Genomic DNA, 114409 nt, shown 5'->3' on the forward strand with positions numbered 1-114409 from the left:
TTTACCCGTAATCGGGTGAAACACACACTTAGAGCGGGTCGACCAAGGTCGGAATAAGACCGGTCGACCACAACGTCCTCGCTGTGTTCATTGCCCGACCCCGAAGGGACAGGACTTTTTCAAAGGAACCTCATCCACCGAAATGGACGGGGTATCAACTTCTGGCGTTGATTTTTGGCACGCTGTTGAGTTCTCAAGGAACGGACGCTTCCTTCGTACTCACCCTCGCGGGTTTTCCTCCGGGCGCTTCCTTTGTTCTTCGTTTTGTTCTTGCGTTTCCGACTCTATCAGACTCTTTCGTGTCCGATTCCCGGTCGAAGCGGGGTTCGCTTTCCAGTTCTCCGCTTTCGCGCTTCCCTTTCCGGCGATTCCAACCTTACCAGACCATTTCCGCACCGTTTCCGGAACCGGATTTGAATTCTGCGGCCGTTGGAGGGCCATTCCCTTTCGGGTGGATCCAGACTTTATCAGGTCTCCCCGGGTCTGTTTCCCCACCCTCCTCGCGGGCACCGTCGGGGCACACGTGTGTGTCGGGGGGCCGTGCGAGGTGGAGACGTAAACGTACTGGAGCGGGCCCCCTCGGTGCAAATCGAGGGAAGCCCGCTCCGGTTCGGGTCGCTACGGCGAGGGTCAGACCTCGATGACGACCGGGAGGATCATCGGGCGGCGGCGGTAGCCGTCCGAGACCCACTTGCCCATCGTGCGGCGGATGAGCTGCTGGATCTGGTGCGGTTCGGCGACGCCGTCGGCCGCGGCGCGGGCGATGGCTTCCTCGATCTTGAGCGCGACCGAGCCGAACGCGCCGTCGTCGATGCCCGAGCCGCGGGCCTGGATGTTCGGACCGCTGACGACCTTGCCCGTGGTGCTGTCCACCACGACGTAGACCGAGACGATGCCCTCTTCGCCCAGGATGCGGCGGTCCTTGAGATGGACCTCCGTGACATCGCCGACCGACAGGCCGTCGACGTACACGTAGCCGGCCTGGACCTTGCCGGAGATCCGGGCCTTGCCGTCGATCAGGTCGACGACCACGCCGTCCTCGGCGATCACGATCCGGTCCTTCGGGACACCCGTCAGGGCGCCCAGCTCGGCGTTGGCGCGCAGGTGGCGCCATTCGCCGTGGACCGGCATCAGGTTCCGCGGCTTGCAGATGTTGTAGAAGTACAGCAGCTCGCCCGCGGAGGCGTGACCGGAGACGTGCACCTTGGCGTTGCCCTTGTGCACGACGTTGGCGCCCCACCGGGTCAGACCGTTGATCACGCGGTAGACCGCGTTCTCGTTGCCCGGGATCAGGGACGACGCCAGGATGACCGTGTCGCCGGGGACGATCCGGATCTGGTGGTCGCGGTTGGCCATCCGGGACAGGGCGGCCATCGGCTCGCCCTGGGAGCCGGTGCAGACCAGGACGACCTCGTGGGCCGGCAGATCGTCGAGGGTCTTCACGTCCACGACGAGGCCGGCCGGGACGCGCAGGTAGCCCAGGTCACGGGCGATGCCCATGTTGCGGACCATCGAGCGGCCGACGAAGGCGACCCGGCGCCCGTACTCGTGGGCGGCGTCGAGGATCTGCTGGATGCGGTGCACGTGGCTGGCGAAGCTCGCCACGATGATCCGGCTGTGGGCGTTGGCGAAGACCGTCCGCAGGACGTTGGAGATCTCACGCTCCGGCGGCACGAAGCCCGGGACCTCGGCGTTCGTCGAGTCGGAGAGGAGGAGGTCGATGCCTTCCTCGCTCAGCCGCGCGAAGGCGTGGAGGTCGGTGAGCCGGCTGTCCAGCGGCAGCTGGTCCATCTTGAAGTCGCCGGTGGCCACGACCAGGCCGGCGGGGGTCCGGATGGCCACGGCCAGGGCATCAGGGATGGAGTGGTTGACGGCGATGAACTCGCAGTCGAAGGGGCCGAGGGCCTCCCGTTCGCCTTCCTTCACCTCAAGGGTGTAGGGGCGGATCCGGTGCTCCTGGAGCTTCGCCTCGATGAGGGCCAGCGTCAGCTTGGAGCCGATCAGCGGGATGTCCGGCTTCTCCCGGAGGAGGTAGGGGACGGCGCCGATGTGGTCCTCGTGGCCGTGGGTGAGGACGATGCCCTCGATGTCGTCGAGCCGATCCCGGATGGACGAGAAGTCAGGGAGGATCAGGTCGATGCCCGGCTGCTCCTCCTCCGGGAAGAGGACGCCGCAGTCGACGATCAGGAGGCGACCGTCGAACTCGAAGACGGTCATGTTGCGGCCGATCTCACCGAGACCGCCCAGGGGGGTGACCCGGAGGCCGCCCTTGGGGAGCTTCGGCGGCGGGCCGAGTTCAGGATGCGGATGGCTCAAAAGTCTCTCCTCACCACGCGCGCCACATACCTCGGAAGGCACGTGGCGCGCATGTCATTCGTGCACTTGCTTGTGTCTGTTGTGATCTTGCGTGTTCAGTTGTGCCGGTCGTGCTTGTTCAGTTGTGAAGTCCGTTGTCAGAGCTGTACCCCGCCGGCGGCAAGATCGATCTTGAGCTGGGCCGTCTCTTCGGCGGTCAGCTCGACCAGCGGGAGCCGCAGCGGGCCTGCGGGCAGGCCCTGGAGGTTCAGCGCGCCCTTGGTGGTGATCACACCCTGGGTGCGGAACATGCCGGTGAACACGGGGAGCAGCTTCTGGTGGATCTCGGCGGCCTTCTGCACGTCGCCGCCCAGGTGGGCTTCGAGCAGCGCGCGCAGCTCGGGGGTGACCACGTGGCTGACCACGGAGACGAAGCCGACCGCGCCGACCGACAGGAGCGGCAGGTTCAGCATGTCGTCGCCGGAGTACCAGGCCAGGCCGCTCTGTGCGATGGCCCAGCTGGCGCGGCCGAGGTCGCCCTTGGCGTCCTTGTTGGCCACGATACGGGGGTGCTCGGCCAGCCGTACGAGGGTTTCGGTGTTGATCGGGACACCGCTGCGGCCCGGGATGTCGTAAAGCATGACCGGCAACTCGGTGGCGTCGGCGATCGCCGTGAAGTGGCGGTAGAGGCCCTCCTGCGGCGGCTTGCTGTAGTACGGGGTGACCGCGAGCAGGCCGTGGGCGCCGGTGCGCTCGGCCTGGCGGGCGAGCTCCAGGGTGTGGCGGGTGTCGTTGGTGCCGATGCCGGCGACGACGTGGGCGCGGTCTCCGACCGCTTCGAGTACGGCTCGTACGAGGTCGTTTTTCTCCGCGTCGGTGGTGGTCGGCGACTCACCGGTGGTGCCGTTGATGATCAGGCCGTCGTTGCCTGCGTCCACCAGGTGGACGGCGAGCCGCTGCGCGCCGTCGAGGTCGAGTGCGCCATCCGCCGTGAACGGCGTGATCATGGCGGTGAGGACCCGCCCGAAGGGGGTCTGCGGAGTCGAGATCGGAGCCATGGGTAACACGCTACTCGCTGCCACGCTCGCGGTGTCCCCTCGGGGGACGTCAACGAGGTGTGGCTCCCCCATATGACTGCGCAGTGTGACCGCGGGTTGTTGGAGCCCGGCACTGCCTGCTCGGGGGTTCAAGCAGTGCCGGGTCCGTTTGATCAGCCTAGATGAACTTCACGAAACGCCGCAATACGGACACTTGGGACTTGCCTTCGGGCATCCGTGCGCGACCGGCTGTTTCCGGCCTTACGGCGCGACGCGACCGTTGGCGTTGAAGGCGGCGTAGGTGAGCGGCATGAGGGCCGCCCAGTGCTGCTCCATCTTCTCGCCGACCATCTCGATCTCCCGCTGCGGGAAGGACGGGGTGGCCGCCAGCTCGTGCTGGGTGCGCAGGCCGAGGAAGTGCATGAGCGAGCGCGCGTTGCAGGTGGCGTACATCGAGGAGAAAAGACCGACCGGCAGGACCGAACGGGCAACCTCGCGGGCCACGCCCGCCGCGAGCATCTCCTGGTACGCCTCGTACGCCTGACGGTAGGAGTCCTCCATGACGCGGCCGGTCAGCTCCTGCTGCGCTTCGGTGCCCTCCACGAACACGTACTTGCCGGGGCGCCCCTGCTGGACGAGCTTGCGCTCGGCGTCGGGGACGTAGAAGACCGGCTGCAGCTCCCGGTAGCGGCCGGATTCCTCGTTGTAGGACCAGCCGACGCGGTGGCGCATGAACTCGCGGAACACGAAGATCGGGGCGCTGATGAAGAAGGTCATCGAGTTGTGCTCGAACGGGCTGCCGTGGCGGTCGCGCATCAGGAAGTTGATCAGGCCCTTGGAGCGCTCCGGGTCCTTCCGCAGCTCCTCCAGCGACTGCTCGCCGGCCGTGGAGACCCGGGCGGCCCACAGGACGTCGGAGTCGGCGGCGGAGTGCTTCACCAGCTCCACCGTCACATCACTGCGGAAGCTGGGTTTCAGGTCTGAAGCGGCGGTATCGCTCACTGGGGTCCTTCCAAACGTGTCGCACCTGGGGCGCGCCCACTCTACGGCGCCCGGCGGGGCTCCCCGTCCGGGCCCGGGCGGCGACGGGGTCCACCGGGACTGCCGACGGCCCGCCGAACGAACGCGAACGATGTCCGAGATCCGGCACCTATCGGGGCGTTCGCGCGTCCTACTGGGGGAAGGACCACCAACGGCCCCCCGGGGCCCCGACCACAAGGAGAGCCGCCTTCATGTTCCTCCGGCGCGAACCCGTCCCGTTCACCTTCGTCGCCGAGGCCGAGCGTTTTCGCAGTAACGTCACTCCGCCGCCGCGCGAGAGTCTGGGCAAGACTCAGCTCGCCGCCCGTACGCTGGTCGGACTGACCGTGGTGGCCGGACTCGTCGGCTCGCTGCTCTTCGGTATGCCGGCTCTGCAGCCGCACCAGGCGCCCGGGACGTCACAGCAGTCGCGGGCCTCCGAGGGGCGGTAGCCTCACGGGCACAGCCCAACCGAACGTGCATGTGAGTGAGGTCCAGCCGTGCCCCTGCCCTTCTTGACGGCCGACGGCGTAGCCGACGAGCACGAAGACGAAGCCCTCCCCCACGACGACCACGACCGCTGGCGCCGGCCCTACCGGCCCGGCCCCTGCCGGGTGGCGATCGCGGCGCTGCTCCTCCTGCTGACCGCCTTCATGCTGCTGGCCACGATGATCATCGCCTTCGCGGGGGCGTGGGGCGGGGCCGTCGTGTGCCTGGCCGCCGCGCTCGCGGTGCTGGGGGCGACGCTGCGCCTGCTCCTGGCGGGCGTGTGGGTGAGCCGTACGGGTCTGCGCCACGTGGCGTTCTTCCGGACGCGCTCGATCCCGTGGAGCGCGGTCGACGGGATCAGGACGGTGCAGCAGCCGGTGCGCTGGCTGGGCCTGCCGAGGACCGTGCAGGGCCAGGCGCTGACGCTCTCGACCCACGACGGCGCGGCGGCGCCGGTGCTGCTGACCGACCACAACGCCGACTTCCTGGCGCGCGGCGAGGCGTTCGAGCGCGCCGCCGACGTGGTCGGTGCCTGGGCCGAGGAGTACCGGGCCGACGAATACGCGGCCGTGCCCGCCTGAGGCGGACCGGAGCGCGGCCGAAGCCCGTACAGGAGCGGATCAGACCTGTACGGCCCGACCTACGGGCGCGGTCCGTCGTGCAGGGCGATCGCCCGCTGCATGGCCTTGCGGGCCCGCGGGGTGTCGCGGGCGTCGTGGTAGGCGACGGCGAGGCGGAACCAGTTGCGCCAGTCGCCCGGCGCGTCCTCCGTCTCCGCCTTGCGGCGCGCGAAGACCTCGTCGGCGGAGTCCCGCAGGATCCGGCCGTACTGGTCTCGCTCCAGCTCGTCCACGGGCAGGGCCCCCTCGGCCTCCAGCTCGGCGGCGAGCCGGTTGGCCTTGGTGACGAAGCGGGTGTTCATCCAGAGGAACCAGACCCCGATGACGGGCAGGACCAGGACCGCGACGCCGAAGGTGACGGTCAGCCAGGTGCGCTGCCCGAGCAGCATCAGGCCCCGGCTGCCGACCAGGACGAAGTAGACGACCAGGACGGCCGCCGTCAGGAAGTACGTGATCTTCGCGCGCATGGGTACTACTGCCTGCTCATCAGCCGAGGTCGAGGAAGTGTTCCAGGCCGAAGGTGAGGCCCGGGGTCTGCGTCACGCGGCGCGCGCCGAGCAGGATGCCCGGCATGAAGCTGCGGTGGTGCAGGGAGTCGTGACGGATGGTCAGGGTCTCGCCCTCACCGCCGAGCAGCACCTCCTGGTGGGCCAGCAGGCCGCGCAGGCGGATGGCGTGCACCGGGACGCCGTCGACGTCGGCGCCGCGGGCCCCGTCGAGGGCGGTGGCGGTGGCGTCGGGCTGGGCGCCGAGGCCGGCCTCGGCACGGGCGGCCGCGATGAGCTGCGCCGTACGGGTCGCGGTCCCGGAGGGGGCGTCGACCTTGTTGGGGTGGTGCAGCTCGACGACCTCGACGGATTCGAAGTAGCGGGCGGCCTGGGCGGCGAACTTCATGGTGAGGACGGCGCCGATGGAGAAGTTCGGCGCGATGAGCACCCCGGTTCCCGGGGAGCCGGCCAGCCAGGTGTCCAGCCGGGCGAGGCGGTCCTCGGTCCAGCCGGTGGTGCCGACCACCGCGTGGATTCCGTGGCCGACGAGGAATTCGAGGTTCCCCATCACCGAGTCCGGGGTGGTCAGCTCGACGGCGACCTGGGCGCCGGCGTCGACCAGCGTCTCCAGCTTGTCGCCGCGGCCGAGGGCGGCGACCAGCTCCATGTCGTCGGCGGCCTCGACGGCCTTGGCCGCCTCGGAGCCGATGCGGCCGTGGGCGCCGAGGACTGCCACGCGCAGCTTGCTCATGTTCGCTTCCTTAGGTGCGTACGTCGGCACGTGCGTACGTGCCCACGGGGGTTAGGCGACCGCTTCGTCGAGGCGGGCGGCCTGCTTCTCCTTGAGCGGGCCGATCGCCGCGAGGGAGGGGCGCTGGGCCAAGACGTCCCGGGCGACGTCGCGGACCTCGTCCGGGGTCACGGCGGCGATGCGGGCCAGCATCTCGTCGACCGACATCTGGTCGCCCCAGCACAGTTCGCTCTTGCCGATGCGGTTCATGATCGCGCCGGTGTCTTCCAGGCCGAGGACGGTGGAACCCGAGAGTTGGCCGACGGCCCGGCCGATCTCCTCGTCCGTGAGCCCGTCCGAGGCGACCTTGTCGAGTTCGTCACGGCAGATGCGCAGGACGTCGTGGACCTGGTTGGGCCGGCAGCCGGCGTAGACGCCGAAGAGGCCGGTGTCGGCGAAGCCCGAGGTGTACGAGTACACGCTGTAGGCCAGGCCGCGCTTCTCGCGGACCTCCTGGAAGAGCCGCGAGGACATGCCGCCGCCGAGGGCGGTGTTCAGCACGCCGAGCGCCCAGCGGCGGTCGTCGGTGCGGGCCAGGCCGGGCATGCCGAGGACGATGTGGGCCTGCTCGGTCTTGCGGCTGATCAGGTCGACGCGGCCGGCGGTGCGCACGCGCTTGGTACCGCCGCGCGGGCCGACAGGCTCGGCGTCGGTGCGGGTGAGCGCCCCGGCCTTCTCGAAGGCCGCGCGGACCTGGCGTACGACCTTGTTGTGGTCGACGTTGCCGGCGGCGGCCACGACCAGGCGGGTCGGGTCGTAGTGCTTCTTGTAGAAGCGGCGGATCCGCTCGGCGCCGAGGGCGTTGATCGTGTCGACGGTGCCGAGGACGGGGCGGCCGAGGGGGGTGTCCCCGTACATGGTCCGGGCGAACAGGTCGTGGACGCAGTCACCGGGGTCGTCCTCGGTCATCGCGATCTCTTCGAGGATCACGCCGCGTTCGGCGTCGACGTCCTCCTCGCGGATCAGCGAGCCGGTGAGCATGTCGCAGACCACGTCGATGGCCAGCGGCAGGTCGGTGTCGAGCACCCGTGCGTAGTAGCAGGTGTACTCCTTCGCCGTGAAGGCGTTCATCTCGCCGCCGACCGCGTCGATCGCGGAGGAGATGTCGAGGGCACTGCGCTTGTCGGTGCCCTTGAAGAGGAGGTGCTCCAGGTAGTGCGTGGCGCCGTTCAGCGTGGGCGTCTCGTCGCGGGAGCCGACGTTCGCCCAGATGCCGAAGGTGGCCGAGCGGACGGACGGCAGGGTCTCGGTGACGATGCGCAGGCCGCCGGGCAGGACGGTGCGGCGGACGGTGCCGATGCCGTTCTGCCCCGTGAGCAGGGTTTGGGTACGGGCGACGGCCCGCCCCTCGGAAGAGGGGCGGGCCGTCACACGGGGACTACGGGACGTCACTTGTCGGAATCGTCCTTCTCGGCGTCGGCAGCGTCTTCGCCCTCGGTCACGGGGACGAGGGAGAGCTTGCCGCGGGAGTCGATCTCGGCGATCTCGACCTGGACCTTGGCGCCGACCGCGAGCACGTCCTCGACGTTCTCCACGCGCTTGCCACCGGCGAGCTTGCGGATCTGCGAGATGTGCAGCAGGCCGTCCTTGCCGGGCATGAGGGAGACGAAGGCACCGAAGGTGGTGGTCTTGACGACCGTACCCAGGTAGCGCTCGCCGACCTCCGGCATGGTCGGGTTGGCGATCTGGTTGATCGTGGCGCGGGCGGCCTCGGCGGCCGGGCCGTCGGCGGCACCGATGTAGATGGTGCCGTCGTCCTCGATCGTGATCTCGGCGCCGGTGTCCTCCTGGATCTGGTTGATCATCTTGCCCTTGGGGCCGATGACCTCGCCGATCTTGTCCACGGGGATCTTGACGGTGATGATCCGCGGGGCGTTGGGGGACATCTCGTCCGGCGTGTCGATCGCTTCCATCATCACGTCGAGGATGTGGAGGCGGGCGTCGCGGGCCTGCTTGAGGGCGGCGGCCAGGACGGAGGCCGGGATGCCGTCGAGCTTGGTGTCCAGCTGGAGCGCGGTGACGAACTCCTTGGTGCCGGCGACCTTGAAGTCCATGTCGCCGAAGGCGTCCTCCGCACCGAGGATGTCGGTGAGGGCGACGTAGTGGGTCTTGCCGTCGATCTCCTGGGAGATCAGACCCATGGCGATGCCGGCGACGGGGGCCTTGAGCGGCACACCGGCGTTCAGCAGCGACATGGTGGAGGCGCAGACCGAGCCCATGGAGGTGGAACCGTTGGAGCCGAGGGCCTCGGACACCTGACGGATCGCGTAGGGGAACTCCTCGCGCGTCGGCAGGACCGGCACGATCGCGCGCTCGGCGAGCGCGCCGTGGCCGATCTCGCGGCGCTTGGGGGAACCGACGCGGCCGGTCTCGCCGACCGAGTACGGCGGGAAGTTGTAGTTGTGCATGTAGCGCTTGCGGGTCACCGGGGAGAGGGTGTCCAGCTGCTGCTCCATGCGGAGCATGTTGAGGGTGGTGACGCCCAGGATCTGGGTCTCGCCACGCTCGAACAGCGCCGAGCCGTGCACGCGCGGGATGGCCTCGACCTCGGCGGCGAGGGTACGGATGTCCGTGATCCCACGGCCGTCGATGCGGACCTTGTCCTTGATGACGCGCTCGCGCACCAGGGCCTTGGTCAGGCTGCGGTAGGCGGCGGAGATCTCCTTCTCGCGGCCCTCGAAGGCCGGGAGGAGCTTCTCGGCGGCGATGTCCTTGACGCGGTCCAGCTCGGCCTCGCGGTCCTGCTTGCCCGCGATGGTCAGCGCCTGGGCGAGGTCGCCCTTGACCGCGGCGGTGAGGGCCTCGTACACGTCGTCCTGGTAGTCCAGGAAGACCGGGAACTCGCCCTCGGGCTTGGCGGCCTTGGCGGCGAGGTCGGCCTGGGCCTTGCACAGGACCTTGATGAACGGCTTCGCGGCATCGAGACCGGCGGCGACGACCTCTTCGGTCGGCGCCTCGGCGCCGCCCTTGACGAGGGCGATGGTCTTCTCGGTGGCCTCGGCCTCGACCATCATGATCGCGACGTCGCCGTCCTCCAGGGTGCGACCGGCGACGACCATGTCGAAGACGGCGTCCTCGAGCTCGGTGTGCGTCGGGAACGCCACCCACTGGCCGCGGATCAGCGCGACGCGGACGCCGCCGATCGGGCCGGAGAAGGGCAGACCGGCCAGCTGGGTGGACGCGGAGGCGGCGTTGATCGCCACGACGTCGTACAGGTGGTCGGGGTTGAGCGCCATGATCGTGGCGACGACCTGGATCTCGTTGCGCAGGCCCTTCTTGAAGGACGGGCGCAGCGGGCGGTCGATCAAGCGACAGGTGAGGATCGCGTCCTCGGAGGGGCGGCCCTCGCGGCGGAAGAAGGAGCCGGGGATCTTGCCGGCGGCGTACTGCCGCTCCTCGACGTCCACCGTGAGGGGGAAGAAGTCGAGCTGGTCCTTGGGCTTCTTCGACGCGGTGGTCGCGGAGAGCACCATCGTGTCGTCGTCCAGGTAGGCAACGGCGGAGCCGGCGGCCTGGCGGGCCAGACGGCCCGTCTCGAAGCGGATGGTGCGGGTGCCGAAGGAACCGTTGTCAATGACGGCCTCGGCGTAGTGGGTCTCGTTCTCCACTAGCGTTTTCTCCATTTTCGTCGTCTCCGTCCGCCACCCGTGTGGTGGTGGACGGTTGCGGAGAAGCGCTCCTGGCGTGCGGGCCGGTCTTCGATCGAAGCACCCGGTTCGTAGCCTTCCGGGGCTTTCCGGATGCCACTACCGAGGACCGGCGGCGTAGGGAGGGCGCTCCTCCTCTTCAGTTGTGCACCTGCGACCAGACTACAAAGCGTCCGGTACGTCTCGCACGTACAGCAAAGGGAGCGGCCCCATCGGTGTGGGAACCGCTCCCTTCACAGCGTCTTTACTTGGCGCCGGCCGCACCGCGGCGGATGCCGAGGCGCTCGACCAGCGTACGGAAGCGCTGGATGTCCTTCTTGGCCAGGTACTGCAGCAGGCGGCGACGCTGGCCGACCAGGATCAGCAGACCACGACGGGAGTGGTGGTCGTGCTTGTGGGTCTTGAGGTGCTCGGTCAGGTCCGAGATGCGCTTCGAGAGCATGGCGACCTGGACCTCGGGGGAGCCGGTGTCGCCCTCCTTGGCACCAAACTCTGCGATGATCTGCTTCTTCGTAGCGGCGTCAAGCGGCACGCGTACTCCTCGTTTAGGTCTTCGTAGCCACCGAGTGCCCCAGGTCGAATTCTCTGGGGATCTTCCGTAACTCGGGAGGCGGGGTCCGCTGAGCGCAGCCTCCAGAGATGCTCCGGGGGCGCGTACACAAACGGCCGTCACCCAGCGTACCAGGCTGTCGGGCCGGGCCCGTCCCGGTCGGCCCGTCTCAGCTGGTGAGGGAGCGGGCCCGGGTGTAGACGTCGAGCACGGCCAGGGTCAGCGGGACCAGGCTGAGCAGTACCGCCGCCTCGGTGAGGTCGAGCAGCCGTCCCCAGAAGGGTGACAGGCCCTTGCGGGGGATGACAAGCGCGATTCCGGCGAGGAGGGCCGCGCCGCCGGCGACCGCGGCGGAGAGCCAGATGGTGCGCAGGTCGAGGCCGCCGCGGTCGTGGTACTTGACGAGCTCCGCGAGCAGGTCGGCCGGCGGGTGCAGGGCCAGGCCCAGGACCAGCAGGGCGACCGCGGCGAACCCGGCGACCAGGGCGCACACCACCTGGGAGGTGTAGCGGAAGAGGCGGGCGCGCAACAGCATCGCGAGGCCGGTGGCCAGGGCCAGCAACCGGCCCCAGGTGTTGTCGGAGAAGCCGAGGACGGCGGCGGAGCCGACGACGACCGCGGCGCAGCCGCCCGTCAGGCCCAGGAGCATCTCGTGGCCGCGCCGGGCCTGGGCCGCTATGGCTTCCGCGTCGAGGGACGCGCCGGAGTCGTGCCGGTCGGCGCCGGTCGGGTCGGCGGGGTCGCCGTACGGGGCGGTGTCGTGGCTGTCGGGCAACTCGTAGTCGCGGGTCGAGCTCTGCGGCGCGGCGTAGCCGATGGGCAGGCGGGCGAAGCGGGCGGAGAGGCCGGGCAGGAAGGCGACGAGCCCTATCGCGACGGGCGCGCAGACGGCGGCGGTGGCGGTCGCGGAGGCGTCGGTGGCGATGGCCGCGAAGGTGGCGAGGGTGCCGGTGGCGGCGAGGAAGGTGGCCGCGACGAAGGGCGCGTCACCGTGCGGGGTGAGGGCGACCAGGGCGACGGAGGCGACGAGGGCGCACGCGCAGCCGAGCAGGAACTGCAGGCGGCCGGGTCCGTGGCCGGCGGCGGGCGCGACGATGCCGGAGCCGGCGATGAGCAGGTGCGGGAGGGCGGCGAGGCCGAGGGCGACGGCGGAGCCGCCGTCGCGGTAGACGCGGGCGCGCACACCGGCGGCGGCGGTGAGCAGGACGCCGACGGCGGCGGCGATGACGCCGGGCAGGCTGTGGGTGTCGTGGCGGACGGGGTCGGCGTACCACAGGACGAAACCGAGCAGCACGAGCAGGATCGCGGCGCCGGCGAGGCCCGCGCCGCGCAGCATGTCGTCGCTCCAGCGGTGCCGGTCGCGTACGACGGCGGACGCCACGGCGTCGGAGACGTCGTCGAAGACGGCGGGCGGCAGGGACTCGGCGAAGGGGCGCAGGCTGAGCACCTCGCCGTCGAGGACCTGCTGGGCGGCGAGGGTGCGGGCGCCGTCGAGGACGGCGCCGGAGCGGCGTACGAGGTGGAACCCGGTGGGGGCGCCGACGGGCTGCGTCTGGCCGGTGAGCCGCAGGAGTTCCGGGTAGACGTCGGCGACGGCGATGTCCTCGGGGAGGGCGACGTCGATCCGACTGTCCGGTGCCACGACGGTGACCCTGCAGAAGCCGGTCGCCTCGGCCGTACTCACCTGTCTGACCCCCTGGTTGCCGTTCCGGCGCCACGTGTTGCGGCGACGGATTCGCTCAAGCGCATGTCGCGCGGCCACCCTACCGGGCTTATGACGGACTGTAGGCAAGTAGGATCACCACCCCCGGCCAGGCCCGGGACTTGAGGGCGCCGGTCGTGGACGTCCGTCCGTTTTCGAGGGATTGATGCTCCGGTGAGCCAGATCGTCGTGAAACGCCCGCCCAGGTCGCTGCCGCCGGAGGTGCCGGCGGACGAGGTGCGCCTGGAGGCTCCGCCGGAACTTCCGCGGGGCCAGCAGGAGGGCATGCTGATGCAGCTCCTGCCGATGTTGGGCATGGGCTCGTCGGTCGTCTTCTTCTTCATGCCGGGCGCGGCGCCCTTCATGCGCATCATGGGTGTGCTGATGCTGGTGTCCACGGTGGGCATGGTGATCGCCCAGTTGGTGCGCCACCGGCGCGGTACCCAGGGGCAGATGGCGGATGTGCGGCGGGACTACCTGAAGTACCTGGCACAGACACGGCGTCAGGTGCGCAGGACCGCGCGGGCGCAGCGCGACGCGCAGTTGTACCTGCACCCGGCGCCGGACCAGTTGTGGTCGGTGGTGGCGGAGGGTTCGCGACTGTGGGAGCGGCGGGTCGGCGACGAGGACTTCGGGCAGGCCCGGTTGGGCTTGGGTTCCCAGCGGCTGGCGACGCCGCTGGTGGCCCCGGACACGGCTCCCGTCGACGAGCTGGAGCCGTTGACGGCCGGGGCGATGCAGCGCTTCCTGAAGGTGCACTCCTCGCTGGACGGGCTGCCGGTGGCGGTGTCGATCCGGGCGTTCTACCACGTGACGGTGTCCGGGGAGGCGGAGTCGGCGCGCGGTACGGCGCGGGCGCTGGTGGCGCAGTTGGTGACGCTGCACTCCCCCGAGGACCTGATGGTGGCGGTGGTGGCGGCGCCGGGTGCGGTGCCGTCGTGGGACTGGACCAAGTGGCTGCCGCACACGCAGCTTCCGGGGCAGGTCGACGGGGCGGGCACGAAGCGGCTGTTCGGGGACGACCTGGGCGAGCTGGAGGGGCTGCTGGGGTCCCGATTGGAGGGGCGGCCACGGTTCAGCCGGGACGTCTCGCCGGTGCTGGACCAGCCGCACCTGGTGGTGGTGCTCGACGCCAACTCGCCGCGCGGTGGTCTGGTGCCGCCGGACTCGGTGTTCGCGGCGGTCGAGGGCCTACAGGGCGTGACCATCGTCGAGGTGGTGGCGGGCGAGCTGGACGAGCCGCGGGGCGGCCTCTCGGTCGTGGTGCGGCCGGGCCGGCTGCGACTGGAGTCGGGTTCGGGGGTGGCGTACGAGGGGGTCCCGGACACGCTGTCGCTGCCGGCGGCGGAGGCCTTGGCGCGGCAGTTGGCGCCGCTGCGCACCGGGGGCGGTGACGACGACGAGCCGCTGCTGGCGAACCTGGACTTCACGGACCTGTTGAACCTGGGCGACGCGGCGCAGGTCGACGTCTCCCGCACCTGGCGGCCGCGGTCGGCCGGCGAGCGGCTGCGCGTGCCGATCGGCGTGGGCGAGGACGGCACGCCGGTGATGCTGGACCTGAAGGAGGCGGCTCAGGAGGGCATGGGGCCGCACGGCCTGTGCGTCGGCGCCACGGGTTCGGGCAAATCGGAGCTGCTGCGCACGCTGGTGCTGGGACTGGCGGTCACGCACACCTCGGAGACCCTGAACTTCGTCCTCGCGGACTTCAAGGGCGGTGCGACGTTCACGGGCATGGGCCAGCTCCCGCACGTGGCGGCCGTGATCACCAACCTGGCGGACGACCTGACCCTCGTGGACCGGATGGGCGACTCGATCCGCGGCGAGTTGCAACGCCGCCAGGAGCTGCTGCGGTCGGCGGGCAACTACGCCAACATCCACGACTACGAGAAGGCGCGGGCGGCGGGCGCCCCGCTGGAGCCGCTGGCCTCGCTGGTGCTGGTCATCGACGAGTTCTCCGAACTGCTCACCGCCAAGCCGGACTTCATCGACATGTTCATCCAGATCGGCCGGATCGGCCGCTCCCTGGGTGTGCACCTGTTGCTGGCCTCGCAGCGCCTGGAGGAGGGCAAGCTGCGCGGCCTGGACACCTACCTGTCGTACCGGATCGGTCTGCGGACCTTCTCGGCGGCCGAGTCGCGGACCGCGATCGGCGTGCCGGACGCGTACCACCTGCCGTCGGTCCCCGGTTCGGGGTACCTGAAGTTCGGCACCGACGAGATGACCCGCTTCAAGGCGGCGTACGTCTCGGGCACCTATCGCTCGGGCGGGCCGGACCTGTCGGTGGGGCCGTTCCCGCTGGAGCGGCGGCCCGCGCTGTTCACGGCGGCTCCGGTGCCGGTGGTGTACGCGGCGCCGGATCCGGCGTACCTCGCGGCGCAGGCGACGCGGGGGGACGACGCGCTCGCGGACACGGTGCTGGACGTGATCGTGGGCCGGCTGGAGGGGCAGGGGGTGCCGGCGCACCAGGTGTGGCTGCCGCCCCTCGACCAGGCCCCGCCGCTGGACCAGTTGCTGCCGGCGCTCGCGCCGAGCGAGGCGCGGGGTCTGCACGCGGAGGGGTACACGCGCCCGGGTGGGCTCGTCGTACCGCTCGGCCTGATCGACAAGCCGTTCGAGCAGCGGCGTGAGGTGCTGTACCGGGACTTCTCGGGGGCGGCGGGCCACATGATGGTGGTCGGCGGCCCGCAGTCCGGCAAGTCGACGCTCATGCGGACGCTGATCTCCTCGTTCGCGCTGACGCACACCCCGCGCGAGGTGCAGTTCTACGGACTCGACTTCGGCGGCGGCTCCCTTTCGTCGATCGCGGACCTGCCGCACGTGGGCGGGATCGCCTCCCGACTGGACCCGGAGCGGGTGCGGCGTACGGTCGCGGAGGTGGCGGGCGTACTGAACCGCCGGGAGGAGTTCTTCCGGGCCAACGGCATCGACTCGATCGGTACCTACCGGCGCCGGCGCGCGGCCGGTGAGCTGCCCGGCGAGGCGTGGGGCGACGTGTTCCTCGTCGTCGACGGCTGGGGCGGTTTCCGGGGCGAGTACGAGGGCCTGGAGCCGGTCGTCACGGACATCGCGTCCCGGGGTCTGGGATACGGCATCCACGTGGTGGTCACGGCGGCGCGGTACATGGAGGTCCGGGCCGCGCTCAAGGACCAGATCCTGAGCCGGCTGGAGCTGCGGCTCGGTGACGTCATGGACTCCGAGTTCGACCGCCGGGTCGCCGCGAACGTGCCGACGGGCATGCCGGGCCGAGGTCAGGTCCCGGAGAAGCTGCACTTCCTGGGCGCGCTGCCGCGCATCGACGGTTCGCACAGCGCGGAGGACCTCTCGGAGGGCACGGCCGCCTTCGTGGCCGCGGTCAAGGCGAGCTGGGCGGGGCCGTCGGCTCCGGGGGTGCGGCTGCTGCCGCGGCTTCTGCACGCGGACCAGTTGCCCAAGGGCGGCGAGTTCCCCGGGCACGGCATCTCGATCGGTGTCGGGGAGACGGACCTGGAGCCGGTGTTCGTCGACTTCGAGACGGACCCGTTCTTCCTGGTGTTCGGCGAGAGCGAGTCGGGCAAGACGAACCTGTTGCGGCTCATCGCGCAGCGGATCGCCGAGCGGTACAGCCCCGACCAGGCCAAGCTCGTCGTCGGCGACTACCGGCGCGGCCTGCTCGGCGCGCTGCCGGAGGAGCACCTGCTGGAGTACGCGCCGATGGCGAATTCCCTGCAGATGCACATGGAGGCGCTGGGCGGGGTGTTCTCCCGCAGGCAGCCGCCGGACGACGTCACCCCGCAGCAGCTGCGGGACCGCAGTTGGTGGACGGGCCCGGACGTCTTCATCATCATCGACGACTACGACCTCGTGGCCGGCAGCCAGGGCAATCCGCTGACGCAGTTGGTGGAGTTCCTGCCCTTCGCCCGGGACACGGGCGTGCGCTTCATCATCGCGCGGAACTCCGCCGGTGCCTCGCGCGCGCTGTACGAGCCGTTCATGCAGCGGATCAAGGAGCTGGGCGCGCAGGGCGTGGTGCTGTCCGGTGACCCGTCCGAGGGAGACCTGCTGGGCAACGTCAGGCCGCGTCCGCTGCCGCCGGGCCGGGCCCATTTCGTCTCGCGCCGGCGCGGTACGTCGCTGATCCAGATCGGGCGGTTGCCGGCATCGGGGACGTGATAAGCGCGAACGCTCCCCGCGCCGCCGTCCGGACACCGATAATCGGGCCTGAACGCTGCACCGAAGTCGCACGAAGGGAAGGCCGCGCCATGGGGTCCCAGCAGGAGAAGGACGAGCTGTACGCGCTCGACATCAGCGGCGTCGAGTGGGAGGGCCCGCCCGGGACCAGTCCCGACGAGGAGCGCGTGGAGATCGCGAAGCTGCCCGACGGGGCGGTGGCCATGCGGTCCTCGCTGGACCGGGACACCGTGCTGCGGTACACGGCGGCCGAGTGGGAGGCGTTCGTGCTAGGTGCCCGCGACGGCGAGTTCGACCTGCGCTGATCGAGAACGCGCGAAGGGGCGCGCCCGGTGCGGGCGCGCCCCTTCGACGTGGGTCGGCGGGCTCAGTACGCCTCGGTGAACAGGCGCGATGCCTTGATGTCCGTGGCGTGGTAGTCGCCCTTGCCGCGCTCGATGAGCTGGGCGACGGTCTCCAGCTGCTTGTGCATGTGGTCGGCGGCGGCCTTGTACTTCTTCTGGAGGGTGACGTACTCGCGGTGCGCCTCACCGTCCCAGGTGTCGGTGACCACCTTGACGGCGGCGTCCATCTCGTCCAGGTCCTTGAGGATGTTCTGCGAGACCACACGGATGCGGTCGGCCATCTGCTGGACGCTTTCGTACCGGACCTTGGTGTGGCCGTCGTTACCGGACATGGTCTTCTCCTTCGCGCGGGGGCGTTGTGGGCAACGGGGCCTCGATCAGATGTTGTTGAGACCGGACTTGTTGGCGGCGGCGAACGCCTGGCGCACGTCCTCGTCCTGGGCGTTGCTCAGGTTCTTGGTCTCCGACACCGCGTGGTGCAGGACGCCGAGCAGCCGACGGATCTTGTCGTGGTCCAGGTTGATGTCCTCCTGGGCCTTGACGAAGCCTCCGGCGCCCACTCCGGTCCAGCCCGCGCTCACCGTGGCGATGATGTCGGCCAGTTCACGGGACTGCCGCGACACGGCCTCTGCCGTCTCGGAGATCCTGTTGGCCGCCTTGACGACCGGATCGTCCGCAAGTCCGAAATTGCTCGTCATCCGAAGCTCCTCACTTCTCAATTCGCCGGCAGAACCGGCGGATCGCGTGGCGGAGCAGGCTTTCCGGGCGCGGAATCAAGCCACGCGCTCCCGGAACTTCCCCCTCCGCTCCACGCCATCCCCCGATCACAGTCGTGAAGCCTGCCGTCACTCTAGCCAGTCCACCGGTCCGCCCCAACACCGGTTCGCCGCAACGGTCGTGAACCGCGACCGTCGTCAGGGACGACTGCGGCGCCCGCGGGCGTCGCGCACGACGGTCGCGGTACCCGCGATGACGGCGATGAGGACGACGGCGGTTCCCAGGGCGTACGTACCGACCCGCTCGTCCCGCTCCCGCGCCGTCTCGGTGAGGTGCAGGGCCGCCGCCTGCGGGGCGGCCGCCGGGGGCGGCCCCGGGTCCGGGACGGGCGCCTTGGGGGGCTCGCGGTCCTGGGTGAGTGCCCGTACCGGGTCGACGACGCCCCAGCCGACGTAGTCGTCGTGGCCGTTCACGGAGCGTTCGGCGGTGTTCTCGATCTGCCAGACGATCTGCTGCACGCTCCAGTCCGGGTGCGCGGCGCGCAGCAGGGCGGCGACCCCGGCGACGTAGGGCGCGGAGAAACTCGTCCCGTTGTCGACGCACTGGCCGAAACCGGGGACGGTGGAGACCATGTCGACGCCGGGGGCCGCGACGCCGATGAAGTCGCCGGGCTGGGAGAAGGCGGCCCGCTCGTTGTTGCGGTCGGAGGCGGCGACGGCGAGGACGCCGGGGAAGGCGGCCGGGTAGGTCTTGCGCTTCTGACCGCTGAGGCCGTCGTTGCCGGCCGAGGCGACGACCACCACCTTCGCGTCGACGGCCCGCTGGACGGCCTTGGCGAGTTCGGAGTCAGCGGTCAGCGGGACGTCGGTGTCCTGGGAGATGTTGATGACCTGGGCGCCCTTGGACACCGCGTGGTCGATGGCCTGGGCGAGGGTCGCGGCGTTGCCGTTGCCCTGCCCGTCGTTCTGCCGGATCGGGATGACGGTGGCCTCGGGGGCGAGTCCGACGAAGCCGGTGCCGTCCTGGGGCCGGGCGGCGATCAGGCCGGCGACCTTGGTGCCGTGGCCCACCGTGTCGTTGGTGCCGTCACCGCCCTTGGGGTCGACGAAGTCCTTGCCGGCGCCGATGTCGAGGGCGCTGCCGAGCTGCGGGTTGGCGCGGTCCACGCCGGTGTCGATGACGGCGACGCGGACGCCCTTGCCGCGGGTGCGGGCCCACAGGGCGTCCAGGAGCAGCCGTTGCAGGGCCCAGGGCCGGTCGGCGATCTGCTTCTTCATCGGGAAGGTGCACTCCCCCGTGCCGGCGAGGGCCAGGCCGTACGGGGCCGGCGGCGCGGCGGGGGTGCCGGTGACCGCCGTACCGCAGGCCGCCACGAGGGCGAGGGCGGCGCCGGCGAGCAGGCTCCGGGTGGCCGCGGCGCGGCGCCCGGAAGGGTGTCGGGGCATCGGCGGCTTCCTCACGAACCCTGGGGCTGACGGGCGGAGTTGGTGTCCAGCCGCGGGCCCTTGGAGAGGAACTCCGACCACGCGATGGGCACCATGGCGGGGGTGACCGCGCCGTAGCCGAGCCGGATCTGGGCCTGGCTCGCCTCGGGCCGGCCGTCGCCCGTGCCCGGCTCCTTCGGACCGCCCGCACCGATCTTGGACTGTTCGGCGTCGCTGTCGCCGTTGGCCTGGACGGCGTAGCGCAGGCCGGTGTCGGTGACCAGGAACATGGAACCGCCGGCGGTGGTCTGCCGGCCCTGGACCTGGGTGTAGAGCAGCCCCGAGCCGGGGGTGACGTACGCGCCGGTGCCGCTCGCGGCGATGTCGACGGGGAAGCCGGTGCCGGCCCAGGTGCTGAGCGTCGGGTTGCCCTGCGCGTCGACGGAGCGCAGCACCGCGCAGACCGTGTCGCGCAGGGCGGTGCCCGGCGGGGAGCCGGGGGCCGCGGCGACCCGGTTGACCTGCGAGCCCTTGCGCTGGGGCCACTTGGCGTCGCTCTTGAACGGGGTGGCGTCCGGGTTGAGGGACTGGAGGTCCACCTCGCGGGCCTTGCCGTGCATGTTGAGGCTGTCGGTCGCGGGCGCCGAGATCAGCAGCCAGGCCACGAACTCCGAGACGGGCGCGACCCGGTCGGGCAGCACGACGTAGTGCTGCGTACCGGAGCCGGTCTGCGCGGTCAGCACCATGCCGACCTTGCTGTCGGCGGTGCCCAGGCCCTGGACGTTCGCCTTCTCGCCCGCCTTGCCGGGCAGTTGCGGGAAGGCCAGGTCGTCGCCGGGGGTGAGGGTGGACAGCCACTGTTCGGTGACCGGCTGGGGGGTGGCGCCGGTGCCGACCAGGGCCGTGGTGAGCGTTCCCGCGTCGGCGGTGCCCTCGGGGAACCGGTACTTCGTCCCGGCCGCGTCGACCAGGTAACGCTCCTTGGCGCCCCCGGTGTTCTGCACGTACAGCACCTGCGCATCGGTGGTCTTGCGGCCGTCGTCCATCAGCTTCGCCTCCCGGTCGGCGAAAACGAAGGCGGCGGTCTGCACGCCCTTGCCGTTGCCGCCGGGCTGCTGGCAGACGGCCCAGCGCTTGGCCTTGCCGGCGTCGGCCGGGGCGGGCAGCCGGTCGGGCGCGTAGGGGATGCCGATGATCGGGCCCCGCGGCGGCTTGCCCGCGTCCAGGATCTTGTCGTCGATCTGGAGGACCTTAAACTTCGCCGGATCCAGCAGCAGTCGGGCGGAGGCCAGGTTCAGCACGGGGTGCAGCCGGGTCTGTTCCTTGCCGTTGACCTTGGTGGTCAGGACCACGTACCGGGTCGTCGACTGCTTGCCGACGATGACCTGCGTGCCGGGCTCGTCCCAGCCCTTGGGCGCCTGTGGTTTGAACATCCCCCAGGCGCCGAAGCCCGCGACCACGAGCGCGCCGACCACCAGACCGGGGACCACGGCGCGCAGTGGACGGGGCGCGCCTTCCTCGGTGCCGGTGGCGGAGGGCTGGAGGAACGCTGCCACCGTGCGCCGCTTCGCGAAGGTGTACGCGTTGAGCTCATCACGTCGTGATGCCATGACCGCCTGATTCTCGCCGCACGGCCCGGTAGCGGACACCGGTCCCCGGGCCTCGATGATCGGACCGGGGACCTACTATGCCTCTTGACGGACGGTACACAGGGGGCGGGTAGGCTCAGTCGGCCGCCAAGCGGCCCGTGGACCGGGGCGGTCGGGGCCCGTCGGGGCGGATTCGGAAGACTTCGGGGATGCGTTCGGCGACCGCCGCGCAGGAGCGTACGGGGCCCGCCCCGGGATGGGGAGGTGCGCGAGTGACGGCCACCGCGACGGAGCCACGGACGACCTCGGCCACACTCCCGGCCGGCGCCGGGGTGACACCGCATCCGCGGTCGGGGCCGGGCCGGTTCGGCCCGTTTCGACTCCAACAGCTGGTGCTCCTCCAGATCGCGGCCGCCGCCCTGCTGGTGGCGTGGGTCGTGGAACCGCTGCTGCTGGTGCCCGCCGGGGTGTTGGCCCTGGTCCTGGTGCCGCTCGCGCTCGTACGCCGCCACCAGCGCTCCCTGCCCGAGTGGATCGGGGGCGCGCTCGCGCTGCGCGCCCGGTGGCGCCGGGCCGCCTCCCGCCCGCTACCGGCCGGCGTGGAGCCGGGGCTGGCGCCGCTGGTCGAGGCCGAACCCGCCCTGCGCACACTGACGTTCGGCGACCGCGACCGGCGGCCGGTGGGGATGGTCGGCGACGGCACGTTCCTGACGGCCGTCGTCCAGGTCGACATGGACGCCACCGCGCTGCGGCCGGACCGGGGGGCGCGCCCGCTGCCGCTGGGCCTCGTACGGGACGTGCTGGAAGTGGACGGGATCCGGTTGGAGTCCGCCCAGTTGGTGCAGCACACCCAGCCGGCGCCGGCGCCGCATCTGCCGCCCCAGGCGATGGCCACCCGCAACTACGCGCCGCTGCAGGCCAGTACGGGCGCTCCGGCGGTACGGCTGACCTGGATCGCGCTCAAGCTGGACCCGGAACTGTGCCCGGAGGCGGTCACCGCGCGCGGTGGCGGGCTGGGCGGCGCCCAGCGGTGTCTGGTGCGGATCGCGGACCAACTGGCGAGCCGGCTGACCGGCGCCGGTTTCCGGGCCGTGGTGCTCACCGAGCAGGAGCTGACGGGCGCGCTGGCGACGTCCTCCTGTGCGAACCCGAGGGCGATCACCCAGGCCGGCCGGGCCGCGGGCAGCGGCCGACGCACGGAGGAGACGGCGCGGACCTGGCGCTGCGACGACCGGCGGCACACCACGTACTGGATCGGCCGCTGGCCGCAGTTGGGCGGCGCGGGGGCGGCGTTGCCCCAGTTCGTGGCGCTGCTGACGTCGCTGCCCGCGCTCGCGACGAACTTCAGCCTGACGATGGCGCCGGCCGAGCGCCAGGGCGTGACGCTGACCGGGCACGTACGGGTGACCGGACGCAGCGACGAGGAACTGGTCACCGCCCGTCGTGAACTGGAGCGGACGGCTCGGGGCGTGAAGACCGGACTCGTCCGGCTCGACCGTGAACAGGTGCCGGGCCTGCTGGCCTCGCTGCCGCTGGGAGGAGCGCGATGAGGGGCGGTTTCGGGCTGATCGGGCCGCGCCGCGAACGACATGTCGTCCCGGCTGCCGACCTGGACGCGCTGGCCCTGCCCGTCGCCGACGACGGGGTCGTCATCGGGGTGGACGCCGAGGGCCGTCCGGCGGTGCTGGGCGTCAACCGGCCCACGCCGTACGAGGTTACGCTGATCGGCGGCCTGTGGACGGCGCAGGTACTGGCGCTGCGGGCGGCGGCCACGGGGGCCCGGGTCGCGGTGGAGACGGGGCGCGGGCAGGTGTGGTCCGGGCTGGCCCAGGCGGCGGGCGGCGGCCAGCAGTGCGTCACCCTGCACGATGTCGGGCGGGTGCCGCCGCAGGGCGCGTCGGCGGGCAGCCCGGTGCTGGTGGTGCGGGACTGCGGGATGCGGCCGCCGCGCGGGCGGGTGGTGGCGGGGCCGTGGCAGTCGGTGCTGACCCTGCTGCCGTACCTGAGCCCGGCGGCGCCCCGGTTGATGGGCAACGCGTCGCTGGTGGGGGTGCAGCGGGTGTCCCCCGACGAGGCCGCGCAGATCGGCCGGCTGATGCACCTGCCGCGGGCGGCGGTGGAGTCGCTGCCGACGCTGGGGGACGGGGTGACGCTGTGGTGCACGCCGCGGGACCGGAAGTTCGTCATGACGCAGGGCACGGACACGGAGACGGGACTGCTGGGTCCGGCGCGACGGATCGACTGACGGGTCGGCGGACGGACCGGCTGACGGGGCGGCTGACGGGGCGGCTGACGGGGCGAGTCGGTGTCGTGGGGGTGTGAGCCGGGGCACGGGGGCGAGCGGGGCGGCGGCACGCGATTAGGCTGAGCGTGGGCGCGGCGTCGAGGTGGGCGCCTGACCGTTGTTCGACAGACCAGGAGGACTCAGTGAGCGGCGATCGGAACGAGAGGCGCGGCGGGACGTGGGACGTCCCGACGGACGATCAGTCCGATGCGGAGCCCGAGGTGACGGGCGAGTTCACCATCGACTACACCCCTCCGGCCTGGTACACGCAGGGTGCGGCGCAGGCACCTGCCGCGTCCGTGCCGGGGCTGCCGGAGGGCAGCGGCTTCGAACCGCACCGCCCGTCGGACGTGACGTCGCCTCCCACGATGCGGATCGTTCCCCCGGCGCCGCGCACGCCGTCGGCGGACGCGGTGGTCCCGCCGCCGGTGTTCCCCGCCGTTCCCCCGGCGGCCCCGACCCCTGTCGCCGCAGCGGAACCGGTGCCGGAGACGGCTCCGGAACCGGTGGGCGCCCCGCTCCCCGCCCCCGTGGCGACCCCGGAACCGGCGCCGGCGCCCGTGGCGGCCGAGGCCCCGGTCGACGCGGCTCCGGTCGTCCCCGCCCCCGCGGAGCCGGCCCCGGTGCACCCGGCTCCCGTGGAGACCCCGCCGCAGGCGACGGCCCCGGTCCCGGCCGACGCGCCGACGCCCGCTCCGGCTCCGGCCGACGCGGTCCCCGCCCCGGCTCCGGCTCCGGCTCCGGCTCCGGCCGACGCGGTGCCGCCCGCGCAGCCGTACCGCACCGCCACGCCGCCCGAGGGCACTCCCGTACCCCCTTCCCTGTACGCGGCGCCCCCGCCCGGGCCCTACGCACCGCCCGCCGCCCCGGCGGAGCCCGTCGAGCCCGCCCCGCAGCCCCCGTTCGGGGGACCGGGCGGTGAACTGCCCCCGCTGCCGCCCGCGTACCAGGGCGCGCAGGGCTACGGCTTCCCGCCTCCGGCGCCGACGCCGGCCCAGGCCCCGACCCAGGCCCCGGCTCCGGCCCCCGCGCAGCCCCAGCAGCAGCCGCATCCCCAGCCGCCGCACGACCCGCGCGCCGGCGGCCAGTGGCCGCAGCCCCCGTACCAGGCCGGCCCGGCCACCGCCGGGGCGCCGCTCGGCTACACCGCTGCCGTCGAGCTGTCCTCCGACCGCCTGCTGCGCGCCAAGCAGAAGCCCAAGCCCACCCGTTCCGGCTTCCGCTTCGGCGGCAAGGCCGCCGAGGCCGAGCGCCTGCGCAAGCTCGAACTCATCCGCACCCCGGTCATGTCCTGCTACCGCATCGCCGTGATCAGCCTCAAGGGCGGCGTCGGCAAGACGACCACGACCACCGCGCTCGGCGCGACGCTCGCCACCGAGCGCCAGGACAAGATCCTGGCCATCGACGCCAACCCCGACGCGGGCACCCTCGGCCGGCGCGTGCGCCGCGAGACCGGGGCGACCATCCGCGACCTCGTCCAGGCGATCCCGTACCTCAACTCGTACATGGACATCCGGCGGTTCACCTCGCAGGCGCCGTCGGGCCTGGAGATCATCGCCAACGACGTGGACCCGGCCGTCTCGACCACGTTCAACGACGAGGACTACCGCCGGGCCATCGAGACGTTGGGCCGCCAGTACCCGATCATCCTCACGGACTCGGGCACCGGTCTGCTCTACTCCGCCATGCGCGGTGTCCTCGACCTGGCCGATCAGCTGATCATCATCTCGACCCCGTCCGTGGACGGCGCGAGCAGCGCCAGCACCACCCTCGACTGGCTGTCCGCGCACGGGTACGGCGATCTCGTCTCACGCTCGCTCACCGTCATCTCGGGGGTCCGCGAGACCAGCAAGATGATCAAGATCGAGGACATCGTGCAGCACTTCGAGACCCGCTGCCGCGGCGTCGTCGTGGTGCCGTTCGACGAGCACCTCGCGGCGGGCGCCGAAGTGGACCTCGACCTGATGCGGCCCAAGACGCGCGAGGCGTACTTCAACCTCTCCGCCCTGGTCGCCGAGGACTTCATCCGCGCCCAGCAGCAGGCCCCGCAGGGCCACTGGGGAGCGGCGCAGCAGGGCGGGCAGCCCGGTGTCCCCCAACCGCAGCCCTCATACCAGCAGCCCATGCCCCAGGCACCCCAGCCCTACGGCGGAGGGCCCTACCCGCAGCCCGGTGGACCCTGGCAGCAGCCCCAGCCACCGCACCCGGGTCAGCAACCGCAGCCTCAGCAGCCCCAGCCCGGTCAGCCGCCGCGCGACCCCCGGCTCGGCTGACCCGGCGCCGCCGACAACGCACGCGGGCCCGTACCACCCCGAGGGGAGGTACGGGCCCTTCCGCGTCGTCCGGGGACGACGTCGCTCAGCGCTGCCCGTCGTACGTCTCGACGAGGACGCGGGAGCGCTTCACGTCGTCCGCGATGGCTTCCAGCAGCCCGTCCAGGGACTCGAACTTCGCCATGCCCCGCACGTAGGCGAGGAAGTCGACGGCCACGTGCATGCCGTAGAGGTCCAGCCCTACGCGGTCGATCGCGTACGCCTCCACGGTCCGCTCGGTGGCGTCGAACTGCATGTTCGTGCCCACCGAGATCGCCGCCGGCATCCGCTCGCCGTCCGCCGTCAGCCAGCCCGCGTACACCCCGTCGGCCGGGATCGCGGTGTGCGGCTGCGTCTCGACGTTGGCCGTCGGGTAGCCCAGCTCGCGCCCGCGCTGCGCCCCGCGCACCACGACGCCCTCCACCCGGTGCGGGCGGCCGAGGATCTCCGCGACGCCCTCCATGTCGCCCTCGGCGACGAGCTTGCGCGCGAGCGTCGACGAGAACGGCACACCGCCGCCCGCCTCCCCGCGCACGACCAGGTCCACGACCTCGACCTCGTAGTCGTACGTGGTGCCGAGTTCGCGCAGGAAGTCGACGTTCCCGGCGGCCTTGTGACCGAAGCGGAAGTTCGGTCCCTCGATGACGGCACGCGCGTGCAGCTTGTCGACGAGCACCTTCACGATGAAGTCGGCCGGCGACAGCTGCGAGAACTCCGCCGTGAACGGCAGGATCAGCAGCGCGTCGACGCCCAGGCCCGCCATCAGCTCGGCCCGACGCTCGTAGGTCGCCAGGATCGGCGGGTGGCTGCCGGGGCGCACGACCTCGCTCGGGTGCGGGCTGAACGTCACGACCACCGAGGGCACGCCGAGTTCGCGTGCCTTGGCCACGGCCCGTCCGATGATCAGCTGATGGCCGCGGTGCACTCCGTCGTAGGAGCCGATGGTGACGACGCTGCGTCCCCAGTCATCGGGGATGTCCTCCAAGCCACGCCAGCGCTGCACTGAGACCGCTCCTCGCCCGAACCCGTGGGTAGACCCGTACCGATTGCCGATTGCAGGTCTAAGACTGCCATGCCGTCCGCCCCGGCCCCGCATCGGCGTCGGGCTGAGCCCGTCCCGCCTCAGGTGATGTCAGGGGCTCCCCGGCCCAGCGTCTCGACCGTGCGCCGGGCGCCCGGCCCGAGCAGTGCGGCGGCCTCCTCCGTGGCCTCCCCGAGCCAGCGCGCGGTCACCGCGCCGAATTCCGCGTCGGTCCGCGACAGCTCCACCGTCCTCCGCTCGAACACCGCGGGGCCGCCGGGGAGCCGCAGCAGTTGCCGCCCGGTGCGCCTCAGCAGGTCGCGGGTGCGTTGGTGGGGGCGGCCGGCGGCGCCGGTGGCGACGGCGCCGAGGAAGGCGTCCAGGACAGCCGGGTCGGTCTCCTCGCGCAGCAGTACGTCGGCCAGTTCGCCCCGCAGGGGGTACGAGGGTTCCCCGCCGGGCGCGGCCAGCACCGCGGCCAGCGCGGCCCGGACCGGTACCGGCGCCGACCTCAGCAGGTCCAGGGCCAAGGGGCGCAGGACGGGTTCGGCCGCCGGGCCCTGCTCCAGGCGCCGGTCCACGAACGCGGCGGCGTGCGGGGCGTCCTCGGGGCAACGCGCCAGGTGCTCGCGTACGAGGTCGCCCGCGCGGCGGGCCAGCCCCGGGGTGGTGAGCGTAGCCAGGGCGCGCACCACCTCCCCGTCGGCCCGGGCGCGCAGGGCGTCGAACACCGCGTCCGGCTCCGGCAGCAACGGCAGGGCCGCCACCAGCGCCTCGGCGGGAAGCCGGGCGCCGCATTGGGGGTCGCGGAAGCAGGCCAGGGCGTCGGGGAGGTAGCGGGCGCGCGCCTGGGGGTCGCGGAGCAGCGTCGCGAGGGCGCCGCCGTGCAGGGTGGCGTCGGCCGGGCGGGCGAGCAGCGCCTGGGCGGCGTGGCGCAGCAGTTCCCGGTCGGCGGGGGTGCGCACGTGGGGGGCGGTGGCCTGCCCGTAGGCGGCGGCCGCGACCCGGCGCCCGGGCCGCTCGTCGTGGGCCCAGCGGTGGACGGCCCGGCACAGGGCCGAGGGCTCGTCTTCGGCGAGTACGGCGAGCAGTTCGTCGGCGCGGGGGTGGGCGGCGGTGACGAGCGCCTCGGTGAGATCGTCCACGGCGAGGCGGCGGTGGGTGTGCAGCAGGGCCTGGGCGGCGGTGGCGACGGTCGCGCCGGGCCGGCCGCGCAGTCGGCGCTCGTCGCCGAACCAGGCGCAGAGCAAGGGCTGGACGTACCGGGGGTCGCGGGCGAGGCGGCGGCCGGCGGCTTCGAGGTGGCGGTGGTCGCAGGGCAGCAGTCGACGCAGCAGGTCCAGTCGGTCGGGCTCGGGGAGGCGGAGCCGGTTCCAGAACCGGCCGCCGAAGTCACCGGTGTCCGGCGCGCCGCTCCCCCGGCCCGCCAGGTGTTCGACGAGGGCGTGCAGGACCGACAGGTGCGGGGTGGCGTCGGGGGCCCGCAGCAGGGTCTCGCGCAGCAGCCGGCCGGCCCACCACGCGCGGTCCGCCTCCGGGGCGCCCGCGTCGGTCGGCGCCTGCGCGAAGGCGTCCAGGGCCGCCACCAGCCCGCGCAGCGCCCTGTGTGCCTCGTCGGGCGGGAGGCGTCGCAGGGCCTCCAGGACGGGGCCGATGCGGTGGCGGGGCACGGGCGGGCCGGAGGTGGCCGGTCCCCGGTGCACCAGGGCCTCCAACGCGGTCGGTACGTCGAGGTGACCGGCCTGGAGCCAGTCGGACAGCTCCTCGTGGGCGAAGCGGTAGCCGGGCCCGGCGGGCACCAGCAGCCCCTCGGTGAGGACGGCGGACGCCCAGCCGGTGCGCCAGGGGAACAGCTGCTCGAAGGCGGCCCGGTCCAGCCGACCCTGGCCCGGTCCCAGGCAGCGCCGGGCGGCCTCGTGGACCCGGCCGGCCACGCGCGCGGCCAGCCGTCGCACTCCGGGCGCGTGCACCCCCGGACTCTGCACCCCCGGGCCCTGCACCCCCAGGCCCTGCACCCCCAGGCCCTGCACCCCCAGGCCGTGCGGCCCGGTGCCTGGGGTGGCGGGGTGCCGGGTATCCGGGTGCCGGGCATCGGCGGCGGAGGCGGCGATGCGCACGGCCACCCGCAGCGCGAGGAGGTCCAGGTGGGCGGCGAACACCTCGTCCCTGCCCGGACGACCCTCGGTGACGCCCGCGCCCCGTACGCCCGCCAGCAGGCGCAGCGTCAGGGGGTGCCGGGCGTCGCTCTCCCGGACGGCGTCGTCGGGGATGCCGAGACGGGTCCGCAGGGCGGCGGCCTCGGCCGGGGTCAGGTCGCCGACGGGCAGCGCGGGCGGCAGCCGCCGGGCTGCCCGCGCGGGGCTGTGCAGCGCCTCGGGCGGGTAGAGGGCGCCGGCCCCTTCCCAGTGTTCGGGTCGGGCGGCGATCACCAGCCGGGCCCCGGTCCCGCCGAGCCAGCGGGCGGTGGCCGCGGTCCACGGCGCGAGGTGCCGGGCGAGTCCCGGCGGCATCTCCTCCGGGGTGTCGAGCACCACCAGCAGTGGCCGCCCGGCGCCGGCGGCGAGCCGCGCGACCTCGGCCCCGATGCCGTCGCGCCCCGGCGGTTCGGTAGACCCGCCGGTGCCGGACGGGCCGGATGGTTCGGGCGGCCCGGGCGGTTCGGGCCGCCCGCCGGGTACGAAGGGGCCGGGCGAAGTCGCCGGTGAGCGTTCGCCCGCCGCCGCGATCCGCCCGGCGGCGGCCAGCGCCCGGTCCACGGCGTCGGCCAGCGACCCGTCCCCGTCGCGCAGCTCCGCCCCCCGCAGCCACAGCGTCGGCGCGGGGCGCTCCCCGCGCCCCCGGGCGGCGGCCAAGGCGGCGAGCGCGGTGGTGCGGCCGGTGCCCGGATCGCCGACCACCCCGAGGACGGGCCGGCCGCCGGCGGTGAAGGCGTCGAGTTCGGCGGCGATGCGGGGGCGGGCGACGGGCTCCGGCTCGTCCTGTTCCGGCCCCGGTCCGGGCCCCGGGTGCAGCACCGGCCCGAGCGTGATCGCGGTGAGTTCCAAGGCGCCCGCGAGGTTCAGTTCCGGCCCGTATCCCGGCACGCCGGCGGCGTTGCGTTCCAGCAGCGCCCGCAGCGGGCCGTCGGGGTCCGCCTCTGCCGCCGCGCGCAACGGCACGGCGAAGGCGCCCGAGCGGTGCTCCGACCGCAGAACGGTGCCCAGGACCGCGAGCACCGCTCCGGTCACGGCGTCGAGGACGGGAGCCCCACAGGCTTCCCCGCCGGCTTCCAGGGCGACCCGGCCGTCCGTGCCGATGGCCAGCTCGACCGTGGCGGGCAGCGCGTGGCACCGCTCCCCCGTCCGGTACGCGACCTCCGCCCCGGCCGCGAGCACCCGCGCCTGGCGCCAGCCCCGCGCGAGCAGCCGTACGTAGGTACCGGGCTCGATCACCGTGCGCCGGGCCACGGGCAGCGGCGCCGCCCCGAGGCCGTCGGTCCGTACGAGGGCCAGAGCCAACCCCGGCAGGGCCGTCACATCGGCCGCGCCGACGACCCATGTCCGGGTCCCGGGCCCGTGCACCACCAGCCGGTCCATGCCCTCGACGGCCTCGTGTCCGGTGATCACCGTCCCCCGGTCGTCGGCCACGAAGCCGCTGCCCCGCACCCGCCCGGCGAGATCGCAGATCCTGACGAGCTCCGCCACTGCCGCACCACTCCCCGCCGTTCCGTGTTCGTGACGGTAGGCAGATGAAGATCAGCGCGAAAAGCACACGAGGCGAAAGCGCCCCCTTGTGCTCCCTCCATTCACTCCGAGCGCCTGCTCGGACGGGTGAATAGCGGGCCTCGGATGGATAAACACCTACCCGAGGGGGGTCGTGGAGCGGTGAGCAGCAGTCGGTGTGCGCTCACCGCTCCACGTCAACGAGAGACACCGTCAACGAGAGACGAACGGAAGCGATCGGCGGCGGTCAGACGAAGACCGCGAGCGACTTCGCCTTCCCGCCCTTGTTCTCGACCAGTCCGAGCAGCTGCCCCTGCGGACCGAAGACCGCGACCGTCCGCCCCTCGGCGTACTCGTCCGGCATGTCGATGCGCACGCCGTTGGCGAGCAGCGCGGCCCGCCGGGCGTCCAGGTCCCAGCGCGCGAACGCCGCGGCGGCCGCCTCGCCGATCGGCATGACCGTCAGCTCCTCCTGGAGCTGGTCGAGCGTCCGGGCCCGGTCGAGCTTGTACGGGCCCACCCGCGTGCGCCGCAGCGCGGTGAGGTGGCCGCCGACGCCGAGGTCGGCGCCCAGGTCACGGGCGAGGGCGCGGATGTACGTACCGCTGGAGCAGACGACGGAGACGACGAGGTCGATGACCTTGGTGCCGTCCTCGGCTTCCGCGTCGCGCATGTCGTAGACCCGGAACGACGAGATGGTCACCGGCCGGGCCGGGATCTCGAAGTCCTCGCCGTCCCGCGCGCGCTTGTAGGAGCGCACGCCCTTGATCTTGATGGCGCTGACCTTGGACGGCACCTGCATGATCTCGCCGGACATTTTGGCGATGCCCGCGTCGACGGCCTCGCGGGTCACCCGGGAGGCGTCCGTGGAGGAGGTGATCTCGCCCTCGGCGTCGTCCGTGAGGGTGTTCTGCCCGAGGCGGATGGTGCCGAGGTACTCCTTCTCGGTCAGCGCGAGGTGACCGAGCAGCTTGGTCGCCTTCTCGACGCCCAGGACGAGTACGCCCGTCGCCATCGGGTCCAGCGTGCCGGCGTGGCCGACGCGGCGGGTCTTGGCGATCCCGCGCATCTTGGCGACCACGTCGTGCGAAGTGAAGCCGGACGGCTTGTCGACAACGATCAAACCGTCCGGAGTCTTCCCTGCTTCGGTGCTCATTCCGCCGCTGCGTCCTCGTCGTCCTCGCCCGGCTTCTTGTACGGGTCGGCGTCACCGGCGTAGGTGGCGCCGGAGGATGCCTCGCGCACCTCGGCGTCGGAGGCGCGCACCTTGTCGAGGAGGTCCTCGATGGTCTTGGCGTTCTCCGGGAGGGCGTCCGCGACGAAGGTCAGGGTGGGCGTGAACTTGGTTCCCGCCGCCCGGCCGACCGCGGAGCGCAGTACGCCCTTGGCGCTTTCCAGGCCCGCTGCCGCGCTGGCCCGGTCCTCGTCGTCGCCGTAGACCGTGTAGAAGACCGTGGCCTCCCGCAGGTCGCCGGTGACGCGGGTGTCCGTGATGGTCACGTGCGTACCCAGGCGCGGGTCCTTGACACCACGCTGCAGCTTCTCGGCCACCACCTCCCGGATGAGGTCCGCCAGCTTCTTCGCCCGCGCATTGTCGGCCACTGGTCCGTCTCCTTCTTTCTTGCAGACAAGCAATCAGTCTTCATCACCGTGCAGCCGCCGTCTCGCCGACAGCAGCTCCACTTCCGGACGCGCCGCGACCAGCCGCTCGCAGCGGTCCAGTACGTCCGACACGAACCCCGCGTCCCCGCTCACCAGCGCGACCCCGATACGGGCCCTGCGGTGCAGGTCCTGGTCGCCCACCTCGGCCGCGCTCACGGAGAACTTGCGTTGGAGCTCGGCGACGATGGGCCGGACGACGGAGCGTTTCTCCTTGAGCGAGTGGACATCGCCGAGGAGCAGATCGAAGGACAGAGTCCCCACGTACATGCAGTTCCGGATATCCCGCCGGTGCGGGTTCGGTGGCCTGCCGGGCCGTCGCCCGGCAGGGTCACCTGAACCGTACACGCAACGGCCGGGGCCGATCGACGGATATTCCGCCGACCGGCCCCGGTGGTGCTCGTACGACCAACGGCCGTACGAGCCTTACGACACGGTGCGAACCGCCTCGCGCTTACGCGCGGGGCTTCTCGCGCATCTCGTACGTCGCGATGACGTCGTCGATCTTGATGTCGTTGAAGGAGCCGAGGTTGATACCGCCCTCGAAGCCTTCGCGGATCTCGGTGACGTCGTCCTTGAAGCGGCGCAGACCGGAGATGGTGAGGTTCTCGGCGATGACCTTGCCATCGCGCAGGAGCCGCGCCTTGGTGTTGCGCTTGACCTCGCCGGAGCGGATGAGGACACCGGCGATGTTGCCCAGCTTGGACGAGCGGAAGATCTCGCGGACCTCCGCCGTACCGAGCTCGACCTCTTCGTACTCGGGCTTGAGGAGACCCTTGAGGGCCGCCTCGATCTCCTCGATGGCCTGGTAGATCACCGAGTAGTAGCGGACGTCGACACCCTCGCGGTCCGCCATCTGCGCGGCGCGACCGGCCGCACGGACGTTGTAACCGATGACGATGGCGTCGGAGCCCATCGCCAGGGCGATGTCGGACTCGGTGACCGCACCCACACCGCGGTGCAGGACGCGGATGTCGACCTCTTCGCCGACGTCCAGCTGGAGCAGCGAGGACTCGAGGGCCTCGACCGCACCGGACGCGTCGCCCTTGATGATGAGGTTGAGTTCCTGGACCAGACCGGCCTTGAGGACCGAGTCGAGGTCTTCCAGGGACACCCGGCGGACGCGCTTGGCGAAGTTGGCGTTGCGCTCACGCGCAGCACGCTTCTCGGCGATCTGACGGGCGGTGCGGTCCTCGTCGACGACGAGGAAGTTGTCGCCGGCGCCGGGGACATTGGTGAGACCCAGGACCAGGACGGGGGTCGAGGGACCCGCTTCCTCGACGTTGTTGCCCTTGTCGTCGAGCATGGCGCGCACGCGGCCGTAGGCGTCGCCCACGACCATCGTGTCGCCGACGCGGAGGGTACCGCGCTGGACGAGGACGGTGGCGACGGCACCGCGGCCACGGTCGAGGTGGGACTCGATCGCAATACCCTGAGCGTCCTGCTCCGGGTTGGCGCGCAGGTCGAGCGAGGCGTCGGCGGTGAGGACGACGGCCTCCAGCAGGGAGTCGATGTGCAGACCCTGCTTCGCGGAGATGTCGACGAACATCGTGTCGCCGCCGTACTCCTCGGCGACCAGACCGAACTCGGTGAGCTGACCGCGCACCTTGACCGGGTCGGCACCCTCGACGTCGATCTTGTTGACCGCGACGACGATCGGGACGCCGGCGGCCTTGGCGTGGTTGAGCGCCTCGATCGTCTGCGGCATGACGCCGTCGTTGGCCGCGACCACGAGGATCGCGATGTCGGTCGACTTGGCACCACGGGCACGCATGGCGGTGAACGCCTCGTGACCGGGGGTGTCGATGAAGGTGATCTTGCGCTCTTCGCCGTTGACCTCGGTACCGACCTGGTAGGCACCGATGTGCTGGGTGATGCCGCCGGCCTCGCCCGCCACGACGTTCGTCTTGCGGATGGCGTCGAGCAGTCGGGTCTTACCGTGGTCGACGTGACCCATGACGGTGACGACCGGGGGACGCGGCATGAGGAATTCCTCGCCGCCCTCGTCCTCGCCGAACTCGATGTCGAAGCCTTCGAGGAGCTCGCGGTCCTCTTCCTCCGGGCTGACGATCTGAACCTGGTAGTTCATCTCGCCGGCCAGCATCTCGAGCGTCTCGTCGGAGACGGACTGCGTGGCAGTGACCATCTCGCCGAGGTTCATCATGACGGCGACGAGCGACGCCGGGTTGGCGTTGATCTTCTCCGCGAAGTCGGTGAGGGACGCACCGCGCGACAGGCGAACGGTCTCGCCGTTGCCGCGGGGCAGCATCACGCCGCCGACGGACGGGGCCTGCATGGCCTCGTACTCCTGGCGCCTCTGACGCTTGGACTTGCGACCACGACGGGCCGGACCACCGGGACGGCCGAAGGCACCCTGCGTGCCACCACGGGCACCGGGACCACCGGGACGCCCGCCGAAGCCGGGACGACCGCCACCACCGGCACCGGCCGGACCGCCACCGAAGCCGCCGCCACCGGGACGGGGACCGCCGAAGCCGCCACCGCCGCCGGGACGCGAGCCGGGACCGGCCGGACGGCCGGCGAAGCCGCCGCCCGCGGGACGACCGGCGCCACCGGGACGCGGACCACCCGCACCGGGACCACGGCCACCGGGGCCGCCGCCGGGACGCGGACCGGGACCACCGGCAGCGGGACGCTGCGGCATCATGCCCGGGTTCGGACGGTTACCACCGGGAGCACCACCCGGACGCGGGGCGCCGCCCTGCGGACGGGGCATGCCACCGGGGGTGGGACGGGAGCCGCCGGGACCCTGCGGGCGCGGGGCGCCGGCCGGGCCGCCCTGCGGTCGCGGGGCACCCTGGCCGCCACCGGCGCCGGGGGCACCGGGACGGGGAGCGCCGGCCGGACGGGGCGCCTGCGGGCGCGCCATGCCGGTGGAGCCACCAGAGGTGAAGGGGTTGTTGCCCGGACGGGGACCGGCCGGACGGGCGCCCTGCGGACGCGGGGCACCGGTGCCACCGGAGGGGCGCTGGCCCTGACCACCGGGAGCGGTGCCGGCCGGACGCGGGGCGCCGGGACGGGCGCCGCCCTGGGGGGCCTGACCACCCTGGGCCGCCGGACGCTGCTGCGCCGGACGGGGGCCGGGGGCGCCGGGACCGGCGGGACGGTCGGTACGCGCCGGGGCAGCGGCCGTAGCCGGTGCGGGCGCGGAGAACTCGGTCGCCACGGGCGCCGCCGGAGCGGGCTTCGGGGCGGCCGGAGCCTTGGGACCGGGACGCGGGCCGGGGGCGGCCGGAGTCACGGGCGCACCCGCTGCCGGGGCCTCGGCGGCGGCGGGCTTGGGGGCCGCCGGTACGCCGGGCTTGGGGGCGGCGGGACGTGCCGCGGCGGCCGGGGACGGCGCCGCGGGAGTGGGGGAACCCGCGCGGCCTGCGGCCGCGGCGGGGGAAGGCGCGGCCTTGCGGGGCGCGCCGGGCTTCGCAGCGGACTTGCCGGCGTTGCCGCCGGGCCCCTGCAGTGCATCGGTCAACTTGCGTACGACCGGCGCCTCGATCGTCGAGGACGCCGAACGGACGAACTCACCGAGTTCCTGGAGCTTGGCCATGACGACCTTGCTCTCAACTCCGAACTCCTTGGCGAGTTCGTATACCCGGACCTTAGCCACATCGCTCCTTTTAGGTCCGGGTTACGCCGGACCGTCGCTACTTCATGGGCGTACTCATCGCGTACTCATCGAGTGCTCATCGCAATCTCGACCTACTTCCAACTCGCGAGGTACCTGACCGCACGGGGTATCCGTGCCGTACTACTTCTTACGGTGTCGCCCCGGCCTCACCGGCCAGGGCTGTGCGCAGTGCCGCCGTGTCGAGTGTTCCTGTGGACCTGAAGGCCCGGGGGAACGCCCGGCGGCGGACCGCCTGGTCGAGACAGACCACGGCGGGGTGCAGGTAGGCACCCCGGCCGGGCAGCGTACCGCGTGGATCGGGGACGCATTCGTCCTCGATCGCCACGATGCGCAGCAGATCGCTCTTGGCCGCTCGCTCCCGGCACCCCACACAGGTGCGTTCGGGGCATGCGCGGGCTTGCGTCCGGCCAGACACGCCTAAGTCTACCTCCCCGTACCGACCTCACCCCTTCAGGCGAAAAATCGAACGGACGTTGTCGTGATCCATTCGGAACACTCCGGGTGGGCCCGGAGTGCTCCCGTGTGCCGGGGACCCCGGTCCACCGGGGTCCCTGTCTACCGGCCGGTGAGCACCGGCCGGTAATGGTTTTATTCCCCGCGCCGGTCGGCGTGCTCACCATCACCGACGTCGCGGGCGCCGCGGCCCTCGCGGTCCGCGTCCCGCTCCGAGGGCTGCTCGGTGTCGGAGCGGATGTCGATGCGCCAGCCCGTGAGCCGCGCGGCGAGGCGGGCGTTCTGGCCCTCCTTGCCGATGGCCAGCGACAGCTGGTAGTCGGGCACGATCACCCGTGCGGAACGGGAGTCCCAGTCGACGACGTCGACAGCGCTCACCCGAGCGGGCGACAGGGCGTTCGCGACCATCTCGGCCGGGTCGTCCGACCAGTCCACGATGTCGATCTTCTCGCCGTGCAGCTCCGCCATCACGTTGCGCACACGGCTGCCCATCGGACCAATGCAGGCGCCCTTCGGGTTCAGCCCCGAGCGGGTGGAACGAACGGCGATCTTGGTGCGGTGACCGGCCTCACGGGCGATCGCCGAGATCTCGACGCTGCCGTCGGCGATCTCCGGGACCTCCAGCGCGAACAGCTTCTTCACCAGATTGGGGTGCGTGCGCGACAGCGTCACCGACGGACCGCGCACGCCCTTCGCCACCCGGACGACGTACGCCTTCAGGCGCAGCCCGTGCGTGTACTCCTCGCCCGGCACCTGCTCCTGCACCGGCAGGATGGCCTCCAGCTTGCCGATGTCGACGAGGACGTTCTTCGGGTCCTTGCCCTGCTGCACCACACCGGTGATGACGTCGCCCTCACGGCCGGCGAACTCGCCGAACGTCAGGTCGTCCTCCGCGTCGCGCAGACGCTGGAGGATCACCTGCTTGGCGGTCGTCGCCGCGATCCGGCCGAAGTCCGACGGGGTGTCGTCGAACTCCTTGGGCTCCTGCCCCTCTTCGAGGTCCCTCGGGTCTTCCGTCGCCCACACGACCACGTGACCGTTGCTGCGGTCGAGCACGACGCGGGCACGGCGGTAGCTGCCCTCGGTGCGGTGGTACGCGATGAGGAGGGCCGACTCGATCGCCTCGACGAGCAGGTCGAAGGAGATCTCCTTCTCCCTGACCAGACCCCGCAGGGCACTCATGTCGATGTCCACGGCTACGCCTCCTCTTCCTTCTTGTCCTTGCGGTTGAACTCGATCTCGACACGCGCCTTGGCGATGTCGGTGAATGCGATGCGGCGGGCGGTCGCCTTGCGGCCCTTCACGCCCGGTACTTCGAGGTCCATGCCCTCGTCGTCGACGTCGAGGATGCGGGCGATCAGTTCACCGGCGCCCTTGTCGTCTTCGGCCACCAGGCCGAACTTCACGAGACGTCCGATCGCCCGGACGTAGTGACGGTGCTCGGTCAACGGACGATCGGCGCCCGGGGAACTCACTTCGAGGACGTACTCGTCCTCACCCATCGCATCGGACTCGTCGAGCAGATCGGAGACCTCACGGCTCAGCTCGGCGCAGGCGTCCAGTTCCACGCCCTCATCGGAATCCACGATGACCCGCAGCATCCGTCGCTTGCCCGCCTTCGACAGCTCGATGTCCTCGAGGTCCAGGCCCTTGGCGGCGACGAGCGGCTCCAGCAGTCCGCGCAGCCTGTCGCTCTGGGTGGTGCTCATCCGGGTGACTCCTCGGCCGCGTGTGCTGTTGTGGTTTTCCGTCGCGTGTCAGGTCAAAGGGTATCCGGTCGCGGAGGGTGTTGCCGTCCGCGCGCCCGGCGGGGGCCCCGGGTACGGTGATCACACCCTGCCCCGCGAGCGCCTCCGGAGGACGTCGCCGTGCCCTGGACCATGCCTTCGATGCCCTCGGCGCCCCACGCGCCCTCACGACGGAGCGTGCTGGCCGGAGCCGCCGGTGCGGCCGGGGCCGCGCTGCTCACCGGCTGCACGGACGAGAGCGGCGCTCCCGCCGAGGAGCGCGGGATTCCACTCGAACGGCGGATGCGGGAGACGGCCGCGCGTGACTCCGAGCGGTTGCTGGAACGTTACGACGCGACCACCGCCGCCCATCCGGACCTGGCCGGGCGCCTCGCGCCGCTGCGCGCGGCCGTCGCGGCACACCGCGCGGCACTGGCCGTCCCCGACCCCGGTCACCCGGCCGGCGCCTCCGCCCCCTCCGCCTCGTCGTCCGGTTCCGCCCCCTCGGCCGGGACCCCGGCGCCGCGCTCCGCGCCCGTACCGCCGACCCCCGCCGAGGCGCTGACCGAGTTGGCGGACACCGAGCGGAGCCTGTCGGAGGCCCGGACCGTCGCGCTGGCCGGCGCGCCCGGGGAACTGGCCCGGCTGCTGGCCTCCCTGGCGGCCTGTGGAGCCGTCCACGCGTACCTGCTGACCTCGACCCCGGGAGCCGCCTCGTGAAGCCCTCGCCCCCGCCCTCCCCCGCGAGCCGTCCGCTGGAAGCCGCGCAGTCGGCGTTGGCCGCCGAGCACGCCGCCGCCTACGGCTACGGGGTGATCGGCGCGCGCACCTCCCCGGAGCGCGCCAACGAGGCCCGCGAGGCGTACGGGAGCCACCTCGCGCGCCGCGACTCACTCGCCCGGACGGTGCGCGCGCTGGGCGGTGCGCCGCGGGCCGCGGAGGCGGCGTACACCCTGCCGTACGAGGTGCGTGGACCGGCGGACGCCGAGCGGCTGGCCGCGGAGATCGAGGAGCGCGTCGCGGGCGCGTACTCCGATCTGGTGCGGGCCGCGGAGGGCCCGCTGCGCCGCGAGGCGGCCGACGCGCTGAGCGCCGCCGCCGTGCGGGCGGCGCGGTGGCGCGGCGGCGGCGTAGCCTTCCCTGGGCTCGCCGAACGCGCGGATCGCGCCCAGACCAGCTGAAAGGGACCACGCACGCATGGCTTTCGAACCGCCGCAGCGGCTTGTACGGGCGCTCGGCGAGATGCCGCAATCGGCGCAGGACGCGGACTGGCTGGGGCGGCTGCCCCGGCTCGCCGAGGAGGCGATGGCCCGGCGCGAGGTGGTGGCCCAGCGGGTGCAGGCGCCCGGCGGGGGCAGCAGTCTGGTCGTGCTCGTGCGGTACTCCGACGGGACTCCGGCCGCTTTGAAACTCGCCCCGCCGGCGGCCCGACCGGATCTCGAACTGGCCGCGCTCGCGCACTGGGGCGGCTTCGGCGCGGTACGGGTCCTCGACTCGCGCCACCACGAGGAGGACGGCGGGCTGCTCTTGGAGCGGCTGCACCCTGAGGTGTCGCTGCGCTCGCTGCCGGAGGCGAAGGCCCTGCTGGAGGCGTGCGGCACGCTGCGCCGGCTGTGGGTGGCGCCGGGTGACGGGCACGGCTGGGAGACGGTGGCGCAGCGCACCGCCCGCCAGGCGGAGGTGCTGCGCGAGGCCCCGCCGGAGGCGGAGGCGCTGGCGGCGGTGGCGCTGGCGCTCCGGGAGGAGCTGACGGCCGCCCCGGACGAGGAGTTGCTGCTGCACGGCAACTTCCGGCAGGGCAAGGTACTGGCGGGGGAGCGCGCGCCGTGGCTGACGGTGGGCCCCGATCCACTGGTCGGCGAGCGGGCGTACGACCTGGCCCGGTTGGTCCGGGACCGGCTGGAGGACCAGGTCGCGTCCTCGGCCGGGGCCTCGGGCGCCCGGCGCCGGGTGAACAAGCTGGCGGACGCGCTCGACGTGGACCGGGAGCGGCTGCGGGGCTGGACGGTGTTCCGCGCGGTGGAGTCCGGGAACCGGGCGCTGGCGGCCGGACGGCGTCGCGACGCCGAGTCGTTGCTGGAATTCGCTGCCTGGTTGTAGGGCATACCGTAGGTAAAAAGGTATGTCTGGCAGGAGGCCGTCATGGTCCAAGAACTGCTGACAGCGGGAATCGCCGCGGCCGTCGGTATCGCGGTCTGCGCGGGCGCCGCCGCACGGGTGGTGAAGCAGTACGAACGGGGCCTGGTCTTCCGCTTCGGGCGGCTGCGCGAGAGCGTCCGTACCCCCGGCTTCACGATGATCATGCCCGGCGTGGACCGGCTGCGGAAGGTCAACATGCAGATCGTGACGATGCCGATCCCCGCGCAGGAGGGCATCACACGGGACAACGTCACGGTGCGGGTGGACGCGGTCGTCTACTTCAAGGTCGTCGACCCGGCGAACGCGATCGTTGCGGTGGAGGACTACCGCTTCGCCGTCTCGCAGATGGCGCAGACCTCGCTCCGGTCGATCATCGGCAAGTCGGACCTGGACGATCTGCTGTCGAACCGGGAGAAGCTCAACCAGGGTCTGGAGCTGATGATCGACAGTCCGGCGGTGGGGTGGGGCGTCCAGATCGACCGGGTGGAGATCAAGGACGTCTCGCTCCCGGAGACGATGAAGCGGTCGATGGCACGGCAGGCGGAGGCGGACCGGGAGCGGCGGGCACGGGTGATCAACGCGGATGCGGAGCTGCAAGCCTCGCACAAGCTGGCCCAAGCGGCCGCGGTCATGGCGGATCAGCCGGCAGCGCTCCAGTTGCGCCTGCTCCAGACGGTGGTGGCGGTGGCGGCGGAGAAGAACTCCACCCTGGTGCTGCCCTTCCCGGTGGAGCTGCTGCGCTTCCTCGAACGCGCCGCGCCGACCCCCTCGGACGCCGCGGCGCCGCCCCCGCGCCCGCCGGAGCCGGTCGTGGAAGGCACTGAGCCGCCGGGTGTGGAGCCGGATGGCGCTGAACTCGAAGGTGTGGAGCCGCCGGACGCCTTGGCGGCCGGGCCCGGCTTCGACCGCGTGGACGGCTCGCCGGACCCGGACCCGCTCCTGCCCCCGAGCAGCCCCGTGTCCCCGCCGTCGGCGCCGGACGAACCGGACGCCTGACGGGTTGGGGGCGCTGTCCGGCTAGGCGAGGCGGGCCAGCGCCTCCGCGAGGGGGAGTTCCTCGCGGGTGCCGGCGGCGCGGTCCTGGAGTTCGACCACCCCGTCGGCGGAGCGGCGACCCGCGACCAGGATCCACGGCACGCCGATCAGCTCGGCGTCCGTGAGCTTGACGCCGGGCGACAGGCCGGGCCGGTCGTCCAGCAGGACCCGTCGGCCGGCCTCCGCCAGGGCCGTGGCCGCCGATTCGGCCAGGGCCAGCGGGACGGCCTTGCCCGCCGCCACCACGTGGACGTCGGCAGGGGCGACCGAAGCCGGCCAGCACAGGCCCCGCTCGTCGGCCGTCTGCTCGGCCAGGGCGGCCACGACGCGCGAGACGCCGATGCCGTAGGAACCCATGGTGACCCGGACCGGCTTGCCCTCGCGGCCGAGCACGTCCAGCCCGAAGGCGTCGGCGTACTTGCGGCCCAACTGGAAGATGTGCCCGATCTCGATCGCCCGGTCCAGTGCGAGTCCGCTGCCGCACGCGGGGCAGGGGTCGCCCGGCTCGACCACGACGACGTCCAGGTACCGGTCGACCTCGAAGTCCCGTCCGCAGACCACGTTCCGGGCATGCGTATCGGGCTTGTTGGCTCCCGTCACCCACGAAGTGCCGGGCGCGACACGGGGATCGGCCAGGTAGCGGACCTTCTCCAGGCCCTGCGGGCCGACGTAGCCGCGTACCAGGTCGAGGCGGCCGGCGAAGTCCTCCGCCGTCACCAACTCCACGACGGCGGGGGCCAGGTGCTCGCCCAGCTTGCCGAGGTCCACCTCGCGGTCACCGGGCACGCCGACGGCGACGATCTCGCCGTCCACCTTGACGAGCAGGTTCTTGAGCGTGGCGGAGGCGGGGACGCCCAGGTGCGCCGCCAGCGTCTCGATGGTGGGGGTGTCGGGGGTGGGGATCTCCTCCAGCGGGCCGTGCTCCGCCGTCACCGGGGTCAGCGGGAAGGTGACCGCCTCCGTGTTCGCCGCGTAGTCGCAGGACGGGCAGTCCGCGAAGGTGTCCTCGCCCGCGCGCGCCGGCGCCAGGAACTCCTCGGAGGCCGAGCCGCCCATCGCGCCGGAGACCGCCGAGACGATCCGGTGGTCCAGCCCGAGCCGCTCGAAGATCCGCTGGTAGGCGGCGCGGTGGAGGGCGTAGGACTGCGCGAGGCCCTCGTCGCTGATGTCGAAGGAGTACGAGTCCTTCATCTGGAACTCGCGGCCCCGCAGCACGCCGGAGCGCGGCCGGGCCTCGTCGCGGTACTTGGTCTGGATCTGGTAGAGCATGACCGGCAGGTCCTTGTAGGACGTGCACTGGTCCTTCACGAGCAGGGTGAAGATCTCCTCGTGCGTGGGGCCGAGCAGGTAGTCCGCGCCCTTGCGGTCCTTGAGCCGGAAGAGCAGGTCACCGTATTCCGACCAGCGGCCGCTGACCTCGTACGGCTCCCTGGGCAGCAGCGCCGGCAGCAGCACCTCCTGCGCCCCGATCGCGTCCATCTCCTCGCGCACGATGCGGGAGACGTTCTCCAGGACCCGCTTGCCGAGCGGCAGCCAGGTCCACACCCCGGCGGAGCTGCGCCGGACGTAGCCCGCGCGGACGAGGAGGCGGTGGCTGAGGGTCTCGGCGTCGGCCGGGTCCTCGCGGAGGGTCTTGGCCAGGAGGCGGGACATGCGCTGCACGTGTTGCGTTGACATGAAGGGAGCCTACCGAGGCCTTCCCCGGCCCCTCGTCGAATTACGGCCTGCGCAGCGGCAGCGGGGCGCCCATCACGGCGTAGGGCAGGCTCGCGCTCGGGAAGTACACGCGGCGGGCGAGGTCGGTGTAGCCGAGCGCGCGGTACAGGGCGCGGGCCGGGCTGTCGGTGTCGATGGCGGACAGGATCGAGCGCGGTTCGGCGGCGGAGTCGGTGATCCGGGTGATCAGCTCCCGGCCGACGCCGTGGCCCTGGAAGCCGGGGTGGACATGGAGTTCGGTGATGACGAAGGAGCCGTCGAGCCAGCCCTCGTGGCCTCCGGTGCGCAGGTACGGCTCGACGACGGTGGACCACCAGTGGTCGCGGTCGTTCGGCATGCCGTAGACGAACCCGGCGAGCGCGTCGTCCTCGGTGTACGCGCCGAGCGCGCGGGCGCCCCGGCAGGTCATGTGGCGCTGGACGATGTAGCGCCGGATGGCCACTTCCTCGTCGCTGAGCCCGAAGGCGACCGCCTGCACGCGCAGGGCCTCGTCCACGCGTGCGGCGAGATCGAGGGGGCCGACGCGGAGTCCGGCGGGCCGGTGGGGGCCGTCGCCCCCGGGGGTTGTCAGCATGCGGTGACCTTACTCGGCGGTAGCAGCGAGGGGTACGGGTCCGGCACCGGATTCGTGGCCCGGGACGGTCAGAAGAGCACGCTCATGAAGGCGCCGACCTCGCGGAATCCCACGCGCCGGTAGGCCGCCCGCGCGGCGGTGTTGAAGTCGTTGACGTAGAGGCTGACCACGGGGGCCACGTCGCGCAGGGCGTACTCCACGACGGCGGCCATCCCCGCCTCGGAGTGCCCGCGGCCGCGGAATTCGGGGTCGACCCACACGCCCTGGATCTGGCAGGCGCGCGGGGTGGCGGCGCCGATCTCGGCCTTGAAGACGATCCTGCCGTCGTCGACGCGGGCGAAGGAACGGCCGGTGCCGACGAGTTCGGCGACCCGCGCCTGGTAGAGCAGCCCGCCGTCCCCGGCGAGCGGGGAGATGCCGACCTCCTCGGTGAACATGGCCACGCAGGCGGGCGTGATCAGGTCCATCTCGTCCTTGCGGATGCGGCGGACCATGGGGTCGGGCCGGACCTCGGTGGACGGTTGCTCGGTGATCATCAGGGGCTGGTGGGAGCGGACGTCGCGGGCGGGCCCCCAGCTCGGTTCCAGGAGGCTCCACAGCAGCCGGGTGGCCTCGGCCGGGCCGACGATTGAGGAGCAGCGGCGGCCGGTGCGGCGGGCGCGGTCGGCGAAGGCGCGTACGGCGTCGGGGCCTGCGCAGACGGGGACGAGGTTGGCGCCCGCATAGCAGAGGGAGCGCAGCTCGCCGTCGCGGTACCAGCCCCACATCTCGCCACCCAGGCGCCAGGGGTCCAGACCGGCGACTTGGACCCGGGAGGTGACGAAGGCGTTCTCGACCGGCTGGCGCCCGAGGACTTCGAGCGCGGATTCGAGATCACTGGGTTCAAGGACCCGGGTGGTGGTCTGCGTCAACACTGGGGCCTCACCATACAAGTCTGCTGATCTCCGCACTGTACCCGGCGCCGTACGGGGATGCCCGGTCCCACAGGTCACGAAAAAGCCCCGTCCCCCGCCCCCGGACTGCGGGGACGGGGGACGCGGGACCGCCACGGGCGAGGGAGCCGAAGGGGCGCGCCTGAGTCAGGCTGCCGGCGCCCCGACGGGGGTACCTCCCGGCCGGAGGCTGGGGGACGAACCGAGCCCCAAAAAAGAAGGACTTCAGACGCCGATGGCAACCGTCGGCTCCCCCGAGGGGATGCCGTCCTTCTCCATCTGCTCGGCGATCTTCATGGCTTCTTCGATGAGCGTCTCCACGATCTTCGACTCCGGGACGGTCTTGATGACCTCGCCCTTGACGAAGATCTGACCCTTGCCGTTGCCGGAGGCGACACCGAGGTCGGCCTCGCGGGCCTCGCCGGGGCCGTTCACGACGCAGCCCATGACCGCGACGCGCAGCGGCACCTCCATGCCCTCCAGGCCCGCGGTGACCTCTTCGGCCAGCTTGTACACGTCGACCTGGGCACGGCCGCAGGACGGGCAGGAGACGATCTCCAGGCGGCGCGGCTTGAGGTTCAGCGACTCCAGGATCTGGATGCCGACCTTGACCTCCTCGACCGGCGGCGCGGACAGCGAGACGCGGATGGTGTCGCCGATGCCTTCGGAGAGCAGCGCCCCGAAGGCGACGGCGGACTTGATGGTGCCCTGGAAGGCGGGGCCGGCCTCGGTGACGCCGAGGTGCAGCGGGTAGTCACAGGCGGCGGCCAGCCGGCGGTAGGCGTTGACCATGACGACCGGGTCGTTGTGCTTGACCGAGATCTTGATGTCGCTGAAGCCGTGCTCCTCGAAGAGGGACGCCTCCCACAGCGCGGACTCGACCAGCGCCTCGGGCGTGGCCTTGCCGTACTTCTTCAGCAGTCGGGCGTCGAGCGAGCCCGCGTTGACGCCGATCCGGATCGGGGTGCCCGCGTCGTTGGCGGCCTTCGCGATCTCCTTGACCTTGTCGTCGAACTGCTTGATGTTGCCGGGGTTGACGCGGACGGCGGCGCAGCCGGCGTCGATGGCGGCGAAGACGTACTTCGGCTGGAAGTGGATGTCGGCGATGACCGGGATCTGGGACTTCTTCGCGATCACGGCGAGCGCGTCGGCGTCGTCCTGCGTGGGGCAGGCCACGCGGACGATGTTGCAGCCGGAGGCGGTCAGCTCGGCGATCTGCTGGAGCGTGGCGCCGATGTCGGAGGTGCGGGTCGTGGTCATGGACTGCACCGAGATGGGCGCGTCGCCGCCGACGGCCACGGAGCCGACCTGGATCTTGCGGCTGACCCGGCGGTCGGCAAGCTTCGTCGGCACGGACGGCATTCCGAGAGAGATGGCAGTCATCTGCTGTGCAACCCCAAGGTGTGGTTCAAGGTCCCGAGATCGGCGGGCTCCAGGCTTCGAGATTACGCCAAGGCGCGGGTGACCCACGCATCGCAGGGGTTCGCGCCACCCGAACGTAGGGAGCCGGGCACGATCCGTGCCCGGCTCCCAAACGTGTGCGCGTGGGACGGTCGCGCGCTAGCTGATCTTGATCGGGTTGACCACGTCCGCCACGAGCACCAGCAGCGTGAAGCAGACGAAGACGCCTGCGACGACGTACGCGGCGGGCATCAGCTTCGCCACGTCGAACGGGCCGGGGTCGGCGCGCCGGAAGACGCGGGCGACGGTGCGCCGCACGGACTCCCACAGGGCGCCGGCGATGTGGCCGCCGTCCAGGGGCAGCAGCGGCAGCATGTTGAACAGGAACAGCGAGAGGTTGAACATCCCGAGGACGCCCAGCAGCGTGGCGAGGCGCTGCTCGCCGGGGATGTCCATGGTGGCGATCTCACCGCTGATGCGGGCGGCGCCGACGATCCCCATCGGGGAGTCGGGCTGGCGCTCGGCGCCGTTGAAGGCCGCGTTCCACAGGGCGGGGATCTTCTCAGGGAGCCGCAGCAGCCCCTGCACGCTGCTCTGCGCGACATCACCCATGTGGTCGACGGACTCCCCGAAGGTGAGCGGCGCGATCACTTCCTTGGGGCCGAAGCCGAGCCAGCCGGCCGTGACGTACTGGCCCTTGACGTACCCGCCGTGACCGTCGGTCTTGGCGACCTTGTTCTCGATCAGCGTCGCCCGGAGGGTCAGTTCGTTGCCGCCCCGGACGACGGTGACGGTGGCGGGGCCGACGGTGTCGCGGATCTTCTGCTGGAGCACGGCCCAGTCGGTCACCCGCTTGCCGTCGAAGGCGACGATCTTGTCGCCCGCCAGCAGGCCCGCCTTCTTGGCGGGGGCCACGGGGTCGCCGTCCTTGCAGACCTCGCGCTTCTCGCTCTGCTGGATGACACAGGGCGACACGGACGCCACCTGGGTGGTGGTCTGGTTGACGCCGAAGGTCATCCACAGCCCGAAGAAGATCGCCAGTGCCAGGACCAGGTTCATGAACGGGCCCGCGAACATCACGATCACGCGCTTCCAGGGCTTGCGCGTGTAGAACAGCCGGCTCTCGTCCCCGGGCTGGAGTTCCTCGTACGCCGCGGAGCGCGCGTCCTCGATCATCGAGCGGAACGGGGAGGTGGAGCGCGCGCTGACCTTGCCGTCCTCGCCCGGCGGGAACATCCCGATCATGCGGATGTAGCCGCCCATGGGGATGGCCTTGATGCCGTACTCCGTCTCGCCCTTCTTCCGCGACCAGACCGTCCGGCCGAAGCCGACCATGTACTGGGGCACGCGGATGCCGAAGAGCTTGGCCGTCGAGAGGTGGCCGAGTTCGTGCCAGGCGATGGAGAACAGCAGGCCGAACACGAAGACGACCACACCGATCAAGGTCAGCAAGATCGTCATGCGTTCGCCTCCACGGCGGCCCGTGCCGCCATCTCCCGTGCCCGGGCCCTGGCCCAGGTCTCAGCTTCAAGGACGTCCCGGACGGTGAGGGAAGTTCCCGTGTCCGGTGTTCCGTGCTCATCGACCACGGCAGAGACCGTATCCATGATTGCCGTGAACGGCAGCCGACCGGCCAGAAAGGCCGCCACGCACTCCTCGTTCGCCGCATTGAACACGGCGGGCGCGGTGGACCCGAGGGTACCGACGCGCCGGGCCAGGTCCACCGCCGGGAACGCCTCGGTGTCCAGTGGGAAGAACTCCCAGCTCGACGCCTTGGTCCAGTCGAAGGCCGGGGAGGCGTCGGGGACGCGCTCCGGCCAGCCGAGGCCGATGGCGATCGGGCCGCGCATGTCGGGCGGGGTGGCCTGGGCCAGCGTCGAACCGTCGGAGAACTCGACCATCGAGTGGACGTAGGACTGGGGGTGGACCACGACCTCGATGCGGTCGAAGGGGATGTCGTAGAGCAGGTGCGCCTCGATGACCTCCAGCCCCTTGTTGACCAGCGTCGCCGAGTTGATGGTGATCACCGGGCCCATCGCCCAGGTCGGGTGCGCGAGGGCGTCCCGGACGGTGACCTTCGCCAGCTCGGCGCGGGTACGGCCGCGGAATGGGCCGCCGGAGGCGGTGACCACGAGCTTGCGGACGTCGGCCCGGGTGCCGGCGGCCAGCGCCTGGAACAGCGCGGCGTGCTCGGAGTCCACCGGGATGATCTGGCCCGGCTTCGCGAGGGCCTTGACCAGCGGGCCGCCGACGATCAGCGACTCCTTGTTGGCCAGGGCCAGGGTCCGGCCCGCCCGCAGCGCGGCGAGGGTGGGCGCGAGGCCGATGGAACCGGTGATGCCGTTGAGGACGGTGTGGCAGGGGGACGAGGCGAGTTCGGCCGCCGCGTCCGGTCCGGCCAGGACCTCGGGCAGCGGCTCAGAGCCGCCGTACTCGGCGCTCAGCGCCTCTTTCAACGCGGGCACGGCGTCCTCATCGGCGACCGCGACCCTCCGTACGCGCAGCTGCCGGGCCTGCTCGGCCAGCAGCGCGACGCGCCCGCCGGCGGCGGACAGCGCGGTCACCCGGAAGCGGTCCGGGTTGCGCAGGGCGAGGTCGATGGCCTGGGTGCCGATGGAGCCGGTGGAGCCGAGGATGACGATGTCCCGGCGGCCGACCGCGGGGTCGAAGAGAAGGTGCGGGTCGGCCAAGGGGGCTGGGCTGTCGGTCATGCCCCCATTGTTGCCGCAACTCACGGACGGTCGGACACGGAGTCCCCCTGAATGACCGCGGCCAGCAGCTCGGGGAGGGTCCCGACGAAGTCGGGGAGCGTCAGGGCCGCCCACCACCACGCTTCGACGTCCGCGCCGAGGGCCGCCGTGAGCAGCCGGTCGGCCTCGGCGCGGGAGGCGAGCACGGCCACCGGCCGGTCGTGCCGGTCGGGGTGGTCGATGTCGCCGAGCCAGTGGTCCTCGTCCAGCGCCCAGACCGCGGGGGCCTTGTGCCGCAGGACGTCGGCGCCGGTGAGCAGGCCCTCGTCCAGGCAGGCGCGGACCCACCGGACGTCCTCGCGGAGGTCGCCCATGGCATTGGGCACCCCGAGGCTCGCGAGGGCCAGCTCGCGGTCCACGCTCGGCTCCGGTTCCGGTGCGGCGCCGGGCGCGAGGGCGTCGACGGCTTCGGCGAGGCCCGGAACGGCGGGCGCGGGGCGGGTCGGCGCGGTCCCGGCGGCGACGGCGGCGGCCAGTTCGGGGAGGGTACCGGTGAACGCGGGGGCGGCGCGCTTCAGTTCGGCCCACGGGTGCGGGTCGTCACCGAGCGCCGGGCGCAGGACGCGGACCAGGGCGGCCCGCATGCCGGCCCATTCGTCGAGGTTCCAGGCGAAGCGCCCGACGGCGTGGGCCTGTCCGAGCAGCAGGGTGCGGTGGGCGGGCGCGACGGCCGCCGCGAGGTCGTCGAAGGTAAGGGTGCCGGTGCGGACCGCCCGGACGGCGGGGCGGTGCCAGGAGGGGCCGTACGTGTCCTGCCCCCGCGTGTCGAGCAGGCCTAGGACGGTCCCCCGGTCGAGCCCGGCCACCAGGAGCAGGGCCTCGACCGAGCCGGGCGGCAGCGGGGCGCGGGAGTGCTCGCGCAGCAGGGCCGCCGGGTCGAGCTCGTGGGGCAGGGTCAACACGTCGAGCGGTATCCGCGGCCTTCGGGCCCCGTGGCGGCGCAGCAGGGCGATGAGTTCCGTACCGCTCAGCGGAGGGCCCGGCTCGCCCGGTACGGCGGGGTGGCGGCCCAGCTCGGCGGTCAAGGTGGCGAGCAGCCGCGGCGAGGGACCGGGGCGGCGCCGGTACCGTGCGGGCCCGGGCAGCCCGGGCAGCGGCCGGCCGAGCACGTGCGGGTTGCGGGCGACGTTGCGGCGGTCCTCGTCGGCGCCGTCGCGCAGCAGCAGGGTGACGGCCGCGGCGGGCAGGTGCTCGTCGCGGCAGAGGTAGCGCCGGGCGGCGGGGTCGAGCCGGCCGAGGAGACCGGCGACGACCGCGTCCGGTGCGTGGCGCAGCAGCAGCGCCACGCACCAGGCCAGCCGTCGGCTGTAGCGGTCTTCCTCGGCCGTCGCCATCGCTGTGCCGCCTCGTGCTCGTGCCGGTTCCCGTACTTCGGGTCCCGTGGGGCCCGTACACCAGTCTGACCGCGCGCCGATCGTGGCAGGTCGGCGGGTGGGTGGTCAGCGCAGGGGACGGTGCACGTTCTCCTTCTGCGAGGGGCCGGGGGTGGCGTCCGCGATCCAGGGGCCGTCGCCCGAGGGGTCGAGGACGCCCTCCTCCAACCAGGTGTAGGTGCCGGAGAGGACGCCCGCGACCACCTTGCGGTCCAGGTCGTCCGTGTTGGACCAGAGCCGGCCGAACAGTTCCTCGACCCGGATCCGGGACTGGCGGCAGAACGCGTCGGCGAGTTGGTACGCCTCGCGGCCGTGTTCGCCGCCGGCTCGCAGGTGCTCGGCGCGGACACAGGCCGCGCTCATCGCGAAGAGTTCCGCCCCGATGTCGACGATCCGACCGAGGAAGCCCTGCTTGGTCTCCATCCGGCCTTGCCAGCGCGCCATCGCCATGAACGTCATCCGGGCGAGTTTGCGGGCGCTGCGCTCGACGTAGCGCAGGTGGGTGGCGAGGTCCGGGTGGCCGGCCGGGTGGAACTCGCGGTAGGTGCCGGGGACCTGCCCGGCTCCGGTGGCCAGCTTGGGCAGCCAGCGGGCGTAGAACCCGGCGGCGCGGGCGCCCGCCTTGGCCTTGTCCCCGAGGTCCTTGTCCGGGTCGATCAGGTCGCCGGCGACCGAGAGGTGGGCGTCGACGGCCTCCCGGGCGATCAGCAGGTGCATGATCTCGGTCGAGCCCTCGAAGATGCGGTTGATGCGCAGGTCCCGCAGCAACTGTTCGGCGGGAACGGCCCGTTCGCCGCGCGCGGCCAGGGACTCGGCGGTCTCGAAGCCGCGTCCGCCGCGGATCTGGACCAGTTCGTCGGCCATCAGCCAGGCCATCTCGGAGCCGTAGAGCTTGGCGAGGGCGGCCTCGATGCGGATGTCGTTGCGGTCCTCGTCGGCCATCTGGGAGGCGAGGTCGACCACCGCCTCCAGGGCGAAGGTGGTCGCGGCGATGAAGGAGATCTTCGCGCCGACCGCCTCGTGCCGGGCCACGGGCCGGCCCCACTGCTCCCGCACCCCGGACCACTCGCGGGCGATCTTCAGGCACCACTTCCCGGCGCCGACGCACATGGCGGGCAGGGACAGGCGTCCGGTGTTCAGCGTGGTCAGCGCGATCTTCAGGCCGGCGCCCTCGGCGCCGATCCGCTGGGCGGCGGGGACCCGCACCCGGTGGAAGCGGGTGACGCCGTTCTCCAGGCCGCGCAGGCCCATGAAGGCGTTGCGGTGCTCGACGGTGATGCCGGGCGAGTCCGCCTCCACGACGAATGCGGTGATCCCGCCGCGGTGGTTCTCGCTCTTGGGCACCCTGGCCATGACCACGAGCAGGTCGGCGACGACCCCGTTGGTGGTCCAGAGCTTCACCCCGTCGAGGACGTACGCCTCCTCCCCGTCCTCGGTGACCGGGACGGCGGTGGTGGCCAGGCGGGCCGGGTCGGAGCCCACGTCGGGCTCGGTGAGGAGGAAGGCGCTGATGGCACTGGTGGCGCAGCGGGGCAGATAGGCGTCCTTCTGCTCCTGGGTGCCGAACATCTTGAGCGGCTGGGGTACGCCGATCGACTGGTGGGCGGAGAGCAGCGCGCCGATGGCGGGGCTGACGGAACCGACCAGCGCGAGCGCCTTGTTGTAGTACACCTGGGTGAGGCCGAGCCCCCCGTACTTGGGGTCGATCTTCATCCCGAGGGCGCCGAGCTCCTTGAGTCCGCGCACGGTCTCGTCGGGGATCCGCGCCTCGCGCTCGATGCGCGGGCCGTCGATCTCGCGCTCGCAGAAGTCGCGCAGCCGGGCCAGGAACGCCTCGCCGCGCCGGACGTCCTCGTCGGCGGGGAGCGGGTGGGGGTGGATCAGGTCGAGCCGGAACCGTCCCAGGAACAGTTCCTTGGCGAAGCTGGGCTTGCGCCAGTCCTGCTGTCGGGCCGCTTCCGCGACCTGCCTGGCCTCGCGTTCGGTCACCTTGGGCTGTGTTGCGGACATGCGGGGACTCACCTCGCCGCCGAGTCGGATGACTTACCGGAATACCGGTCGGTGCTACCTGTCAGTCGTACCCCCTCCGCGGCGCCCGGAAAAGCGGGGCGGGGCAGGGTGGGGGAACGGGCGGGTGAAAAGGGGGACGGCCGGAGCCCCCGCACAGTAGGCTCCGGCCGTCGGCTTCGGGCCGTACGAGTCGGCTCAGATGTCCAGGCCGGTGAGGACCAGGACCCGCTCGTAGGTGTAGTCGTCCATCGCGTAGCGGACGCCTTCGCGGCCGACACCGGACTGCTTGACGCCGCCGTACGGCATCTGGTCGGCGCGGTAGGACGGCGCGTCGCCGACGATCACGCCGCCGACCTCCAGCTCCCGGTGGGCGCGGAACGCGGTCTGGATGTCGCGGGTGAAGACGCCGGTCTGCAGACCGAACTTCGAGTCGTTGACGGCGGCGAACGCCTCGTCGGTGTTCTCGACCTTCTGGAGGGTGAGGACCGGCCCGAAGATCTCCTCGACGGCGAGCTTCACGCCGTCCGGCAGCTCGGCGACGACGGTGGGCTCGTAGGAGGCACCCTCGCGCTTGCCGCCGGTCAGCAGCTTGGCGCCGGCGGAGACGGCCTCGTCGACCCAGGACTCGACCCGCTTGGCGGCGTCCTCGGAGACGAGGGGGCCGACATCCGTGGCGGAGTCGGACGGGTCACCGGTGACCTGCGCCTGGACCTTGGCGACGACCTTCTCGACGAGGCGGTCGTACACGGACGCGTCGGCGATCACGCGCTGCACGGAGATGCAGGACTGGCCGGCCTGGTAGTTCGAGAAGGTCGCGATACGGGTCGCGGCCCAGTCGAGGTCGGCCTCGGAGGACCAGTCGGCGAGGACGACGGCCGCGGCGTTGCCGCCGAGCTCCAGGGTGCAGTGCTTGTGGGGCACCGACTGCTGGATGGCGTAGCCGACCGTGTCGGAGCCGGTGAAGGAGATGACGGGCAGGCGCTCGTCCTTGACCAGGGCGGGCATCTTGTCGTTCGCGACCGGCAGGACGGACCAGGAGCCGGCCGGCAGGTCGGTCTCGGCGAGCAGCTCGCCGAGGATGAGGCCGGAGAGCGGGGTGGCCGGGGCCGGCTTCAGGATGATCGGCGCGCCGACGGCGATGGCGGGGGCCACCTTGTGGGCGCACAGGTTCAGCGGGAAGTTGAACGGCGCGATGCCGAGGACCGGGCCCTTGACGAAGCGGCGGGTCAGGGCGAGACGGCCGACCCCACCGGCATCGGTGTCGAGGCGCTGGGCCTCTCCGCCGTTGAAGCGGCGGGCCTCTTCGGCGGCGAAACGGAATACGGACACCGCACGGCCGACCTCACCGCGGGCCCACTTGATGGGCTTGCCGTTCTCGGCGGAGATCAGCTGGGCGATCTCCTCGGTGCGCTCGACGAGCCGCTTCGAGACGTGGTCGAGGGCCGCGGCGCGGACGTGCGCGGGGGTCGCGGAGAACTCCGCCGTCACGGCGTGCGCCGCGGCCACGGCCTCTTCGACCTGGGCGTCGGTGGGCACGCTGACCGTGCCGACCAGGCGTCCGTCCCACGGGGAGTGGACGTCGAAGCTGTCCTCGCCGGTGGCCTGGCGGCCGGCGAGCCAGAAGGCGTGGGTGGAAGTCATGCGAATCCCGGCCCTTCGGAGTTGTGCGGGTCCTTGTCCCCTCCACCGTAGGACTCCGCCGGCGATTCGGCGTTTGTCCGGCATGGAGTACGCGCGGCGGACGCTGCGCCGCTTTGTCACTGTCCCCACCACCCCGGCCCGTGCGGCGCCGCCCTGTGCGATCTGGCCGGCCCTGCGGATCGCGGGCGCGCCGCCGGCCATGGCGCCTCGCCCCCCGGTGCTGCCGGGGTGCGTCCCGCGCGAGGGCTGCGCCCTGAGACGGGCCGGGCCCCGGCTCATGTGGCCGCCCGATCGTCCGGCCCGCAGCCCACCCTGCTTGTAAGGCGCCGCCTGACCGGGCGCCATGACCGGCCCGGCCGGCCCCTGCGGAACCCGGCCGCGCCGCCCGCCACGCCGCCTCCGCCTGTGCCACCCCGTGGGCTTCGAGGCGCACGGGCCCCGACCCGTCGGTCTGCCGGCCCTGCGGATCACGCCGCGCCGCCACCGGGCGGCCCCCGTGAGCCGCCTCGCGACGGGTGGCTGGGGGGACGGGGCGCGGTGCCGCACGGCGCGGATCGCGGTGCGCGGCACCGCGCCGCGGGTCCCGGCGGAACGCACTCCGCCGCCGGCCTCGGCCGCCCTGCGCCGAAGAGGACCAGCCCGGACGCGGCCTGGGCGGAGGACCGCTCCTCGGGCGAAGCCCACCGCCCACTCCGACCAGGAGCCGCACCGAGGGGCGCCCGCCCGGGGCCCCCGGCCATGTCCGGCTTTCGCCCAAAGCCCACGGGCCCGGGCGGGGCGGAACGCATTCGGCCCACTCCGACCACCGATCGCGCGGCCCTGAAGGGCGCCGGGTCGGGGCCGGGCCCGCACGACCCGGTGGAGAACCGCCCCCGGCGGAACACACGGCCGACTGCGACCACGGGCCGGCCGGGCCCGCCGAAGAGCGCCGGGTCTGGGCCGGGGCTTCGGCCGGGCACCGCGAGTGGTCGGCGGGCCCGGGCGGGGCCTATGCGTCGGTGGGGCTGGCCTTGAGGGCGAGCCAGAGTTCCATGCGGACGTCCGGGTCGTCCAAGGAGCGGCCGAGGATCTCCTCCACGCGCTTCATCCGATAGCGCAGGGTGTGCCGGTGCACGCCAAGGTCGACCGCCGCCGCGTCCCATTGGCCGTGCCGCGACAGCCACGCGTACAGGGAGGCCACCAGGTCGCCGCGGCCCTTCTCGTCGTGCTCGCGCAACGCCCGCAGCGTGCCGTCCGCGAAGGCCCGTACCGCGTCGTCGGCCAGCAGCGGGAGTACGGAGCCGGCCGCGAGGTCCTCGTGCTCCACCATCGGGCGCCCCCGGCGGCGGGCCACCGCGAGGGCCTGGTCGGCCTGCTTGACGGCCGCGGCCACGCCCGAGGGGCCGGCCGGGGCGGACAGGCCGACCACCAGTTCGTCGGGTTCGGGCCCGGCCGAGTCCCGCCCGCGCCGCGCCTCCAGCGTCTCCGCGTACTCCGCGCACGCCTGCACGGCGGAGCCCGCCTCCGCGGCCAGGACCACGAGCCGTCCGTCCTCCGGGACCACCAGCAGCGCCTCCCCCGTGCGGGCCGCCGCCGACTCGACCGCGTCGGTCAGTTGGGCGAGCCCCTCCGGCTGGGCGGTTCCCGGCAGCGCCGGCTCGGCGACGACGATGCGGAACGGGGCGTCCAGCAGGGCCCCGTACAGGTCCCCGGCCACGGCCCGGGCGTGCTCCGCCTCCCCCGTCATCAGCATCCGCAGCACCGCCGCGCCGAGCCGGGACTCCGCGTCGTGCAGCGACCGCGACCGTTCGGTGGTGAGGGTGAGCAAGGCCACCGCGGAGTGCACCGCGTACCGCTCGGCGGTACCCAGCGGCGCCCCCGTGCCCACGGCCAGCGCACCCCGGGCCCGCCGCCCGGTCCCGAGCGACTGGAGTTCGACGCGGTCCTCGGTCCCGCCGACCACGGCGCTCGCGGGCGCGGGCCGCTCCCGCAGCCGCTCCACGTCCGGGGTGAGCCGGGCGGCCCGGCGTGCGGCCCAGTCCGGGGCGGCGGCGACGACCGCGCCGGAGGTGTCGTAGAGCGCGGCCCAGCCGTGCACGTGGGCGGCCAGCTTCGCCAACAGCTCGGCCGGCCCGTCGACGGAGAGCGCGGCGCGGGTCAGCTCCCGCTGCGCCTCGAACCCGGCCGTCACCGCCCGGTACTGGTCGGCCGCGAGCGCAGCCGAGACGGCCTTGCTGATGGCGAGGAACGGGGTCCGGCGCGGTACCTCCAGCAGCGGCAGGTCCTCCGTCCGGGCGGCGTCGACCAGCGCCTCGGGGATCGCCTCGTAGTTGACGCCGATCGCGAAGCCGATGCCGACGACGCCGGCCGCCGCGAGCCGCCGTACGTAGCGGCGCATTTCCTCCGGGTCCTCCGCGTCCAGCTTCATGGCGGTGATCAGCAGCAGCTCGCCGCCCTCCATGTACGGGACGGGGTCGGCGAGCTCGCTGACGTGGGCCCAGCGCACGGGGGTGTCGAGGCGGCTCTCCCCCGCCCGGACGCTGAGCTTGAGGGCCGAGTGCTGGACGAGCGAGGCGAGGGTGAGCGGCATCGGGTACCAGTGGCCTTTGAGGGGAGGCGGAAGCGGTCGGTGCGGGGAGGGGCGGAGGCGAGGAGGCTAGGGCACGAGGGGGGAAGGGATTTCGCCGCGGCGTATGAACGGCCCTCCTCGATTCTGCCACCCCGTACGGGTGCCGTCGGCTCGGCCCGCCCGGCTCCGGCCCCGTCGGCTCGGCCAGGTCAGCTCCCGTCGACCAGCCTGACCAGAAGCGGGGCCGCCCGTTCCCCTCGGACGGAGGTCAGCGACAGCACCGCGTGCCCCGGCGGCACGGCGTGCGCGAGCTCCGAGGCCGACCACCGCTCCCGCTCCACCTGCCGCACGGTCACCGCATCCGTGGTGACGGACTTGCCGGTGATCAGCTTGCGGAAGGCGTGCATGGCCCGGGTCAAGGGCTGGTCCGCGAAGACGGTCCGATGGGTGACGTCCCGCGTCTCGACCCACTCGGTGCCCCACGCCTCCGCGAACCGCTTGCCGTCCCAGGTGGTCACCCCGGAGAAGGCCATCCTGCAGCCGACCGCGCCGAGCAGCGGGGTGCGCAGCGCCTCCGGTACGTCGTCCAGCGTGCGCAGCGCCAGCAGCACCCCGGCGTTGGCCGAGCGGAGCCGCTGGATGCCGCGCACGGTTTCGGGGGTCAGGGTGTGGGAGGCGTCGTCGAAGGCGAGGAAGGCGAAGAGCGAGCGGTCGGCGCGCGCCGCGGCGGAGGCGTTGAACTGGGCGAGCAGCAGCCGGGCCAGCATCCGGGAGGCGTCGGCGTGCGCACGTTCGGGCAGGTCGACGCGGACGCGCAGCGGATGTTCCAGCGAGCGCAGCGAGAACGGCCGCCCCTGGCCGGTGGTGTCGAAGAACCCGGCGAAGGCGGGCCGGTCCAGCAGCGCCACCCGGTCGGCGAGCACCGGGCCGGGGTCGCCGTGGGCGCCGTACTGGCGGGCTCGGGCGTCGAGTTCGCGGAGCATGACGTGCAGGCCGGCGTCCTCCAGCGCGCTGCGCAGCGCGTCGAGCGCGGCGGGCACCTGGTCGAGGAGCTCGCGCAGCTCGGGTACGCCGGGGAAGCGGCCGTACGCGGCGCGGAAGGGGCCCAGCAACTGGGCGAGGGCGGTCGCGGCCCGGCGGACCTCCGTCCCGGGGACGTCTCCGGCGAACGCCTCGGCGAGCAGGGAGGCGGCCTCGTCGGGGTCGGTGGTGCCGCCGTACAGGTCGAGGTCGTAGACGGAGTCGGGGTCGCCGACGCGGACCACGACGTCGTAGGCGGCGTCGGGCCCCAGCGGGGTTCCGGCCGAGGCCACGACGATCACGGCGGCCTGCCCGGCCAGCGCCTGTAGGGCGAGCGTCTCCACGACGGGCCGGACCAGCCGCCGGGTCTTGCCGGAGCCGGACGGGCCGACGGCGAGCAGCGAGGTGCCGAGCACGTCGGGGTCGAGGGCGAAGCCGGTCCCGCGGCGGGCCCAGGGGTTGCGCTCGCCGTCCTCGACGGTGCCGAGCAGCACCTGCCGGGCCACTAGGTCGTGCCGCGCGGCCCGCGCGGGCAGGTCCCGCGCCCCGGACGGGTGCACACACGCCGCCGCCCCCTTGTCCCGCACGGCCTGCGCGAAGGCCCCGGCCCGCCCCGGATCGGCCCGCACGCTCTCCCACGCCCGCCGGATCCGCGCGTAGTCCACGTCATTCATCCGCCCGGCCCCCACCTCCCCGGCAAGCCGCTCGGCCGCTTCCGTGAGGCCCGCGGCGCGCAGCTCGCTCCAGGCGAGGGGGTCTTCCGCAAGGGGTGCGGCAGCGGGGTCGGGCACCTTCGGCCCGCTTTTCGGCCCGCCCGTGCGCCGGGCCAGCCGGACGAAGAACACCACGACGGGCAACGTGGTGACCCCGTAGACGAGGTAGGTGACGAGGGTCTGCGTGCCCGTGCTCATGTCCTCGTACGGCAGGTGGTCGCCGACGAGCCCGAGCAGCGTCAGCGTCCTCGTCCAGACGAGCATCAGGACGAACAGCGCCCCGAGCGTCGCGCCCGCCGCCCGCGCCACGGGACCACGTGCCGCGACGAGCCGGTCGAAGGCGAGGCTCCATGAGCCGAGGCGGCTGAACCACACCACCAGCGCGCCGGTGATCAACAGCGCGTACGCCTGGAGGGCGGCGACGCCCCTGCCGTCGACCGGGTCGTCACCCAGCCGCCACCAACTCTGGGGCGTGAGCGCCTTCACGGGCACGTCGACCTTCGGGATGTAGCCGTTCGTCAGCAGGGACCAGAGCAGCACGCAGGCGAGGAACGAGATCACGGCGCCGCTCAGCAACGCCCGGTCCTGGGCGGGTTCCGCCTCCGCCGTGGGGCGCGGCCGGTGCCCGAACCGCCAGGTGCCCGGTTCGGCCTTCGGCCGAGGGACGCGCAGCCACTGCGCGAACGCGGAGGCGGGACCCGGTGCGTAGCCCGGCTTGGGTGGTGCGGCCGGAGGGGCGTCGGGCATGGGCGGCGGGCCGGCGGGCTTCGGCACGCGGCCGCCTCCCACCCGCTGCTCCTGGTACGCGCCGTCGGTATCCATGAAACCCCTGCCCCCTGCCCGTGCCTGCGCTGCGTCGCTCAATGTAGTTGGCCGGCGGCGGCCGTGGGGGGCTACCGGCGCAGCGGAATCGTGTCCTTCCTATGGCCGTCGCGGACAAGGACACGCGGGGACCACTCCCGAACGGAGCATGCGGTCGCCCGGTCCTCGGGCCTAGCCTGCGGACAAAGACACAAGTGCGTCCGAAAACACCCCCCAGGAGCCCCCTATGACCGCTGTCCCGCAGGAGCGCCGCATCGTCACCGCGATCCCCGGCCCCAAGTCGCAGGAGCTGCAGGCCCGCCGCCTTGAGACGGTGGCCGGCGGCGTGGGCTCCGTGCTTCCGGTCTTCACCGCCCGCGCGGGCGGCGGCATCATCGAGGACGTCGACGGCAACCGTCTGATCGACTTCGGTTCCGGCATCGCCGTGACCTCCGTCGGCGCCTCCGCCGAGGCCGTCGTGCGCCGCGCCTCCGCGCAGCTCGCCGACTTCACCCACACCTGCTTCATGGTCACCCCCTACGAGGGCTACGTGGAGGTCTGCGAGGCGCTCGCCGAGCTGACTCCGGGCGACCACGCCAAGAAGTCGGCGCTGTTCAACTCCGGCGCCGAGGCCGTCGAGAACGCCGTCAAGATCGCCCGTGCGTACACCAAGCGCCAGGCCGTCGTCGTCTTCGACCACGGCTACCACGGCCGTACCAACCTGACGATGGCGCTCACCTCGAAGAACATGCCGTACAAGAACGGCTTCGGCCCGTTCGCCCCCGAGGTCTACCGCGTCCCGGTCGCCTACGGCTACCGCTGGCCCACCGGCGCCGAGAACTGCGGCCCCGAGGCCGCCGCCCAGGCGATCGACCAGATCACCAAGCAGATCGGCGCCGACAACGTCGCCGCCATCATCATCGAGCCGGTCCTCGGCGAGGGCGGCTTCATCGAGCCGGCCAAGGGCTTCCTGCCGGCCATCGTGAAGTTCGCCAACGACAACGGCATCGTGTTCGTCGCGGACGAGATCCAGTCCGGCTTCTGCCGCACCGGCCAGTGGTTCGCCTGTGAGGACGAGGGCATCGTCCCCGACCTCATCACCACCGCCAAGGGCATCGCGGGTGGTCTGCCGCTCGCCGCCGTGACCGGCCGCGCCGAGATCATGGACGCCGCGCACGCGGGCGGCCTGGGCGGCACCTACGGCGGCAACCCGGTGGCCTGCGCCGGTGCGCTCGGCTCCATCGAGACCATGAAGGAGCTCGACCTCAACGCCGCGGCGAAGAAGATCGAGACCGTCATGAAGGCCCGTCTGACGGCCATGCAGGAGAAGTACGAGATCATCGGCGACATCCGCGGCCGCGGCGCCATGATCGCGATCGAGCTCGTCAAGGACCCGGCGTCCAAGACCCCCTTCCCGGAGGCGGCCGGCGCCCTCGCCAAGGCGTGCCACGCCGAGGGCCTTCTCGTCCTCACCTGCGGCACCTACGGCAACGTGCTCCGCTTCCTGCCGCCGATCGTCATCGGCGAGGACCTCCTCAACGAGGGTCTGGACATCATCGAGGCGGCTTTCGCGGGCATCTGAGCGAACGTCCGAACACAGGGACCCACCGGTACCGCCGGTAACGGTCGGGCGCTGTGAAGAAGATGTGGGGGGCCGATGGCAGGAGCGCGTTCCTGCTGTCGGTCCCCTTTCCGCTGCCGTACGGTTTCTGCAGATGAGTGAGAGACCCCGCTCCCGGCCTCACGGGGGCGACACCAGTACCGGGCTTCCCCAGCGCCGCACTGGGCATGCGTTCGCGCACACTCCTCACCGATCGGACGGCCGTACGCCCCAAACCCCCCGGGGCGCACGGCAACCCGATCCGGGCGGCCGTCCCGGAACCACCCCCCCTGTTCCGGGACGGCCGGCCATTCTTCGAGCCGCCCTCTGCGCCTTGCTCTTCGCCCTCCTCACCTGGCAGGTCCTCGTGTCGGGGCCGCTGCTGACCCCGGACGTCGGCCTGAGCCGCGCACTGGTGGGCACCGTCCCCGACGCGGTCACCGAACGCCTCGCCGACCTCGGCAACGTCCCCGTGGCCCTGCCCGTCCTGCTCCTCGCCCTCGGCTGCGCCCTGTGGCGCGGCGACCGGCTCGGCCCCGCCGCCGCGGCGGTGGCCATGGCCGTGGTGCCGGCGCTGATCGTCCCGCTCAAGGAGTGGACGGGCCGGCCGGGCCCGCTGGAGCCGTGGGCCGCCGGCTACTACCCCTCGGGGCACACGGCGACGGCCTTCGTGGCGTACACGTGCGCCGCCCTGCTGGTACGCCCGTACACGCGCGGCCCCTGGCCCACGGCGCTCGCCGTCCTCCTCACCGCGCTGACGGCGGCGGGCCTGGTCCTGCGCGGCTTCCACTGGCCGCTGGACGTGCTGGCGAGCCTGCTGCTGTGCGCGCCGCTGCTGATCGGCGTTCGGTGGGCGGTGGGCCGGGCCCCGATCCGCCGGACACCCGACACCCCCTAGCACTCGCGCGCCGCCGCCCGGGCCGCCGCCTCGTGCAGGGCGAGTTCCAGTACCACCGGGTCGGTGAGGGTGCCCCGACCGTCCGGCGTCACCAGCCGGCGCACGCCGCCCGTCGCCCGGCCCGGGTACGGGACCACGATCCACGTTCCGCGCCCTGCTCCGCGTACCCCGTGCCGACCCAGCGGGAGGCCGTCCCCGGGGGCACGAAGAAGCCGAGCCGCGCCGTCGCCGTGCGCCCCCGCCGGGCGGCGGGGAAGTCGGCGAGCACCGGACCGGGCCGCTCCACGAGCAGTATCAGGACGTCGAGGGTGGCCCGGCCACGCGCGCCGGGCACGATCAGCACGTCCCAGCGCCGGCCGGCGGGCAGCAGCGCGACCCCGAGGGGTTGCGCTCCCACTCCCACCGGCAGGCGCCGGGATCCGGCGCCGCCGATACCAGCCAGTCCACTGCGGTCTTGTCCCCGGGAACAGTCATCGCACGGCCTCCGTTCGCTCCGGCTCGGTGAAGGGTTCTCCACTGGAGAGAGCGGGGCCGTGCCCGGCTATGACGCGGGTTCCGGTACATCGTGGTGGTGAATCGGCTTTTCCGGCCGGGGGCGGCGCACGTCGCGCGCCCCCGGGGGTCGCTCAGCTGTCGAAGCCCAGTCCGAAGCGGTCGAGCGCCTTGAGCCAGAGGTTGCGGCGCCCGCCCCGGGCGTCGGCGCGGGCCAGCGACCACTTGGTGAGGGCGATGCCGGTCCAGGCGAAGGGCTCGGGCGGGAACGGCATCGGCTTGGACTTCACCATCTCCAGTTCGGTCCGCTCGGTGCGCGCGCCGTCCAGCAGGTCGAGCATCACGTCCGCGCCGAAGCGGGTGGCGCCGACGCCGAGGCCGGTGAACCCGGCCGCGTACGCCACCTTGCCGGCGTGCGCGGTGCCGAAGAAGGCGGAGAACCGGGAGCAGGTGTCGATGGCGCCGCCCCAGGCGTGGCTGAACCGGATGCCCTCCAACTGCGGGAACGCGGTGAAGAAGTGCCGGGCGAGCTTGAGGTACGTCTCGGGGCGGTGGTCGTACTCGGAGTCCAGCCTGCCGCGGTAGGGGTAGATGGCGTCGTACCCGCCCCACAGGATGCGGTGGTCCGGGGTGATGCGGAAGTAGTGGAACTGGTTGGCGCTGTCGCCCAGACCCTGCCGGTTGCCCCAGCCGATGGCCTTGAGCTGCTCGGCGGTGAGCGGCTCGGTCATCAGCGCGTAGTCGTAGACCGGGACGGTGAAGGGGCGGATCCGCTTGACCAGGGAGGGAAAGATGTTGGTCCCCAGGGCGACCCGGCGGGCGAAGATCCGCCCGTACGGGGTGCGGACGGCCATGCCGGCGCCGGAGGCGGCCAGGGAGAGCCCGCGGGTGTTCTCGTAGATCCGCACCCCGAGTCCGAGGCAGGCCCGCTTGAGGCCCCAGGCGAGTTTGGCGGGGTTGAGCATGGCGACGCCGTCGGTGTCCCACAGCCCGGCGAGGAAGGTCGGGGAGTCGACCTCGGCCCGGACCTCGTCGCGGTCCAGCCAGCGCATGCCGTCGGCGAGGCCGAGCCCCCGGGCCTCTTCGTACAGTTCGCGCAGCTCGTCGACCTGGTGGGGTTCGGTCGCCACGTCGATCTCGCCGGTGCGTTCGAAGTCGCAGTCGATGTCGTAGCGGGCGATGGCGGCCTCGATCTCGTCGAGGTTGCGGGCGCCCAGCTCCTCCAGCTTGGCCAGTTCGCCGGGCCAGCGGGCCAGGCCGTTGGAGAAGCCGTGGGTGAGGGAGGCGGCGCAGAATCCGCCGTTGCGGCCGGAGGCGGCCCAGCCCGCCTCCTTGCCCTCGATCAGGACGACGTCCCGGGCCGGGTCGCGCTCCTTGGCGATGAGCGCGGTCCACAGGCCGCTGTACCCGCCGCCGATGACCAGCAGGTCGCACGCCTCGTCGGAGGTCAGCGCCGGCTCGGCGGCGGGCTTGCCGGGGTCGTCCAGCCAGTACGAGACCGGCAGTGCTTCGGAAAGGGATTGCGCAACGCTTCGCATGGCGACTGGGGCCATGTCTTCCAACTCCCTACAGAGCTACTTGGACGCTACTTGGGCTGTGCCTTCTTGCGGCGGTTGCCGATCGTCTGACCGGCGAGGACCACCAGCACCGCGATGACGAACATCGCCGTGCCGATGACGTTGATCTGGACGGGCGTACCGCGCTGGGCCGATCCCCACACGAACATGGGGAAGGTGACGGTGTTGCCCGAGTTGAAGTTGGTGATGATGAAGTCGTCGAAGGAGAGCGCGAAGGAGAGCAGCGCACCCGCCGCGATACCGGGGGCAGCGATGGGCAGGGTGACGCGCAGGAAGGTCTGCGCCGGTCCCGCGTAGAGGTCCCGGGCGGCCTCCTCCAGCCGCGGGTCCATGGACAGGACGCGCGCCTTGACCGCGGCGACGACGAAGCTGAGGCAGAACATGACGTGGGCGATCAGGATCGTCCAGAAGCCCAGCCGGATGCCCATGTTGAGGAAGAGGGCCAGCAGCGAGGCGGCCATCACGATCTCGGGCATCGCCATCGGCAGGAAGATCAGCGAGTTGACCGCGCCGCGCCCCCGGAACCGGTAGCGCACCATCGCGAAGGCGATCGCGGTGCCGAGGACGGTGGCGCCGATGGTGGCCCACAGGGCGATCTGGAGCGAGAGCGAGAGGGAGCCGCACAGGTCGGCGACCCCGCAGGGGTCCTTCCAGGCGTCGAGCGAGAACTCGTGCCAGGCGTAGTTGAAGCGCCCGGTGGGGTTGTTGAAGGAGAACACCGTCACGACGACGTTCGGCAGGATCAGGTAGGCGAGGGTGCCCAGACCCGCGATCACGACGAGGTTGCGGCGAAGCCAGGTGATCGGCGTGCTCATCAGACCAGGTCCTCCGTCCCCGCTCGGCGGATGTAGATGGTGACCATGATCAGCACGATGGCCATGAGGATGAAGGACAGCGCGGCCGCTGTCGGGTAGTCGAGGATGCGCAGGTACTGCGACTGGATGACGTTGCCGATCATCCGGGTGTCCGTGGAGCCGAGCAGCTCGGCGTTGACGTAGTCGCCGCTCGCCGGGATGAAGGTCAGCAGGGTTCCCGAGACCACGCCGGGCATCGAGAGCGGGAAGGTCACCTTGCGGAAGACCGTGGCGGGACGGGCGTACAGGTCCCCGGCCGCCTCGTGGAGGCGGGTGTCGATGCGCTCCAGCGAGGTGTAGAGCGGCAGGATCATGAAGGGGAGGAAGTTGTACGTCAGACCGCAGACGACCGCGAGGGGCGTGGCCAGGACCCGGCTGCCCTCGGTGATGCCGAGCCAGCTCGTGACGTCGAGGAAGCCGACCTTGTCGAGGACGCCGACGACGGGCCCGCCGTCGGCCAGGATCGTTTTCCAGGCCAGCGTGCGGATCAGGAAGCTGGTGAAGAAGGGGGCGATGACCAGCACCAGCAAAACGTTCCGCCGGCGGCCCGCCTTGAAGGCGATCACATACGCGAGCGGGTAGCCGAGCAGCAGGCACAGCGCGGTGGCGGTGCCGGCGTAGAGCAGCGAGCGCAGGAACTGCGGGACGTAGCCGGTGAAGGCGTCCCAGTACGTCTGGAAGTGCCAGGTGACCTTGAAGCCCTCTTCGAGGGAGCCGGTCTGCACCGAGGTGGACGCCTGGTAGACCATCGGCAGGACGAAGAACACCAGCAGCCACAGGATGCCGGGCAGCAGCAGCCAGTACGGGACCAATCGCTTGCGCATCGACGGCTTGTGGACCGGGGGTTCGGCCGGGGGGGCCGCCTGGGGCGGCGCTGCGGTGGCGGTCACGCGGACTCCTCGACCGTCTCGATGCCCGCGTCGCCCATCGTCCCCGCGAGCATGGATTGCGCCGCGTCGAGCCCGAAGGTGTGGTCCGGGTTCCAGTGCAGGACCACCCGGGCGCCGCGGGTCAGGCGGGCGTCGCGCTCGATGTTCTGGACGTACACCTCCAGCTCCGGGCAGACCGGGCTGTCGATGACGAACTGGGTGGAGACGCCGATGAAGGAGGAGTCGGCGATCGTACCGGTGATCTTGTTCCGGCCGGCGGCGACGGTGTCCTCCTCGTCCGCGTGGACCAGGGAGATCTTCTCCGGACGCACCCCGACCAGCAGCTTCCCGCCGGCCCGGGGTGTGGTCGAACATCGCGCGACGGGCAGCCGGAGCTTCGTGCCGGCGCTGGAGACGACGACCTCGGCGGAACCGGCTTCCAGGACCTCGGCCTCGATCAGGTTGGAGGTGCCGAGGAAGTTGGCCACGAAGGTGGTCTTCGGGTTCTCGTACAGCTCGGCGGGGGCGCCCAACTGCTCCACCCGGCCGCCGTTCATCACCGCGACGGTGTCGGCCATGGTCATGGCCTCCTCCTGGTCGTGGGTGACGTGGACGAAGGTGATGCCGACCTCGGTCTGGATCCGCTTGAGCTCCAGCTGCATCTGGCGGCGCAGCTTGAGGTCGAGGGCGCCGAGCGGCTCGTCGAGGAGCAGCACCTGCGGGTGGTTGATCAGGGCGCGGGCGACCGCGACACGCTGCTGCTGGCCACCGGAGAGCTGGTGCGGTTTGCGCTCGGCGAACTGGCCGAGCTGGACCAGCTCCAGCATGTCGTCGACCTGCTTCTTGACGGACTTTATGCCGCGGCGGCGCAGCCCGAAGGCGACGTTCTCGTAGATGTTCAGGTGCGGGAAGAGCGCGTAGCTCTGGAAGACGGTGTTCACGGGGCGCTTGTACGGCGGCAGCTGGGTGACCTCGCGGTCGCCGAGGCTGACCGTGCCGGTGGAGGGCTCCTCCAGGCCGGCGATCATGCGCAGGGTGGTGGTCTTCCCGCAGCCCGAGGCGCCGAGCAGGGCGAAGAAGGAGCCCTGGGGAATGGTGAGATCGAGCGGGTGCACGGCGGTGAAGGAGCCGTAGTGCTTGCTGATCCCGGCGAGGCGGACATCGCCGCCCGCGGTCTTGTCAGTCATGGACCTGGGCCTTCGGTGGGTGTCGTCGAAAGGGGGCGGGGCGCGGGTGCCGGTCGGGCCCGATCAGGCGCCGATGAGCTTGGTGAACTTCTCCTCGTACGCGGTCTCTTCCTCGCTCGTGAGCGACCGGAAGGCGTGCGCTTTGGCGGCCATTTCCTTGTCCGGGACGATCAGGACGTTGTCCGCGAGGGCGGGGGCGATCTTCGCGAGGTCGTCCTTGACGCCGTCGACGGGGCAGACGTAGCTGATGAAGGCGGCGAGTTGCGCGGCTACCGCGGGCTCGTAGTAGTAGTCGATGAGCTTCTCGGCGTTGGCCCTGTGCCGGGCGTGTGCCGGGACCAGCAGATTGTCGCTTGAGGAGAGGTAACCGGCGGCCGGGATGGCGTACTTGATGTCCGGGTTGCCGGCCTGGAGCTGGATGACGTCGCCGGCCCAGGCGAGACAGGCCGCGAGGTCGCCCTTGTCGAGGTCCGCCGTGTAGTCGTTGCCGGTGAAGCGGCGGATCTGCTTGGTGTCGACGCCCTTCTGGAGGCGGCCGATGGCACCGTCGAAGTCCGCGGTGGTGAAGTTCGCCGGGTCCTTGCCCTGGTCGAGCAGGGTCATGCCGACGGTGTCGCGCATCTCGGTGAGGAAACCGACCCGGCCCTTGAGGGTGGGGTCGTCGAGCAGTTGCGTGACGGAGTCGACCTTCCTGCCCTCGGTGGCCTTGGCGTTGTAGGCGATGACCGTGTCGATGCCGGTCCAGGGGTAGCTGTGGGCGCGGCCGGGGTCCCAGTCGGGATTGCGGAACTGGGGGATCAGGTTCGCGTAGGCGTGCGGGAGGTTGGCGGAATCCAGCTTCTGCGCCCAGCCGAGGCGGATGATGCGGGCCGCGAGCCAGTCGGTGACCACGATCAGGTCCCGACCGGTGTCCTGGCCGGCGGCCAGTTGCGGGCGGATCTTGCCGAAGAACTCGACGTTGTCGTTGATGTCCTCGGTGTACTTGACCTGGATCCCGGTGCGCTTGGTGAACGCCTCCAGCGTGGGCCGGGACTTCTCGTCGTCGCTGGTGTCCATGTACTCGGTCCAGTTGGAGAAGTTGATTTCCTTCTCGGAGGCCGAGTGGTCGTCGGAGGCCGTCGTCGCGTCGCCTTCCCGCTTGGCGGGCGGGATGCCGCAGCCGGTCAGCCCGTACAGGCCGCCGACGGTGAGCGCCCCGATGCCGGAGGCGCGCAGCAGCGACCGCCGGGTGAGGGCGCCGCGGCCGCCGGTGAGGCTGCGGCGTATCGCGGCGAGTTGCGGCGGCGAGAGGCTGCCGGGCTCGAACTGCTCCATGCGCTGTTGCCCTTTCGGGTGGGTGTGCCGCTTGGTCGGGCGGTCTCGGCTATCTGTCCCCGAAGATCGTGCGGTGCCAGTCCTTGGCGGCGACCGCGGTGTTGTCGTACATCACGTGCTTGACCTGCGTGTACTCCTCGAAGGAGTAGGCGCTCATGTCCTTTCCGAAGCCGCTCGCCTTGTAGCCGCCGTGGGGCATCTCGCTGATGATCGGGATGTGGTCGTTGACCCAGACGCAACCGGCCTTGAGCTCGCGGGTGGCGCGGCCCGCCCGGTAGACGTCCCGGCTCCAGGCGGAGGCCGCGAGGCCGTACGGGGTGTCGTTGGCCAGTGCGATGCCCTCGTCGTCGGAGTCGAAGGGCAGGACGACGAGGACCGGGCCGAAGATCTCGGACTGGACGACCTCGCTGTCCTGCGCGGCCCCGGAGATCAGGGTGGGCCGGTAGTACGCCCCCTCCTCCAGGTCGCCTCCGGGGATCTCGCCGCCGGTGACCACGGTGGCGTACGCGCGGGCCCGCTCGACGAAGCCGGCGACACGGTCGCGCTGGGCGTGGGAGACGAGCGGCCCGAGGTCGGTGTCCGGCTCGAAGGGGTCGCCGAGGCGGACGGTCTCCATCAGCTCGGCGACGCGGGCGACGAAGGCGTCGTGCAGGGGCCGCTGGACGTAGGCGCGGGTGGCGGCGGTGCAGTCCTGCCCGGTGTTGATGAGCGAGGCGGCGACGGCGCCGTGCGCGGCGGCCTCCAGGTCCGCGTCGTCGAAGACCAGGAAGGGGGCCTTGCCGCCGAGCTCCAGGTGGAGGCGCTTGACGGTGGCGGTCGCGATCTCGGCGACTCGCTTGCCGACGGCGGTGGAGCCGGTGAAGGAGGTCATCACCACGTCCGGGTGGCCGACGAGGTGTTCGCCCGCGTCCCGGCCCGCGCCGGTCACGATGTTGATCACGCCGTCGGGCAGGCCCGCGTCCTTGGCCGCCTGGGCGAACATCAGGGAGGTGAGCGGCGTGAGCTCGGCGGGCTTGAGGACGATGGTGTTGCCCGCGGCGATCGCCGGGAGGATCTTCCAGGCCGCCATCTGGAGCGGGTAGTTCCAGGGGGCGATCGATCCGACCACGCCGATGGCCTCGCGGCGTACGTAGGAGGTGTGGTCCCCGGAGTACTCGGCGGCCGCCTGTCCCTGGAGGTGGCGTGCGGCGCCCGCGAAGAAGGCGGTGTTGTCGATGGTGCCCGGTACGTCGAACTCCGTCGACAGCTTGATCGGCTTGCCGCACTGGAGGGATTCCGCGTACGCGAAGTCCTCGGCCCGCTCCGCCAGTACGGCGGCCAGTCGGTGCAGCGCGTCCGAACGCTCGCCGGGGGTGGCCGCGGACCAGGCGGAGAAGGCTCGCTTGGCGGCGGCGACGGCCTCGTCCACGTCCGCCGTGCCGGCGAGCTCGTAGGTGAGCACCTCGCCGCCGGTGGCGGGATCCACGACGGTGTGTGACCGTCCCGAGGTGCCGGGCCGGAGCCGGCCGTCGATGTACTGCGCGCCCTCTGCGAAGCGGTCCTTGAACTGGAAGCGGTTGCCCATCACGCTCTCACGCTCTCCGTAGCTACAGTTCGGGGTAGACCCGAATTGAGTGCCGATCCTGACAGAGGTGCACCTCTCGGCCAAGTGATTCCGTTGTTGCCTTTTGATTACGCGACGGAATCGGTCGACCATGTGTCGAGGCACACCCGAAATCCCGTACGAAGTGTCAGTGGCGACTGCCAGACTCGCGTGCATGGAGAAGATCGACAACTTGATCGGCCTGGTCAGCCGTGGTGAGCGGCTGAAGTACCTGCCTTTCTGGGGGCACCGCCCGAGGCCGGACGGCAGCCTCGGACCGAGCTGTCTCAGCCAATGGTGGCCCGCGCCCTTCACTGTGGGTGAGGTCCGCTACCCCACCGCGGAGCACTGGATGATGGCCGGGAAGGCGCGGCTGTTCGCGGACGCCGAAGCGGAGCGCGCGGCGGTGGAGGCGGGGAGTCCGGCGGCGGCGAAGAAGGCCGGGCGGTTGGTGCGCGGCTTCGACGAGGCGGTGTGGGAGCGGGAGCGGTACGCGCTGGTCGTGGCGGGCAGCGTGCACAAGTTCGGCTCCGATCCCGCCCTGCGGGCGTACCTGCTGGGCACCGGCGATCGGGTCCTGGTGGAGGCGAGCCCGCTCGACCGGATCTGGGGCGTCGGGCTGGTCGCGGATGACGAGCGGGTGGGCGACCCGGCGCGCTGGCGCGGCCTGAACCTGCTGGGCTTCGCCCTGATGGACGCCCGCGAGCGGCTGCGGGCGGCGGACGCGGCGTGAGCGCAGGGATGCCGGACCGCCGCCGGGTCGCGGCGGTCATCGTCCGGGACGGCAGTCTGCTCATGGTCCGTGACCGCGGCCGTGGGCCCGCGGGGCGGCACGACGGCCCGGAGTACTGGACCCTGCCGGGCGGCGGCCTGGAACCCGGAGAGGACCCGCCGGACGCGGTCCGGCGGGAGGTGGCCGAGGAGACCGGTCTGGAGGCCCTTTCCGTGCGCTACGCGTACGAGGCGCCGTACCCGTCGGGGTGGACGTCCTGCTACCGGGTCGAGGTGGGGCCCGGGGAGCCCCGGCCGGGGGTGGACGCGGACCTGGAGTGCGACTGTCCCCGGATGGTGGGGCTGGTCTGGGTCCCGCTCGCGCGCGCCTTGGTCGGGGAGGACGAGGTCATGGTGCCGACGCTGCTCATGCCGGCGTCGGTCTGAACCCCTAGCCCCGCACCGGCTGCGGAAGGGGCGCGTCCGGATGCGGGAATGGCGCGTCGGGATGCGGGAGGGGCGCGTCGGGATGCGGGAATGGCGTGTCGGGGGCTGCGGCGGCCAGGCGGGCGAGGCGGCGGCCCGTCTCGGAGCCGGCCTGCGGCGTGTAGACGACCACGAGCTGATCGGGTTCGCCGGGCAGGGCGAGCGTCTCGTAGGGAAGCACCAGCCTCCCCACGGTGGGGTGGTCGATCAGTTTGACGCCGTGGGTCTTCTCCTTGACGGTGTGGTCGGCCCACAGCCGCCGGAACTCCTCGCTCCGGTCCGCCAGTTCCTGCGTGAGCGCGGCCAGCAGGGGGTCCCCCGGGTGCTGCCCCGCGTCGAGGCGCAGATAACCGACGGTCTCCTCGGCGATCCGCGCCCATTGCGGGTACAGCTCGCGCGCCACCGGGTCGAGGAAGACATGACGGGCGATGTTGCGGGAGCCGGCGGGCATGCGGGAGTGGCCGGCGACGGCGTCCGCGAGGGCGTTCCAGGCCAGGATGTCCATGCGCCGGCCGAGGACGAAGGCGGGCGCGGCCCCGCCGACGGCGTCCAGCAGGAGCCGGACCCCGGGGCGGATCTCCTGGACCCCTTCGGGCGTCGGGGCGGGACGGGCCAGGGCGCGCAGATGGGAGTGCTCGGTGCGGTCGAGCCGCAGCACCCGGGCGATCGCGTCGAGCACGGCGTCCGAGACGCTGGGGCCGCGGCCCTGTTCCAGGCGGATGTAGTAGTCGACGCTGACACCGGCGAGCAGCGCCACCTCCTCGCGCCGCAGTCCCGGTACCCGGCGCCGGCCGTGCGAGGGCAGGCCCGTCTCCTCGGGCCGGATGCGGGCGCGGCGCGAGCGCAGGAAGTCTCCGATGTCCCCGGTCATGCGTTCGATCTTAGTCAGGGGGTCGTGGGCGCCGGGAGCCGAGCGGTCAGCCTGGTACTGCCAGTCCCAGGAAAAGCACGACCCTGGGCCGGTCCGGGCCGCGCCGCCAGGCTGGGTCACATCGCCGGAACACCTCCTGCGACGTGACGCGAAGGAGCCACAGCCATGGCGTACGCAACCCTGGAAGGCCGCACCGCCCTGATCACCGGGGCCGCGAGCGGGATCGGCGCCGCGACCGCGCTCCTGCTCGCCCGCCACGGCGTGCGGGTGGCCCTGCTCGCCCGCCGGGCCGACCGCTTGGAAGAGGTGGCCGGCAAGATCCGGGCGGAGGGCGGCCGGGCACTCGCCGCCGCCGCCGACATCACCGATCAGCGCGCGGTCGACGCCGCCGTCGAGCGCGTCCACAGCGGGTTCGGGGCGGTGGACCTGGTGGTCAACGCGGCCGGGGTCATGATGCCCAACCCGATCCGGGACGGCCGCACCGATCAGTGGCAGCGGATGCTCGACACGAACGTCGGCGGGGCGCTGCGGGTCATCGGTGCGTTCACACCGGACCTGGTGGCCCGCGCCGCCGAGGGCGGCACCGCCGACCTGGTCAACGTCTCCTCCATCGCCGCGCACCTCCACTTCCCCGACTACGCGGTCTACGGTGCGACGAAGGCGGCACTGACCCACCTCTCCCAGTCCCTGCGCACCGAACTGGGCCCGCAACGGGTGCGGGTCACGAACATCGAGCCGGGTCTGACCGACACCGAGCTGCCGCAGGGCATCGACAACCCCGCCCTCGCGTCCCAACTGTCGGGCATGTTCGACGCGATCGGCCCCCTCGCGGCGGAGGAGGTCGCGGACCTGGTCGCCTACGCCGCCAGCCGCGCCCGCCACGTCAACCTGCGCCAGTTGGTCATCCAGCCGACCACGCAGGCATGACGGCCGGCGGAGGGCCGGCAGGCCGGTGCGGTCATATCCGCTCCTGCACCCGGGAGTCCGACGACGGGCCGGGGTAGTCCGTGTCACCGGAGTCGGAGGAGTAGCCCGGGCCGAGTATGAGGAACAGGGTGAGGGCGGCGCCCAGCACGATGCCCACCGCTCCGCAGATGAGGCCGGCCAGCGCGAGGCCCCCGTTGGTGGCCTCCCCGCGGCCGGCCTTGCCCCGGGCCAGCGCGCCGAGCACGACCGCGACGATCCCGAACACGAGCGGGCCGACGAGGGTGAAACACGCCACCAGGGACAGCAGTCCGAGGACGAACGCGGCGATGCCGAGGCCGTTGCTCGGCTGGGGGTAGCCGGGATACCCGGGGCCGTATCCGGGGTAACCGGCCGCGGTGGGATAGCCCGGATACCCGGGCGGTCCCCCGTAAGGCGGCTGCCCCCCGTACCCGGGCGGTCCCCCGTAAGGCGGCTGCCCCCCGTACGCGGGCGGGCCGGCCGGCGTCGGCGCCCCGGGGTAGCCGTAACCGCCGGGGTCCGGCTGCGCCGGGTACCCGTAGACCGGCGGCGCGGCGGCCGCCGGCGGGCCCCCCGCCCCCGGCATCTCCGCCACCGTCGGGTGTTCGTGGATCCCCGACCCGCCCGCGGCGTCCCCCGGTCGGACCGGATCGGGCCCCGCCGAAGGACGCTCGGGCGGCGCCCACGGGTCTCTCGGCTCAGGGCTCTGCTGGTCGGTCATACGGCGCCCCCCTCTCGTACGTCCATGCTATGCGCCTGCACCGACACGGCCCGGCCTGCCTACGATGAAGCCGACCTGCCCGCACCCGCGCCCTCCCGGAGGCGTCCATGCCCGACCTGCACCCGTTCATCGCGGGGCTACCCAAGGCCGAACTGCACGTTCACCACGTGGGCTCCGCATCGCCGCGCATCGTGGCCGAACTCGCCTCCCGTCACCCCGACTCGAAGGTCCCCACCGACCCCGAGGCCCTCGTCGACTACTTCACCTTCACCGACTTCGCGCACTTCATCGAGGTCTACCTGTCGGTCGTCGACCTGGTCCGCACGCCCGACGACGTGCGCACCCTCACCTACGAGGTTGCCCGCGACATGGCCCGGCAGAACATCCGCTACGCCGAGCTGACCATCACCCCCTACTCCTCCACCCGCCGCGGCATCCCCGAGGACGCCTTCATGGCCGCCATCGAAGACGCCCGCAAGGCGGCCGAGGCCGAGCTCGGCGTCGTCCTGCGCTGGTGCTTCGACATCCCCGGCGAGGCCGGCCTGGAAGCCGCCGCGGAGACGGCCCGACTCGCAGTCGACCTGCGCCCCGAGGGGTTGGTCTCCTTCGGTCTCGGCGGTCCCGAGATCGGCGTGCCCCGCCCGCAGTTCAAGCCGTACTTCGACCGCGCCCGGGCGGCCGGCCTGCACAGCGTCCCGCACGCCGGCGAGACCACCGGGCCGGAGACGATCTGGGACGCCATCAACGAGCTGGGCGCCCAGCGCATCGGCCACGGCACCAGTGCCACCCGCGACCCGGAGTTGCTCGCCTACCTCGCCGAGCACCGCATCGCGCTGGAGGTGTGCCCCACCTCCAACATCGCCACGCGCGCCGTCACCGACCTCGACCTGCACCCGATCAAGGAGATGGTGCGGGCCGGCGTGCTCGTCACCATCAACAGCGACGACCCGCCGATGTTCGGCACCGACCTCAACAACGAATACGCGGTCGCCGCCCGCCTCCTCGACCTCGACGAGCGCGGCCTCGCCTCGCTCGCGAAGAACGCCGTCGAGGCGTCCTTCCTGGACCCGGCGGGCAAGGCGAAGCTCAACGCGGAGATCGACACGTACGCCGAGGCGTGGTTGGCCTCCTGACGGGCCCGCAGAATGGCGGCATGCGCACCCTTACCGCCGTCGGCCACCGCGGCGATCCCTACCGAGTCCGTGAGAACACCCTCCCCTCGATCGGCTCCGCCTTCGCCCGAGGTGCGGACGCGGTGGAGGTCGACGTACGGCTCACCCGCGACGGGACCCCGGTCCTGCTCCACGACGAGACGCTCCAGCGGTTGTGGGGCCACGACGTACGGCTCGACGCCGTCACGGCCGCGCAGCTCGGGGAGATGACGGCGGGCGGGGTGCCGGCCCTGCGCGAAGCGCTGGTGGCGGCGGGCCCCGGCCGGCTGATGCTGGACCTGCCGGGCGCCACGCCGGAGGCCGTCCGGACGGTCGTCGACGAGGTCCGCGCCTGCGGTGCGCGCGAGCGCACGTACTACTGCGCGGGCCCGAACTCGATGCTGGCCGTCCGCGCCGCCGATCCGCAGGCGGAGATCGCCCTGACCTGGACCACCCTCTCCCCGCCGCGCCGGGTGCTGATCGACGCGGTGAAACCGGCCTGGCTCAACTACCGGTTCGGGCTCGTCAGCCGGGAACTGACCGACGCCGTGCACCGGGACGGGCTGAAGGTGTCGGCCTGGACCGCGGACACGAAGCGGACGATGCGCGCGCTGATCACGGCCGGGGTGGACTCCGTCACCACCAACCGGGTGGACGCGCTGGCGGCGGTACGGGCCGAGCTCGGGCGGTGATACGCACCTGGGGGGCGCGGATCCGGCGGGCCGATCCGCGGTGGCAGGACCTCGGCCTGACGCTGCTCGTGCAATCGGCGGTCTCGATGCCGTTCGTGGTGCCCCGGGCGGCGGACCTGCCGCCGGCCGACTGGGCCTCGTACGGGATGACCACGCTCGGGGTGTTGCCGCTGGTCTGGCGGCGGCGGGCGCCGGTGACGGTGCTGGTGGCCGTCCTGTCGGTGGGCGGGCTCTACAAGCTGGCGCTGGACGGGCCGGGGCAGCCGCTGCCGTACGCGGGCCTGATCGCCTTCTACACCGTGGCCCTGCGGTGCACGGCCCGGGTGCGGCTGGGTGTGGGGTTGTTCACGGTGGTGGCGGTCGCCGTGTCGGTGGGGTGGAACACGGGGACGGCCCGCGAACTGCTCTTCACCCTGTTCGTGTCGGTCGCCGCCTACGCGCTCGGCCGTCTCCAGTACACCCGACAGGCGTACACCCGGGCCGTCGAGGCGCGGGCGGCGGAGTTGGAGCGGGCGAACCGGATCGAGGCGGAGCAGGCGGCGGCGCGCGAACGGGCCCGGATCGCCCGGGAGATGCACGACATCCTCTCGCACGCCGTCAGCATCATGATCGTGCAGGCGGAGGCCGGTCCGGTGGCAGTGCGCCGCGCACCGGAGCGGGCGGAGGCGGCGTTCGAGGCGATAGCGGGGACGGGGCGGGAAGCGATGGCGCAGCTGCGTTCGATGCTGGGGGTGCTGCGCACCGAGGAGTCGGCGCCCCGGAGCCCGCAGCCGGGCGTGGCGGAGCTGGCGGGGCTGCTGGAACGGGTGCGGGGCAGCGGCCTGGAGGTGGCGTACGAGCGCCTCGGCGAAGTGCGTGCGCTGCCGGCCGCGCTGGAGGCGACGGTGCACCGCGTCGTGCAGGAGGCGCTGACGAATGTGGTCAAGCACGCCGGGGCGTCGCGGGCCGCGGTGCGGCTGGACTACGGGGCGCGGGTCCTGACGGTGTCGGTGACGGACGACGGACGGGGGCCGGGCGTCCCGTCGGGCGGCCACGGGCTGATCGGCATCCGGGAGCGGGCGGCCGCGCACGACGGGACGGCCGAGTGCGGTCCGGGGCCGGGCGGGCGCGGGTTCCGGGTCCGGGTGGCCCTTGTAATCTCGGCGCCGGAGGTGGTGAGTTGACGATCCGTGTTGTGGTGGCCGACGACCAGGAGCTGGTGCGCAGCGGCTTCGCGATGATCCTGGACGCGCAGGACGACATCGAGGTCGTCGCGGAGGTCGGGGACGGTGCGGCGGCGGTGGCGGCGGTGCGGGAGCTGCGGCCGGACGTGGCGCTGTTGGACATCCGGATGCCGGTGACGGACGGGATCGAGACGTGCCGGACGATCTCGGCCGAGAGCACCTGCCGGACGGTGATGCTGACGACCTTCGACTCGGACGAGTACGTCTACGAGGCGCTGCACGCGGGGGCGAGCGGGTTCCTGTTGAAGGATGTGCGACGCGACGACCTGGTGCACGCGGTACGGGTGGTGGCGGCGGGCGAGTCGCTGCTGGCGCCCTCGGTGGCGCGGCGGTTGATCGAGGAGTACACGGCGGTGACGGCGCGTCCGGCGGGCGGGGCCGCGAGGGTCACCGGGCGGCTGGAGGCACTGACGGCGCGTGAGCGGGAGACGTTGCTGCACCTGGGGCGGGGGTTGTCGAACGCGGAGATCGCGCTGGCGCTGACGGTGAGCGAGCACACGGTCAAGTCGCATGTGGGCAACGTGCTGGCGAAGCTGGGTCTGCGGGACCGGATCCAGGCGGTGATCTGCGCGTACGAGACGGGGTTGATCGCGGCGGGGGTGGGGTCCCCCGTGCGGGGTACTCCCTCTGGGGAGTGAGATGCGGGGTGTCGACTCCCCCGCGCCGGTGAGTTGTCGTACCGCTGAAGACCCCTCTTGTTGGTGATCCGCGACTACCCCCGTGACCTGCAGCATTGAGGTCATCGGGGCGGAAGTCGCCCGGATGAGGACGAGGGGGATCCCATGATGAACGCGCGTGCCCGCACTCTGATCGCCGCCACTTTGCTCCTGGGCATCGTGTCCGGCCCGGCGGTGGCCCATGCCGCACCGCTGCCGGCTGCTGCGTCGGGGAAGGCTTCGGCACCGGTCTTCTCCACCGCGCCGGACGGGAAGGCACTGAGGAAGGCACTGGACGGGGTCGGTGCCGGGAGCCAGGATGCGACGGCCGCCCTGGTGCGGGTCGGCGGATCGGGCGGCGGCTGGCAGGGGGTCGCCGGGGTGGCGGATCTCCGCACCGGGCGACCGGCCCTGGAGCAGGGCCGGTTCCGGGCGGGGTCGGTGACCAAGACCTTCACGGCGGCGGTGGTCCTGCAGCTTGCCGCGGAGGGCAGGCTTGACCTCGACAAGCCGGTCCAGCAGTACCTGCCCGGGACCTTCCCCGACCGCTTCCCATCGGTGTCGGTGCGCGAGCTGCTGAACCACACGAGCGGGATCAAGCCGGCCGACGGCCCGGGGGACGCCTTCGAGGCGCAGTGGGACCACCGCTTCGATGTCACCGATCCGCACGACCAGATCGCCGACGCGCTGGCACAAGGCCCGGAGTTCGACCCGGGTTCGGCGCAGCACTACCTGAACATCAACTACACCATCCTGGGTGTGCTCATAGAGAAGCTGACGGGCACGGCGTACGAGGAGCAGGTCGACCGGCGGATCCTGCGTCCGCTGGGGCTGCGCCAGACCTCCTTCCCGGGGCGGACGCAGACCCGGATACAGGGCCCGTACAACCACGGCTACCAGGCGGTGCCGCGTCCGGACGGCTCGACCGAGCTGCGGGACGTGTCGGTGTGGAACAGTTCCGACCGCTGGGCGGCGGGCGACATCATCTCGACCACCGCGGACCTGGAGCGGTTCACGGTGGCCCTGTTCAGCGGCCGGGTCGTGCCGCGGGCGCAGTTGGAGGAGATGTTCACCGTCCCGGCGGTGAAGGACGTCGAGAGCGGTGCGGACGCCGCCCTGACGGCCGGCCTGTCCCGGATCGTGATGCCGGACGGCACGGAGGTGTGGGGCAAGTCGGGCAGCCGCTACGGCTACAGCACCGGGATAGGCGGCACCCGGGACCTCTCCCGGACCCTGGTCTACTCGGTGAACTCCACCGACGCGAAGGGCAAGGAAATGAACCCGGTGGTCCAGAACCTCTTGATGGCGGCCCTCACCCGGCCCCGCTCCTCGTGACCGCCGCCGACGGCGCGACGCGCGGCGGCCGGACCGTGACGCGGCTCAGAGCCCGACGATCGCGTTCCAGCGCTTGGCGAAGGACTGGCGCTCGGTCGAGGAGATGTCCCGCGCCACCACCAGGCGCCGCCGCATCTCGTCGTCCGGGAAGATCAGCGGGTTCGCCGCGAGTTCGGCGGTCTCCTTGTCCTTGGAGGCGGCCAGGACCTCCCGGGCGGCCGGGACCGGGCAGACGTAGTTGACGGCGGCGGCGAGTTTCGCGGCCACCGCCGGGTCGTAGTAATAGTCCACCAGGGCCTCGGCGTTGGCCTTGTGCAGGGCCAGGTTCGGGACCAGCAGGCTCTCCGCCCAGAGTTCGGCGCCTTCCTCCGGGACCACGAACTCGATGTCCGGGTTGTCGGCCCGCAGTTGGACGACGTCACCGGAGTACGCCTGGCAGGCCAGCACGTCGCCCTTGCTCAGGTCGGAAGTGTAGTCGTTGCCGGTGAAGCGGCGGATGTGCTTCTTCTTCACCATGCTCTCGACCCGGTCGCACATCCGGTGGAAGTCGCTTTCCGTCCATCGGGTGACGTCCACGCCGTCACCCTGCATCAACAGGGCGAAGGACTCGTCGAGTCCGGAGAAGAGCGTCACCTTGCCCGCGAGGTCAGGCTGCCACAGGTCCTTGACGGACTTGATCTCCCGCCCCAGCGCCTTGCGGTTGTACGCGATGCCGGTGAGCCCGGACTGCCACGGCACGGTGTGCAGTCGGCCCTCGTCGAAGGCGGGGGAACGCAACTGCGGGTCCAGGTGCCTTGCCACGTTGGACTGCTTCGATCGGTCCATCTTCTGGGCCCAGCCCAGACGGACGAAGCGGGCCGCCATCCAGTCACTGACCACCACCAGGTCGTGACCGGTCTGCTGGTGGTTCATCAGGGCCGGGCTGACCTTGCCGAAGAACTCGTCGTTGTCGTTGATCTCCTCGGTGTACCGGACCTCGATGCCGGTCTTCTCGGAGAAGGCGTCCAGCGTAGGACGGCGCTGTTCGTCCTCGTCGTCGGTGTCGATGTACAGCGGCCAGTTGGAGAAGGCGAGGCTGCGTTCTCCGGCGGAGCGGTCCGGGCCCTCTCGGCGGTCCTCGGGGACGTAGGCGGCGGGCACCCCGCAACCGCTGAGGGCGGCCAGCAGGCCCGCGGCACCGAGTCCGCGCAGCGCGGCGCGGCGGGAGAAGGGGAGTTCAGGCATGCCCAAAGCCTGGGACAAGGCGAAGGGGCGGGCAATAGACAACGTGTCTACTGCCCGCCCCCTCAGCGCTCTGCGCTGATCAGTGCGGGACGGCCGCCGAGGCCGCCGGCGCGGTTCAGCCGTCGAGCGAGGTCATCACGTGCTTGATGCGGGTGTAGTCCTCGAAGCCGTAGGCGGAGAGGTCCTTGCCGTAGCCGGACTTCTTGAAGCCGCCGTGCGGCATCTCGGCGACGAGCGGGATGTGGGTGTTGATCCACACGCAGCCGAAGTCGAGGTTCTTGGACATCCGCATCGCGCGGCCGTGGTTCTTGGTCCACACGGAGGAGGCGAGGGCGAACTCGACGCCGTTCGCGTACTCCAGCGCCTGGGCCTCGTCCGTGAAGGACTGGACGGTGATGACGGGGCCGAAGACCTCGTTCTGGATGATCTCGTCGTCCTGCTTGAGGCCGGAGACCACGGTCGGGGCGTAGAAGTAGCCCTTCTCGCCGACCCGGTGGCCGCCCGCCTCGACCTTGGCGTGGGCGGGGAGGCGCTCGATGAAGCCCGCGACCTGCTTGAGCTGGTTAGGGTTGTTCAGCGGACCGTAGAGCACGTCCTCGTCGTCCGGCTGACCCGTCTTGGTGTCGGCGGCGGCCTTGGCGAGCGCGGCGACGAACTCGTCGTGGATCGACTCGTGCACGAGGACGCGGGTGGCGGCGGTACAGTCCTGGCCCGCGTTGAAGTAGCCGGCGACGGCGATGTCCTCGACGGCCTTGGCGAGGTCTGCGTCCTCGAAGACCACGGCCGGGGCCTTGCCACCGAGCTCCAGGTGGACGCGCTTGACGTCCTTCGAGGCGCTCTCGGCGACCTGCATGCCCGCGCGCACCGAGCCGGTGATGGAGGCCATCGCGGGGGTGGAGTGCTCGACCATGGCCTTGCCGGTCTCGCGGTCGCCACAGACGACGTTGAAGACACCCTTGGGAAGGATCGAGTCGATGATCTCGGCCATCAGGACGGTGGAGGCGGGGGTGGTGTCCGAGGGCTTGAGCACCACGGTGTTGCCGGCGGCGATGGCCGGGGCGAACTTCCACACGGCCATCATCATCGGGTAGTTCCACGGCGCGACCTGGGCGCAGACACCGACCGGCTCACGGCGGATGATCGAGGTCATCCCATCCATGTACTCGCCGGCCGAGCGGCCCTCCAGCAGGCGCGCGGCGCCCGCGAAGAAGCGGATCTGGTCCACCATCGGCGGCAGTTCCTCACTGGCCGTCAGGCCCAGCGGCTTGCCGGTGTTCTCCGACTCGGCGGCCACCAGCTCCTCCGCGCGCGCCTCGAAGGCGTCCGCGATCTTGAGCAGGGCCTTCTGCCGCTCGGAGGGAGTGGTGTCGCGCCAGCCCGGGAAGGCGGCGGCGGCCGCCGCCATGGCCGCGTCCACATCGGCCTGGCCGGAGAGCGGGGCGGTGGCGTACACCTCGCCCGTGGCGGGGTTGACCACATCGGTGGTCCGGCCGTCGGCGGCGTCCTTGAACTCTCCGCCGATGTAGTTGCGCAGACGACGCAGTTCGGTGGTCACTACAGCCACTCTCCTGATCAATGTCCAACGATTGAGACGAATCCCCAGCCTAGCGCGTCTGCTGACGCTTTCGACAGAGCCGGATGCCATGAACTGCGAAATCCGTGCAATCGGAGAGTCAAGACAACGAATTACATCGGTTACGGGTTGCGGAACCGACGACTCCTCGTGCACAGTGAGGTCGTGGTCAGTCGAAGCGCAGATTCCAGGAACAGACAACCGTCCCCTTCGGTCGATGCTGTGTCCCTGGCGATCATCGAGCAACTGCAGGAGGACGGTCGCCGTCCGTACGCGGCGATCGGCAAGGCCGTCGGCCTGTCGGAGGCAGCCGTACGCCAACGCGTACAGAAGCTGCTCGACCAGGGCGTCATGCAGATCGTCGCCGTCACCGACCCGCTCACCGTGGGCCTGCGACGCCAGGCCATGGTCGGCATCAACGTCGAGGGAGACCTCGACCCGGTGGCCGACGCACTGACCTCGATGGCCGAATGCGAGTACGTGGTGATGACCGCGGGCTCCTTCGACCTGATGGTGGAGATCGTCTGCGAGGACGACGATCACCTTCTGGAGACGATCAACAAGAAGATCCGCGCGCTCCCCGGCGTGCGCACAACCGAAAGCTTCGTCTACCTGAAGCTGAAGAAGCAGACCTACATGTGGGGAACCCGATAGCCCGTGAGCCAAGACCTCTCCAAGACCGCGTACGACCACCTGTGGATGCACTTCACCCGCATGTCGTCGTACGAGAACTCCCCCGTCCCCACCATCGTGCGGGGTGAGGGCACCTACATCTTCGACGACAAGGGCAAGCGCTACCTGGACGGTCTCGCCGGACTGTTCGTGGTCAACGCCGGGCACGGCCGCAAGGAACTGGCCGAGGTCGCCTACAAGCAGGCGCAGAAGCTCGCGTTCTTCCCCATCTGGTCGTACGCGCACCCGCAGGCCGTCGAGCTCGCCGAGCGTCTCGCCGGCTACGCCCCCGGCGACCTGAACAAGGTCTTCTTCACCACCGGCGGCGGCGAGGCCGTGGAGACCGCGTGGAAGCTGGCCAAGCAGTACTTCAAGCTGCGGGGCAAGCACACCAAGTACAAGGTCATCTCACGTGCGGTCGCCTACCACGGCACCCCGCAGGGCGCCCTGTCCATCACCGGCCTGCCGGCCCTCAAGGCCCCCTTCGAGCCGCTGGTCCCCGGCGCGCACAAGGTGCCGAACACCAACATCTACCGCGCCCCGATCTACGGTGACGACCCGGAGGCCTTCGGCCGCTGGTGCGCCGACCAGATCGAGCAGGAGATCCTGTTCGAGGGCGCCGACACCGTCGCCGCCGTCTTCCTGGAGCCGGTGCAGAACGCCGGTGGCTGCTTCCCGCCGCCGCCCGGGTACTTCCAGCGGGTTCGCGAGATCTGCGACGAGTACGACGTGCTGCTCGTCTCCGACGAGACGATCTGCGCCTTCGGTCGCCTCGGCACGATGTTCGCCTGTGACAAGTTCGACTACGTGCCGGACATGATCACCTGTGCGAAGGGCATGACCTCGGGCTACTCCCCGATCGGTGCCTGCATCGTCTCGGACCGCATCGCCGAGCCGTTCTACAAGGGTGACAACACCTTCCTGCACGGCTACACCTTCGGCGGCCACCCGGTCTCCTCGGCGGTCGCGCTGGCCAACCTCGACATCTTCGACAAGGAGGGCCTCAACCAGCACGTGCTGGACAACGAGGGCGCCTTCCTGTCGACGCTGCAGAAGCTGCACGACCTGCCGATCGTCGGTGACGTCCGCGGCAACGGCTACTTCTACGGCATCGAGCTCGTCAAGGACAAGGTCACCAAGGAGTCCTTCACGGACGAGGAGACCGAGCGCGTGCTCTACGGCTTCCTCTCCAAGGCTCTCTTCGACAACGGCCTGTACTGCCGTGCCGACGACCGTGGCGACCCGGTCATCCAGCTCGCCCCGCCGCTGATCGCGGACCAGGGCACCTTCGACGAGATCGAAGGCATCCTGCGCTCGGTGCTCACCGAGGCATGGACGAAGCTGTAGGCAGCGCTGCCACCGGCCCCGGCCGGGCAGTAAATAGTCCGAACCACACGGCCCGGATCACCCGTTCGAGTGAGAACGCGGGGGTCCGGGCCGTGTGCTGTCACCATCCGGGACGTTCGTCTCTTTACATCTCCTTGCGGCGCCAGTGACCGATGGGGCTCCGCTTCGTTCCCTCGGACGGAGGTGTACCCATATGGTGGCTCCCACAGACGATGCCCCGCCTGACAATGACGTCCTCTGGGCACGGTCCCTGCACTACTCCCACGACGGCTCGCCCGGCCTCATCGGCGTCTCCGTCGGAGTCCGTCAGGGCGAGATCCTGGCCGTGACCGGCCCGCGCGGCAGCGGCAAGACCACGCTGCTGCGCTGTCTGGCCGGCTCGCTCACGCCGGAGCAGGGCGAGGTCTGGTTCAACAGCGTGCCCGTCCACACCATGGGGACCCTGGCCCGGGAACGGCTGCGCCGCGACCGGTTCGGCTGGATCGGCCCGGAGCCGCACCTGGTGCCCGAACTCAAGGTGTGGGAGAACGTCGCGCTGCCCCTGCTGATCGCGGGCGCCTCGCACCGCGCCGCCAAGCACACCGCCCGCGCATGGCTGGACCGGCTCGACATCGGCGCCTTCGCCCGTAAGCGGCCGAGGGCGCTGACCCGCGCCGAGTCGCAGCGCGTCTCCCTCGCCCGGGCCCTGGTCCACGAGCCCGCGGTGATCTTCGCCGACGAGCCGACGGCCCCACTGCACCGCGCCGAGCGGGCGCTGCTCCTGCGGACGCTGACCACCGCGGCCCGCTCGCACGACGTCACCGTCCTGCTCGCCACCCACGACGAGGAGAGCGCGGCCGTCGCCGACCGCCGTTTCGCCCTGCTCGACGGCCGCCCGGCCGGCGCCGCCGCCGCCGCGTCCGGTTCCGCCGAGACCACAGAGGACCAGGCCGCGTGCTCGCTCTCCGCCTAGTCCGGGGCTCCCGGCCGCTGGTCCAGCTCCGTCGCCTCCTCGTCGCCGCCGCCTCGGCCGGCGCCGGATTCCTGCTCCTCTACGTCCTCGCGGAGGCGACCGCCCGGCCCGCCGGATCGTTCCCTCGGCTGCTGTGGGCGCTGGTCCCGCTCGCCGCCACCGTCCAGTTCGCGGTGGCCGTCGCCCGGACCGACCCCGCGACCCGCCCGCGGGAAGGGATGGACGCCGCAGGGCTCGGCCCCGTACGGCTCACCCTGGCCGCGGCCCTGTCCACCGCCGTCGCCTGCACCCTGGGCAGCGCCCTGGCCCTGGCCGTCTTCCTCCACCTGCGGGGCGAGCTCGCCGGGCTGCCGTTCGACGGGGCCGGCTCCGGGCTCCTGCACGCGCAACAGCCGCTCCCCGTGGCGGCCGCGCTGACCCTGCTGGCGCTCGTCCCGCTGGCCGCCTCCGCCGCGACGGCCCTCGCCCTGCGCCCGCGCCCGCCGCTGGCCGGGCTGCCACCGCAGACGGGGGTGCCGTGGGGGGTCGCGGTGAGCGCGTGCGGGCTCGCCCTCCAGGCGTACGCCGGCCCGGGCAGCCCCGCGCTGCCGGCCGGGTGGGCGCTGATCGCGCTCGGGCTCGCCCTCGCCGGCCCGGGTCTGGCCTACGGCTGCGGGACCCTGGTGCTGGCCTTCCGCCCGGGCGCGCTGCGCCTGCTCGCGGGGCGCGCGCTCCAGGAGGAAGCCCCCCGGCTCGGCCGCCCCCTGGGTGTGCTCTGCGCGGTCGGCGCGGCGGCCCTCACCGCGCCGGCCCTGCGCGAGCGGGGCAGCGTCTTCGCCCCGCTCGGCCCGCTGACCGGGCCCGCCGCGGCGCTCGTGGCGCTGTGCGCGGTCGCGACACTTCTCACATCGGCGGTGGAGTCCCGGCAGGCCCGGGCCGCGACCCGGGCCACCCTGACCGGCCTCGGCGCTCCGGGCGCGGTCCTGCGTACGGCCGCCACGGTGCGGGCTTCCGCGCTGGTGGTGGTGTGCGTACCACTGAGCTGGGGTGTGGCACAGCTGACGTCGCTCGCGCTGACCCGCTGACCCGTGCAGCCCTTAGGGTGGGCCGAATGGTCAACGCAGACATCGAGATCGAGACGCTCGCCGAATTCGACCAGGTCGTCGCCCGGGGGTCACTGAGCGGCTACCGCGTCCAGTCGGTCAACCTGCTGGAGCGGACCTTCGCCCTGCTGTCCGCCGACACCTCGGCCGCCGTCTTCCTGGGCTGCGCGATGGAACCCGACGCCGCGGCGAAGGTGCGCGCCGACGGCGCGCTGGTCTTCCCGCCGGTTCCCGACCTGCCGTTCAACCCGTACCGGAGCCTGCTGTACTCGGCCGACGAGCTGTTCGCCGGGCTGTCGGCGGGCTACGAGGCCACCCCGGACGCGCAGGCGTACGCCTGGTTCCAGGAGACGAAGTCGGACGGCGACGTCTTCTCCTCGATGCTCCGCTCCATCCACGACGACGCCGTCTCCGACGCGCTCGACGAGCACCTGCGTGGTGCCCGGGTGGTCGGCGTGATGGGCGGCCACGCCATGATCCGCGGCGCCGCCGACTACCGGGGCGCGGCCGAACTCGGCCGCACGCTGGCCCGGTCCGGGCTGACCGTGGCCACCGGCGGCGGACCGGGCGCGATGGAAGCGGCCAACCTCGGCGCCTACCTGGCCCCCGCCCCCGACGAGGCCCTCGACGAGGCGCTGGAACTTCTGGCCAAGGCCCCGTCCTTCGTCCCGTCGGTGTCCGACTGGGCGCGGGCCGCCTTCGCCGTGCGGGAGCGCCGGCCCGCGGGCGGCGACTCGGTGGGCATCCCGACCTGGTTCTACGGGCACGAGCCGCCGAACGCGTTCGCGGGCCACATCGCCAAGTACTTCGCGAACGCCACCCGCGAGGACGGGCTGCTCGCGCGGTGTAACGCGGGCGTGGTGTTCCTGCCGGGAGCGGCCGGCACGGTGCAGGAGATCTTCGACGACGCGACGCCGAACTACTACGCCTCGCGGGGCGAGCCGACGCCGATGGTCCTGGTCGACCGGACGCACTGGACGGAGCGGCTGCCCGCCTGGCCCCTGCTCCGGGCGCTGGCGCGCGACCGCGGCATGGAGTCGCGGATCGCGCTGGTCGAGTCGGTGACCGAGGTCCCGGCGGCGCTCACCGCGATGAGCTGAACGGCGCGAGGCAACTTCGCGGGCGCTTCGCACGTCTGCCTTAGGTCACCACACCGCAAAATCTGCCAGACGTGAACGGAGCCCTCGGTGCTCATAGGACTGTTGACCGCCATCGCGGCGTCCCTCTGCTACGGCGCGGGCTCCGTCCTGCAAGCCGTCGGTTCCCGGCGGGCGGCCCGGCTCTCCCCGGCCGACGCGGGGGTGACCGCGCACGGCGGTCCGAACCTGTCCTCGACCGCGAAAGCGGCGATGACCTGGGAGTTCATCGTCGGCACGATCCTCGACTTCGTGGGCTTCGGGCTGGGCGCGCTGGCGGCGCGGCTGCTCCCGCTGTTCCTGTCCCAGACGGTGATCAGCGCCAACCTGGTGATCACGGCCGTGTTGAGCGTGAAGCTGTTGGGCATCCGGCTCTCGCGCAAGGAGTGGACCTCCATCGGGGTCGTCTGCGCGGCGCTGGTCCTGCTGGCGACGGCCGCCGGCCACGAGGGCGGCCACCACGCGGCGATGTCCACGCACTGGTGGCTGTTGGTCGTCACCCTGCTGATCATCGTGGTCGGCACGGTGGCCGTACGGCTGCTCGGCGCGCGGGCCGCGATCCTGGCGGGCCTGCTGTCGGGTCTGGCCTTCGGCGCGCTGGGCATCGGCGTACGGATCCTCGACGGGATCGAGCCGTTCTCGCTCGGCGGGCTCCTCTCCGACCCGGCCCTCTACGCGATCGTCCTCGCGGGCGTCGGCGGCATGTACCTGCACACCGTCGCGCTGCAGATCGGGTCGGTGAACGGGGCCACGGCGGCGCTGGTGGTCGGCGAGACGGTGCTGCCCGGGGCGATCGGCGTGCTCTGGCTGGGCGACGCGTCCCGCCCGGGTCTCGCCTGGTTGGCGGTCCTGGGCTTCGTCCTGGCCGTGACGGGCGCGGTGGCGGTGGCCTGGTACGGCAACCACGACGCCCCCGAACCCGAGTCGGCCGCCGCCCCCGACCCAGTCCCGGCGTCCCGCTGACCGTCGCCGCCACGGTCTACTGCGGCGGCAGGACCACCACTTCCGACGGGGTGAAGGACACCGTCACGCGGTCCCCCACCGCCGGAGCGCCTTCCAGCCCGCACTCGGACTCCAGCACCGGCCCCGCCTCGGGCCGCAGCAGCAGCGCGACGTGCGTCCCCCGGAAGGTGCGGGACAGCACTTCGCAGCGCAGGCCGTCCGCGCCCGGCGTCACCCCGGCCGGGCGGATCAGCAGGTGCTGCGGCCCCTCCGGAGCCCCGGCCGGGACCGGGACCTTGCCCCATTCGGTGGCCGCGACGCCACCCGACACCACCGCCGGGGTCACGTTCTCGAAGCCCAGGAACCGCGCGACGAACTCCGACGCGGGACGCTGCCACACCTCCAGCGGGGTCCCGGCCTGCGCGATCCGCCCGTCCCGCATCACCACCACCCGGTCGGCCAGAGCGAACGCCTCCCCCTGGTCGTGGGTCACGGCCAGCACGGTCGTCCCCAGCCGGGCGAACAGCGCCCGCAGCTCGACCACCAGCCGCTCCCGCAGCCCGCGGTCCAACTGCCCGAGCGGCTCGTCGAGCATCAGCAGCCGCGGGGACGGCGCCAGCGCCCGGGCCAACGCCACCCGCTGCTGCTCGCCCCCGGACAGCGAGGCCACCGCCCGGCCCTGCGCCCCGGGCAGCCCGACCAGCTCCAGCAGCTCCGCGACCCGGGCCCCGTAGGAGCCCCGCCCGCCGCCGCGCATCCGCAGCCCGAACGCGACGTTCCCGCCCACGTCCCGGTGCGGGAACAGTTGGTGGTCCTGGAACATCAGGCCCACCCCGCGCCGGTGCACCGGCACCCCGGCCTGGTCCGCGCCGCCCAGCAGCACCCGCCCCGCGGACACCGGCTGGAGCCCGGCCACCACCCGCAGCAGCGTGGACTTCCCGCTGCCGCTGGGCCCCAGCACGCACACGGTCTCGTGCTCGGCGACCGTGAGGTCCACGGAGTCCAAGGCGTTCACGGCGGCCCGTCCGCCGAAGCGGACCGACACCCCCTCCAGCCGAAGCAACGTCATCAGAACTCTCCCGAGGTCTTGTCGGGCCGCAGTCGCTCCAGCACCAGCAGGGACACCGCGCACACCAGCATCAAGATCGTGCTCAGGGCCATCGCCTGCCCGTAGTTCATCTCGCCCGCCCGCCCCAACAGCCGCGCCACGGCCACCGGCAGCGTCGGACGGTCCGGCCGCGCGATGAAGACCGTCGCCCCGAACTCGCCCAGGGACACCGCGAAGGCGAAGCCGGCCGCGATCAGCAGTGCCCGCCGCACCAGCGGCAGGTCCACCTCCCGCCACGCCCGCCACGGCGACGCCCCGAGCACCGCGGCCGCCTCCCGCAGCCGCCCGTCCACCGCGCGCAGCACCGGCAGCATGGTCCGTACCACGAATGGCACTCCCACCAGCGCCTGCGCGAGCGGCACCAGGATCCACGAGGTCCGCAGGTCCAGCGGCGGCTCGTCCAACGTGATCAGGAATCCGAAGCCGACGGTCACCGCCGACACCCCGAGCGGCAGCATCAGCAGCGCGTCGAAGCCGCGCACGAACCGCCCGCCGCGACGGGAGAGCGCGGCCGCCGCGAGCCCTCCGACGAGCAGCGCGATGGCCGTCGCGGCCAGCGCGTACTCCAGGGAGTTCCCGATCGACTCCAGGGGCGGGACCAGGAACGTCCCCGATCCGACCTCCGCCAGCGCCCGGTAGAAGCCGAGCCCGTAGCCGCCGGGGGCGTCGAGCGAGCGCTCCACCAGCACACCGAGCGGCAGCACGATCAGCAGCGCCACGGTCAGCAGCACCCCGGCCAGCAGCGCGCGCTGCCCGGGCCCGTGCGGCCGGTGCGCGGTCCCCGCGGCGTCCACCAGTCGCAGGGCGGTCTCCCGTCGGCGCACGGTCCGGGCGTGCACGGCCAGGACGAGGCCCATCGCGACGAACTGGACCATGGTGAGCACGGCGGCCGTCGGCAGGTCCAGCAGTTGCGCGGTCTGCCGGTAGACCTCCACCTCCAGGGTGGAGTAGGAGGGGCCGCCCAGGATCTGCACGACGCCGAAGGAGGAGAAGGTGAACAGGAACACCATCAGCGCGGCCGCGGCCACCGCCGGGGCCAGCGCGGGCAGCGTCACCCGCCGCCACGCCGCGATCCGCCCGGCGCCCAGCACCCGCGCGGCCTCCTCCTGGCGTGGGTCGAGCTGCGCCCAGAGCCCGCCGACCGTCCGTACGACGACGGCGTAGTTGAAGAAGACGTGGGCGAGGAGGATGGCCCAGACGGTGGTGTCGAGCCGGATTCCCCACAGTTCGTCCAGCAGCCCGCCCCGGCCGACCAGGGCCAGGAAGGCCGTACCGACCACCACGGTCGGCAGCACGAACGGAACCGTGACCACCGCCCGCACCAGCCCCTTGCCCGGGAAGTCGAAGCGGGCGAAGACGTACGCGCCGGGAAGCGCGATCAGCAGCGTGAGCCCGGTCGAAGCGAGTGCCTGCCAGGTGGTGAACCACAGCACGTCGGCGATGTCGGGCCGGGCGAGCACCTCGCTGATCCGGCCGAACTGCCAACCCTCGTCGGTCTTGAGCCCGCGCCCGACGATCGCGGCGACGGGATAGGCGAAGAACAGCCCGAAGAAGACGAGCGGGACGGCCATCAGGGCGAGCCTGACGGCCATGGCCCGCCCGCGCTCCCGCCCCGCGGCGACGGGAGCGGGGGCCGCGGGAGCGCTCCGGCGTGCTACTTCACGACGAGCGAGGACCATGCCTTGACCCACTGCTCACGGTTCTTGGCGATGACGTCCGGCGCGACGTTCTGCGGCTTGTCGATCACCACTCCGTGCTTCGTGAACACCTCCGGCAGCTTGGCGTCCTTGACCACCGGGTCCACGAACATCTGGAGCGGCATGTCCTCCTGGAACTTCTTGCTCACCAGGAAGTCGAGGAGCGCCTTGCCGCCCGCCTCGTTCTTCGCGCCCTTGAGCAGGCCGGCGAACTCGATCTGGCGGAAGCAGGTGCCGGTGGCGACGCCCGTCGGCGCCTCTGCCGGCTGCGGGTCGGCGTACAGGACCTCGGCCGGCGGGCTGGAGGCGTAGGAGACGACCAGCGGCCGGTCGCCCTTGGCCTTCTTGCCGCCGGCGGAGCCGGAGAACCGCTCGTTGTACGCCTGCTCCCAGCCGTCGACGACCTCGACGCCGTTGGCCTTGAGCTTGCTCCAGTAGTCCTTCCAGCCTTCGTCGCCGTACTTGCCGACGGAGGCGAGGAGGAAGCCGAGGCCGGGCGAGGAGGTCGCGGCGTTCTCGGTGACCAGCAGGTTCTTGTACTCGGGCTTGATCAGGTCGTCCAGCGTTTGCGGCGGGGCGAGCTTCTTGTCCGCGAAATACTGCTTGTCGTAGTTGACGCAGATGTCGCCGGAGTCCACCGGGGTGACCCGGTGCTGCCGGTCCAGGACGTACTCGGGCTTGACGTCGCCGAGGCCCTTGGCCTCGTAGGGCGTGAAGATGCCGTTGTCGAGGGCGCGGGAGAGGAGCGTGTTGTCCACGCCGAAGAAGACGTCGCCGCGCGGCGAGCCCTTGGTGAGGATCTCCTGGTTGAGCGCGGCGCCGGCGTCCCCGGACTTCAGCACCTTGACGGTGTAGCCGCTCTGCTGCTCGAACTCCTTGAGGACCGGCTCGCTCACGGCGAAGGAGTCGTGGGAGACGAGGGTGACGGTCTTGGACTTCGGCGCGTCGCTCGCGCCCGCGGGCTTGTCCTTGGCATCGCCGCCGCAGGCGCTGAGCGTCGTGATGCCCAGCGCGGTCGCGAGCAGGGCGCCCGCGAACTTCTTGGTGGTGCTCACTGGTGAATTCCTCCTGGGATGTCCAGGAGAAGACGCGGCCCTGCCCGGCGCTCCATGCGAGCGGTCGCCGGGCAGGGCGCAACAGCTTGAGTGAATGACCGAACTTCCTACCCCGAATGACCGGGGCGAGGTTCAGAGGGTCTGCGGATGACGGTTACCGCACTCTCAGCGCTGTGGCGCTCCCCTGTCGGAATATGCAATTGGTTCGGCCACAGGGTACCCCGTGGCCGATCCGGCCCCCAGGAGAGTCCGCCGGCGCCGGCGGGGCGCGGTCAGCGCTCGGACGCGGCCAGTTGGCCGCAGGCACCGTCGATCTCCTGGCCGCGGGTGTCGCGTACGGTCACCGGGACGCCGTGCCGGGCGATCGCCTCGACGAACGCCTTCTCGTCCTCGGGCCGCGAGGCGGTCCACTTCGAGCCGGGCGTCGGGTTCAGCGGGATCAGGTTGACGTGGACCCGCTTGCCCTTGAGCAGCCTGCCGAGCAGGTCACCGCGCCACGCCTGGTCGTTGATGTCCCGGATCAGGGCGTACTCGATCGAGACGCGACGGCCGGACTTCTCGGCGTACTCCCAGGCCGCGTCCAGCACCTCGCGCACCTTCCAGCGGGTGTTCACCGGCACCAGGGTGTCGCGCAGCTCGTCGTCGGGCGCGTGCAGCGAGACGGCGAGGCGGCACTTGAAGCCCTCGTCGGCGAAGCGCAGCATGGCCGGGACCAGGCCGACGGTGGAGACGGTGATGCCGCGCTGCGACAGGCCGAGGCCGTCGGGCTCGGGGTCGGTCAGCCGGCGGATCGAGCCGACGACGCGGTTGTAGTTGGCGAGCGGCTCGCCCATGCCCATGAAGACGATGTTCGACAGTCGGGCCGGTCCTCCGGGGACCTCGCCGTCGCGCAGGGCGCGCATGCCGTCGACGATCTGGTGCACGATCTCGGCGGTCGACAGGTTGCGGTCCAGCCCGGCCTGGCCGGTGGCGCAGAACGGACAGTTCATGCCGCAGCCGGCCTGGGAGGAGATGCACATGGTGACCCGGTCGGGGTAGCGCATCAGCACGGACTCCACCAGGGTGCCGTCGTGCAGCTTCCACAGGGTCTTGCGGGTGGTGTCGTCGTCGCAGGAGATGTGCCGCACGACGTTCATCAGGTCGGGCAGCAGCTCCTGTCGGAGCTTCTCCCGCGAGGCCGCCGGGATGTCGGTCCACTCGGCGGGGTCGTGCGCGTACCGCGCGAAGTAGTGCTGTGAGAGCTGCTTGGCCCGGAACGGCTTCTCGCCGATCGCGGCGACCGCCTCGCGGCGTTCGGCCGGGGTCATGTCGGCGAGGTGCCGGGGCGGCTTCTTCGCTCCGCGAGGGGCGACGAAAGTGAGCTCTCCCGGAACGGGGCGGGCCATGGCGGGTACTCCTTGTAAGACGAAGGGCGCGCCGCAGAAGCAGCGCGCCTTTCAAGAGTAACCGCCCGGACCCACCCGAAGCTTTCGCATGTACGTCGTCCCGGCTCAGCGGGGCCGCACCGGTGAAAAACCCGCGGGTCGGAGCCCCGGTCGGAGCCCCCCGGGGGCGGGTATCAGCCGGTGCCGACGAACGCGGCGAGCAGCAGCCACACCACCGGGGCGGTCGGCAGCAGCGAGTCGAGCCGGTCCATGATGCCGCCGTGACCGGGGAGCAGGGTCCCCATGTCCTTGATGCCCAGGTCCCGCTTGATCATCGACTCGCCGAGGTCGCCCAGGGTGGCGCTGACCGCGACGGCCAGCCCCAGCAGCAGTCCCTGCCACCACTCGCCGTCGTGGATGAGGAACTCCATGCACAGCGCGCCCGCCGCCATCGCGAACGCCACCGCACCGGCCAGGCCCTCCCGGGTCTTGCCGGGGCTGATGCGCGGGGCGAGCTTGGTCTTGCCGAAGCGCCAGCCCACCGCGTAGGCCCCGGTGTCGCTGACCACGGTCAGCACCAGGAAGGTGACGACCCGCTGGGGCCCGTCGTCGGCGGTGAGCAGCATCGCCACGAAGGTCGCGAGGAAGGGCACGTAGAAGGCGGCGAATACACCCGCCGTGACGTCCTTGAGGTAGTCCTCGGGCGGCTCGGTCATCCGCCAGACCAGCACCGCCAGGGCGGTCAGCGCCATCGCCACCCAGGCGCCCTCGGCGCCGCGGACGTATCCGGCGATGACCATGGCGGCGCCACCGACCGCGAGCGGTACGAGCGGCGCCTTGATGCCCTTCTTCTCCTGGAGCCGGGAGGTGAGCTCCCACAGGCCGACGACGACCGCGACGACGATGACACCGACGAACACGGCCTTGACGATGAAGAGCGAGGCGAAGATCACCGCTCCGAGGCCGACGCCGACCCCTATGGCGGCCCGCAGGTCCCGCCCCGCGCGCTTCTTCGGCGGCGGGGAGGCGTCCTGGGGTGCCGGCGAGGGCGGAGGCGGGGGGCTGGGCATGGGCTCCTGCGGCGGCGTCTCGGCGCGGAAGAGGGGGCCGCTGTCGGCGGCGACCCCCCGATCGCGTGCTTCCCGGTCGTCGAAGTCACGGCCGGCGGCATCGGGCACGATGGGCATGGGCCGAGTCTGCGGGCCCACCTGCGCATCGTATGCGGGACCCGCCGGAACGGGCTCCGGCTGCCAGGAAGAGTCGTTCATCAGACTTCGAGGAGCTCGGCTTCCTTGTGCTTGAGCAGCTCGTCCACCTGCGTGACGTACTTCGCGGTGGTGTCGTCGAGCTCCTTCTCCGCGCGGCGGACCTCGTCCTCGCCGGACTCCTTGTCCTTGACGAGCTTGTCGAGGGCGTCCTTGGCCTTGCGGCGGATGGAGCGGATCGAGACCTTGGAGTCCTCGGCCTTGGTGCGCGCGACCTTGACGTACTCCTTGCGACGCTCCTGCGTCAGCTCGGGGAAGGTCACCCGGATGATGCGGCCGTCGTTGCTCGGGTTGACGCCGAGGTCGGAGTCGCGGATGGCCTGCTCGATGTTGCGCAGCGCGGACGCGTCGAACGGCGTCACGACGGCCATGCGCGGCTCGGGCACCGCGAAGGAGGCGAGCTGGTTGATGGGCGTGATGGCACCGTAGTAGTCAGCCACGATCTTGTTGAACATCGCCGGGTGCGCACGGCCCGTGCGAATCGCGGCGAAGTCTTCCTTGGCGACGACGACGGCCTTCTCCATCTTCTCCTCGGCCTCGAGGAGGATTTCTTCGATCACCACGTGCTCCTGCATGTCAGATATGGATGGTTCAGGCGGGGCGGGCCGGCCGGGCCGGTCCGCTGCGGGCGCGGGCCCGGCGGCCGGGCGGTGTCAGACCCTGGTGCCCTGGTCGCTCACGAGCGTGCCGATCTTCTCACCCTTGACGGCCCGGGCGATATTGCCCTCGGCGAGGAGCTCGAAGACCAGGATCGGGAGCCGGTTGTCGCGGCACAGCGTGATGGCGGTGGCGTCGGCGACCTTGAGGTCCCGCGACAGCACCTCGCTGTACTCCAGCGCGTCGAACTTCACCGCGTCCGGATTGGTCTTCGGGTCGGAGTCGTAGACCCCGTCGACGCCGTTCTTGCCCATGAGCAGGGCTTCCGCGTCGATCTCCAGGGCGCGCTGGGCCGCCGTGGTGTCGGTGGAGAAGTACGGCATGCCCATGCCGGCGCCGAAGATGACGACGCGCCCCTTCTCCAGGTGCCGCACGGCACGCAGCGGGATGTAGGGCTCCGCGACCTGGCCCATGGTGATGGCGGTCTGGACGCGGCTGTCGATGCCCTCCTTCTCCAGGAAGTCCTGGAGGGCGAGGCAGTTCATCACCGTGCCGAGCATGCCCATGTAGTCGGAACGGGCACGGTCCATGCCGCGCTGCTGGAGCTCGGCGCCGCGGAAGAAGTTGCCGCCGCCGATGACGATCGCGATCTCGGCGCCGTCACGGACCACGGCGGCGATCTCACGCGCGATGGCGTGCACGACGTCAGGGTCGACGCCCAGCCCGCCGCCGCCGGAGAAGGCTTCACCCGACAGCTTCAGCATGAAGCGGCGGCCCTTCTTGTCGTGGTCGCTCTTGTCGTCGGAAGCGGTGTGGGGGTCCACGCCCTGATTCATGGGATCTCCTCGTGCACATACGAAGAAGGCCATTGCCGGTGGGTCCTCGCGGTTCCCTCTACGGCAATGGCCTCCTCGTCAGATCTGCGGTCGCCCTGCGCGAGCGCGGACGACTGCTTCAGACCCTACCGGGGTCCGGTGTCCGTCGCGTACGGACGGACTCAGATGCCGACCTTGATACGGCTGAAGCGCACCAGCGTGACACCGGCCTCGTCCAGAACCTTCTGGACGGACTTCTTGTTGTCCAGCGCGTACGGCTGGCCGAGCAGCGTGGCTTCCTTGAAGAAGCCGTTGACGCGACCCTCGACGATCTTGGGGAGGGCGGCCTCGGGCTTGCCCTCAGCGCGGGTGGTCTCCTCGGCGACGCGACGCTCGCTCTCGACGACCTCGGCCGGGACGTCCTCCTTGGAGAGGTACTTCGGCGCGAAGGCGGCGATGTGCTGGGCGATGCCCTTGGCCAGGTCGGCGTCGGCCTTGTCCAGCTCGACCAGGACACCGATCTGCGGGGGCAGGTCGGGCATGGTGCGGTGCATGTACGCGGAGACGAAGGCACCCTCGTACTGCGCGAAGCGGTCGAGGACGATCTTCTCGCCGAGGTTGGCGTTGGCCTCGTCCACGAACGCCTGGACGGTCTGGCCGGGCTTGATCTCGGAGGCGAGCAGCGCCTCGATGTCCGCCGGCTTGGTGGCGGCCACGTGCTGGGCCAGCTCGTCGGCGACGGCGAGGAACTTCGGGCTCTTGGCCACGAAGTCGGTCTCGCACTTGAGCTCGACCAGGACGCCGGAGGCGTTGTCGGCGGCGATCAGGGAGGCGACAGCGCCGTTCTCCGCGGAGCGGCCCTCACGCTTGGCAACGCCCTTGAGGCCCTTGACGCGCAGGATCTCGTTGGCCTTCTCGACGTCGCCGTCGGCCTCGACGAGCGCGTTCTTGCAGTCCAGCATGCCGGCGCCGGTGAGCTCGCGGAGCTTCTTGACGTCAGCGGCGGTGTAGTTCGCCATGAGTCTTGGATTCTCTCTCGAAGTCGTAGATCCAGGGTGAGCGGCGGAGGAGTCGCGCTCGTGGCGCGGCTCCCCCGCCGTCATCGTCCGTGCTGCGAGTGCCCGGCGCGTGAACGCCGGGCGCCCTCAGTGGGTCAGGCCTGCTCGGCGTCGGCGGCCGGAGCCTCGACGACGGTCTCGGTCTCGGCCTCGACCTCGGCGGCCGGGGCCTCGACAGCGGCCTCGGCCGGAGCGGCCTCGGCGGGCTCGTCGGCCTTCTTCTCGCCCTCGAGCAGGTCGCGCTCCCACTCGGCGAGCGGCTCGGCGGCGGCCTTCTCGCCCGGCTTCGAGTCACCGGTCGCGGCACCGGAGCGGGCGATGAGGCCCTCGGCGACGGCGTCGGCGATCACGCGGGTGAGCAGGGTGACGGAGCGGATCGCGTCGTCGTTGCCCGGGATCTTGTAGTCGACCTCGTCGGGGTCGCAGTTGGTGTCGAGGATCGCGACGACCGGGATGTGGAGCTTGCGCGCCTCACCGACGGCGATGTGCTCCTTCTTGGTGTCGACGATCCAGACGGCGCTGGGGACCTTCGACATCTCGCGGATACCACCGAGGGTCTTCTCCAGCTTGATCTTCTCGCGGGAGAGGACCAGGAGCTCCTTCTTGGTGAGACCCGAGGCGGCGACGTCCTCGAAGTCGATCGCCTCAAGCTCCTTCAGACGCTGGAGGCGCTTGTAGACGGTGGAGAAGTTGGTGAGCATGCCACCGAGCCAACGCTGGTTGACGTACGGCATGCCGACGCGCGTCGCCTGCTCGGCGATGGCCTCCTGGGCCTGCTTCTTGGTACCGACGAACATGATGGAGCCACCGTGCGCGACGGTCTCCTTCACGAACTCGTAGGCGCGGTCGATGTACGACAGCGACTGGAGCAGGTCGATGATGTAGATGCCGTTGCGCTCGGTGAAGATGAAGCGCTTCATCTTCGGGTTCCAGCGACGGGTCTGGTGACCGAAGTGGACGCCGCTTTCCAGCAGCTCCCGCATCGTTACGACGGCCATGGCCATCTCCTTGTTTTCTCGGTTTGGTTCCTGACGCCCCGCCGCGTCCTGCCCCCGAGGAGGGGACCGAGAGACGCTCTCACCTGGCCTGACGAGCCGGTGCTGGGGCGTGCGAAGTCGACCCGGTGACCCGGATCGCCACAAGAAGTGTACGGGACCCGGCGGTATGCCGGGTGACGCGCTTGTCCACACCGTCCGGGTTGTCCACAGGCCCGGGCGGCGCGCCGGGCCGCGCGGGACGCTGTCCCGTATGACGACTCTGCTGCTCACCCTGCTCGTGGCGCTGTCCCAGGCGCTCACCTCCCCTGCCACCATGACCCCCGCCGGTAACTCCATGGCCCCCGCCGGGGTGCGCCCGCTGCCGGCGCCCCTCGTGGTGGCGCGGTGGTGGGACCCGCCGCCGACGCCGTACGCGGCCGGTCACCGCGGGGTGGACCTGGCGGCGCCGGTGGGGGCGGAGCTGCGCGCCGTGGGCCCCGGCCGGGTGTTCTACGCCGGGCAGGTCGCGGGCCGCGGGGTGCTCTCCCTCACCCTCCCGGGCGGCCTGCGGACCACGTACGAGCCGGTCCGGCCGCTCGTGGCCGAGGGCGAGGAGGTCACGGCGGGCCAGGTGGTGGCGGTGCTGACGGAGGGCGCCCACTGTACGGAGCCCTGCCTGCACTGGGGTCTATTGGCGGGCGAGACGTATCTCAACCCCTTGACCCTGGTCCCGCGCACCACCCCGAGACTGCTACCCACCGAGCGGCCGGACGACACCTGACGCAGGCGCGGCTCGATCCGGGTCTACGGTCCGAGGCCCACGCCGCTCAGCCCCGGACGCCCCGCAGGGCCATCGCGACGGCCGCCTCCGTCACCACGCCCGGGTCCTCGGCGGCGCCGAGCTCGATCCGCCGGACCGCCGCGTCCACGACCCCCTGCAACAGCATCGCGGCCAGCTTCGGCTCCGCCTGGCCGAGGGACGCCAGCGCCTCGACGATCATCGCGACCAGTCCGCCGTGCGCCGCACGGATCTTCTCCCGCGCGGCGGCGTCCAGCTCGCCGGCGGAGATCGCCACCACCGCCCGGTGGCGCCGGTCCCCGACCAGCCCGAGCTGGCTGCGGACATAGGCTTCGATCTTCGCCTCGGGCGTCGGGGCCGCCTCCATCGCCGCCTCGATCTCGGCTGCCCAGACGGGGAAGTCCACCGCGCACAGCTCCTCGACGACCGCCGCGCGGGAGCGGAAGTACTCGTACACGGAGGACCGGGCGAGCCCGGTGCGCTGCGCCAGGGCGGGGAAGGTCAGGGCCTCCGTACCGCCTTCGGACAGCAGGGAACGGGCGGCGTCCAACAGGGCGCGGCGCTGCATCGACCGGTGCTCGGCCACGGAGGCCGCTCGAATCCTTGGCACCCGACCACTCTACGGAGCAACGGCCTTCCGGACACGGGTCTTCGGCGGGGCGGCGGCGTCGAGCCGCGGCGCCTTCACCGGCCGACGTCCGCGAGCTTGGCGCGCAGTTGGAGCACGGACTTGGTGTGGATCTGGCTGACCCGGCTCTCGGTGACGCCCAGCACGTTGCCGATCTCGGCGAGGGTGAGGCCCTCGTAGTAGTAGAGGGTGACGACCGTCTTCTCCCGATCCGGCAGCGTGTTGATCGCGCGGGCCAGCAGCCTGCGCAACTCGCGGTCCTCGGCCACCTCCACCGGGTCGTCGGCGGCGTGGTCCTCCAGGGTGTCCATCAGCGAGAGCCGGTCGCCGCCCTCGCCGCCGACGTGCAGCAGCTCCTCCAGGGCCACGACGTTCGCCAGCGACAGCTGACTGAAGACGGTGTGGAGCTCCTCCACCCCGATGCCCATCTCCCCGGCCACCTCGTGCTCGGTCGGGGTGCGCCGCAACTGGGCCTCCAGCGTGGCGTACGCGCGCTCCACGGCGCGCGCCTTCTGCCGGACCGAGCGGGGGATCCAGTCCAGCGCCCGCAGCTCGTCGATCATCGCGCCGCGGATCCGGGTGATGGCGTACGTCTCGAACTTGATGGACCGCTCGATGTCGAACTTCTCGATGGCGTCGATGAGGCCGAAGACACCGGAGGAGACGAAGTCGGCCTGCTCGACGTTGGGCGGCAGGCCCACGCTGACCCGGCCGGCCACGTACTTCACCAGCGGCGAGTAGTGCAGGATCAGTTGCTCCCGCAGCCGCTCGTCCCCCGAGTCCTTGTACGAGCGCCACAGCACCTCCAGGGACGAGGGCGCGGTGGACCGCACACTGCCGCCGCGGGCAGCGGGGGGCACCGCAGCGCGGTCAGACCCTGAGGTGTGCTGGGGCATGCTTCGCCTTTGCCGGAGCCGGATTCCTTGGGAGCGTAGCGTGACGGAAGTGTCGCGGTGCGCGAAGAGTACGGGATGGCGCGGGGCCGCATGGGCGCCCCGACCGGCACGGGCGGGCCGGGACCGGCGCCTCGCGCACGGTCCCGACAACCGCCCTCGGGAAGACCGCGTCTCTCATCGGCGTCACTCTTTCACCGGAACGCCCCAGGTCAATGACCGCCTCGCCGGGCGCCACCGGTTCGAGTGCCCCCTCGGGGTCCGCGTGCGGTCAACTGCCAGTCGTCGCCCTGCCGTTCGACGAACCCCAGAGAGTGAAGTTCGTACAGTCTGCCGATGACTTCATCGGTGCCGGTGCCGGCGGCGAGGGACACCTCCTCCACGCCTGCCGGGCGGCCCGCCGGGAGGGCTTCGAGCACCCTGGCGGCGGCCGGGTCCAGCAGGTCCCGGGGCAGCACCGGGCCGCGCCGCTCGGGAGCCAGCTCGCCCATGCCGCCGACCAGCTCGATCACCTCCGCCGCGTCCGTGACGAGCACGGCCTCGCCGCGCAGCAGTTCGTGCACCCCGGCCGAGAGTCCGCTGGTCGCGGGCCCGGGGACGCCCATCGTGAGGCGCCCCAGCTCCCGGGCCCGGCGGGCGGTGACCAGGGAGCCGCTGCGTACGGCCGCCTCCACGACCACCGTGCCCCTGGTGAGGGCGGCGATGACCCGGTTGCGCAGCACGAACCGGCTCGGGGTCGGGTGGCTGCCGGGCGGCAGCTCGCCCAGGACGAGGCCCTGGCCCGCGATCCGGCCGAGCAGTCCGGCGTGCCCGCGCGGGTAGGCCACGTCCGCCCCGCAGGCCAGGACCGCGACCGTGGCTCCGCCGGAGGCGAGGGCTCCCCGATGGGCCGCTCCGTCGATCCCGTACGCCGCCCCGGAGACCACCACCCAGCCGCGCTCGGCGAGACCCGCCGCCAGGGTCTGCGCCATGTGCGCCCCGTACGGGGTGCAGGCCCGGGCCCCGACAACGGCGACCGAGCGAAGCGCCCAGGTCCGCAGGTCCGCCCCGCCGCGCAACCACAGTCCGACGGGCCGGGCGTCGCCCAGGTCGTCGAGCTGCGTCGGCCACCGCGCCGACCCGGGGCAGAGGAACCGCACCCCGGCCTCGGCGGCCTCCGCCAGATCCCGCCGGGGGTCGGCGAGGGCGGCCCGTCTGCGGTATCCGGCGAGCCGCTCCGGCCCCACCCCGACCAGGCGCTCCGCCCCCGGGCCGGTGTCGATGGTCCCGGTCAGCAGCCGTATCAGCCCGACGGCGCCGAACTCCCGCAGCCACCGCCCGCCGTGCTCGTCGCCGGGTTCCAGCACCCGGGTCAGCGCCGCCCGGGCCAACAACTCCGGCCCCGGCTCGGCACCACCCACCTCAGCGGCGTCCGGCTCGCCCGCATCCCTCCCGGCCGCGTTCAGGTGAGCCGCGTCCGGATGAGCCGGGTCCGGCTCGTCGGCGTCCGGTTCCCGCGCGGCGCTCATGACCCGGCCGCCATGGCCGCCGTCGCCCCGCGGGCGATCCCGGTGCGCAACTCCAGCGCGACGGCCACGTCCAGCGCGTCGGGACGGTCGTTGCCGCGCAGGTCGGCCACGGTCCAGGCGACCCGCAGCACCCGGTCCAGCCCCCGCGCCGTGAGCAGCCCCCGCTCCAGGTCCCGCTCGGCCTGGGCCAGCGCGCCCGGGCCGGCCTGCCAGCGGGTGCGCAGCTCGTGCCCCGGGATTTCGGAGTTGAGCCGCCACGGGGTGCCGTCGAGCCGGGCGGCGGCCCGGTCCCGGGCTTCGCGCACCCGGTCGGCCACCACCGCGGTGGCCTCACCCCGGCCGCCCTGCCCCAGCAGGTCGGAGCGGGTCACTGGCTCCACCTCGACGCGGAGGTCGACCCGGTCGAGCAGCGGCCCGGACAGTCTGGCCTGGTAGCGCCGGACCACCGAGGCCGGGCATTCGCAGCCGGCCCCCTGGAGCGTGTGCCGCCCGCACGGACAGGGGTTGGCGGCGAGCACCATCAGGAACCGGGCCGGCAGCCTTACCACCCCGGCGGCCCGGGCGATGACCACGTGCCCCGCTTCGAGCGGCTGGCGCAGGGCGTCCAGCGCCTTCGACCCGAACTCGGCGGCCTCGTCCAGGAACAACACACCGCGGTGGGCCAAGGAGACCGCCCCCGGCCTGGGCACCCCGGCCCCACCGCCGACCAGCGACTGCATGGTCGCGGAGTGGTGCGGGGCGCAGTACGGCGGCCTCGCGAGCAGGGGCTCGCCGGGCGGCAGGATTCCCGCGACCGAGTGGACGGCCGTCACCTCCAGGGAATCCTGACGGGTGAGCGGCGGCAGGATCCAGGGCAGCCGCTCGGCGAGCATCGTCTTGCCCGCGCCCGGCGGACCGCTCAGGAAGAGATGGTGTCCCCCCGAGGCGGCCACCTCCAGGGCCCGGCGAGCCGCGTACTGGCCCGCGACGTCGGCGAGGTCCGGAATGTCCGGCCCGTCGCCCGCCGCCCCGCCGCCGCGGGAGATGCCGGTACCCAGCCCCGCGCCGGGGACGAGCAGCCCGGCCAGTATCGGATCGGGCCGCCCGACGCGCGGATGGTCCTCCTCCTCGGGAACCTCCCCGTCGGTCAGGACGGCGATCAGCTGCCGCAGGCTGCGTACGCCGAGCACGCTGACGTCCGGGACGAGCATCGCCTCGGCGGCACACTGCTGTGGCACCACCACCTGCCGGTAGCCCGCCTCGGCGGCGGCCAGCACGGCGGGCAGGATGCCCCGCACGGGCCGCACCCCGCCGTCGAGACCGAGCTCCCCGATGAGGACGAGATCGGCGATGGCGCCCGGTTCGACCACCTCGGCCGCCCCCAGCACGGCGGCGGCCACGGCGAGATCGAACCCGGAACCGCCCTTGGGCACGGAGGCCGGGCTGAGTCCGACCGTGAGCTTCTTCTGCGGCCAGGCGGCGCCGGAGTTGACCACGGCGGCCCGCACCCGGTCCCGGCTCTCGACCAGCGTCTTGTCGGGCAGCCCCACCAGGGTGAAGGCCGCGACGCCCGGCTCCAGGTCGGCCTGCACCTCGACGACCACGCCCTCGACCCCCACGAGGGCCACCGAGCAGGCCCGCGCGAACCCCATCAGGCCGCCCCCCTGACGTGCTCCACCACGGGCGCGCCGCGCCGCGGCAGCACGATCCCGACGAGGTCGATCCGCACTCCCCCCGGCGGCGGCCCCCCGTGATCGGCGAGCCAGCGCCCGGCGAGCCGGCGCAACCGCTCGGCCTTGCCGGCCCGGACGGCGGCCATCGGATGCTCGAACACCGCCTGCCCGGCCGCCCCCGACCTGCGCGTCTTCACCTCGCACACGACGAGGCAGTCCCCGTCCCGCGCGACGATGTCGATCTCGCCGCTCCGACATCGCCAGTTCCGGGCGATCACCGTCATCCCGGACTCGGTGAGCCGCCGTACCGCGAGTTCCTCGCCGTACCGGCCCAATGCCTGCTGCGCCACGCTCTTCGCGTTCATCCGGCACCACCTCCGGCACCGACGATCCCGCGCCCCCGCCCCCCGTGTGGATCTTGGTGGACAACCGCGGCGTTGTGGAAAACCCGGTCACCCCCTCGGGTGACACAAGGCTCTACGCACGGCCCCCGAACGGATCAGCTCCCGGGAAGTTCGAGGTCGCTCTTGTTGAGCTCCTCGATGTTCACGTCCTTGAAGGTCAGCACGCGCACCTGCTTCACGAACCGGGCCGGACGGTACATGTCCCAGACCCACGCGTCGGCCATGGTGACCTCGAAGAAGACCTCCCCCTGGACCGAGTGCACCTGCATCTCGTAGTCGTTGGTGAGGTAGAAACGACGTTCCGTCTCGATCACGTACTTGAACAGACCGACGACGTCGCGGTACTCCCGATAGAGCTTCAGCTCCATCTCGGTCTCGTACTTCTCGAGGTCCTCGGCACTCATGGCATGTTCCCCTTCAGCCGTGCGTCCCCCTATTGTGCGCCAGACCCCCGTGCCCCTAAACGATTTCCGGGGCCAGGACCACCGGCGCACCCGGAGGACCGTCGTCGAGCAGCGTACGGAGCAGCCCGGCGAGTCTGGTCGGGTACACCGTCTCACGTGCCCACAGAAGTTCCTCGGAGGTCCACCACCTCGCTCCGGTGACGGTGCGCCGCTCCAGCTCGGTGAAGCCGGTCGTCACCGTCGCGGTCCGGGTCGTGCGGGCGAGGAAGTACCACTCGTCCTGTTCCCAGCGGCGCCCGTCGAAGGGGAAGGCGCAGTACCGCTGCCACAGCACCGGCCCCAGCTCCACTTCGGTGATGCCGGTCTCCTCCGCGAGTTCCCGCAGCGCGGCCTGCTCACGCGTCTCGTCGCCCTCGACCCCGCCGCCCGGGGTGAACCACCAGTCGTTCGACGGGTCGCCCGGTTCGAAGCCGTGCAGCAGCAGGATGCGGTCCCGCGGGTCGAGGAGGATCACCCGGGACACCTTGCGGACCGGGCCGGTGGGCATCGTGGCCGGGTCAGCGGGCATCGCCGCGCTCCCGCCGGCGCCCGCGCCCCAACACCCGGGTCAGGGGCCCGTAAGCGGCCCCCAGCAGCACGAGGGCGGCCCCGGCCACGACCGCGGCGAGCTGGAGCCGCAGCGGCCCCGGCCGGGAGGTGCCGCCGGGGAGCGCGGCGTACGCCCGGGGTCGCTCCACCATCGACATCGACGGCCACGCCAGCGCGTCCACCCGGGCGCTGACCGCCGAGCGGGCCACGGTGCCCTGTCCGCTCTCCTGGAGGTGCGCCCGGGAGTCCAGCGAGGCGGCGCGGTGGTCGCCGAGCAGGAAGAGGTTGCCCTGCGGAACCTTCACCTCGAAGTTGGTGTCGGAAGCGCCGCCCGGGACCGGGACGGTCGCCGGGTCCAGCGGCGTGACGTGGGAGTCGTCGAGGTAGGGCTCGTCCAGCTCCTTGCCGTTCACGGTGAGCCTTCCGCCCGCGCCGCAGCACTTCACGGTGTCGCCGCCGACGGCGACCACCCGCTTGACCATGGGGGAGTTGCTCCACACGGAATCGGTGAAGATGACGACGTCACCTCGGCGCACCTGGTCGCCGTCGATGCGCTGGGCGAGGACCCGGTCGCCGGGCCGCACGGTCGGCACCATCGAGTCGGTCGGCACCGTATAGGGCTGGTACGTCAGCGCGCCCCAGACGAAACCGCCGAGGAAGAGCACGAAGCCGACGGCCACGGCGATTCCCGACAAGACGTTGCCGAGACCGCCGCGGTCGGTGCCGCCACCTCGTATGACCTGTGTACCGCTTGTTCGTGTTCCGCCCATTGCAGCGCCCCCACACTCCGGGATCGTCGACCTGGGCGGCACCCTACCCGGCGGTACGGCTGCCGGCCGGCTTCCGCCGGCGCCACAGGACGACCGGAACCGCGCCCGTGAGCCCCAGGGCCGCCGGGGCGAGGCCGACCGGCGCCAGTCCCGAGGCGTCCAGACCCAGTGCCGCGGCCTTGGCCTGGTTGCCGATGCCGGGCTGGTCGAAGGTGTCCGGGACCGGGAGGGTCGCCCAGCGGGTGACGGGCCACGCGACGACCACGGCCCGGCCGACCACGTCCTTGACCGGCACGAAGCCCTGGGTCGAGTCCTGCATGTGGTAGCGGGAGTCCTGCGAGTTCTGGCGGTGGTCGCCCATCACCCAGATCTTGCCCTTGGGCACGGTGATCGGGCCGAACGGGGCGTCGTCACAGGCGGTGTTGCCCGGGAAGATGTACGGCTCGTCCAACGGCTTGCCGTTGACCACGACCGGTCCGCCGCGCTTGCACTCGACCGTGTCCCCGCCGATGGCGATCGTCCGCTTGATCAGGTCCTTCTCCTCCGCGGACGGCATCAGACCGATCCAGCTGAGGGCCTTCTGCGCGAAGTTCGGCTCCGGAGTGGCCTCGCCCGCGAGCCAGTTGGCGGGGTCGTGGAAGACCACCACCTCACCGCGCTCGGGCTCCGAGCCGAACCACGGGGTCAGCTTGTCCACCAGTACCCGGTCGCCGCGCTGGAGGGTGTTCTGCATCGACTCCGACGGGATCGAGAACGCCTGCACCAGGAAGGTCTTGATCAGCAGGGCCAGCAGCAGGGCGATGCCGATCAGGAGCGGCAGCTCCTTCCAGAACGACCGCTGGGGGCGCGCCCCCGCACCGCCGTTCTCGGTCTCGCCCTCGACGCCGTCCTCCGGCCGCTCGTCACCCTCGTCGCGTCCGGACCGCGCGCCTACCGCCACGTCCCCCACATCCACTCCCTCACTCGGATTCGCCGCCCGTGCCGGTACGGACACGGGCCCTCCCCTCCCTTAACGAGCGGGAGTTCCCTAAGGCGCGGGAGACCGAGGACACACTATGCGAACCGCGCGCCCCGACGCCGTCCTCCGCGTCCGCGCCGCCCGCGGCGCGCCTCGTCGGGCACCGTGAGGAAGGTCGCGGGCTGTTCCAGCTCGCGCCAGTGGCCGTAGGGCCAGGCGATCACCACGGCCCGTCCCACCACTCCGTTCTCGTCGATCGTGCCCTGGAACCCCTCGTCGAGGTGGTAACGGGAGTCGGCCGAGTTTGCCCGGTGGTCCCCCATCACGAACAGCCGTCCCCGCGGCACCTTCACATCGAACCGGATCTCCGACGGGGTGTTGCCCGGGTTCACGTACGGCTCATCCAGCGGCGTCCCGTTGACGGTGATCCGCCCCCGGGCGTCGCAGCAGGCGACCTCGTCCCCGCCGACGCCGATGACCCGCTTGATGAGGTCCTGTTCGTCCGCCGAGGGCAGCAACCCGATGAAGGTCATGGTCTGCTTGATCTGTTTGACGACGATCGGGTCCTTGGCCGGCCGGGCCGCCTCGCCCCTGAGCCAACCGCCCGGGTCCTTGAACACGACGACATCGCCCCGCTCCACCTTGGAGCCGAACCAGGGGGTGAGCTTGTCGACCAGGACCCGGTCGCCGATCCGGATCGTCTGCTCCATCGAGCCCGACGGAATGAAGAACGCCTGCACCAGGAAGGTCTTCAGCAGCAGGGCGATGCACAGCGCGACCACCACGAGCAGGGGCAGCTCCCCCGCCCTGCGGGTCCGTCTGCGCCGCCGGACCCGGCGCGCCAGCCGGCGCCGCTCGGCCCGGCCTCCCTCGGGCTGGGTCTCGGGCCGGGGCGGCACCGCCGCGGTCGTCTCGGGCTCCGGCTCCGGCTCGGGGTCCCGCTCGGGACCCCGCCGGCCTCTCGGCCTCCCCCGGCTACCCATGTCCGCCCCCCGCGCTCCCCGTCGCGCCCCAGCGCGAGACGGGCCAACCGATCCAGTCGGCCCGCCCGATCACCTTGTCCACCGGCACCATCCCCCCGCCGGGCTCGCCCAGGTGGTCCCGGGAGTCCCGCGACTGAGACCGGTGATCGCCCATGACCCACAGGGTCCCAAGCGGTACGACGATGCGGAAGGGCACCTTCGAGGACGTGTCGCCGGGGTAGAGGTACGGCTCGTCCACCGGGACCCCGTTGACCTTCAGCCGGCCGTTCTCGTCGCACACCACGTCATCGCCGCCGACGCCGACGACCCGCTTCACGAAGTCGGTGTCGGAGGGCTCCGCGAGCCCGAGTACCGAGGCCGCGCCGTGCAGGGTCTCGGCGATCGGGTTGCCTTGCGGTCCCTCCGGGACGAAGGAGCCCGTGCCGTCGAAGACGACCACGTCGCCGCGCTCGGGCCGGTCGCCGAAACGGTACGCCAGCTTGTTGACCAGCACCCGGTCCCCGACCCGCAACGTCGGTTCCATCGACCGGCTCGGGATCAGGAAGGGCTGCACGACGAAGTTGCCGAGCAGTAGCACGAAGACCGTGCAGATCAGCCCCAGCAGCCCGGCCCGCCGCCAGGTCAGCCCACTCGGGGCCAACGCACGGCGCGGCCGCCCCTCCCCCTCGTCGGGGGAAGAGCGGCCGCGCTGTGTGAGCTCTGCTTCGGTGTCCATCGGGGGGAGCCTATCCGGCCGCCCCCGGGACCCGGAGAGGAGATCAGCGGTCGCGCTTCTCCTTGATCTTCGCGGCCTTGCCGCGGAGCTCACGGAGGAAGTACAGCTTGGCGCGACGCACGTCACCGCGGGTGACGACCTCGATCTTCTCGAAGATCGGGGAGTTCACCGGGAAGGTGCGCTCGACACCGACGCTGAAGGAGACCTTGCGAACGGTGAAGGTCTCGGAGACGCCAGAGCCCTGGCGACGGATGACAACACCCTTGAACTGCTGGATGCGGGAGCGGTTGCCCTCGATGACGCGGACGTGCACGTTGATCGTGTCACCCGGGCGGAAGGCCGGGACGTCGGAGCGGACCGAGGCGGCGTTGACGCCATCGAGCAGGTGAGACATGTTCTTCGTCTGCTTTCTTCGCACGACGCCACAGGCCGCCGGTGCGGATTTCCGTAGAGAATTCGGGAGCTGCGCCCTCTCGCGGACGACGGTCCCCCTGTGGCAGGGGCGTACGCGAGCACACAACAGCCGCCTATTCTTCCACGGTCTGCGGCCTACGCCAAAATCGGCCGTCGGGGGTCGGCGTCCAGCCCAGGAGACCGAGGATCTCCCGGTCCTTCTTGTCGAAGGCGGAGGCGTCGCAGCGCTCGATCAGATCGGGCCGGTTGCGGGCCGTCCTGCGGAACGCCTCGTCCCGCCGCCACCGGGCGATCTTCCCGTGGTGCCCGCTCAGCAGGACGTCGGGGATGCCCCGGCCGCGCCACCTCGGGGGCTTGGTGTAGACGGGCCCCTCCAGCAGGTTGGCCATCTCGCCCGGGGCGAACGAGTCGTCCCGGTGCGATTCGGCGTTGCCGAGCACTCCGGGCAGCAGCCGGGCCACGGCCTCGGTGACGACCAGGACGGCCGCCTCGCCGCCGGCCAGGACGTAGTCGCCGATGGAGACCTCGTACACCGGCATCCGCGTCGCGTACTCGTCCATCACCCGGCGGTCGATGCCCTCGTACCTGGCCGGGGTGAAGATCAGCCACGGCCGCTCGGAGAGTTCGACGGCCAGTTCCTGGGTGAAGGGGCGCCCGCTGGGCGTGGGGACGACCAGGACCGGGCCGTGCGCGCCGGCCTCGTACCCGTCGGCGAGCGCCGCGTCCAGGGCCTCGCCCCACGGCTCGGTCTTCATGACCATGCCGGGACCGCCGCCGTAGGGGGTGTCGTCGACCGTGTTGTGGCGGTCGTACGTCCAGTCGCGCAGGTCGTGGACGTGTACGTCGAGCTGTCCGCGCGCCCGCGCCTTGCCGACGAGGGAGACGTTCAGCGGCTCCAGGTACTCGGGGAAGATCGTGACGACGTCCAGACGCATCAGGCGTCGTCCCCGGCGGCTTCGTCACCCGCGGCTTCGGCCTCGGCGTCACGGCTGGACACACTGCGCTCGACGTCGACTTCGTCGGTGGCCGCGCCGTCGTCGATCAGGCCGGGCGGCGGCGTGATGACGCAGCGCTGCTCCTCCAGGTCGATCTCCGCCACGATCTCCTCGACGAAGGGGATCATCACCTCGCTGCCGTCGGGCCGCTCGACGATGAAGAGGTCCTGCGAGGGCAGGTGGGAGATCTCGGTGATCCGGCCGATCTCCGTCCCGTCCTCCAGCACCACGTCCAGGTCCATCAGCTGGTGGTCGTAGTACTCGTCGGGCTCCTCCGGCAGCTCCGCCGGGTCCACTTCGGCGATCAGCAGGGTGTTGCGCAGCGCCTCGGCACCGGTGCGGTCCTTCACGCCCTCGAAGCGCAGCAGCAGCCGTCCGCTGTGCACGCGGCCCGTCTCGATCGTCAGCGGGCCCGCCGACGCCGGCTCCGTGCGGAGCACCGCGCCGGGCGCGAGCCGCAGTTCGGGCTCGTCGGTCCGCACCTCGACGGTGACCTCACCCTTGATCCCGTGGGCGCGGCCGATCCGCGCGACTACCAACTCCACTGTCCATGTCTCCTGTTCAGACGACGACGGGCCGGGGCGGGCGCATTCGCCCTCCCCGGCCCGTGCCGGTGGTTCAACTCTTCAGCGGACCTGGTCCACGTCGACGAGGTCGACGCGGATCCCCCGACCGCCGATGGCGCCCACGACGGTACGCAGCGCACGTGCGGTGCGGCCGTTGCGGCCGATCACCTTCCCGAGGTCGTCCGGGTGGACCCGGACCTCGAGCACCTGTCCGCGGCGCAGGTTGCGCGAGGCGACCTGCACGTCGTCGGGGTTGTCCACGATGCCCTTCACGAGGTGCTCAAGAGCCTCCTCGAGCATGATCAGGCCTCGGTCGACTCGGCGGCGGCCTCAGCCTCGTCCGCCTTCTTATCGGCCTTCTTCGCCTTCTGGGTGATGGCCTCGCCCTTGCCCTCGCCGATGCCCTCGAGGGCCTTGGCGAACTCGTCGAAGGAGCGACGCTTGCTCTCCTTCGTCTCCGGCTGCAGCAGCGGCGCGGGGGCGGGGAGACCCTTGTGGGCCTGCCAGTCACCGGTCAGCTTCAGGATGGCGAGCACAGCCTCGGTGGGCTGGGCACCGACGGACAGCCAGTACTGCGCACGCTCGGCGTTGACCTCGATGCGCGACGGGTTGTAGGTCGGCTGGTAGATACCGATCTCCTCGATCGCGCGACCGTCCCGGCGGGTGCGGGCGTCGGCGACGATGATGCGGTAGTGCGGCTGGCGAATCTTGCCGAGACGCTTGAGCTTGATCTTGACTGCCACTGGAGTGGTGTCTCCTGAACTTGACGTGGTTGGGCACATGAGATGCCACGTGGGGTTGCGGTACTCGGGTGCCCGATGGACGCGTCAGCCGGAGGAGAGAGGGGTCCTGTGCGACTGTCGAGTACAGCTAGCCATTGTGCCACATGCCTGCGGCGCGCTCAGCCGTAGGGGCGGCGTCAGCGGGCGGCCGGACACCACGGCGCCCGGCACCCGACGGCGGCCGGTCGGCCACCGGCCGGATCCGGGGCCGCGGAGCACCGGGCCGGGCGGCACAACCGCGCGCGCCCGCGCGGCCGATTCAGGAGGCGGCGACCGAGACGGCCACCTCGGGGATGCGGAACGGCTTCATGCAGCCACCGCAGACGATGGGCGCCTGGGCCAGCACCGACGGGACGACCCGCACGTTGCGCCCGCAGTCGCAGACCGCCTTGACCCGCACGCCGCCGCCGGAGGAGCCGTGCCGGGCGGCCGGCCCGCGGAAGCTGCGCTTGGTGTCGGCGGCCGTGGCGACCGTGTGCGCCTTGAGGGCCCGCTGCAGCCGCTCGATGGTGGGGCGGTAGCGCTTCTTCGCCTCGGGACTGAGCGAGACCAGGGAGAAACCGCTGCTGGCGTGCGGCTCTTCGGAATGGTCCAGCCCCATCTCCTCGGCGATCGCGAGGAATCTGCGGTTGTGGTAGCGGCCGGCCCGCGAGGTGTCGCGGACTCCACGGGCGGCTGCGATGCCGTGGACTGCCTCGTGCAGCAGTCGCTCGAAGGAGAGCTCGGCGCCACAGGCGGACGACGACTCTCCGATCAGGGACTCGGGCGCGGCAAGGTCAGGCAGCTCGGGGTGGTACCGCTGAATATCGGCCCACGCCTGCGCCAGCTCTGCGGCAAGAACAGGTGGTGTCGTGCTCACGTCGTGACAACGAGCCGGGGTGCCCCGGTGTTCCGATTCCGGGCCATTCCAAATTTTTTGCACGTACCAGTCAGTTCACTCTGATGCGTCGCGACGAGGACGGGTGTGCATATCCCCGGAGAAGTCGGTACGTAACGACGACTATGCCCCCGGCGTGCGGGGAAGGCCGCACGCCGGGGGCGCGTCTGCGAGCGAGGGGCGATCAGTACGAGCGCGCCACGATGGCGAGCGTACCGGGGGCGTCGTCCGCCTCCGGAACCGACCCGTCCGCGGCGATCAGGCAGCGCACGGAGACCGCCTGCTCCGCCAGCTTGGCCTCGCCCTCGGGGCCGAGGTCCGCCCACGGGATCCGGGCCCAGCCACCGGCGATGGCGGCCTCGGCGGCCTCCTCGATGGTCGCGACGTCCGAGGTACGGGCCTCACGGCGCTCGCGGGACTCGCGCAGCAACTGCGCCTGGTCCTCCTCCAGCACCTTGGGGAGCAGGTCGGCCAGCGCGGAGATCTGCACCGCCTCCTTGCCGCCCGGGATCCGGCGGGCCAGCATCGCGGTGCCGTTCTCCAGGTCGCGCGGGCCGATCTCGACGCGCACGGGTACGCCCTTGAGCTCCCAGTCGACGGCGCGGCGCCCGAAGGGGGTGTCCACGCGGTCGTCGACCTGGACCCGGATGCCGGCGGCCTTCAGCTGCGCCCCGAGCTCGCGGACCTTGGCCACGGCCTCGTCGCCCTTGATCGCCATGACGACGACCTGGACGTGCGCGAGGCGCGGCGGCACCCGCAGGCCGTTGTCGTCGCCGTGGGACATGATCAGGCCGCCGACCATGCGGGTCGAGACGCCCCACGAGGTCTGCCAGACGAGCTCCTGCTTGCCTTCCTTCGACAGGTACTGCGTGTTGAACGCCTTGGCGAAGTTGGTGCCCAGCTCGTGGCTGGTGCCGAGCTGCAGGGCCTTGCCGTCGCCCATCATCCCCTCCAGCGTGAGGGTGTTGATGGCTCCGGCGAAGCGCTCCTTGGCCGTCTTGCGGCCGAGCACGACGTCGATGCCGAGCACGTTCGTCATGAAGTCGCCGTACACGTCGCGGTGGATGCGCGCCGCGTAGTCGCGGGCGTCCTCGTACGTGGCGTGGGCGGTGTGGCCCTCCTGCCAGAGGAACTCGCTCGTACGGAGGAACACGCGCGGGCGCATTTCCCAGCGGACCACGTTGGCCCACTGGTTGATCAGCAGGGGCAGGTCCCGGTAGCTCTGGACCCACTTGGAGAAGTAGTCGTTGATGATCGTCTCGGAGGTGGGCCGGACGACGACCGGCTCGTCCAGCTCCTTGCCGCCGCCGTGCGTGACGACCGCGAGCTCGGGGGCGAAGCCCTCGACGTGCTCGGCTTCCTTCGTCAGGTAGGACTGCGGGATGAACAGCGGGAAGTACGCGTTCTGGGCGCCCGCGTCCTTGATGCGCGCGTCCATCTCCTGCTGCATCCGCTCCCACAGCCCGTAGCCGTACGGCCGGATGACCATGGTGCCGCGTACCGGACCGTTGTCGGCCAGCTCGGCCTTGTTGATCAGATCCTGGTACCAGCGGGGGAAATCCTCCGCCTGGGGGGTGAGAACGGGTGCCTTTGCCATGGCGCGAATGGTACGGCGCCGGGCGCTCGATGCGTGAATCGGGTGGCGCACTCCTCTGGACGCGGGGCCCGATGGGGAGTTCCCTGGCAACGGGGCCCAGGGGAAACCCACCGGGGGGCGACATGGGGGCGACATGGAATCAGGAGCGCTCTTTCGATGACATCGACGCCGACGACGACGCTCGTCGCCCGGGACTGGGCGGAGATCCAGGAACGGATGCTGGTACCGCTGTACGAGGCGGTTTACGACCGGCTGGAGGTCGGGCCCGGCGCCCGGCTGCTCGGCCTGGGGTGCGGGGCGGGGCTGGCCCTCCTGCTGGCGCAGCGGCGCGGGGCCTCCGTGACCGGTGTGGAGGCGGACGCGGCGCGGCGCGCTCTGGCGCGTGAGCGGCTGCTGGAGGTGCGGCCGGACCCGCCGTCGACCGCGCGCCCGTACGACGTCCTGCTGGCGTTCTCGCCCGGCGGCGCGGCCTTGGCGGCGGCCCTGCCAGCGGTCCGGCGGGGCGGGGCGGTGGTCCTGGCGGGATGGGGGCCGGCGGAGCGGTGCACGGTCCCGGCGGTGCTGGGCGGCGGGCCCTCGCCGCGGGACCTGGACGCGCTGGTGACCGGCGCGGGGCTGGTGCCGGACGGGTCGGGGCGGGTGTTCTGCCCGTTCGGCTACGCGGACGTGGACAGCGCCGTACGGGGGCTGCTCTCGACGGGGCTGTACGAGTCCGCCTCCGACCCGGCGCAGGTGGAGAAGGAGCTGACCGAGGCGCTTCACCCGTACGAGCGGCCGGACGGCTCCGTGTGGTTGCCGAACATCTTCCGCTACGTGATCGCCCGCGTCCGGTAGGACCCGGGGCCGGGCCCGGGCCCGGTCACGGGCTGTCCGGGCCCGGCGCGTCCTTGGACAGGCGCGGGATGCCCGCGGCGGCGTAGGCGGCGGCTTCGTCGAGGGTTTCGGCGGCGAGCAGGGCCTCGGCGAGGTCGTCGAGCTGTGAGCGGTGCTCCCGGAGCAGGCGGCACGCCTCGGCGTAGCACTCGTCCACGATCCGTCGCATCTCGGCGTCGACGGCGTCGAGCGTCGCTGGGGCGGCGGAGAGGCCGTAGGCGCCCTGGCCGTCGGAGGGGATCGCGGTCAGCCGGCCGACGCGTTCGCTCATGCCCCACCGGCCGACCATGCCGCGGACGAGGTTGGTGACCTGTTCGAGGTCGTTCTCGGCGCCCGTGGTGATCACGTCGTAGACGACGTGCTCGGCCGCCATGCCGCCGAGCGCGCCGATGATGCGCCCGCGCAGGTACGGCTCCGTGTACGCGTACCGGTCGGCGTCCGGGGTGGAGAGGGTGACGCCCAGGGCCCGGCCGCGCGGGACGATGGTGATCTTGCGGACGGGGTCGGCGCCGGGCTGGAGCATGCCCAGCAGGGCGTGGCCGCTCTCGTGGTAGGCCGTGCGGCGCCGTTCCTCCAGCGGCATGACGAGCGGGCGTTCGGCGCCGAGCTGCACCTTTTCCAGGGCTTCGGAGAGGTCGGCCTGGGTGACCCGCGTCCGCTTGCGTTTGACGGCCAGCAGGGCGGCCTCGTTGGCCAGGTTGGCGAGCTCGGCGCCCGTCATGCCGGGGGTGGTGCCGGCGACCCGGCCGAGGTCCACGCCGTCGGCCAGTGGGATCTCGCGGGTGTGGATGCGCAGGATCGCCTCGCGGCCGTGCTTGTCGGGCGGGGAGACCTGCACCAGCCGGTCGAAGCGGCCGGGCCGGGTCAGCGCCGGGTCCAGGACGTCCGCGCGGTTGGTGGCGGCGAGGACGACCACGCCCTCCGAGCCGGAGAAGCCGTCCATCTCGGTGAGGATCTGGTTCAGCGTCTGTTCGCGTTCGTCGTGGCCGCCGAGTCCGCCGCCGGCGCCGCGCACGCGCCCGATGGTGTCGATCTCGTCGATGAAGATGATGGCGGGGGCGACCTTGCGCGCCTCGGTGAACAGTTCGCGGACGCGGGAGGCGCCGACGCCGACGATCATCTCGATGAACTCGGAGGCGGAGGCGGAGAAGAAGGGGACTCCGGCCTCTCCGGCGACCGCGCGGGCGAGCAGGGTCTTGCCGGTGCCGGGCAGGCCGGCGAGCAGGACGCCGCCGGGCATGCGGGCGCCCATCTTGCGGTACTCCTGCGGGTTCTTGAGGAAGTCGACGACGTCGTTGAGCTCGCCCTCCACCTCGTCGATGCCGGCCACGTCGTCGAAGGTGGTGCGGGTGGCGCCCGATTCCAGCTCGACCGGTTTCGGGGGCGCCTTGCGGCCCAGGCCGCCGAGTCCGCCGCCCATGGCGGAGCCCATCCGGCGGGCGATGACCACCCACAGCACGACCAGCAGCAGCATCGGCGCGAGCGAGATGAGCAGGTTGGCGAGGAAGCTGCGCTGGACGACGACGGGCGAGGCGGTCACCGTGACCTGGTGCTTGGTGAGGTTGGCCCACAGGTCGTCGTCGGCGAAGGCGGGGCGCTGGGTGACGAACTTGGTGTAGTCGCCCTTGCCACCGTCCGGT

General features: G+C 72.0%; 100 protein-coding genes, 1 pseudogene and 1 riboswitch (1 of these 102 cut by a window edge). Of the genes and pseudogenes, 29 read left to right on the forward strand and 72 right to left on the reverse strand.

What is annotated here, in order from left to right; translation table 11 throughout:
• Positions 1-630: 630 nt before the first annotated feature.
• The 3 genes from ABZ934_RS05255 to thyX form a co-directional block, all read right to left on the reverse strand.
• Positions 631-2316 carry a ribonuclease J gene (locus ABZ934_RS05255; protein WP_361308758.1) on the reverse strand — a complete coding sequence of 562 codons (1686 nt, stop codon included), beginning with the start codon at positions 2314-2316 and terminating at the stop codon, positions 631-633.
• Between the two features lie 137 nt (positions 2317-2453).
• The gene (dapA, locus tag ABZ934_RS05260; protein ID WP_361308760.1) at positions 2454-3353 is read right to left on the reverse strand and encodes a 4-hydroxy-tetrahydrodipicolinate synthase; all 900 of its coding nucleotides are present in this window, start codon (positions 3351-3353) and stop codon (positions 2454-2456) included.
• Between the two features lie 240 nt (positions 3354-3593).
• Entirely contained in the window at positions 3594-4334 is a 741-nt protein-coding gene (gene thyX, locus ABZ934_RS05265) for an FAD-dependent thymidylate synthase (protein ID WP_361308762.1), read from the reverse strand.
• A 230-nt stretch (positions 4335-4564) separates the two neighbouring features.
• Here thyX and ABZ934_RS05270 point away from each other — a divergent pair, with 230 nt between their 5' ends.
• Positions 4565-4804 carry a hypothetical protein gene (locus ABZ934_RS05270; RefSeq protein ID WP_361308764.1) on the forward strand — a complete coding sequence of 80 codons (240 nt, stop codon included), beginning with the start codon at positions 4565-4567 and terminating at the stop codon, positions 4802-4804.
• Between the two features lie 48 nt (positions 4805-4852).
• On the forward strand, positions 4853-5422 hold the full coding sequence (locus ABZ934_RS05275; protein WP_361308766.1) for a PH domain-containing protein: 570 nt from the start codon (positions 4853-4855) through the stop codon (positions 5420-5422).
• Between the two features lie 59 nt (positions 5423-5481).
• Here ABZ934_RS05275 and ABZ934_RS05280 read toward each other — a convergent pair whose 3' ends face one another.
• From ABZ934_RS05280 to eccD, 6 genes are all read right to left on the reverse strand, one after another.
• Positions 5482-5928: a hypothetical protein gene (locus ABZ934_RS05280; protein WP_361308768.1), complete on the reverse strand. Its 447-nt coding sequence runs from the start codon at positions 5926-5928 to the stop codon at positions 5482-5484.
• 19 nt (positions 5929-5947) lie between these two features.
• On the reverse strand, positions 5948-6700 hold the full coding sequence (dapB, locus tag ABZ934_RS05285; RefSeq protein ID WP_361308770.1) for a 4-hydroxy-tetrahydrodipicolinate reductase: 753 nt from the start codon (positions 6698-6700) through the stop codon (positions 5948-5950).
• A gap of 51 nt (positions 6701-6751) precedes the next feature.
• Positions 6752-8131: a pitrilysin family protein gene (locus ABZ934_RS05290; protein WP_361308772.1), complete on the reverse strand. Its 1380-nt coding sequence runs from the start codon at positions 8129-8131 to the stop codon at positions 6752-6754.
• Positions 8128-10347 carry a polyribonucleotide nucleotidyltransferase gene (locus ABZ934_RS05295; protein ID WP_361310211.1) on the reverse strand — a complete coding sequence of 740 codons (2220 nt, stop codon included), beginning with the start codon at positions 10345-10347 and terminating at the stop codon, positions 8128-8130. The genes ABZ934_RS05290 and ABZ934_RS05295 overlap by 4 nt, the downstream gene beginning before the upstream one ends.
• A 283-nt stretch (positions 10348-10630) precedes the next feature.
• Positions 10631-10918: a 30S ribosomal protein S15 gene (gene rpsO, locus ABZ934_RS05300; protein ID WP_136213493.1), complete on the reverse strand. Its 288-nt coding sequence runs from the start codon at positions 10916-10918 to the stop codon at positions 10631-10633.
• Between the two features lie 187 nt (positions 10919-11105).
• A complete protein-coding gene (eccD, locus tag ABZ934_RS05305; RefSeq protein WP_361308774.1) occupies positions 11106-12620 on the reverse strand; it encodes a type VII secretion integral membrane protein EccD in 1515 nt (504 codons plus the stop codon).
• A gap of 192 nt (positions 12621-12812) precedes the next feature.
• Between eccD and eccCa the strand changes: the two genes are divergently transcribed.
• Together eccCa and ABZ934_RS05315 are read left to right on the forward strand one after the other, a co-directional pair.
• Positions 12813-16787 (forward strand): type VII secretion protein EccCa, encoded by a 3975-nt coding sequence (eccCa, locus tag ABZ934_RS05310; RefSeq protein WP_361308776.1) that lies wholly within the window; start codon positions 12813-12815, stop codon positions 16785-16787.
• A gap of 89 nt (positions 16788-16876) precedes the next feature.
• Positions 16877-17110 (forward strand): DUF397 domain-containing protein, encoded by a 234-nt coding sequence (locus ABZ934_RS05315; RefSeq protein WP_136213490.1) that lies wholly within the window; start codon positions 16877-16879, stop codon positions 17108-17110.
• A gap of 62 nt (positions 17111-17172) precedes the next feature.
• On the opposite strand, the gene ABZ934_RS05320 is transcribed toward ABZ934_RS05315, so the two are convergent.
• From ABZ934_RS05320 to eccB, 4 genes are all read right to left on the reverse strand, one after another.
• A complete protein-coding gene (locus ABZ934_RS05320) occupies positions 17173-17481 on the reverse strand; it encodes a WXG100 family type VII secretion target (RefSeq protein WP_361308778.1) in 309 nt (102 codons plus the stop codon).
• Positions 17482-17526: 45 nt separating this feature from the next.
• Complete coding sequence (locus ABZ934_RS05325; protein WP_361308780.1) at positions 17527-17847, reverse strand: hypothetical protein; 321 nt, start codon at positions 17845-17847, stop codon at positions 17527-17529.
• Between the two features lie 216 nt (positions 17848-18063).
• Positions 18064-19311 (reverse strand): type VII secretion-associated serine protease mycosin, encoded by a 1248-nt coding sequence (gene mycP, locus ABZ934_RS05330; RefSeq protein WP_361308782.1) that lies wholly within the window; start codon positions 19309-19311, stop codon positions 18064-18066.
• Positions 19312-19322: 11 nt separating this feature from the next.
• Positions 19323-20900, reverse strand: a complete 1578-nt coding sequence (gene eccB, locus ABZ934_RS05335) for a type VII secretion protein EccB (RefSeq protein WP_361308784.1) — start codon at positions 20898-20900, stop codon at positions 19323-19325.
• A gap of 311 nt (positions 20901-21211) precedes the next feature.
• On the opposite strand from eccB, the gene eccE reads away from it, so the two are divergent.
• From eccE to ABZ934_RS05350, 3 genes are all read left to right on the forward strand, one after another.
• Positions 21212-22429 (forward strand): type VII secretion protein EccE, encoded by a 1218-nt coding sequence (gene eccE / locus ABZ934_RS05340; protein ID WP_361310213.1) that lies wholly within the window; start codon positions 21212-21214, stop codon positions 22427-22429.
• A complete protein-coding gene (locus tag ABZ934_RS05345) occupies positions 22426-23124 on the forward strand; it encodes a hypothetical protein (protein ID WP_361308786.1) in 699 nt (232 codons plus the stop codon). Before eccE ends, ABZ934_RS05345 begins: the two co-directional genes overlap by 4 nt.
• 182 nt (positions 23125-23306) lie before the next feature.
• Positions 23307-25436, forward strand: coding sequence for an SCO5717 family growth-regulating ATPase (locus ABZ934_RS05350; RefSeq protein ID WP_361308788.1), 2130 nt, complete (start codon positions 23307-23309; stop codon positions 25434-25436).
• An 85-nt stretch (positions 25437-25521) separates the two neighbouring features.
• Here the strand turns inward: ABZ934_RS05350 and ABZ934_RS05355 are convergent, their stop codons facing one another.
• The 9 genes from ABZ934_RS05355 to rimP all read right to left on the reverse strand — a co-directional run bounded on the left by ABZ934_RS05355 (position 25522) and on the right by rimP (position 37664).
• Entirely contained in the window at positions 25522-26478 is a 957-nt protein-coding gene (locus ABZ934_RS05355) for a bifunctional riboflavin kinase/FAD synthetase (protein ID WP_361308790.1), read from the reverse strand.
• A gap of 119 nt (positions 26479-26597) precedes the next feature.
• On the reverse strand, positions 26598-30179 hold the full coding sequence (locus ABZ934_RS05360; RefSeq protein ID WP_361308791.1) for a serine protease: 3582 nt from the start codon (positions 30177-30179) through the stop codon (positions 26598-26600).
• 265 nt (positions 30180-30444) lie between these two features.
• Entirely contained in the window at positions 30445-31353 is a 909-nt protein-coding gene (truB, locus tag ABZ934_RS05365) for a tRNA pseudouridine(55) synthase TruB (RefSeq protein WP_361308793.1), read from the reverse strand.
• A complete protein-coding gene (gene rbfA, locus ABZ934_RS05370; protein WP_136213481.1) occupies positions 31350-31799 on the reverse strand; it encodes a 30S ribosome-binding factor RbfA in 450 nt (149 codons plus the stop codon). Before rbfA ends, truB begins: the two co-directional genes overlap by 4 nt.
• 33 nt (positions 31800-31832) lie before the next feature.
• Positions 31833-32126, reverse strand: a complete 294-nt coding sequence (locus ABZ934_RS05375; RefSeq protein WP_136213480.1) for a DUF503 domain-containing protein — start codon at positions 32124-32126, stop codon at positions 31833-31835.
• A 184-nt stretch (positions 32127-32310) separates the two neighbouring features.
• Positions 32311-35481, reverse strand: coding sequence for a translation initiation factor IF-2 (gene infB, locus ABZ934_RS05380; protein ID WP_361308795.1), 3171 nt, complete (start codon positions 35479-35481; stop codon positions 32311-32313).
• Between the two features lie 148 nt (positions 35482-35629).
• Positions 35630-35917: a YlxR family protein gene (locus ABZ934_RS05385; RefSeq protein ID WP_361308797.1), complete on the reverse strand. Its 288-nt coding sequence runs from the start codon at positions 35915-35917 to the stop codon at positions 35630-35632.
• Between the two features lie 173 nt (positions 35918-36090).
• Positions 36091-37149, reverse strand: coding sequence for a transcription termination factor NusA (gene nusA, locus ABZ934_RS05390; protein ID WP_361308799.1), 1059 nt, complete (start codon positions 37147-37149; stop codon positions 36091-36093).
• 2 nt (positions 37150-37151) lie between these two features.
• Positions 37152-37664 carry a ribosome maturation factor RimP gene (gene rimP / locus ABZ934_RS05395; protein WP_361308801.1) on the reverse strand — a complete coding sequence of 171 codons (513 nt, stop codon included), beginning with the start codon at positions 37662-37664 and terminating at the stop codon, positions 37152-37154.
• A 180-nt stretch (positions 37665-37844) separates the two neighbouring features.
• On the opposite strand from rimP, the gene ABZ934_RS05400 reads away from it, so the two are divergent.
• From ABZ934_RS05400 to ABZ934_RS05415, 4 genes are read left to right on the forward strand one after another with little or no spacing between them, the layout of a single operon-like run.
• On the forward strand, positions 37845-38402 hold the full coding sequence (locus ABZ934_RS05400) for a hypothetical protein (RefSeq protein ID WP_361308803.1): 558 nt from the start codon (positions 37845-37847) through the stop codon (positions 38400-38402).
• The gene (locus ABZ934_RS05405; RefSeq protein ID WP_361308804.1) at positions 38399-38863 is read left to right on the forward strand and encodes a ferritin-like domain-containing protein; all 465 of its coding nucleotides are present in this window, start codon (positions 38399-38401) and stop codon (positions 38861-38863) included. The genes ABZ934_RS05400 and ABZ934_RS05405 overlap by 4 nt, the downstream gene beginning before the upstream one ends.
• Before the next feature lie 16 nt (positions 38864-38879).
• Entirely contained in the window at positions 38880-39782 is a 903-nt protein-coding gene (locus ABZ934_RS05410) for an aminoglycoside phosphotransferase family protein (protein WP_361308806.1), read from the forward strand.
• Positions 39783-39824: 42 nt separating this feature from the next.
• Positions 39825-40817 carry a slipin family protein gene (locus ABZ934_RS05415; RefSeq protein ID WP_361308808.1) on the forward strand — a complete coding sequence of 331 codons (993 nt, stop codon included), beginning with the start codon at positions 39825-39827 and terminating at the stop codon, positions 40815-40817.
• Between the two features lie 21 nt (positions 40818-40838).
• On the opposite strand, the gene ABZ934_RS05420 is transcribed toward ABZ934_RS05415, so the two are convergent.
• The 11 genes from ABZ934_RS05420 to ABZ934_RS05470 form a co-directional block, all read right to left on the reverse strand.
• Entirely contained in the window at positions 40839-42533 is a 1695-nt protein-coding gene (locus tag ABZ934_RS05420) for a proline--tRNA ligase (RefSeq protein ID WP_361308810.1), read from the reverse strand.
• Between the two features lie 40 nt (positions 42534-42573).
• The gene (locus tag ABZ934_RS05425) at positions 42574-43146 is read right to left on the reverse strand and encodes a GNAT family N-acetyltransferase (RefSeq protein WP_361308812.1); all 573 of its coding nucleotides are present in this window, start codon (positions 43144-43146) and stop codon (positions 42574-42576) included.
• 68 nt (positions 43147-43214) lie between these two features.
• Entirely contained in the window at positions 43215-44060 is an 846-nt protein-coding gene (locus ABZ934_RS05430) for a GNAT family N-acetyltransferase (protein ID WP_361308814.1), read from the reverse strand.
• A 243-nt stretch (positions 44061-44303) separates the two neighbouring features.
• Positions 44304-45461 (reverse strand): flavodoxin-dependent (E)-4-hydroxy-3-methylbut-2-enyl-diphosphate synthase, encoded by a 1158-nt coding sequence (gene ispG, locus ABZ934_RS05435; RefSeq protein ID WP_361308816.1) that lies wholly within the window; start codon positions 45459-45461, stop codon positions 44304-44306.
• A 177-nt stretch (positions 45462-45638) separates the two neighbouring features.
• Positions 45639-46940: a site-2 protease family protein gene (locus ABZ934_RS05440; RefSeq protein ID WP_361308818.1), complete on the reverse strand. Its 1302-nt coding sequence runs from the start codon at positions 46938-46940 to the stop codon at positions 45639-45641.
• Positions 46937-48190 carry a 1-deoxy-D-xylulose-5-phosphate reductoisomerase gene (gene dxr / locus ABZ934_RS05445; RefSeq protein WP_361308820.1) on the reverse strand — a complete coding sequence of 418 codons (1254 nt, stop codon included), beginning with the start codon at positions 48188-48190 and terminating at the stop codon, positions 46937-46939. The genes ABZ934_RS05440 and dxr overlap by 4 nt, the downstream gene beginning before the upstream one ends.
• A gap of 20 nt (positions 48191-48210) precedes the next feature.
• Entirely contained in the window at positions 48211-49563 is a 1353-nt protein-coding gene (locus ABZ934_RS05450) for a hypothetical protein (protein WP_361308822.1), read from the reverse strand.
• Positions 49564-49668: 105 nt separating this feature from the next.
• A complete protein-coding gene (locus tag ABZ934_RS05455; protein WP_361308824.1) occupies positions 49669-51612 on the reverse strand; it encodes an acyl-CoA dehydrogenase family protein in 1944 nt (647 codons plus the stop codon).
• A gap of 195 nt (positions 51613-51807) precedes the next feature.
• The gene (locus ABZ934_RS05460) at positions 51808-53253 is read right to left on the reverse strand and encodes an aldehyde dehydrogenase family protein (RefSeq protein WP_361308826.1); all 1446 of its coding nucleotides are present in this window, start codon (positions 53251-53253) and stop codon (positions 51808-51810) included.
• A gap of 988 nt (positions 53254-54241) precedes the next feature.
• On the reverse strand, positions 54242-55822 hold the full coding sequence (locus ABZ934_RS05465) for a PucR family transcriptional regulator ligand-binding domain-containing protein (protein WP_361308828.1): 1581 nt from the start codon (positions 55820-55822) through the stop codon (positions 54242-54244).
• Positions 55823-56010: 188 nt separating this feature from the next.
• Positions 56011-58356: an ATP/GTP-binding protein gene (locus tag ABZ934_RS05470; protein WP_361308830.1), complete on the reverse strand. Its 2346-nt coding sequence runs from the start codon at positions 58354-58356 to the stop codon at positions 56011-56013.
• Between the two features lie 226 nt (positions 58357-58582).
• On the opposite strand from ABZ934_RS05470, the gene gabT reads away from it, so the two are divergent.
• Both gabT and ABZ934_RS05480 read left to right on the forward strand, forming a co-directional pair.
• Positions 58583-59917 carry a 4-aminobutyrate--2-oxoglutarate transaminase gene (gabT, locus tag ABZ934_RS05475; RefSeq protein WP_190186826.1) on the forward strand — a complete coding sequence of 445 codons (1335 nt, stop codon included), beginning with the start codon at positions 58583-58585 and terminating at the stop codon, positions 59915-59917.
• Positions 59918-60269: 352 nt separating this feature from the next.
• Positions 60270-60833, forward strand: coding sequence for a phosphatase PAP2 family protein (locus ABZ934_RS05480; protein ID WP_361308833.1), 564 nt, complete (start codon positions 60270-60272; stop codon positions 60831-60833).
• Here the strand turns inward: ABZ934_RS05480 and ABZ934_RS05485 are convergent.
• The 7 genes and pseudogenes from ABZ934_RS05485 to ABZ934_RS05515 all read right to left on the reverse strand — a co-directional run bounded on the left by ABZ934_RS05485 (position 60830) and on the right by ABZ934_RS05515 (position 68690).
• Positions 60830-61307, reverse strand: a pseudogene (locus ABZ934_RS05485) (hypothetical protein). The gene ABZ934_RS05480 and the pseudogene ABZ934_RS05485 sit on opposite strands and share 4 nt — an antisense overlap.
• Positions 61308-61459: 152 nt before the next feature.
• A complete protein-coding gene (locus tag ABZ934_RS05490) occupies positions 61460-62878 on the reverse strand; it encodes an FAD-dependent oxidoreductase (protein ID WP_361308835.1) in 1419 nt (472 codons plus the stop codon).
• Positions 62879-62910: 32 nt separating this feature from the next.
• Positions 62911-63717, reverse strand: a complete 807-nt coding sequence (locus tag ABZ934_RS05495) for an ABC transporter permease (RefSeq protein ID WP_361308837.1) — start codon at positions 63715-63717, stop codon at positions 62911-62913.
• Positions 63717-64646, reverse strand: coding sequence for an ABC transporter permease (locus tag ABZ934_RS05500; RefSeq protein WP_361308839.1), 930 nt, complete (start codon positions 64644-64646; stop codon positions 63717-63719). The genes ABZ934_RS05495 and ABZ934_RS05500 overlap by 1 nt, the downstream gene beginning before the upstream one ends.
• Positions 64643-65812 (reverse strand): ABC transporter ATP-binding protein, encoded by a 1170-nt coding sequence (locus ABZ934_RS05505; RefSeq protein WP_361308841.1) that lies wholly within the window; start codon positions 65810-65812, stop codon positions 64643-64645. The genes ABZ934_RS05500 and ABZ934_RS05505 overlap by 4 nt, the downstream gene beginning before the upstream one ends.
• 63 nt (positions 65813-65875) lie before the next feature.
• Positions 65876-67126, reverse strand: coding sequence for a spermidine/putrescine ABC transporter substrate-binding protein (locus ABZ934_RS05510; RefSeq protein WP_361308843.1), 1251 nt, complete (start codon positions 67124-67126; stop codon positions 65876-65878).
• Between the two features lie 49 nt (positions 67127-67175).
• The gene (locus tag ABZ934_RS05515; protein ID WP_361310216.1) at positions 67176-68690 is read right to left on the reverse strand and encodes a gamma-aminobutyraldehyde dehydrogenase; all 1515 of its coding nucleotides are present in this window, start codon (positions 68688-68690) and stop codon (positions 67176-67178) included.
• Between the two features lie 193 nt (positions 68691-68883).
• Between ABZ934_RS05515 and ABZ934_RS05520 the strand changes: the two genes are divergently transcribed.
• Positions 68884-69441 (forward strand): NADAR family protein, encoded by a 558-nt coding sequence (locus ABZ934_RS05520; protein ID WP_361308845.1) that lies wholly within the window; start codon positions 68884-68886, stop codon positions 69439-69441.
• An 8-nt stretch (positions 69442-69449) separates the two neighbouring features.
• Positions 69450-69866, forward strand: coding sequence for an NUDIX domain-containing protein (locus tag ABZ934_RS05525; protein WP_361310219.1), 417 nt, complete (start codon positions 69450-69452; stop codon positions 69864-69866).
• A 4-nt stretch (positions 69867-69870) separates the two neighbouring features.
• Here the strand turns inward: ABZ934_RS05525 and ABZ934_RS05530 are convergent, their stop codons facing one another.
• Positions 69871-70776: a helix-turn-helix transcriptional regulator gene (locus tag ABZ934_RS05530; protein WP_361308847.1), complete on the reverse strand. Its 906-nt coding sequence runs from the start codon at positions 70774-70776 to the stop codon at positions 69871-69873.
• Positions 70777-70941: 165 nt separating this feature from the next.
• Here ABZ934_RS05530 and ABZ934_RS05535 point away from each other — a divergent pair, with 165 nt between their 5' ends.
• The gene (locus ABZ934_RS05535; RefSeq protein ID WP_361308849.1) at positions 70942-71703 is read left to right on the forward strand and encodes an SDR family oxidoreductase; all 762 of its coding nucleotides are present in this window, start codon (positions 70942-70944) and stop codon (positions 71701-71703) included.
• A gap of 31 nt (positions 71704-71734) precedes the next feature.
• On the opposite strand, the gene ABZ934_RS05540 is transcribed toward ABZ934_RS05535, so the two are convergent.
• Positions 71735-72442, reverse strand: coding sequence for a DUF4190 domain-containing protein (locus tag ABZ934_RS05540; RefSeq protein ID WP_361308851.1), 708 nt, complete (start codon positions 72440-72442; stop codon positions 71735-71737).
• Positions 72443-72549: 107 nt separating this feature from the next.
• On the opposite strand from ABZ934_RS05540, the gene ABZ934_RS05545 reads away from it, so the two are divergent.
• The 5 genes from ABZ934_RS05545 (at position 72550) to ABZ934_RS05565 (ending at position 77499) form a co-directional block, all read left to right on the forward strand.
• Positions 72550-73575: an adenosine deaminase gene (locus ABZ934_RS05545; RefSeq protein ID WP_361308853.1), complete on the forward strand. Its 1026-nt coding sequence runs from the start codon at positions 72550-72552 to the stop codon at positions 73573-73575.
• Between the two features lie 20 nt (positions 73576-73595).
• Positions 73596-74285 (forward strand): glycerophosphodiester phosphodiesterase, encoded by a 690-nt coding sequence (locus ABZ934_RS05550; RefSeq protein ID WP_361308855.1) that lies wholly within the window; start codon positions 73596-73598, stop codon positions 74283-74285.
• A gap of 86 nt (positions 74286-74371) precedes the next feature.
• Positions 74372-75448, forward strand: coding sequence for a histidine kinase (locus ABZ934_RS05555; protein WP_361310222.1), 1077 nt, complete (start codon positions 74372-74374; stop codon positions 75446-75448).
• On the forward strand, positions 75445-76146 hold the full coding sequence (locus tag ABZ934_RS05560) for a response regulator transcription factor (RefSeq protein ID WP_361308857.1): 702 nt from the start codon (positions 75445-75447) through the stop codon (positions 76144-76146). The genes ABZ934_RS05555 and ABZ934_RS05560 overlap by 4 nt, the downstream gene beginning before the upstream one ends.
• Before the next feature lie 147 nt (positions 76147-76293).
• On the forward strand, positions 76294-77499 hold the full coding sequence (locus ABZ934_RS05565) for a serine hydrolase domain-containing protein (RefSeq protein WP_361310225.1): 1206 nt from the start codon (positions 76294-76296) through the stop codon (positions 77497-77499).
• A gap of 45 nt (positions 77500-77544) precedes the next feature.
• Here ABZ934_RS05565 and ABZ934_RS05570 read toward each other — a convergent pair whose 3' ends face one another.
• On the reverse strand, positions 77545-78723 hold the full coding sequence (locus ABZ934_RS05570) for a spermidine/putrescine ABC transporter substrate-binding protein (RefSeq protein ID WP_361308859.1): 1179 nt from the start codon (positions 78721-78723) through the stop codon (positions 77545-77547).
• A gap of 115 nt (positions 78724-78838) precedes the next feature.
• Positions 78839-80278 (reverse strand): gamma-aminobutyraldehyde dehydrogenase, encoded by a 1440-nt coding sequence (locus tag ABZ934_RS05575; protein WP_361308861.1) that lies wholly within the window; start codon positions 80276-80278, stop codon positions 78839-78841.
• A 168-nt stretch (positions 80279-80446) separates the two neighbouring features.
• Between ABZ934_RS05575 and ABZ934_RS05580 the strand changes: the two genes are divergently transcribed.
• The 6 genes from ABZ934_RS05580 to ABZ934_RS05605 all read left to right on the forward strand — a co-directional run bounded on the left by ABZ934_RS05580 (position 80447) and on the right by ABZ934_RS05605 (position 86448).
• Entirely contained in the window at positions 80447-80950 is a 504-nt protein-coding gene (locus ABZ934_RS05580; protein WP_361308863.1) for an Lrp/AsnC family transcriptional regulator, read from the forward strand.
• 3 nt (positions 80951-80953) lie between these two features.
• A complete protein-coding gene (locus ABZ934_RS05585) occupies positions 80954-82315 on the forward strand; it encodes an aspartate aminotransferase family protein (protein WP_361308865.1) in 1362 nt (453 codons plus the stop codon).
• A 193-nt stretch (positions 82316-82508) separates the two neighbouring features.
• Entirely contained in the window at positions 82509-83267 is a 759-nt protein-coding gene (locus ABZ934_RS05590; protein ID WP_361308867.1) for an ATP-binding cassette domain-containing protein, read from the forward strand.
• A complete protein-coding gene (locus ABZ934_RS05595; RefSeq protein WP_361308869.1) occupies positions 83249-84331 on the forward strand; it encodes a hypothetical protein in 1083 nt (360 codons plus the stop codon). Before ABZ934_RS05590 ends, ABZ934_RS05595 begins: the two co-directional genes overlap by 19 nt.
• Before the next feature lie 26 nt (positions 84332-84357).
• Positions 84358-85449: a Rossmann fold nucleotide-binding protein gene (locus ABZ934_RS05600; RefSeq protein WP_361308871.1), complete on the forward strand. Its 1092-nt coding sequence runs from the start codon at positions 84358-84360 to the stop codon at positions 85447-85449.
• Between the two features lie 87 nt (positions 85450-85536).
• Complete coding sequence (locus ABZ934_RS05605) at positions 85537-86448, forward strand: hypothetical protein (protein ID WP_361308873.1); 912 nt, start codon at positions 85537-85539, stop codon at positions 86446-86448.
• Positions 86449-86464: 16 nt separating this feature from the next.
• Here the strand turns inward: ABZ934_RS05605 and ABZ934_RS05610 are convergent, their stop codons facing one another.
• From ABZ934_RS05610 to rpsB, 9 genes are all read right to left on the reverse strand, one after another.
• Entirely contained in the window at positions 86465-87496 is a 1032-nt protein-coding gene (locus tag ABZ934_RS05610) for an ABC transporter ATP-binding protein (protein ID WP_361308875.1), read from the reverse strand.
• Positions 87496-89106, reverse strand: a complete 1611-nt coding sequence (locus tag ABZ934_RS05615; RefSeq protein ID WP_361310228.1) for an iron ABC transporter permease — start codon at positions 89104-89106, stop codon at positions 87496-87498. The genes ABZ934_RS05610 and ABZ934_RS05615 overlap by 1 nt, the downstream gene beginning before the upstream one ends.
• An 83-nt stretch (positions 89107-89189) precedes the next feature.
• Positions 89190-90287 (reverse strand): thiamine ABC transporter substrate-binding protein, encoded by a 1098-nt coding sequence (locus tag ABZ934_RS05620; RefSeq protein ID WP_361308877.1) that lies wholly within the window; start codon positions 90285-90287, stop codon positions 89190-89192.
• A gap of 86 nt (positions 90288-90373) precedes the next feature.
• Positions 90374-90483: riboswitch (TPP riboswitch) on the reverse strand.
• A 76-nt stretch (positions 90484-90559) separates the two neighbouring features.
• The gene (rlmN, locus tag ABZ934_RS05625; protein ID WP_361308879.1) at positions 90560-91672 is read right to left on the reverse strand and encodes a 23S rRNA (adenine(2503)-C(2))-methyltransferase RlmN; all 1113 of its coding nucleotides are present in this window, start codon (positions 91670-91672) and stop codon (positions 90560-90562) included.
• A 173-nt stretch (positions 91673-91845) separates the two neighbouring features.
• A complete protein-coding gene (locus tag ABZ934_RS05630) occupies positions 91846-92919 on the reverse strand; it encodes a phosphatidate cytidylyltransferase (RefSeq protein ID WP_361308881.1) in 1074 nt (357 codons plus the stop codon).
• Entirely contained in the window at positions 92919-93476 is a 558-nt protein-coding gene (gene frr / locus ABZ934_RS05635) for a ribosome recycling factor (RefSeq protein WP_190186850.1), read from the reverse strand. Before frr ends, ABZ934_RS05630 begins: the two co-directional genes overlap by 1 nt.
• Before the next feature lie 93 nt (positions 93477-93569).
• A complete protein-coding gene (pyrH, locus tag ABZ934_RS05640; protein ID WP_136213434.1) occupies positions 93570-94349 on the reverse strand; it encodes a UMP kinase in 780 nt (259 codons plus the stop codon).
• A 161-nt stretch (positions 94350-94510) separates the two neighbouring features.
• Positions 94511-95347, reverse strand: coding sequence for a translation elongation factor Ts (tsf, locus tag ABZ934_RS05645; RefSeq protein ID WP_361308883.1), 837 nt, complete (start codon positions 95345-95347; stop codon positions 94511-94513).
• 134 nt (positions 95348-95481) lie between these two features.
• Positions 95482-96384: a 30S ribosomal protein S2 gene (gene rpsB, locus ABZ934_RS05650; protein ID WP_361308885.1), complete on the reverse strand. Its 903-nt coding sequence runs from the start codon at positions 96382-96384 to the stop codon at positions 95482-95484.
• A 250-nt stretch (positions 96385-96634) separates the two neighbouring features.
• Here rpsB and ABZ934_RS05655 point away from each other — a divergent pair, with 250 nt between their 5' ends.
• Positions 96635-97144 carry a M23 family metallopeptidase gene (locus tag ABZ934_RS05655; RefSeq protein ID WP_361308887.1) on the forward strand — a complete coding sequence of 170 codons (510 nt, stop codon included), beginning with the start codon at positions 96635-96637 and terminating at the stop codon, positions 97142-97144.
• 46 nt (positions 97145-97190) lie between these two features.
• Here ABZ934_RS05655 and ABZ934_RS05660 read toward each other — a convergent pair whose 3' ends face one another.
• The 18 genes from ABZ934_RS05660 to proS all read right to left on the reverse strand — a co-directional run bounded on the left by ABZ934_RS05660 (position 97191) and on the right by proS (position 111896).
• Complete coding sequence (locus ABZ934_RS05660) at positions 97191-97748, reverse strand: helix-turn-helix domain-containing protein (protein ID WP_361310230.1); 558 nt, start codon at positions 97746-97748, stop codon at positions 97191-97193.
• Positions 97749-97846: 98 nt separating this feature from the next.
• A complete protein-coding gene (whiG, locus tag ABZ934_RS05665) occupies positions 97847-98686 on the reverse strand; it encodes an RNA polymerase sigma factor WhiG (RefSeq protein ID WP_361308889.1) in 840 nt (279 codons plus the stop codon).
• A 209-nt stretch (positions 98687-98895) separates the two neighbouring features.
• Positions 98896-100191 (reverse strand): DNA-processing protein DprA, encoded by a 1296-nt coding sequence (gene dprA, locus ABZ934_RS05670; RefSeq protein ID WP_361308891.1) that lies wholly within the window; start codon positions 100189-100191, stop codon positions 98896-98898.
• Positions 100188-101822, reverse strand: coding sequence for an ATP-binding protein (locus ABZ934_RS05675; protein ID WP_361308893.1), 1635 nt, complete (start codon positions 101820-101822; stop codon positions 100188-100190). Before ABZ934_RS05675 ends, dprA begins: the two co-directional genes overlap by 4 nt.
• Positions 101822-102208 carry a YraN family protein gene (locus ABZ934_RS05680; RefSeq protein WP_361308895.1) on the reverse strand — a complete coding sequence of 129 codons (387 nt, stop codon included), beginning with the start codon at positions 102206-102208 and terminating at the stop codon, positions 101822-101824. Before ABZ934_RS05680 ends, ABZ934_RS05675 begins: the two co-directional genes overlap by 1 nt.
• Positions 102209-102342: 134 nt before the next feature.
• Positions 102343-102651: a DUF2469 domain-containing protein gene (locus ABZ934_RS05685; protein WP_006139554.1), complete on the reverse strand. Its 309-nt coding sequence runs from the start codon at positions 102649-102651 to the stop codon at positions 102343-102345.
• Positions 102652-102706: 55 nt separating this feature from the next.
• A complete protein-coding gene (locus tag ABZ934_RS05690; RefSeq protein WP_361308897.1) occupies positions 102707-103219 on the reverse strand; it encodes an NUDIX hydrolase in 513 nt (170 codons plus the stop codon).
• On the reverse strand, positions 103209-104009 hold the full coding sequence (gene lepB / locus ABZ934_RS05695) for a signal peptidase I (protein ID WP_361308899.1): 801 nt from the start codon (positions 104007-104009) through the stop codon (positions 103209-103211). Before lepB (ABZ934_RS05695) ends, ABZ934_RS05690 begins: the two co-directional genes overlap by 11 nt.
• A gap of 43 nt (positions 104010-104052) precedes the next feature.
• On the reverse strand, positions 104053-104949 hold the full coding sequence (lepB, locus tag ABZ934_RS05700; RefSeq protein WP_361310233.1) for a signal peptidase I: 897 nt from the start codon (positions 104947-104949) through the stop codon (positions 104053-104055).
• 113 nt (positions 104950-105062) lie between these two features.
• Positions 105063-105866: a signal peptidase I gene (gene lepB / locus ABZ934_RS05705; protein ID WP_361308901.1), complete on the reverse strand. Its 804-nt coding sequence runs from the start codon at positions 105864-105866 to the stop codon at positions 105063-105065.
• 76 nt (positions 105867-105942) lie between these two features.
• The gene (gene lepB / locus ABZ934_RS05710; RefSeq protein ID WP_361308903.1) at positions 105943-106665 is read right to left on the reverse strand and encodes a signal peptidase I; all 723 of its coding nucleotides are present in this window, start codon (positions 106663-106665) and stop codon (positions 105943-105945) included.
• Between the two features lie 43 nt (positions 106666-106708).
• Positions 106709-107059 (reverse strand): 50S ribosomal protein L19, encoded by a 351-nt coding sequence (rplS, locus tag ABZ934_RS05715; RefSeq protein WP_361308905.1) that lies wholly within the window; start codon positions 107057-107059, stop codon positions 106709-106711.
• A 133-nt stretch (positions 107060-107192) separates the two neighbouring features.
• Positions 107193-108014 carry a tRNA (guanosine(37)-N1)-methyltransferase TrmD gene (trmD, locus tag ABZ934_RS05720; RefSeq protein WP_361308907.1) on the reverse strand — a complete coding sequence of 274 codons (822 nt, stop codon included), beginning with the start codon at positions 108012-108014 and terminating at the stop codon, positions 107193-107195.
• Complete coding sequence (rimM, locus tag ABZ934_RS05725; RefSeq protein WP_361308909.1) at positions 108014-108619, reverse strand: ribosome maturation factor RimM; 606 nt, start codon at positions 108617-108619, stop codon at positions 108014-108016. Before rimM ends, trmD begins: the two co-directional genes overlap by 1 nt.
• A gap of 81 nt (positions 108620-108700) precedes the next feature.
• Positions 108701-108940 carry an RNA-binding protein gene (locus ABZ934_RS05730; RefSeq protein WP_007266827.1) on the reverse strand — a complete coding sequence of 80 codons (240 nt, stop codon included), beginning with the start codon at positions 108938-108940 and terminating at the stop codon, positions 108701-108703.
• A 2-nt stretch (positions 108941-108942) separates the two neighbouring features.
• Positions 108943-109383 carry a 30S ribosomal protein S16 gene (gene rpsP, locus ABZ934_RS05735; protein ID WP_136213353.1) on the reverse strand — a complete coding sequence of 147 codons (441 nt, stop codon included), beginning with the start codon at positions 109381-109383 and terminating at the stop codon, positions 108943-108945.
• 298 nt (positions 109384-109681) lie between these two features.
• Positions 109682-110281: a hypothetical protein gene (locus ABZ934_RS05740; RefSeq protein ID WP_361308912.1), complete on the reverse strand. Its 600-nt coding sequence runs from the start codon at positions 110279-110281 to the stop codon at positions 109682-109684.
• Between the two features lie 202 nt (positions 110282-110483).
• Positions 110484-111896: a proline--tRNA ligase gene (proS, locus tag ABZ934_RS05745; protein WP_361308914.1), complete on the reverse strand. Its 1413-nt coding sequence runs from the start codon at positions 111894-111896 to the stop codon at positions 110484-110486.
• Between the two features lie 156 nt (positions 111897-112052).
• On the opposite strand from proS, the gene ABZ934_RS05750 reads away from it, so the two are divergent.
• Entirely contained in the window at positions 112053-112730 is a 678-nt protein-coding gene (locus ABZ934_RS05750) for a methyltransferase type 11 (protein ID WP_361308916.1), read from the forward strand.
• 25 nt (positions 112731-112755) lie between these two features.
• On the opposite strand, the gene ftsH is transcribed toward ABZ934_RS05750, so the two are convergent.
• Positions 112756-114409 carry the 3' portion of an ATP-dependent zinc metalloprotease FtsH gene (gene ftsH, locus ABZ934_RS05755; RefSeq protein WP_361308918.1) on the reverse strand. Its footprint extends 296 nt past the window's final position, so only the last 1654 of its 1950 coding nucleotides appear in the window; its start codon lies off the right edge, out of view; its stop codon occupies positions 112756-112758.

It is taken from the genome of Streptomyces sp. NPDC046557 (assembly GCF_040645975.1).
Taxonomy (GTDB): Bacteria; Actinomycetota; Actinomycetes; order Streptomycetales; family Streptomycetaceae; genus Streptomyces.

What these genes read in the sequence shown, in the direction of transcription:
- ABZ934_RS05375 (WP_136213480.1), bottom strand. Translation starts at nt 32,126, where the DNA reads ATGTACGTGGGGACTCTGTCCTTCGATCTGCTCCTCGGCGATGTCCAC.
- ABZ934_RS05550 (WP_361308855.1), top strand. Translation starts at nt 73,596, where the DNA reads ATGCGCACCCTTACCGCCGTCGGCCACCGCGGCGATCCCTACCGAGTC.
- rpsB (WP_361308885.1), bottom strand. Translation starts at nt 96,384, where the DNA reads ATGGCCGTCGTAACGATGCGGGAGCTGCTGGAAAGCGGCGTCCACTTC.
- eccB (WP_361308784.1), bottom strand. Translation starts at nt 20,900, where the DNA reads ATGGCATCACGACGTGATGAGCTCAACGCGTACACCTTCGCGAAGCGG.
- ABZ934_RS05465 (WP_361308828.1), bottom strand. Translation starts at nt 55,822, where the DNA reads ATGCCGCTCACCCTCGCCTCGCTCGTCCAGCACTCGGCCCTCAAGCTC.
- dxr (WP_361308820.1), bottom strand. Translation starts at nt 48,190, where the DNA reads ATGACCGACAGCCCAGCCCCCTTGGCCGACCCGCACCTTCTCTTCGAC.
- ABZ934_RS05600 (WP_361308871.1), top strand. Translation starts at nt 84,358, where the DNA reads ATGGTCAACGCAGACATCGAGATCGAGACGCTCGCCGAATTCGACCAG.
- rlmN (WP_361308879.1), bottom strand. Translation starts at nt 91,672, where the DNA reads ATGGCCCGCCCCGTTCCGGGAGAGCTCACTTTCGTCGCCCCTCGCGGA.
- ABZ934_RS05615 (WP_361310228.1), bottom strand. Translation starts at nt 89,106, where the DNA reads ATGGCCGTCCCGCTCGTCTTCTTCGGGCTGTTCTTCGCCTATCCCGTC.
- rplS (WP_361308905.1), bottom strand. Translation starts at nt 107,059, where the DNA reads ATGTCTCACCTGCTCGATGGCGTCAACGCCGCCTCGGTCCGCTCCGAC.
- ABZ934_RS05505 (WP_361308841.1), bottom strand. Translation starts at nt 65,812, where the DNA reads ATGACTGACAAGACCGCGGGCGGCGATGTCCGCCTCGCCGGGATCAGC.
- ABZ934_RS05610 (WP_361308875.1), bottom strand. Translation starts at nt 87,496, where the DNA reads ATGACGTTGCTTCGGCTGGAGGGGGTGTCGGTCCGCTTCGGCGGACGG.
- mycP (WP_361308782.1), bottom strand. Translation starts at nt 19,311, where the DNA reads ATGCCCCGACACCCTTCCGGGCGCCGCGCCGCGGCCACCCGGAGCCTG.
- ABZ934_RS05490 (WP_361308835.1), bottom strand. Translation starts at nt 62,878, where the DNA reads ATGGCCCCAGTCGCCATGCGAAGCGTTGCGCAATCCCTTTCCGAAGCA.
- ABZ934_RS05280 (WP_361308768.1), bottom strand. Translation starts at nt 5,928, where the DNA reads ATGCGCGCGAAGATCACGTACTTCCTGACGGCGGCCGTCCTGGTCGTC.
- ABZ934_RS05655 (WP_361308887.1), top strand. Translation starts at nt 96,635, where the DNA reads ATGACGACTCTGCTGCTCACCCTGCTCGTGGCGCTGTCCCAGGCGCTC.
- ABZ934_RS05320 (WP_361308778.1), bottom strand. Translation starts at nt 17,481, where the DNA reads ATGTCCGGTAACGACGGCCACACCAAGGTCCGGTACGAAAGCGTCCAG.
- ABZ934_RS05415 (WP_361308808.1), top strand. Translation starts at nt 39,825, where the DNA reads ATGGTCCAAGAACTGCTGACAGCGGGAATCGCCGCGGCCGTCGGTATC.
- rimP (WP_361308801.1), bottom strand. Translation starts at nt 37,664, where the DNA reads ATGAGCACCACCCAGAGCGACAGGCTGCGCGGACTGCTGGAGCCGCTC.
- ABZ934_RS05400 (WP_361308803.1), top strand. Translation starts at nt 37,845, where the DNA reads ATGCCCTCGGCGCCCCACGCGCCCTCACGACGGAGCGTGCTGGCCGGA.
- ABZ934_RS05325 (WP_361308780.1), bottom strand. Translation starts at nt 17,847, where the DNA reads ATGACGAGCAATTTCGGACTTGCGGACGATCCGGTCGTCAAGGCGGCC.
- proS (WP_361308914.1), bottom strand. Translation starts at nt 111,896, where the DNA reads ATGGCAAAGGCACCCGTTCTCACCCCCCAGGCGGAGGATTTCCCCCGC.
- ABZ934_RS05530 (WP_361308847.1), bottom strand. Translation starts at nt 70,776, where the DNA reads ATGACCGGGGACATCGGAGACTTCCTGCGCTCGCGCCGCGCCCGCATC.
- ABZ934_RS05425 (WP_361308812.1), bottom strand. Translation starts at nt 43,146, where the DNA reads ATGCTGACAACCCCCGGGGGCGACGGCCCCCACCGGCCCGCCGGACTC.
- ABZ934_RS05270 (WP_361308764.1), top strand. Translation starts at nt 4,565, where the DNA reads ATGTTCCTCCGGCGCGAACCCGTCCCGTTCACCTTCGTCGCCGAGGCC.
- dapA (WP_361308760.1), bottom strand. Translation starts at nt 3,353, where the DNA reads ATGGCTCCGATCTCGACTCCGCAGACCCCCTTCGGGCGGGTCCTCACC.
- ABZ934_RS05535 (WP_361308849.1), top strand. Translation starts at nt 70,942, where the DNA reads ATGGCGTACGCAACCCTGGAAGGCCGCACCGCCCTGATCACCGGGGCC.
- ABZ934_RS05570 (WP_361308859.1), bottom strand. Translation starts at nt 78,723, where the DNA reads ATGCCTGAACTCCCCTTCTCCCGCCGCGCCGCGCTGCGCGGACTCGGT.
- ABZ934_RS05470 (WP_361308830.1), bottom strand. Translation starts at nt 58,356, where the DNA reads ATGGATACCGACGGCGCGTACCAGGAGCAGCGGGTGGGAGGCGGCCGC.
- ispG (WP_361308816.1), bottom strand. Translation starts at nt 45,461, where the DNA reads ATGACTGCCATCTCTCTCGGAATGCCGTCCGTGCCGACGAAGCTTGCC.
- lepB (WP_361308899.1), bottom strand. Translation starts at nt 104,009, where the DNA reads ATGGGCGGAACACGAACAAGCGGTACACAGGTCATACGAGGTGGCGGC.
- ABZ934_RS05510 (WP_361308843.1), bottom strand. Translation starts at nt 67,126, where the DNA reads ATGGAGCAGTTCGAGCCCGGCAGCCTCTCGCCGCCGCAACTCGCCGCG.
- ABZ934_RS05630 (WP_361308881.1), bottom strand. Translation starts at nt 92,919, where the DNA reads ATGAACGACTCTTCCTGGCAGCCGGAGCCCGTTCCGGCGGGTCCCGCA.
- ABZ934_RS05520 (WP_361308845.1), top strand. Translation starts at nt 68,884, where the DNA reads ATGGAGAAGATCGACAACTTGATCGGCCTGGTCAGCCGTGGTGAGCGG.
- ABZ934_RS05675 (WP_361308893.1), bottom strand. Translation starts at nt 101,822, where the DNA reads ATGGGGTTCGCGCGGGCCTGCTCGGTGGCCCTCGTGGGGGTCGAGGGC.
- ABZ934_RS05460 (WP_361308826.1), bottom strand. Translation starts at nt 53,253, where the DNA reads ATGACTTCCACCCACGCCTTCTGGCTCGCCGGCCGCCAGGCCACCGGC.
- ABZ934_RS05420 (WP_361308810.1), bottom strand. Translation starts at nt 42,533, where the DNA reads ATGTCAACGCAACACGTGCAGCGCATGTCCCGCCTCCTGGCCAAGACC.
- tsf (WP_361308883.1), bottom strand. Translation starts at nt 95,347, where the DNA reads ATGGCGAACTACACCGCCGCTGACGTCAAGAAGCTCCGCGAGCTCACC.
- dapB (WP_361308770.1), bottom strand. Translation starts at nt 6,700, where the DNA reads ATGAGCAAGCTGCGCGTGGCAGTCCTCGGCGCCCACGGCCGCATCGGC.
- ABZ934_RS05515 (WP_361310216.1), bottom strand. Translation starts at nt 68,690, where the DNA reads ATGGGCAACCGCTTCCAGTTCAAGGACCGCTTCGCAGAGGGCGCGCAG.
- ABZ934_RS05315 (WP_136213490.1), top strand. Translation starts at nt 16,877, where the DNA reads ATGGGGTCCCAGCAGGAGAAGGACGAGCTGTACGCGCTCGACATCAGC.
- ABZ934_RS05495 (WP_361308837.1), bottom strand. Translation starts at nt 63,717, where the DNA reads ATGAGCACGCCGATCACCTGGCTTCGCCGCAACCTCGTCGTGATCGCG.
- dprA (WP_361308891.1), bottom strand. Translation starts at nt 100,191, where the DNA reads ATGAGCGCCGCGCGGGAACCGGACGCCGACGAGCCGGACCCGGCTCAT.
- ABZ934_RS05555 (WP_361310222.1), top strand. Translation starts at nt 74,372, where the DNA reads ATGCCGTTCGTGGTGCCCCGGGCGGCGGACCTGCCGCCGGCCGACTGG.
- ABZ934_RS05525 (WP_361310219.1), top strand. Translation starts at nt 69,450, where the DNA reads ATGCCGGACCGCCGCCGGGTCGCGGCGGTCATCGTCCGGGACGGCAGT.
- ABZ934_RS05545 (WP_361308853.1), top strand. Translation starts at nt 72,550, where the DNA reads ATGCCCGACCTGCACCCGTTCATCGCGGGGCTACCCAAGGCCGAACTG.
- ABZ934_RS05685 (WP_006139554.1), bottom strand. Translation starts at nt 102,651, where the DNA reads ATGAGTGCCGAGGACCTCGAGAAGTACGAGACCGAGATGGAGCTGAAG.
- truB (WP_361308793.1), bottom strand. Translation starts at nt 31,353, where the DNA reads ATGAGCACCGAAGCAGGGAAGACTCCGGACGGTTTGATCGTTGTCGAC.
- lepB (WP_361308903.1), bottom strand. Translation starts at nt 106,665, where the DNA reads ATGGACACCGAAGCAGAGCTCACACAGCGCGGCCGCTCTTCCCCCGAC.
- ABZ934_RS05565 (WP_361310225.1), top strand. Translation starts at nt 76,294, where the DNA reads ATGAACGCGCGTGCCCGCACTCTGATCGCCGCCACTTTGCTCCTGGGC.
- ABZ934_RS05750 (WP_361308916.1), top strand. Translation starts at nt 112,053, where the DNA reads ATGACATCGACGCCGACGACGACGCTCGTCGCCCGGGACTGGGCGGAG.
- ABZ934_RS05730 (WP_007266827.1), bottom strand. Translation starts at nt 108,940, where the DNA reads ATGCTCGAGGAGGCTCTTGAGCACCTCGTGAAGGGCATCGTGGACAAC.
- ABZ934_RS05690 (WP_361308897.1), bottom strand. Translation starts at nt 103,219, where the DNA reads ATGCCCGCTGACCCGGCCACGATGCCCACCGGCCCGGTCCGCAAGGTG.
- ABZ934_RS05450 (WP_361308822.1), bottom strand. Translation starts at nt 49,563, where the DNA reads ATGGCGACGGCCGAGGAAGACCGCTACAGCCGACGGCTGGCCTGGTGC.
- ABZ934_RS05455 (WP_361308824.1), bottom strand. Translation starts at nt 51,612, where the DNA reads ATGTCCGCAACACAGCCCAAGGTGACCGAACGCGAGGCCAGGCAGGTC.
- ABZ934_RS05540 (WP_361308851.1), bottom strand. Translation starts at nt 72,442, where the DNA reads ATGACCGACCAGCAGAGCCCTGAGCCGAGAGACCCGTGGGCGCCGCCC.
- whiG (WP_361308889.1), bottom strand. Translation starts at nt 98,686, where the DNA reads ATGCCCCAGCACACCTCAGGGTCTGACCGCGCTGCGGTGCCCCCCGCT.
- ABZ934_RS05440 (WP_361308818.1), bottom strand. Translation starts at nt 46,940, where the DNA reads ATGACGATCTTGCTGACCTTGATCGGTGTGGTCGTCTTCGTGTTCGGC.
- gabT (WP_190186826.1), top strand. Translation starts at nt 58,583, where the DNA reads ATGACCGCTGTCCCGCAGGAGCGCCGCATCGTCACCGCGATCCCCGGC.
- ABZ934_RS05345 (WP_361308786.1), top strand. Translation starts at nt 22,426, where the DNA reads ATGAGGGGCGGTTTCGGGCTGATCGGGCCGCGCCGCGAACGACATGTC.
- ABZ934_RS05410 (WP_361308806.1), top strand. Translation starts at nt 38,880, where the DNA reads ATGGCTTTCGAACCGCCGCAGCGGCTTGTACGGGCGCTCGGCGAGATG.
- trmD (WP_361308907.1), bottom strand. Translation starts at nt 108,014, where the DNA reads ATGCGTCTGGACGTCGTCACGATCTTCCCCGAGTACCTGGAGCCGCTG.
- ABZ934_RS05590 (WP_361308867.1), top strand. Translation starts at nt 82,509, where the DNA reads ATGGTGGCTCCCACAGACGATGCCCCGCCTGACAATGACGTCCTCTGG.
- ABZ934_RS05680 (WP_361308895.1), bottom strand. Translation starts at nt 102,208, where the DNA reads ATGAACGCGAAGAGCGTGGCGCAGCAGGCATTGGGCCGGTACGGCGAG.
- pyrH (WP_136213434.1), bottom strand. Translation starts at nt 94,349, where the DNA reads ATGAATCAGGGCGTGGACCCCCACACCGCTTCCGACGACAAGAGCGAC.